At 60.7% G+C, this 114,241-nt stretch carries 104 protein-coding genes, 1 tRNA gene and 5 pseudogenes (2 of these 110 cut by a window edge); 44 read left to right on the top strand and 66 right to left on the bottom strand.

Annotated features, from left to right (window positions below):
* Positions 1-129, bottom strand: partial view of an indolepyruvate oxidoreductase subunit beta gene (locus FO488_RS09995; RefSeq protein WP_149210434.1) — the beginning only. The gene continues 465 nt to the left of window position 1, outside the view; the window shows 129 of its 594 coding nt (coding positions 1-129); the start codon lies at positions 127-129; the stop codon falls past the left edge of the window.
* A complete protein-coding gene (gene iorA, locus FO488_RS10000; RefSeq protein WP_149210435.1) occupies positions 126-1,889 on the bottom strand; it encodes an indolepyruvate ferredoxin oxidoreductase subunit alpha in 1,764 nt (587 codons plus the stop codon). Before iorA ends, FO488_RS09995 begins: the two co-directional genes overlap by 4 nt.
* Positions 1,890-2,099: 210 nt before the next feature.
* On the opposite strand from iorA, the gene FO488_RS10005 reads away from it, so the two are divergent.
* Genes FO488_RS10005 through FO488_RS10015 form a run of 3 tightly spaced genes read left to right on the top strand, consistent with a single transcriptional unit; the run spans position 2,100 to position 4,684 of the window.
* Positions 2,100-2,741, top strand: coding sequence for an ATP-binding cassette domain-containing protein (locus tag FO488_RS10005; protein WP_149210436.1), 642 nt, complete (start codon positions 2,100-2,102; stop codon positions 2,739-2,741).
* A 16-nt stretch (positions 2,742-2,757) separates the two neighbouring features.
* Positions 2,758-3,717, top strand: a complete 960-nt coding sequence (locus tag FO488_RS10010; RefSeq protein WP_149210437.1) for an MlaD family protein — start codon at positions 2,758-2,760, stop codon at positions 3,715-3,717.
* Positions 3,710-4,684: a lipopolysaccharide assembly protein LapB gene (locus FO488_RS10015; RefSeq protein ID WP_149210438.1), complete on the top strand. Its 975-nt coding sequence runs from the start codon at positions 3,710-3,712 to the stop codon at positions 4,682-4,684. Before FO488_RS10010 ends, FO488_RS10015 begins: the two co-directional genes overlap by 8 nt.
* On the opposite strand, the gene FO488_RS10020 is transcribed toward FO488_RS10015, so the two are convergent.
* From FO488_RS10020 to FO488_RS10085, 14 genes are all read right to left on the bottom strand, one after another.
* Positions 4,633-5,553: an exopolyphosphatase gene (locus tag FO488_RS10020; RefSeq protein WP_149210439.1), complete on the bottom strand. Its 921-nt coding sequence runs from the start codon at positions 5,551-5,553 to the stop codon at positions 4,633-4,635. The two genes, FO488_RS10015 and FO488_RS10020, sit on opposite strands and share 52 nt — an antisense overlap.
* Entirely contained in the window at positions 5,553-6,161 is a 609-nt protein-coding gene (locus FO488_RS10025; RefSeq protein ID WP_205743252.1) for a Na/Pi cotransporter family protein, read from the bottom strand. The genes FO488_RS10020 and FO488_RS10025 overlap by 1 nt, the downstream gene beginning before the upstream one ends.
* Positions 6,128-7,252, bottom strand: coding sequence for a Na/Pi symporter (locus FO488_RS10030; protein WP_149210441.1), 1,125 nt, complete (start codon positions 7,250-7,252; stop codon positions 6,128-6,130). Before FO488_RS10030 ends, FO488_RS10025 begins: the two co-directional genes overlap by 34 nt.
* Positions 7,253-7,579: 327 nt before the next feature.
* Positions 7,580-7,855, bottom strand: a complete 276-nt coding sequence (locus tag FO488_RS10035; protein WP_149210442.1) for an HU family DNA-binding protein — start codon at positions 7,853-7,855, stop codon at positions 7,580-7,582.
* 61 nt (positions 7,856-7,916) lie between these two features.
* Entirely contained in the window at positions 7,917-8,948 is a 1,032-nt protein-coding gene (locus FO488_RS10040; protein WP_149210443.1) for a lipopolysaccharide assembly protein LapB, read from the bottom strand.
* Positions 8,945-10,276, bottom strand: a complete 1,332-nt coding sequence (locus tag FO488_RS10045; RefSeq protein WP_149210444.1) for a class I SAM-dependent RNA methyltransferase — start codon at positions 10,274-10,276, stop codon at positions 8,945-8,947. The genes FO488_RS10040 and FO488_RS10045 overlap by 4 nt, the downstream gene beginning before the upstream one ends.
* A gap of 6 nt (positions 10,277-10,282) precedes the next feature.
* Positions 10,283-10,663, bottom strand: coding sequence for a hypothetical protein (locus tag FO488_RS10050; protein ID WP_149210445.1), 381 nt, complete (start codon positions 10,661-10,663; stop codon positions 10,283-10,285).
* Complete coding sequence (locus FO488_RS10055) at positions 10,653-11,375, bottom strand: creatininase family protein (protein ID WP_149210446.1); 723 nt, start codon at positions 11,373-11,375, stop codon at positions 10,653-10,655. Before FO488_RS10055 ends, FO488_RS10050 begins: the two co-directional genes overlap by 11 nt.
* Positions 11,372-12,121 (bottom strand): 7-carboxy-7-deazaguanine synthase QueE, encoded by a 750-nt coding sequence (locus FO488_RS10060; protein ID WP_149210447.1) that lies wholly within the window; start codon positions 12,119-12,121, stop codon positions 11,372-11,374. The genes FO488_RS10055 and FO488_RS10060 overlap by 4 nt, the downstream gene beginning before the upstream one ends.
* Positions 12,114-12,482: a 6-carboxytetrahydropterin synthase QueD gene (gene queD / locus FO488_RS10065; RefSeq protein WP_149210448.1), complete on the bottom strand. Its 369-nt coding sequence runs from the start codon at positions 12,480-12,482 to the stop codon at positions 12,114-12,116. Before queD ends, FO488_RS10060 begins: the two co-directional genes overlap by 8 nt.
* A gap of 194 nt (positions 12,483-12,676) precedes the next feature.
* Entirely contained in the window at positions 12,677-13,963 is a 1,287-nt protein-coding gene (locus FO488_RS10070; RefSeq protein WP_149210449.1) for a homocysteine synthase, read from the bottom strand.
* Positions 13,964-14,065: 102 nt separating this feature from the next.
* Complete coding sequence (locus FO488_RS10075; RefSeq protein ID WP_149210450.1) at positions 14,066-15,136, bottom strand: diguanylate cyclase; 1,071 nt, start codon at positions 15,134-15,136, stop codon at positions 14,066-14,068.
* Positions 15,137-15,150: 14 nt separating this feature from the next.
* Entirely contained in the window at positions 15,151-15,510 is a 360-nt protein-coding gene (locus FO488_RS10080) for a hypothetical protein (protein WP_149210451.1), read from the bottom strand.
* Between the two features lie 23 nt (positions 15,511-15,533).
* Positions 15,534-16,142 carry an L-threonylcarbamoyladenylate synthase gene (locus FO488_RS10085; RefSeq protein WP_149210452.1) on the bottom strand — a complete coding sequence of 203 codons (609 nt, stop codon included), beginning with the start codon at positions 16,140-16,142 and terminating at the stop codon, positions 15,534-15,536.
* A gap of 171 nt (positions 16,143-16,313) precedes the next feature.
* Between FO488_RS10085 and FO488_RS19985 the strand changes: the two genes are divergently transcribed.
* Genes FO488_RS19985 through FO488_RS10110 form a run of 7 tightly spaced genes read left to right on the top strand, consistent with a single transcriptional unit; the run spans position 16,314 to position 21,823 of the window.
* Positions 16,314-16,556 carry a MarR family winged helix-turn-helix transcriptional regulator gene (locus FO488_RS19985; RefSeq protein WP_240731849.1) on the top strand — a complete coding sequence of 81 codons (243 nt, stop codon included), beginning with the start codon at positions 16,314-16,316 and terminating at the stop codon, positions 16,554-16,556.
* A gap of 8 nt (positions 16,557-16,564) precedes the next feature.
* A complete protein-coding gene (locus tag FO488_RS20430; protein WP_304598735.1) occupies positions 16,565-16,795 on the top strand; it encodes a MarR family winged helix-turn-helix transcriptional regulator in 231 nt (76 codons plus the stop codon).
* Positions 16,776-18,050: a TolC family protein gene (locus tag FO488_RS10095; protein ID WP_149210453.1), complete on the top strand. Its 1,275-nt coding sequence runs from the start codon at positions 16,776-16,778 to the stop codon at positions 18,048-18,050. Before FO488_RS20430 ends, FO488_RS10095 begins: the two co-directional genes overlap by 20 nt.
* 24 nt (positions 18,051-18,074) lie before the next feature.
* Complete coding sequence (locus FO488_RS10100) at positions 18,075-19,091, top strand: HlyD family secretion protein (protein ID WP_304598736.1); 1,017 nt, start codon at positions 18,075-18,077, stop codon at positions 19,089-19,091.
* Positions 19,088-19,216: a hypothetical protein gene (locus FO488_RS20435; protein WP_304598737.1), complete on the top strand. Its 129-nt coding sequence runs from the start codon at positions 19,088-19,090 to the stop codon at positions 19,214-19,216. The genes FO488_RS10100 and FO488_RS20435 overlap by 4 nt, the downstream gene beginning before the upstream one ends.
* 41 nt (positions 19,217-19,257) lie before the next feature.
* Entirely contained in the window at positions 19,258-20,820 is a 1,563-nt protein-coding gene (locus tag FO488_RS10105; RefSeq protein WP_149210454.1) for a DHA2 family efflux MFS transporter permease subunit, read from the top strand.
* 19 nt (positions 20,821-20,839) lie between these two features.
* Positions 20,840-21,823, top strand: a complete 984-nt coding sequence (locus tag FO488_RS10110) for a methyltransferase (protein WP_149210455.1) — start codon at positions 20,840-20,842, stop codon at positions 21,821-21,823.
* A gap of 127 nt (positions 21,824-21,950) precedes the next feature.
* Here FO488_RS10110 and FO488_RS10115 read toward each other — a convergent pair whose 3' ends face one another.
* Entirely contained in the window at positions 21,951-23,138 is a 1,188-nt protein-coding gene (locus FO488_RS10115; RefSeq protein WP_149210456.1) for an iron-containing alcohol dehydrogenase, read from the bottom strand.
* 230 nt (positions 23,139-23,368) lie between these two features.
* On the opposite strand from FO488_RS10115, the gene FO488_RS10120 reads away from it, so the two are divergent.
* A complete protein-coding gene (locus FO488_RS10120) occupies positions 23,369-24,298 on the top strand; it encodes an AraC family transcriptional regulator (protein ID WP_149210457.1) in 930 nt (309 codons plus the stop codon).
* A 140-nt stretch (positions 24,299-24,438) separates the two neighbouring features.
* Here the strand turns inward: FO488_RS10120 and FO488_RS10125 are convergent, their stop codons facing one another.
* From FO488_RS10125 to lepA, 10 genes are all read right to left on the bottom strand, one after another.
* Positions 24,439-24,981 (bottom strand): 2-oxoacid:acceptor oxidoreductase family protein, encoded by a 543-nt coding sequence (locus tag FO488_RS10125; protein WP_149210458.1) that lies wholly within the window; start codon positions 24,979-24,981, stop codon positions 24,439-24,441.
* 31 nt (positions 24,982-25,012) lie between these two features.
* The gene (locus FO488_RS10130) at positions 25,013-25,828 is read right to left on the bottom strand and encodes a 2-oxoacid:ferredoxin oxidoreductase subunit beta (protein ID WP_149210459.1); all 816 of its coding nucleotides are present in this window, start codon (positions 25,826-25,828) and stop codon (positions 25,013-25,015) included.
* A 2-nt stretch (positions 25,829-25,830) separates the two neighbouring features.
* Positions 25,831-26,964, bottom strand: a complete 1,134-nt coding sequence (locus FO488_RS10135; RefSeq protein WP_149210460.1) for a 2-oxoacid:acceptor oxidoreductase subunit alpha — start codon at positions 26,962-26,964, stop codon at positions 25,831-25,833.
* A gap of 20 nt (positions 26,965-26,984) precedes the next feature.
* Positions 26,985-27,182, bottom strand: a complete 198-nt coding sequence (locus tag FO488_RS10140; protein ID WP_149210461.1) for a 4Fe-4S binding protein — start codon at positions 27,180-27,182, stop codon at positions 26,985-26,987.
* A 119-nt stretch (positions 27,183-27,301) separates the two neighbouring features.
* Positions 27,302-28,255 (bottom strand): malate dehydrogenase, encoded by a 954-nt coding sequence (gene mdh, locus FO488_RS10145; RefSeq protein WP_149210462.1) that lies wholly within the window; start codon positions 28,253-28,255, stop codon positions 27,302-27,304.
* Positions 28,256-28,300: 45 nt separating this feature from the next.
* The gene (locus tag FO488_RS10150; protein WP_149210463.1) at positions 28,301-30,526 is read right to left on the bottom strand and encodes an NADP-dependent isocitrate dehydrogenase; all 2,226 of its coding nucleotides are present in this window, start codon (positions 30,524-30,526) and stop codon (positions 28,301-28,303) included.
* A gap of 270 nt (positions 30,527-30,796) precedes the next feature.
* On the bottom strand, positions 30,797-31,498 hold the full coding sequence (locus tag FO488_RS10155) for a LysM peptidoglycan-binding domain-containing protein (protein ID WP_149210464.1): 702 nt from the start codon (positions 31,496-31,498) through the stop codon (positions 30,797-30,799).
* A gap of 9 nt (positions 31,499-31,507) precedes the next feature.
* Entirely contained in the window at positions 31,508-33,292 is a 1,785-nt protein-coding gene (gene aspS, locus FO488_RS10160) for an aspartate--tRNA ligase (protein ID WP_149210465.1), read from the bottom strand.
* 176 nt (positions 33,293-33,468) lie between these two features.
* Entirely contained in the window at positions 33,469-34,155 is a 687-nt protein-coding gene (lepB, locus tag FO488_RS10165; RefSeq protein WP_149210466.1) for a signal peptidase I, read from the bottom strand.
* Between the two features lie 26 nt (positions 34,156-34,181).
* On the bottom strand, positions 34,182-35,984 hold the full coding sequence (lepA, locus tag FO488_RS10170) for a translation elongation factor 4 (protein ID WP_149210467.1): 1,803 nt from the start codon (positions 35,982-35,984) through the stop codon (positions 34,182-34,184).
* A gap of 139 nt (positions 35,985-36,123) precedes the next feature.
* Between lepA and xseA the strand changes: the two genes are divergently transcribed.
* The 7 genes and pseudogenes from xseA (at position 36,124) to FO488_RS10205 (ending at position 42,969) form a co-directional block, all read left to right on the top strand.
* Positions 36,124-37,464, top strand: coding sequence for an exodeoxyribonuclease VII large subunit (gene xseA / locus FO488_RS10175; RefSeq protein ID WP_149210468.1), 1,341 nt, complete (start codon positions 36,124-36,126; stop codon positions 37,462-37,464).
* A 69-nt stretch (positions 37,465-37,533) separates the two neighbouring features.
* Entirely contained in the window at positions 37,534-37,761 is a 228-nt protein-coding gene (locus FO488_RS10180; protein ID WP_149210469.1) for an exodeoxyribonuclease VII small subunit, read from the top strand.
* Positions 37,762-37,917: 156 nt separating this feature from the next.
* Positions 37,918-38,811, top strand: coding sequence for a polyprenyl synthetase family protein (locus FO488_RS10185; protein WP_149210470.1), 894 nt, complete (start codon positions 37,918-37,920; stop codon positions 38,809-38,811).
* Positions 38,812-39,011: 200 nt separating this feature from the next.
* Positions 39,012-40,888, top strand: a pseudogene (gene dxs / locus FO488_RS10190) (1-deoxy-D-xylulose-5-phosphate synthase).
* A 26-nt stretch (positions 40,889-40,914) separates the two neighbouring features.
* A complete protein-coding gene (locus FO488_RS10195) occupies positions 40,915-42,210 on the top strand; it encodes a peptidase MA family metallohydrolase (protein ID WP_168205967.1) in 1,296 nt (431 codons plus the stop codon).
* A 49-nt stretch (positions 42,211-42,259) separates the two neighbouring features.
* Positions 42,260-42,336 (top strand) — tRNA-Pro (locus FO488_RS10200).
* Between the two features lie 285 nt (positions 42,337-42,621).
* Entirely contained in the window at positions 42,622-42,969 is a 348-nt protein-coding gene (locus tag FO488_RS10205; protein WP_149210472.1) for a hypothetical protein, read from the top strand.
* Between the two features lie 66 nt (positions 42,970-43,035).
* On the opposite strand, the gene FO488_RS10210 is transcribed toward FO488_RS10205, so the two are convergent.
* Positions 43,036-43,269, bottom strand: coding sequence for a hypothetical protein (locus FO488_RS10210; RefSeq protein WP_149210473.1), 234 nt, complete (start codon positions 43,267-43,269; stop codon positions 43,036-43,038).
* Positions 43,270-43,465: 196 nt separating this feature from the next.
* Between FO488_RS10210 and FO488_RS10215 the strand changes: the two genes are divergently transcribed.
* Entirely contained in the window at positions 43,466-44,341 is an 876-nt protein-coding gene (locus FO488_RS10215) for a cytochrome c3 family protein (protein WP_168205969.1), read from the top strand.
* Here FO488_RS10215 and FO488_RS10220 read toward each other — a convergent pair.
* Positions 44,313-44,495, bottom strand: a complete 183-nt coding sequence (locus tag FO488_RS10220; protein WP_149210475.1) for a hypothetical protein — start codon at positions 44,493-44,495, stop codon at positions 44,313-44,315. The genes FO488_RS10215 and FO488_RS10220 overlap by 29 nt on opposite strands.
* Positions 44,496-44,748: 253 nt before the next feature.
* Here FO488_RS10220 and FO488_RS10225 point away from each other — a divergent pair, with 253 nt between their 5' ends.
* Positions 44,749-45,741, top strand: coding sequence for a porin family protein (locus FO488_RS10225; RefSeq protein WP_240732265.1), 993 nt, complete (start codon positions 44,749-44,751; stop codon positions 45,739-45,741).
* A 209-nt stretch (positions 45,742-45,950) separates the two neighbouring features.
* The gene (locus tag FO488_RS10230; protein ID WP_149210477.1) at positions 45,951-46,169 is read left to right on the top strand and encodes a hypothetical protein; all 219 of its coding nucleotides are present in this window, start codon (positions 45,951-45,953) and stop codon (positions 46,167-46,169) included.
* Between the two features lie 51 nt (positions 46,170-46,220).
* Here FO488_RS10230 and FO488_RS10235 read toward each other — a convergent pair whose 3' ends face one another.
* The 5 genes from FO488_RS10235 to FO488_RS10255 all read right to left on the bottom strand — a co-directional run bounded on the left by FO488_RS10235 (position 46,221) and on the right by FO488_RS10255 (position 56,295).
* Positions 46,221-47,660, bottom strand: a complete 1,440-nt coding sequence (locus FO488_RS10235; protein ID WP_240731851.1) for an efflux transporter outer membrane subunit — start codon at positions 47,658-47,660, stop codon at positions 46,221-46,223.
* Between the two features lie 81 nt (positions 47,661-47,741).
* Complete coding sequence (locus FO488_RS10240; protein ID WP_149210478.1) at positions 47,742-50,846, bottom strand: multidrug efflux RND transporter permease subunit; 3,105 nt, start codon at positions 50,844-50,846, stop codon at positions 47,742-47,744.
* Complete coding sequence (locus FO488_RS10245; RefSeq protein WP_149210479.1) at positions 50,843-53,959, bottom strand: MdtB/MuxB family multidrug efflux RND transporter permease subunit; 3,117 nt, start codon at positions 53,957-53,959, stop codon at positions 50,843-50,845. The genes FO488_RS10240 and FO488_RS10245 overlap by 4 nt, the downstream gene beginning before the upstream one ends.
* 239 nt (positions 53,960-54,198) lie before the next feature.
* The gene (locus FO488_RS10250) at positions 54,199-55,527 is read right to left on the bottom strand and encodes an MdtA/MuxA family multidrug efflux RND transporter periplasmic adaptor subunit (RefSeq protein WP_149210480.1); all 1,329 of its coding nucleotides are present in this window, start codon (positions 55,525-55,527) and stop codon (positions 54,199-54,201) included.
* A 303-nt stretch (positions 55,528-55,830) separates the two neighbouring features.
* Positions 55,831-56,295, bottom strand: coding sequence for a DUF4405 domain-containing protein (locus FO488_RS10255; RefSeq protein WP_149210481.1), 465 nt, complete (start codon positions 56,293-56,295; stop codon positions 55,831-55,833).
* 316 nt (positions 56,296-56,611) lie between these two features.
* Between FO488_RS10255 and FO488_RS10260 the strand changes: the two genes are divergently transcribed.
* From FO488_RS10260 to FO488_RS10270, 3 genes are read left to right on the top strand one after another with little or no spacing between them, the layout of a single operon-like run.
* Complete coding sequence (locus FO488_RS10260) at positions 56,612-57,922, top strand: hemolysin family protein (protein ID WP_149210482.1); 1,311 nt, start codon at positions 56,612-56,614, stop codon at positions 57,920-57,922.
* Positions 57,919-59,700 (top strand): AsmA family protein, encoded by a 1,782-nt coding sequence (locus tag FO488_RS10265; RefSeq protein ID WP_168205971.1) that lies wholly within the window; start codon positions 57,919-57,921, stop codon positions 59,698-59,700. The genes FO488_RS10260 and FO488_RS10265 overlap by 4 nt, the downstream gene beginning before the upstream one ends.
* 17 nt (positions 59,701-59,717) lie before the next feature.
* On the top strand, positions 59,718-61,160 hold the full coding sequence (locus FO488_RS10270; protein ID WP_168205972.1) for an AsmA-like C-terminal region-containing protein: 1,443 nt from the start codon (positions 59,718-59,720) through the stop codon (positions 61,158-61,160).
* Positions 61,161-61,231: 71 nt separating this feature from the next.
* Here the strand turns inward: FO488_RS10270 and lpxC are convergent, their stop codons facing one another.
* Both lpxC and cysE read right to left on the bottom strand, forming a co-directional pair.
* The gene (lpxC, locus tag FO488_RS10275; RefSeq protein WP_149210485.1) at positions 61,232-62,059 is read right to left on the bottom strand and encodes a UDP-3-O-acyl-N-acetylglucosamine deacetylase; all 828 of its coding nucleotides are present in this window, start codon (positions 62,057-62,059) and stop codon (positions 61,232-61,234) included.
* Between the two features lie 75 nt (positions 62,060-62,134).
* On the bottom strand, positions 62,135-62,809 hold the full coding sequence (gene cysE, locus FO488_RS10280) for a serine O-acetyltransferase (protein ID WP_149210486.1): 675 nt from the start codon (positions 62,807-62,809) through the stop codon (positions 62,135-62,137).
* 225 nt (positions 62,810-63,034) lie between these two features.
* Here cysE and FO488_RS10285 point away from each other — a divergent pair, with 225 nt between their 5' ends.
* Entirely contained in the window at positions 63,035-64,660 is a 1,626-nt protein-coding gene (locus FO488_RS10285; protein ID WP_149210487.1) for a fumarate hydratase, read from the top strand.
* 234 nt (positions 64,661-64,894) lie between these two features.
* On the opposite strand, the gene FO488_RS10290 is transcribed toward FO488_RS10285, so the two are convergent.
* From FO488_RS10290 to FO488_RS10305, 4 genes are all read right to left on the bottom strand, one after another.
* Positions 64,895-65,380 carry a VOC family protein gene (locus tag FO488_RS10290; RefSeq protein WP_149210488.1) on the bottom strand — a complete coding sequence of 162 codons (486 nt, stop codon included), beginning with the start codon at positions 65,378-65,380 and terminating at the stop codon, positions 64,895-64,897.
* Positions 65,381-65,443: 63 nt separating this feature from the next.
* On the bottom strand, positions 65,444-66,001 hold the full coding sequence (locus FO488_RS10295; RefSeq protein WP_370514272.1) for a YbhB/YbcL family Raf kinase inhibitor-like protein: 558 nt from the start codon (positions 65,999-66,001) through the stop codon (positions 65,444-65,446).
* Positions 65,998-66,486 (bottom strand): adenosine-specific kinase, encoded by a 489-nt coding sequence (locus tag FO488_RS10300; RefSeq protein WP_149210489.1) that lies wholly within the window; start codon positions 66,484-66,486, stop codon positions 65,998-66,000. The genes FO488_RS10295 and FO488_RS10300 overlap by 4 nt, the downstream gene beginning before the upstream one ends.
* Positions 66,487-66,576: 90 nt before the next feature.
* Entirely contained in the window at positions 66,577-68,961 is a 2,385-nt protein-coding gene (locus tag FO488_RS10305; RefSeq protein WP_205743253.1) for an ATP-binding protein, read from the bottom strand.
* 268 nt (positions 68,962-69,229) lie between these two features.
* Here FO488_RS10305 and FO488_RS10310 point away from each other — a divergent pair, with 268 nt between their 5' ends.
* The 6 genes and pseudogenes from FO488_RS10310 (at position 69,230) to FO488_RS10335 (ending at position 75,108) form a co-directional block, all read left to right on the top strand.
* The gene (locus FO488_RS10310; protein WP_149210490.1) at positions 69,230-69,694 is read left to right on the top strand and encodes a YaiI/YqxD family protein; all 465 of its coding nucleotides are present in this window, start codon (positions 69,230-69,232) and stop codon (positions 69,692-69,694) included.
* Positions 69,695-69,813: 119 nt separating this feature from the next.
* A pseudogene (locus FO488_RS10315) lies at positions 69,814-71,450 on the top strand (ABC-F family ATP-binding cassette domain-containing protein).
* 202 nt (positions 71,451-71,652) lie between these two features.
* On the top strand, positions 71,653-72,873 hold the full coding sequence (gene rpsA / locus FO488_RS10320; protein WP_149210491.1) for a 30S ribosomal protein S1: 1,221 nt from the start codon (positions 71,653-71,655) through the stop codon (positions 72,871-72,873).
* Between the two features lie 220 nt (positions 72,874-73,093).
* The gene (locus FO488_RS10325; RefSeq protein WP_240731852.1) at positions 73,094-73,540 is read left to right on the top strand and encodes a MarR family winged helix-turn-helix transcriptional regulator; all 447 of its coding nucleotides are present in this window, start codon (positions 73,094-73,096) and stop codon (positions 73,538-73,540) included.
* 85 nt (positions 73,541-73,625) lie between these two features.
* A complete protein-coding gene (locus FO488_RS10330; protein ID WP_149210492.1) occupies positions 73,626-74,219 on the top strand; it encodes a YceI family protein in 594 nt (197 codons plus the stop codon).
* Between the two features lie 112 nt (positions 74,220-74,331).
* Entirely contained in the window at positions 74,332-75,108 is a 777-nt protein-coding gene (locus tag FO488_RS10335; protein WP_149210493.1) for a class III extradiol ring-cleavage dioxygenase, read from the top strand.
* A 39-nt stretch (positions 75,109-75,147) separates the two neighbouring features.
* Here the strand turns inward: FO488_RS10335 and FO488_RS10340 are convergent, their stop codons facing one another.
* Both FO488_RS10340 and FO488_RS10345 read right to left on the bottom strand, forming a co-directional pair.
* On the bottom strand, positions 75,148-76,761 hold the full coding sequence (locus FO488_RS10340; RefSeq protein ID WP_168205973.1) for a methyl-accepting chemotaxis protein: 1,614 nt from the start codon (positions 76,759-76,761) through the stop codon (positions 75,148-75,150).
* Positions 76,762-77,072: 311 nt separating this feature from the next.
* On the bottom strand, positions 77,073-77,393 hold the full coding sequence (locus tag FO488_RS10345) for a DUF1924 domain-containing protein (RefSeq protein ID WP_240731853.1): 321 nt from the start codon (positions 77,391-77,393) through the stop codon (positions 77,073-77,075).
* 206 nt (positions 77,394-77,599) lie between these two features.
* On the opposite strand from FO488_RS10345, the gene FO488_RS10350 reads away from it, so the two are divergent.
* Positions 77,600-77,968 (top strand): cytochrome c family protein, encoded by a 369-nt coding sequence (locus tag FO488_RS10350; protein ID WP_149210495.1) that lies wholly within the window; start codon positions 77,600-77,602, stop codon positions 77,966-77,968.
* Positions 77,969-78,061: 93 nt separating this feature from the next.
* On the opposite strand, the gene FO488_RS10355 is transcribed toward FO488_RS10350, so the two are convergent.
* From FO488_RS10355 to FO488_RS10365, 3 genes are read right to left on the bottom strand one after another with little or no spacing between them, the layout of a single operon-like run.
* Positions 78,062-78,445 carry a DUF4124 domain-containing protein gene (locus tag FO488_RS10355; protein WP_149210496.1) on the bottom strand — a complete coding sequence of 128 codons (384 nt, stop codon included), beginning with the start codon at positions 78,443-78,445 and terminating at the stop codon, positions 78,062-78,064.
* Between the two features lie 48 nt (positions 78,446-78,493).
* Positions 78,494-79,327, bottom strand: a complete 834-nt coding sequence (locus FO488_RS10360; protein WP_149210497.1) for a rhomboid family intramembrane serine protease — start codon at positions 79,325-79,327, stop codon at positions 78,494-78,496.
* Positions 79,328-79,361: 34 nt separating this feature from the next.
* Positions 79,362-81,011: a putative manganese-dependent inorganic diphosphatase gene (locus tag FO488_RS10365; protein ID WP_149210498.1), complete on the bottom strand. Its 1,650-nt coding sequence runs from the start codon at positions 81,009-81,011 to the stop codon at positions 79,362-79,364.
* Between the two features lie 169 nt (positions 81,012-81,180).
* Between FO488_RS10365 and FO488_RS19415 the strand changes: the two genes are divergently transcribed.
* The 4 genes from FO488_RS19415 to FO488_RS10385 all read left to right on the top strand — a co-directional run bounded on the left by FO488_RS19415 (position 81,181) and on the right by FO488_RS10385 (position 84,868).
* Positions 81,181-81,600 carry a MauE/DoxX family redox-associated membrane protein gene (locus FO488_RS19415; RefSeq protein ID WP_168205974.1) on the top strand — a complete coding sequence of 140 codons (420 nt, stop codon included), beginning with the start codon at positions 81,181-81,183 and terminating at the stop codon, positions 81,598-81,600.
* 139 nt (positions 81,601-81,739) lie between these two features.
* Entirely contained in the window at positions 81,740-82,243 is a 504-nt protein-coding gene (locus FO488_RS10375; protein WP_149210500.1) for a ferritin-like domain-containing protein, read from the top strand.
* Positions 82,244-82,283: 40 nt separating this feature from the next.
* Positions 82,284-82,727 carry a lipopolysaccharide assembly protein LapB gene (locus FO488_RS10380; RefSeq protein WP_149210501.1) on the top strand — a complete coding sequence of 148 codons (444 nt, stop codon included), beginning with the start codon at positions 82,284-82,286 and terminating at the stop codon, positions 82,725-82,727.
* 71 nt (positions 82,728-82,798) lie between these two features.
* A complete protein-coding gene (locus FO488_RS10385; RefSeq protein ID WP_149210502.1) occupies positions 82,799-84,868 on the top strand; it encodes a fused MFS/spermidine synthase in 2,070 nt (689 codons plus the stop codon).
* Positions 84,869-84,920: 52 nt separating this feature from the next.
* Here FO488_RS10385 and FO488_RS10390 read toward each other — a convergent pair whose 3' ends face one another.
* From FO488_RS10390 to FO488_RS10400, 3 genes are all read right to left on the bottom strand, one after another.
* Positions 84,921-85,169, bottom strand: coding sequence for a 4Fe-4S binding protein (locus FO488_RS10390; RefSeq protein WP_149210503.1), 249 nt, complete (start codon positions 85,167-85,169; stop codon positions 84,921-84,923).
* Positions 85,139-85,300, bottom strand: a complete 162-nt coding sequence (locus FO488_RS10395; protein WP_168205975.1) for a hypothetical protein — start codon at positions 85,298-85,300, stop codon at positions 85,139-85,141. The genes FO488_RS10390 and FO488_RS10395 overlap by 31 nt, the downstream gene beginning before the upstream one ends.
* A gap of 79 nt (positions 85,301-85,379) precedes the next feature.
* Entirely contained in the window at positions 85,380-86,450 is a 1,071-nt protein-coding gene (locus tag FO488_RS10400) for a branched-chain amino acid aminotransferase (RefSeq protein ID WP_149210505.1), read from the bottom strand.
* A 203-nt stretch (positions 86,451-86,653) separates the two neighbouring features.
* Here FO488_RS10400 and FO488_RS10405 point away from each other — a divergent pair, with 203 nt between their 5' ends.
* The gene (locus tag FO488_RS10405; RefSeq protein WP_149210506.1) at positions 86,654-87,421 is read left to right on the top strand and encodes an SUMF1/EgtB/PvdO family nonheme iron enzyme; all 768 of its coding nucleotides are present in this window, start codon (positions 86,654-86,656) and stop codon (positions 87,419-87,421) included.
* 25 nt (positions 87,422-87,446) lie between these two features.
* On the opposite strand, the gene FO488_RS10410 is transcribed toward FO488_RS10405, so the two are convergent.
* From FO488_RS10410 to FO488_RS10450, 9 genes and pseudogenes are all read right to left on the bottom strand, one after another.
* On the bottom strand, positions 87,447-87,992 hold the full coding sequence (locus FO488_RS10410; RefSeq protein WP_149210507.1) for a DUF2269 family protein: 546 nt from the start codon (positions 87,990-87,992) through the stop codon (positions 87,447-87,449).
* A gap of 254 nt (positions 87,993-88,246) precedes the next feature.
* Entirely contained in the window at positions 88,247-88,843 is a 597-nt protein-coding gene (locus FO488_RS10415; RefSeq protein WP_149210508.1) for a hypothetical protein, read from the bottom strand.
* On the bottom strand, positions 88,831-89,268 hold the full coding sequence (locus tag FO488_RS10420) for a cytochrome C (RefSeq protein WP_149210509.1): 438 nt from the start codon (positions 89,266-89,268) through the stop codon (positions 88,831-88,833). Before FO488_RS10420 ends, FO488_RS10415 begins: the two co-directional genes overlap by 13 nt.
* On the bottom strand, positions 89,258-90,448 hold the full coding sequence (locus FO488_RS10425) for a hypothetical protein (protein ID WP_240731854.1): 1,191 nt from the start codon (positions 90,446-90,448) through the stop codon (positions 89,258-89,260). The genes FO488_RS10420 and FO488_RS10425 overlap by 11 nt, the downstream gene beginning before the upstream one ends.
* Before the next feature lie 169 nt (positions 90,449-90,617).
* The gene (locus tag FO488_RS10430) at positions 90,618-91,484 is read right to left on the bottom strand and encodes a peptidyl-prolyl cis-trans isomerase (RefSeq protein WP_149210510.1); all 867 of its coding nucleotides are present in this window, start codon (positions 91,482-91,484) and stop codon (positions 90,618-90,620) included.
* A 96-nt stretch (positions 91,485-91,580) separates the two neighbouring features.
* Complete coding sequence (locus tag FO488_RS10435) at positions 91,581-94,274, bottom strand: carboxypeptidase regulatory-like domain-containing protein (protein ID WP_168205976.1); 2,694 nt, start codon at positions 94,272-94,274, stop codon at positions 91,581-91,583.
* A 376-nt stretch (positions 94,275-94,650) separates the two neighbouring features.
* Entirely contained in the window at positions 94,651-95,535 is an 885-nt protein-coding gene (locus FO488_RS10440; protein WP_149210512.1) for a helix-turn-helix domain-containing protein, read from the bottom strand.
* A gap of 830 nt (positions 95,536-96,365) precedes the next feature.
* Positions 96,366-97,352: a sensor histidine kinase gene (locus FO488_RS20355; protein WP_370514341.1), complete on the bottom strand. Its 987-nt coding sequence runs from the start codon at positions 97,350-97,352 to the stop codon at positions 96,366-96,368.
* Between the two features lie 135 nt (positions 97,353-97,487).
* Positions 97,488-98,206: pseudogene (locus FO488_RS10450) on the bottom strand (transporter substrate-binding domain-containing protein); the annotation flags it as partial.
* Between the two features lie 369 nt (positions 98,207-98,575).
* On the opposite strand from FO488_RS10450, the pseudogene FO488_RS20650 reads away from it, so the two are divergent.
* Positions 98,576-99,207, top strand: a pseudogene (locus FO488_RS20650) (substrate-binding periplasmic protein).
* A gap of 66 nt (positions 99,208-99,273) precedes the next feature.
* Here FO488_RS20650 and FO488_RS10465 read toward each other — a convergent pair.
* From FO488_RS10465 to topA, 6 genes and pseudogenes are all read right to left on the bottom strand, one after another.
* Positions 99,274-99,969, bottom strand: a complete 696-nt coding sequence (locus FO488_RS10465) for a VIT1/CCC1 transporter family protein (RefSeq protein ID WP_149210517.1) — start codon at positions 99,967-99,969, stop codon at positions 99,274-99,276.
* 87 nt (positions 99,970-100,056) lie between these two features.
* On the bottom strand, positions 100,057-100,530 hold the full coding sequence (locus FO488_RS10470; protein WP_149210518.1) for a DUF2127 domain-containing protein: 474 nt from the start codon (positions 100,528-100,530) through the stop codon (positions 100,057-100,059).
* Between the two features lie 122 nt (positions 100,531-100,652).
* Positions 100,653-100,871: a hypothetical protein gene (locus FO488_RS10475; protein ID WP_149210519.1), complete on the bottom strand. Its 219-nt coding sequence runs from the start codon at positions 100,869-100,871 to the stop codon at positions 100,653-100,655.
* Positions 100,872-101,090: 219 nt separating this feature from the next.
* Entirely contained in the window at positions 101,091-101,306 is a 216-nt protein-coding gene (locus FO488_RS10480; RefSeq protein WP_149210520.1) for a hypothetical protein, read from the bottom strand.
* A gap of 357 nt (positions 101,307-101,663) precedes the next feature.
* Positions 101,664-104,123 carry an ATP-dependent DNA helicase gene (locus FO488_RS10485; protein ID WP_149210521.1) on the bottom strand — a complete coding sequence of 820 codons (2,460 nt, stop codon included), beginning with the start codon at positions 104,121-104,123 and terminating at the stop codon, positions 101,664-101,666.
* Positions 104,120-105,996 (bottom strand): annotated as a pseudogene (gene topA / locus FO488_RS20655) (type I DNA topoisomerase). The gene FO488_RS10485 and the pseudogene topA overlap by 4 nt, the downstream one beginning before the upstream one ends.
* 393 nt (positions 105,997-106,389) lie before the next feature.
* On the opposite strand from topA, the gene FO488_RS10500 reads away from it, so the two are divergent.
* Both FO488_RS10500 and FO488_RS10505 read left to right on the top strand, forming a co-directional pair.
* Positions 106,390-106,650: a hypothetical protein gene (locus FO488_RS10500; protein WP_149210524.1), complete on the top strand. Its 261-nt coding sequence runs from the start codon at positions 106,390-106,392 to the stop codon at positions 106,648-106,650.
* Positions 106,651-107,000: 350 nt separating this feature from the next.
* On the top strand, positions 107,001-108,458 hold the full coding sequence (locus FO488_RS10505) for an SH3 domain-containing protein (RefSeq protein ID WP_149210525.1): 1,458 nt from the start codon (positions 107,001-107,003) through the stop codon (positions 108,456-108,458).
* 99 nt (positions 108,459-108,557) lie between these two features.
* Here FO488_RS10505 and FO488_RS10510 read toward each other — a convergent pair whose 3' ends face one another.
* Both FO488_RS10510 and FO488_RS10515 read right to left on the bottom strand, forming a co-directional pair.
* Positions 108,558-108,791: a hypothetical protein gene (locus FO488_RS10510; RefSeq protein WP_149210526.1), complete on the bottom strand. Its 234-nt coding sequence runs from the start codon at positions 108,789-108,791 to the stop codon at positions 108,558-108,560.
* Between the two features lie 261 nt (positions 108,792-109,052).
* Positions 109,053-109,577 (bottom strand): hypothetical protein, encoded by a 525-nt coding sequence (locus FO488_RS10515; protein ID WP_149210527.1) that lies wholly within the window; start codon positions 109,575-109,577, stop codon positions 109,053-109,055.
* A 338-nt stretch (positions 109,578-109,915) separates the two neighbouring features.
* Between FO488_RS10515 and FO488_RS10520 the strand changes: the two genes are divergently transcribed.
* On the top strand, positions 109,916-110,527 hold the full coding sequence (locus tag FO488_RS10520; protein WP_149210528.1) for a PEP-CTERM sorting domain-containing protein: 612 nt from the start codon (positions 109,916-109,918) through the stop codon (positions 110,525-110,527).
* Positions 110,528-110,798: 271 nt separating this feature from the next.
* Here the strand turns inward: FO488_RS10520 and FO488_RS10525 are convergent, their stop codons facing one another.
* Entirely contained in the window at positions 110,799-112,607 is a 1,809-nt protein-coding gene (locus tag FO488_RS10525) for a hypothetical protein (RefSeq protein WP_149210529.1), read from the bottom strand.
* Between the two features lie 598 nt (positions 112,608-113,205).
* Here FO488_RS10525 and FO488_RS20660 point away from each other — a divergent pair.
* The 3 genes from FO488_RS20660 to FO488_RS10535 form a co-directional block, all read left to right on the top strand.
* Positions 113,206-113,532 (top strand): DUF4124 domain-containing protein, encoded by a 327-nt coding sequence (locus FO488_RS20660; protein ID WP_205743254.1) that lies wholly within the window; start codon positions 113,206-113,208, stop codon positions 113,530-113,532.
* Between the two features lie 140 nt (positions 113,533-113,672).
* A complete protein-coding gene (locus FO488_RS19420) occupies positions 113,673-113,828 on the top strand; it encodes a hypothetical protein (protein ID WP_168205982.1) in 156 nt (51 codons plus the stop codon).
* A gap of 118 nt (positions 113,829-113,946) precedes the next feature.
* A protein-coding gene (locus tag FO488_RS10535; RefSeq protein ID WP_149210531.1) for a DUF2726 domain-containing protein crosses the window boundary here: on the top strand, positions 113,947-114,241 show its 5' portion. 113 nt of this gene lie beyond the right edge of the window; 295 of the gene's 408 nt are visible here — the first part of the coding sequence; it begins with the start codon at positions 113,947-113,949; the stop codon falls past the right edge of the window.

The following is a 114,241-nucleotide window of genomic DNA, read 5'->3' on the forward strand; positions in this document are numbered from 1 at the left end:
GCCGTGAATCTCGCTCTTCTTGACGTCGAAACCGGCAAGCAGCACGGCCTCGGAAAGGATCTCCGCAGCCAGCAGGATGCCCTGCCCGCCGACCCCGACCAGCAGAATGTTGGTTATGCGGTTATTCATTTGCCCCTCCCGATCGCGTCGAACTTGCACAGCTGCCGGCAGACGTCGCAACCGGTGCAGAGCAGCGGGTCGATGAAAGCCTTGCCCTTCTTGCTGCCGTCTCCGGCCGGTCGCCACTCGATGGCCGGACAGCCGATCTTGAGGCAGGCGCGGCAACCGGTGCACTTCTCGACCGCAACCTCATAGGCCGGCCCCTTTTGAAAGACCCCTTCCCGCTTGACCAGGACGCAGGGCTTGTCGGTGATGATCACGGAGGTTTCGGGGCGCGCCATCTCCTCCCGAAGCACGCTTTGGGTCTGCTCCAGGTCAAAGGGGTTGATCACCCGGATATGCTTGACCCCCAGCGATTTGCAGAGCAGGGGGAAATCTATGCGGTGGGACGGGTCGTCCATCAGGGTGAAGCCGGAGGCAGGATTGTCCTGGCGGCCGGTCATGGCGGTAATGCGGTTGTCCAGGATCACCACCGTGGAGGACGAGTTATTGTAGACCATGTCCATCAGGCCGTTGATGCCGGTATGCAGGAAGGTGGAGTCGCCGATCACGGCCACGACCTTCTTTTTCTCCTCCTCCGATACGACCTTGCTGACGCCGGTGGCCATGCCGATGGAGGCGCCCATGCAGACGCAGGTATCCATGGCCGAGAGCGGCGGCATGAACCCCAGGGTGTAACAGCCGATATCGCCGGTAACGTAGGCCTTGAGCTGGTTGAGGGCGAAGAACACCCCGCGGTGGGGGCAACCGGGACACATGTTGGGTGGCCGCCCGGGGAGCGTGTCGCCGGCGGCGACGGGGGGCTGCTGAAGGCCGAAAGCGGTGCGAATCCGCCCCGGGGACAGCTCGCCGCACAAGGAGATCAGTTCCTTGCCGGTCACGGCGATGCCCAGGGCCTTGACCTGCTCCTCGATAAAGGGGTCCAACTCCTCCACCACGTAGAGCTTGTCCACCTGGGCGGCGAATTCACGAATCAACGCCTGAGGCAGGGGGTGCACCATGCCCAGCTTGAGGGTCGATGCGTCGGGCAGGGCCTCGCGCACATACTGGTAACAGACGCCTGAGGTGATGATGCCGATGGAGGTGTCGCGCAGTTCCCGGCGGTTGATGGCCATGGTGGCGCCCGCCTCGGAGAGGTTTGTGATGCGCTCCTCCACCAGAGGATGTCGGACACGGGCATTGCCCGGCAGCATCACCAGTTTGGCGGCATTTTTGATCAGCTTCGGCTCGGGCAGGTCGTTCGCCCGCTCGCCCAAGGTGACGATGGACTTGCTATGGGAGATGCGGGTGGTGGTGCGCAGCATGACCGGGGTGTCGTACTGCTCGGAGAGTTCAAAGGCCAGCCGGGTAAATTCCTTGCATTCCAGGGAATCGGCAGGCTCCAGCATCGGCACCTTGGCAAACTTGGCGTAGTTGCGGTTATCCTGTTCGTTCTGGGAGGAGTGCATCTCGGGATCATCGGCCGTGACCAGGACCAGACCGCCGTTCACGCCGGTATAGGAAAGGGTGAAGAGCGGATCGGCCGCCACGTTGACTCCCACATGCTTCATGGTGCACAGGGCGCGGCCGCCGCCGAAGGAGGCCCCGATGGCCACCTCCAGGGCAACCTTTTCGTTGGGAGCCCAGGAGGAGTTGATTTCCTTGTAGTTGACGGTATTTTCGAGGATCTCGGTGGAGGGGGTGCCGGGATAGGCGCAGGCCACACGACAGCCGGCCTCGTAGGCGCCCCGGGCAATGGCCTCATTGCCGGACAGGATTTCTTTCTTCATCTGGTTTCCTTGGGGTAATCAGTTTTATAAAGCCGCATAGGATTGTGAACTATACTAAAAGAGCGCCGGGAATGCAATTCGTTTGCAATCGGCGGAACTTGCAAAAATTGTTTTCCTATCATGAAAACAGACGTAAAGAGGGGCGGCAATCGGGGCCATCCGGGGCGCTTAGGAATTGACATCGTCCTATTTGTCGCTAGTATGTAGAACATGTCGTGGAGTGTGGAATTCAGAAACGTTGCCTGCGCTGGCCTCCCGGAAAAGGTTTCGCTCCAGATCCAGGGAGGGCGTTCGGCCCTGGTGGTCACCCCGCGGGGGGATGAAGGGCACATGCTGGTGCGGCTCATTACCGGCCTGTCCCATCCTGTCCACGGTTCGGTGCATGTGGATGGCCAGGACCTGGCCGGGCTGTCGTCGGCACAGATCTACCGGATGCGGCAGCGCATCGGCATTGTCCCGCAAAAAGGCGGTCTGGTTTCAAACCTGAAGCTCTGGGAGAATATGACGCTGCCCCTGCTCTACACCCGGGGGAACGTCCCGCCGGAAGCGGAAGAAACGGCCCTGCGCTATTTGGAGATGTTCGGCTACCGCGGCAACATCATGGCCCTGCCCGCCCACTTGACGCCCCACGAAAAGCGCATGGCGGCCTTTATCCGGGCCGCCCTGTGCTCGCCGCAGGTCATGGTCTACGCCAACTGCTTCGACGACCTGACGGGGGCGGTACGCGCCCAATGGGGTGCCATCACAACGGAATTTCACCGCAGTTCACCCGGCATGACGTCGATCTGTCTGGCCGCCTCGCCGGACGTGGCCCGGGACGTGCCGGTCGACGACATCATTTCGCTCCAGTGAGGAACAGCGCCGAGCCATGATACGCGAACAAGATCCCAGGTTCAAACATCTCGAACGAAAGATCGGCATCTTCATAGCGCTTGCCCTGGCCGGCATTGCCGTGGCCATTGTCTTGTTCGGCCTGCAGAAGGATTTCTTCTCCAAAAAATACAGCCTGCATTTTACCGTGGACCGGGGCACCGGCTTCACCAAGGGGATGCCGGTCAAACTCTCCGGGTTCAGGATCGGCCGGGTCACCTCCATCGCCCTCAACGACCAGGCCATGGTGGATATCGCCATCGAGATCGACAGCAAGTACCGGACCTGGATCCGCAGCGACTCCATCGTCAAGCAGGTCAAGGAAGGGTTGGTGGGCGACACCATCGTCGAGGTTTCGGTCGGCTCCCTCGACAAGCCGGAACTGAAGAACAACGAGGCCATCAGCTACGTGAAAACCAAGGCGCTGGACGAGTTGGCCGACGAGATTGCCGACAAGGTCAAGCCGGTCCTGATCGAGGTGCGGGACATCATCGGCTATGTCAACGACCCCAACGGCGATCTCAAGAAAACCATTCGCAACCTGGAGCTACTGACCCGCAACCTGGAGGGGACCCGCCGGAATGCCGACCGGCTGCTCGTATCGGCCAACGGCAACATGGACCGCATTGCCGGACAGGCCAGCAGCGTGCTCGACACCACCAACCGGAAAATCGAGAGCATCGACCTGGCACCGACCCTGGACAAGGTGAATAACGCCATCGATACGCTGGACAGAAAATTGCCGCCGCTCCTGGACAAGGCCGACGCCACCCTGGGCAACGTGGCGCAGATCTCCCGGGACACCCGCACCAAGCTGCCCGGCCTGCTCTCCCAGGCCGAAGACGTCATGTTCAGCACCGACAAGCTGCTCAATTCCCTCCAGAATACCTGGCTCTTGCGGGATTCGTCCCCGCCGGCGGGCAATCAGCTGTTCATCAGGGGGGACAGCTATGAATAGCTGGCACACACCCCGGCAGCGACTGGCCGTTCTGCTGGCCCTCCTCTTCCTGGCGGGCTGCTTTGGCGGCGGCACCAAGGTGGTGCGCTCCGAGGCCCAATCCCGGGCCGACACGCTCCTCAAGCGGGCCATCCGTGCCGAACAGAAGGGAGAGGCTGCCGAGGCCGACAGGCTGTTCAGGGAGGCGCTCACCATCAGTTCGTCCATCGAGGACACCCCGGCGAAAGCGGTGGAACTCATCAACCTGGCCCGGCTGAGCCGCTTGCACAACGACCTTGCCGCCGCCGCAGCCGCCATCGATGCAGCGCTGGCGCTACTCACCTCCCAGGGCAACCTCTACAGCGAGGCGGCCCACGAGAAGGCGCTTATCTGCCTGGCCGGCGGCGATCCGGCAACCGCACTGACCTGGGCACAGCGGGCCGCAGCGGCGGAAACGGGGACATCCCTGGGGAGGCGGCTCAACCTGGTGGGGCGCATCTTCCTGGCGCAGGGGGAGTGGCTCAAGGCCGGTCAGACGGTGAAAAGGGCTTTGGAGGAGAATCGTGGGGACAACAACCGGGAGGAACGGGCCAATTCCCTGCGGATGTTGGGAATCCTCGCCCGGCACGGCAACGATCCGGACGGGGCGGAGCAGTTATTGAAGGAAGCGCTGGGGATCGACAAGCAGATCGGCGCCAGCGCCAAAATCGCCGCGGATCTGGAGGAGTTGGCAGCCACGGCCCGCGCAGCCGGGGACCACAACAAAACGGCCCGCTACCTGGAGCGGGCCTCTGATGTTCACTACAACGCCGGCAGGTTCGGGGCGGCCGGGGTGGCCCAGTCTGCGCTGGCGGACCTGTTCAGCCAATTGGGGGACGGCTCCCGGGCCGAGGCTTCCCGGGCAAAGGCCCGCGAACTGGCCGAGCGGGCATCGGCTCAAAAGCCGACGACGCCACCCGCAACCACCAGTCCCTCCAGCAGCCCGTAGTCGCTCACCTTCATGGTGTCGAACCCGAACCGCTCCATGGTGTGCAGGGTGATGAGAATCCCGGCGATGATCAGGTCTTCCCTCCCCTTCTCCAGGCCGGGTATGGTCAACCGTTCCTCCGGGGCCATGGGGAGCAGGCGGGCGTAAATGGCCTCGATCTGCTGCCGGGAGATGGTGGCGTTGTTGACCTTGCGGTAGTCGTAGTCCCGCATTCCCATGGCGATGGCCGCCAGGGTGGTCGCGGTGCCGGCGGTGCCCACCAGGGTCGCGCCGGGCGCCGGCCTGTCGTGGGCCGTTGCCATCTCCTGCTGGAGCAGGTCCAGTTCCCGACCGATCTTTTCCGAGACCGCCTGTGGCGTCACCTTTCCCTCGGTGAGCCTGACCACTCCCATGGGCAGGCTGCGGACGAACCGGGCGCGGCCGCCCCGGGCAAGGGTATATTCGGTGCTGCCGCCGCCCACATCGAAGACCAGGAGTTCCTCCTCACGCCGGTCAAGTCCGGCCAGAACGCCGGCCAGGGTCAACTCCCCCTCATGGATGCCGTCGATAACCCGAAGCTCGATGCCGGTCCTGCAGCGGACCTGTTCCACGAATGCCGGACCGTTGGCCGCATCCCGCACGGCGCTGGTTGCGACGGCGCGGACCTGGGAGACGTTCAGCTCGCCGATGATGCCGGCAAAACGTTGCAGGCAGTCCAGACCCCGGCGTTGGGCGTCCCCGGAGAGCCCTTCCTCGCGAGTGAAGCCGCCGCCCATGCGGACGACCTGCCGTTCGAGACGCACATGTTCAAAACCGTCGTCCCGAGGCTCCGCCACGAGCAGCCGGGCGGTGTTGGTGCCGAAATCTATGGCCGCAATCCTGGTGTCCATCAGCGTCTCCTCTCCTGGCAGGCGATGATGTTCCAGCATAACCGGGCAATCCCCTCGAAGTCCGACGTCATCTCATTGAACAGCTTGGCGGCCCGCGGCGGGCAGGTGCCGTTGCTCATCCGCTCGAAATGGTTCTGCCGTGCGGTGTCGAAGGCGACGCGGGCCGCTCCCTTTGCCGCCGCCAGATCGAAACCGTCCCGGATGAAACCGTGCCGGATCATCTGTTCGGTATCGCCGATGGCGCCGGCCACGACCTGGGCAAGCCGCTTCAGGTCGTCCATCGCATCTTCCGAGAAAACGACGCCTGCCTCTTTTTTGCCGACAATGCCCTTCAGGATGTTTTCGCAACGGTCCCCCACATGCTCCAGGTCGCTGACCGTCTGAAAAAGCCCGGGGATGTCGTAGCTGATCTCGGGGCTGTCCGCGATTCGGGCCAGGGCGGCAAGGAACGTGGTGATCTCGTGATTGAGCGAATCGAGCACCTGCTCATGCTGCCGAATGGTATCCGCCCTGCGGGCGTCGAAATCGGAGAGGACTTCGTGCATATCGGCGTACATGAACGCCGTCACCGACATCATGCGGACGATTTCCTTGCGGACCTGTTCCATGGCCAGGGGGGGGTATTGAGGATGCGCTCGTCCAGGTATCCGGCACACGGCTGGGACGCGACCGCCCCACTGCCGGTGATTGCGGATGAGCCGCCGAGCATGCGGGCCAGGGGAGCGCTGATGGCTATCAGGATACACGCCACCAGAAAGCTGGAAACCGTATGCACCCATGACAGTTGGCAGAAAAGCGGTTGCCCCGCGCTACAGGCGCCCGACCATTCGGCGAACGGCAGGCGCTGGGCGGCCTCCAGCATGAGCGAAGCCAGGGGCACGAGCAGCAGGGCCACCGAGAAGGCAAAAAACAGGTAGGTCGTGGCGACCCTGCGGGTCACGGAATTCCCCCCGACCGATGCCAGGGCCCCCATGGCCGCTACACCGATCAGGCCTCCCAACACCATGCGCGAGGCGGTTACGGGATCGATCTGATACCCCGACGACAGTGAGGCCACGACCGTTACCGAAGAGCGGGCCGACTGCACGAGGAACGATACCAGCGCCCCGAAGAGGGTTGCCAGGATCGGCTGGTGGAAAAACAACTCGTTGAAGGTGGTGTAGAAGGGGTGATGGTCAAAGGGGCGATAGCTCCCCTCCAGGAGGGTCAGCCCCAGAAAGAGCAGGCCGACTCCCAGGATGAGGTCACCGGCGTTGGCATAGCGGCGCTTGCGGGCAAAGAATTTGAGCACGACGCCGGAAAAGATGAGCGGAGTGGAAATCAGGCTGTAGGGGATGATGTGGATGTGCAGCGGCAGCGAGGCGCCGATGAGGACTCCCCCCAAAACACTCAGCGCCTGAAAGGTATTCAGGACGCCGCCGTTGACGAGGCCCATGGTGAAGATCACCGCAGCGCTGCCGGAATTAACCGCCAAGGCGGCGGCCATGCCGAACAGCATGGAATAGAAGCGGTTGGAGGTAAGCGTGGTAAAGACGTCCCTGATGCGGGCATCGGCCACGGTCCGGATGCCGTCCGACATCAGACGCATACCGAGCAAAAAAAGGCCGATCCCACCCAAGGCGCCCTCAATCAGACTGAGAGGCATATCGGTACTGCTCCATAATTCATTAGTTCCGGGAAACTCTGCCTGAAGCGGCATGCCCGGTTATTGATCGTTTCCATTCAGCGTGCGGTTTCCGCACAAATTGAGCGCGAAAAGACGCGGGCTCCTGGCTGAAAACTATACCAGAGCCCCTGCAAAAAGCACAGCTAATTGTTCCCGCGCCGTGTCACGTCCGACACCGTGCTCCGGGAACCACCAAGTACAACGCACTGAATTAACGATCAAATGATATTCAACCAGAGGTGAGAGCTCATGGCGGCAGCCGACAAACGCCCCTCTCGCCCGTGGGAGGCGAGGGGGGACATCACATCGCATTGAATCTGCAAAACACCATGAAGCTTGCTGTTGGGAGGTTTTTCAGGCCTAACCGAGCACCCGCTCCTTCAACTCCTTGCCGACCTTGAAGAAGGGGAGCTTTTTGGGGCTAACCGTTATCTGCTCGCCTGTTTTGGGGTTTCTCCCGGTGTAGGTGTCGTAACTCTTGATGACAAAGCTGCCCAGCCCGCGAATCTCGATGCGTTCGCCTTCCACCATGGCTTCGGTCATGGAGTTGAAAATAAGATTAACGATCTCTTCAGCCCGTTTGTTGGAGATGTCCTTCCTGATCGCCAACTGCTCAATAAGCTCGGATTTGTTCATGTCTGCTCATACCTCCGGATTTGTGCCACTTCAGGCCGTTGTAAGTAACGTAACGGCGACCTCAGTGACCACACCCCCCGAGATATCGCCTTACGATATATGCTGCGTCATTGCTGCGGCCGCACTGCATCAGAACATCGCGGAGCCTCTCGGCCGCCATACGGGCCGCCGGAGTAGCCAGAAGCCCGCTATACATATCGATTGCCCGGTCAGTGTCACCGGCAAGAACATGGACATCCGCGCGCAGCATCCGGGACTGTTCCGCCAATATCCCGGCCGCCATCATGGCCTCAAGCTGCTGTCCCGCCTCATGAAGCCGTTGTCCTTCGATCAACAGCAGGGCCAATCCCAAATGGGCCAGGGAATTAGCGCCATTTGTCACGATTGCCTCACGAAAACAGGTTTCAGCCGTCGTGACGTCGCCAAGCCGAAACTGGATCATGCCCTTTTCGTAGCAGTAAATATCGTGATCTGAACCAGTATACCACGCTTCAAGTTGCTTTAAAGCGTCGCCATGCCGGTTCCCGCTGGCAATCACGTACATCGATGCAAATTCCTCTCCCAAATCGGAATACCGTCCATACATTTCACGCGGAAGCTGCTGGATCAACAGATCATAATATTCCATTAACGGCATATTTACGTCGCTAAAATCGCTTGTTACGTATTCTTCCGGAGCACAGGAACTGCACGAAGAACACCCACTTACGGAAGCGCTTTCTCTCTGTTCAGCGTCGTTTCCGCAACAGAGGGCAGCCAACTCTTCCGCCTTTTCCCGTAGTACGGCATCGTCAGTCAGCGATTTTGCCAGCTCCAGGTGCTCGAGCGCCTTATCCGGCAGCCCCCGGCTCAAGGCGGATTCCGCCTCGCTGATATTCAACCCGGCCAACGCATGATTGGCGCTGCCGATCCGCTCTTCACAGACAGCCAGCAGCGCCTCCGCCCCCTGTGCGCCGTTCGAACCGGAAAGGAGCCGCCGGGCATCCTCATAGGCGCAACGGGCCTCGAAATAATGGTGTTCCTTCAGGAACCGGTCGCCACGCGCCACCATGTCGGCAGGATTCTTGGAAAACAGTTTTTTCAGGATATTCACGCCGCCACCTCCGATTGTTCCCTGTGAAGCAGGGTCACGCTTTCCAAATGGAATGTCTGGGGAAACATATCGAGCGGGACACTCTCCGCCACGTGATACCCCTGCCGCGCCAGAAGGCCGCAGTCCCGGGCCAGGGTGCTGGAATCGCAGGATATATAGATGATCGTGTCCGGCTTCAGGCCGCTGAGCCCCGTCATGGCTTCTGCCGCTCCGGTACGGGGCGGGTCCAGGATCACCGTGTCGAATCGCCGCCCCGCTGCGGCAAGCCGCGCGACCCCCTCGGCGGCATCGGTGCAGAGGTATTCCGCATTGGATACGCCATTCAAGCGGCAGTTGTCCCGGGCCGCCGAGATGGAATCCCCGTACCCCTCCAACCCGGTTATGCCCGCCACGCAACCGGCCAGGGGCAAGGAAAAATTGCCGTTGCCGCAGTAGAGGTCGAGCAGGTGCTCATGGCCGCGAAACGCCGCCATACGCCGGACAATCTCCAAAATGGCGCGGTTCTGGCTACCATTCACCTGGGAGAATCCACCCGGCCGGAAGGTGAGCGTGGCCGGCGGGGAGTCCGGAGCGGTGGCCGGCATGGAATAAGCGAGATAGCCGTCTCCGCAGATCTTCCTGAGGGTGGATTTGCGGCCACTCTGCAGGAAGATGCCGGTCAGGGGGGCCAGTTCATGAAAACACCCCTGGAAGAAGCGGGCAACGGCATCATGGTCGTTTCCGATGTAATTGATCGTTGCGACCGCTTCGTCATCGCCGCATTCGATGTTGATCTGGGGGATGGCGGCCGGCTCGGCAAACGACGCCAGGACGCTCCGCAGGTTGGACAGGGCCTCGTTGATGGCCGGCGCGGCGATGGGACACCCCTGGGCGGCATCCTCCACAAAATGGCTGGCATTGCGGAAAAAACCGATCTTCAGCCCGTCCGGGGCGGCGTGCAGCTTGAACTGGACCCGGTTGCGGTAGCCGTATTCCCGGGGCGAGGCTACGGCCTCCCCTACCCGTTCTCCGGGCACCCGGCCGCCCCGCCACAGGGTCTCGGCGTGGATGCTCCGCTTTGCCGCAAGCTGGTGGGAATAGGCGATATGCTGCCAACTGCAGCCACCGCACGTGCCGAATAACGGACAGGGAGGGGGAACCCGCAGGGGTGACGGGGTGACAAGCTCGACAATTCGGGCCGTCAGGTACGAGCGTTTCTCTGCTGTGACCGCCAGGCGGACCTCATCGCCGGGACAGCTCAGAGGGACAAAGCAGACCTTGCCGTCGATGCGGCATACCCCGTTGCCGCCAAAGGCGAGGCTGTCGATAATCGCAACCGGTGACGTCATGCGGGTCTACCGACGGGCCGGCGACTTCAGGCGCTTGACATATTCGCTGCGCATGAAGCGTCCGGGAAAATCGGGACGGGAAAGATAGGGAAGCACATTGGCGTCGAATGCCTCCAGCAGGCCCTGGCGTACGGCCGTCACGTCGCCCTCGGGCACCGCCATCTTTTCCAGGATGCGGCGGAAATGGATCTGCCCCCCCAGGAGCCGGAGCGCGGCCTGATACTCTTCGGGGCCGGAGAAGGGGGTGGCGGAAAGGGGGATCTCGGCGCTGACCTCGATGCGCACATGAAAATAACCGCCGAAATAGTGGCGGGTAACATCCCTGAGCCGGGCCGTTATGCCGCCGCCCAGTTCGTATTCCCTCATGGCCTGTTCGCTATTCATCATGATCCTTTTTCATCTCCCGCACCAGTTCGACCAGCTTTCGCACCAGCAACTCCTCCAACCGGGCCCCCTTTTCCGCCGAGGCCTTGCCCGGGTCGCCCCACACGCCGCCGGGCCAGTAGCGGCGCTTGTCGCGTACCAGGATACCGTTGGGGAAACGGGGAAACTCGCGGGGTGCACGCCCCTTGACCAGATGGGGGTGGGTGTGGAGGATGCGGGAAGTCTCGATTTCACCCGCATGGGAGTCGCCCGGCGTTTCGATGATGTCCCGTCCCTCATTCCCGGCCAGGTCGAACTCGCTCACCACCGCCACCGAGATGTCCTCGAAACGGGCGATCAGCGCCTCGCCCGCATCCTGGAGCGCCATGCGGTGCGCACCGCCGGCATGCCCCGTCAGGGCCACGAAGCGGCGCAGCCCCTGCCCCCGCAATGCCGTGACGATATCCTGAAACAGCGCCCCCAGGGTCTGGGTCGAAATGGAGATGGTGCCGGGATGCCGCGCCGTGGAGCGGCAATTGCCGTAGTGAACCGGAGGGGCCACGAACAGCGGCGTTATCCGGGAGGCCTTCTTGCAGACCTCATAGGCCTCAAGGGTATCGGTGGAGAGCGGGAGATGGCTGCCGTGCTCCTCCACCGAGCCGAAGGGTATCAGCACGGTCCGGGTCAGCGCCAGGCCGGCCTCGAACTCGGTCATGGTCATCTCTTCAATGATCACAGCGCCCCCAGCATCTTGTGCATCTGCGGGATCACCCGCACATCGGGGAGCAGCGCCGCCGCCGTTTCCTGCAAACGCAGGATCTGGGCGGCCGTGACGTCAACCCCGCCGGCGGGATTGGACAGGGGTTGGAGAAACAGGGGGGTCGTGGGTTCCACCGCAGTCATGATGGCGCAGACCCGACCGATTTCGTCCAACGGCGTATCCTGGCCGATGACCACCTTGACCGAGACCTGCCGCTGGACGGCAACCTCCAGGAACCGGCGATGCGCCTCCCAGAGTTCCCGGCCGCAGCCTGCGGTGGAAGGGAGCTTCATATCCATGCTGATGTAGTCGATACTGTCGATGACCCGCCCCAACTCGGCGTGCAGGGTGCCGTTGGTCTCCAGATGGATCGGCAGGATGCGGCGCAGTTCCGGCAGCCACTCCCCCAGGGTTTCGGCCTGGAGCAGCGGTTCCCCGCCGGTGACGCTGATCGAGTGATGGGCGCCCGGCAGACGGTGACACCACTCCCCGACCAGCCTGACGAGTGCGTCCGCGCCAGGCGGTTGGGGAAGCGCGTGCAAGACCCCCGAGCCGGGCGCGGTTTCCACCTGGCAGGAAGCGCCGCTTTCGTACACCGTATCGCAGTAGCGGCAATCCAGGTTGCACTCATCCAGGCGGATGAAGATCTGGCGCCGACCGGCCAGATACCCCTCCCCCTGGATCGAGGAGAATATCTCGCTGACGCGAGCCGGATTACTCATAATAGCAGGCAGAGGCGTTGTCCGACTCCCAGACGGTCACGGAGTCCACGGTGATGACATCGTTGTTGAGACGCTCGGAGAGGCGCTGGTACAGGTAGCGCGAGATATGCTCCGAGGAGGGGGATACGTCGTGAAAGGCCGGGTTTTCGTTGAGGTACTTATGGTCCAGTTCGTTAATGACAACGCCCGCCTCGCGCTTGAGCACCTTGAAGTCGATACCCAGCCCGGCCTTGTCGAGTTCCCTGGCGGTCACGGTCACTTCCACCTTCCAGTTGTGGCCGTGCAGATTCTCGCAGTCCCCCTGGTAGTTGATCAGGTTATGGGCTGCGGCGAAGCTCGTGCGGATCGTGAGTTTATACATGAATCAGACTCCTGAATGCGGGATGGACTGCTTTAAACTTTTATATATTACACAAAAATGATGACGATCACAAGGGAGACCGTCTACAGCCACGGGTTGCGTCCCGCTCCGACCGCCGCGGCCCGATATACCTGCAAAAAGGGCAACCCCGGAGAGTTGCCCTTTTACCGCATTTATCGCCGAACCGGCTCCCGTTACCGCTGGGACGCCTCCAGGGCCTGCTGGATGTCGGCGATGATGTCGTCGATGTTCTCCAGACCGATGGAAAGCCTGATGAAGTCCGCCGTGACGCCGGACGCCGCCTGCTCCTCCTCGGAGAGTTGCTGATGCGTGGTGGAGGCCGGGTGGATGACCAGCGATTTGGCGTCGCCGATATTGGCCAGGTGCGAGAGCAGCTTGACGTTGTCGATGAACTTCTTGCCAGCCTCCAGGCCCCCCTTGATGCCGAAACCGATGATGGCCCCTTCACCTTTGGGCAGGTACTTGCGGGCACGGGCGTGGTCCTTGTGGCTGGCCAGGCCGGGGTAGTTGACCCAGGCGACGAGCGGGCTCTGCTCCAGCCAGACGGCCACGGCGCGGGCGTTTTCCACGTGGCGCGGCATGCGGACGTGGAGCGTTTCGAGCCCCTGCAGGAACTGGAATGCGTTGAAGGGGGAGAGGCAGGCCCCCATGTCGCGCAGCAGCGTAACCCGCATCTTGAGGATATAGGAGAGATTGCCCAGGGCCTCCCAGTATTTCAGGCCATGATAGGAGGGGTCCGGCTCGGTGAATTCCGGGAACCGGCCGCTGTCCCAGGGGAACTTCCCGCCGTCCACCACGGCCCCGCCGATGCTGGTACCGTGACCGCCGATAAACTTGGTAAGGGAGTAGACCACGATGTCGGCCCCATGCTCCAGCGGCTTGAACAGAAGCGGCGTCGTCACCGTATTGTCGACGATGAACGGGATTCCGGCCGCATGGGCGATGGCGCCGATGGCCTCGAAGTCGTCAACGTTGTTCTTGGGGTTGCCCACCGATTCGCTGTAGACCAGGCGGGTGTTTTCGTCGATGGCGCGGCGCACGTTCTCGGGGTCCGAAGAATCCACGAACTTCACCGTGATGCCGAGCTTGGGCAGGGTGTAGTGAAAGAGGTTATAGGTGCCGCCGTACAGATAATTGGTGGAGACGATGTTCTGGCCGGCCTGGGTGATATTGAGCACGGCATAGGTGATGGCGGCCTGGCCCGAGGCGACCGCCAACGCCCCGACGCCGCCTTCCATGGCGGCCAGGCGCTGTTCCAGCACGTCGGTGGTGGGGTTCATCAAACGGGTGTAGATATTGCCGGGCTCCTTCAGGCCGAACAGGTTGGCCGCGTGCTCGGAATTCTTGAAAACATAGGACGAGGTCTGGTAGATGGGGACCGCGCGGGAAAGGGTAGCAGAGTCGGGCGACTGGCCGGCATGGAGCGCTAATGTTTCAATGGCGGGTGTTCTGTTTTCCATGGTTTCCTCCTGGGATGCCGTGATTATGAACAAACGTTACAATTACCTCGCAGGTAAGTCAACTTGATTTGCGCAAAGAAAACCGATCTGTTTTGTGTGCAATTACAAGGGAGCGGGCGTGTGGACAAAAGACCTGATGGTGCCCCTCCCTGCCCGTTTCGCGTCATACATGGCCATATCGGCGGCCCGGATCAGTTCCACCCTGGTCCGGGCGTCCTGTGGGAAGCTGGCCACGCCAAAGCTGGCCGTGAGCCGGACTGGCTGGCCGTCATCGGCATGGAAACCAGCAGCGCGCATGAGATCGAGCAGTTTGGCCGCCATGGCCAACGCCTGCTCCCGGCTGGTATGGGGCAGCACAACGGCGTATTCGTCGCCGCCGAAGCGGGCAGCCATGTCGCTGGAACGGATATTGTCGCCGATCAGCCTGCCGAACTCGCTCAGCATCCGGCTCCCGACCAAATGGCCGTGGGCGTCGTTGACGCTCTTCAGGTGGTCCAGATCGAGAAACACGAGGGACAGGCACGTGCCGTAACGGGAGGCCCGTTCGATCTCGGTGTCGAGAAGCTGTTCGAAATAACGGGAGTTGTACAGTCCGGTCAGGTCGTCGGTGATGACGAGCTCGTTGATCCGGTCGTAGTTGCGGGCGTTTTCCAGGGCTATGGCGGCAAAATCGGCAATGGCCGAGCAGATCGTCACATCGGCGTCGTTGAAGGGAGGTTCGTCATAGCTGTTGCTCAGTTCGACGACCCCGATGATCCGCTCCTTGATCATGAGCGGCACACAGGCAACCGAGCGGACGGCAAAGGGCATACGGGCGTCCATATGGGCGGCAAACCGCCCGTCTTTCTGCACATCCGGCACAAGCAGCGGCCTGCCGTGCAAGGCGACCCAACCGCCGATGCCCTCCCCCGGTTCCAGCCTGGCACCGTTATGATCTTCGGCCAGGGACGGAGCGGCCACCTCAACGACCAGCCCGCCGGAAGACTCGTCCATGAGCAACAGCGCCCAGGCCCTCGGCCCGATCAGGCGATCAGCCTGTTTCAGGATTGCCGCCAGGGCATCGCGAAGCGCAAGGCTTCCGGTCAGGGCCGTGCCGATTTCCACCAACGATGCCAACTCCCCTTCCCCTGTCCGGGAACGGTGCGCCGGGACGGTTGCCTTGCCAAGGACCATGAACCGCACCTCTGTCAGATCGTAATCGTGTCGCCCGGCTGCAGGCGCTCCGGCCGGGGCGGCCCGTTGAAAGATGACGCCAGCAGATAGAAAAAGAGCGCCACCGCAGCCAGGATCATGAAGAAGATCGGCAAAATGCGCACCTGGGCATCACGGGGTTCCGCCGACAGCACCAAGCCGAAGGCGGCCAGGACCACGCCGTAACCGCCGAAGGCCGCGGCCCAGAAGATACCCAAACGGTATAGGCGCATCTCTGCCGTGTCCGACAGGGAAAACAGATCGGCTATGCCCACGTGATAGAAACTGGCCAGAACGATCAGCAGAAGGGCGGCCAGAATAAGGCGCAGGCCGTTTCGAACGGTACGTTTACGCATGAACGGAGTCCCTTTTCAGTTAATCAGACACACCACGACACGTCGCCCACGCCGGCCCTCAGCACCTCGGGGACGGTTCCGGTCAATGCCACCACCGAACTGACATCGGTGGTGAGGAGACCGCCGTCGATGACGAAATCGAGCTGATGGCCGAAGGTGTCTTCAATGATGCGCGGGTCGCCGACCGGGTCCTCACCGGAAAGGTTGGCGCTGGTGGTGATGATCGGGTTTCCCAGCGCCAGCACCAGGTCCAGGCAGATGCGGTTGTCCGGAATCCTGATGCCAGCCGTTTTCTGGCGGGTCAAGAGCAGGTCGGGCACATCGCGGGTGGCTTCCAGCACAAAGGTATAGGGACCGGGGAGGTAACGTTTCAGGATCTTGAAGGCATTATTATCGACCTTGGCATAGTGGGCTACCTCGGACAGGCTTGAGCAGATGAACGAAAACGGTTTGCGCCGCTCGCGCCCCTTCATGAGGTAGATGCGCTCGATCCCCTTTTTGTTGAAGATGGAGCAGCCGATGCCGTAGGTCGTATCGGTGGGATAGGCAATAATACCGCCCTTTTTCAGGCAGTCCACAACACGGGCGACCTGGTGGGGCTGGGGATGTTCGGGGTCCAGGGGCAGCAACATGTCAGTGATGGTTCCCTTAAACCGGCAGCCGTTGCGCCGGGGAATATCATGTCGTTTTGCATGATCTTATATTTATTGCATGATTCCATATAAATTCAAACAATTTCTTACAACATGCCGGTACGCCGTTCATATAGCCGCCCCATTGACAGCATACTGATTATATGTATAATGATGATATATCATCGTTTAATGAAGGATTGCCACGCCATGCACGATGTGGAGAAAAGTATCGGTTTTCTGCTGGCAAAGGCCTACCAACGGGCCTTTGCCCTGTTCAGGGAAGAGTTGGACACGTTCGACCTGACGCCTCCCCAGTACGCTCTTCTGGCCTTTCTCTGGCAACAGGACGGATTGACCCAGGTGGAATTGTCCGAGAAAAGCCAGGTCGATCGTACCACGCTGGGGGGCTGATCGACCGGTTGGAAAAATTCGGCCTGGTGGAGCGGCACCCCCATCCCCACGACCGGCGGGCGTACCAGATCAGGCTCACCCCCCGGGGGAGAGCCCTGGAACCCCAATTGCGGGAATGTTCGAAAAAGGCCCTGGCAAAACTCACCAGCGGCCTGAATAATAAGGAAATTGCCGAACTCGGTCGCATACTGGAGATCCTTCGCGGAGAAACGAGGATATATGAGAAACCTTCTTTTTAGCATCGTCACAAGCGGCATCCTTCTGACCGGCACCGTGTCCTGGGCCGCTCAGCTCACGCTGCAGGAATGCCTGGAGCGGGCCAGACAACACAATCCCACCCTGAAAGCGGCGGCCTGGGCTCCCCGCATAGCCGAACAGGATATTCGTCAGTCAACGGCGGCCAACTATCCCCGCGTTGACGCCCAGGCCGGCTATACCATGCAGCAAGCCGCCCAAGGCGCGAAAATCGCCGGCACGAAAGCCGAGACCCAACAGGCGGACTACGCCACCGCCGGCCTCTCCGCCACCTACACCATCTACGATTTCGGCCGCCGGAACGCCCGGCAGCGGATGACCGCGGTCCTCGCCGACTCCTCCACCCAATCCTTTGAGGCCCGGCGCACGGACGTGGCCTTGCAGGTGATCGAGACCTATTTTTCCATCCTTGAAACCGGCAAGCTGATCTCAGCGGCAGAGGACGAGGTAACCCAGGTGGAAGAACACCGTCGCGTGTCCCAGGCGCTGTTCGAGGAAGGGGTCGTTACGCGCAACGATGTGCTGCAGGCCGAGGTGCGCCTGGCTGCAACCAAGCAAAAGCTTCTGACCATGAAGAACAATAGGGAGAACAACTGGCTGCAGCTCAATTTTCTGACCGGTTCCCAACCCGGGTTTCGCGCGGAACTAGATGAGGGCATCACTCTTCCAAACGGCGCGACGGCATCGGTGAACGAGAGCGACGCACTCTCCCGGCGCCACGATATCCAGGCCCTGCGCCTCGGCGTGGAAGCCGGCGATCTGGAGGTGCGCGAAAGCAAGACCGCCTTCTACCCGGAACTCTACACCCAGGCCGCCCTCAACTACGTGCAAAACGACAAGGCTCTGGAACAGGCCATCATGGCGGCCACCATCGGCATCAAGGTCAACCTGTTCGACGGCTTTGCCTCAACCGCAGCCATCGAAAGGGCCGTGCGCAACCGTTCCAGAAGCCAGGATGCCCTGCGCCAGGCGGAGACCCAGGTGCGCCTGGAGATCGACACCTCCCGCAACGATGTCAACGTGGCCAGGGAACGGATCGGCGTGGCCCAGACCGCCATCCGCCAGAGCGAGGAGAACCTGCGCATCAACCGGGAGCGGTACCGGGAACGGGTCGGCACGGCAACGGAGGTGCTGGACGCCCAGACCCTGGTCACCCAGGCCAAGACCGACTACTACAGTGCACTGTACGACTACCAGGTTTCCCAGGCCCGCTTGAAGCGCGCCGCCGGGGAACTGTAACCAATCACGCCAGCGGAGGAAGTAATGGCAGACGATACGAACGCAGCACCGACAGAAGAAACCGCGACCAGGGCCACCCCGTCCCCGTCCGGCACGGCGGCACCGGAGCCGGAGGGGGGCAGACAGGGCGCCACCAAGCGCCGCAAGGCGTTTATCATCCTCCTGATCATCTTCATCGCCGGAGGATGGTTCGGGTTCAAATGGCTGGTCAAGAGCAAGACCCACATCGAGACCGACAACGCATTCATCGAGGCCCGCATCGTGCCGGTTTCCGCCAAGGTGTCCGGCACCGTGGCCCGCGTGCTGGTGAACGACAACCAGTTGGTCAAGCAGGGGGACCTGCTGGTGGAACTCGACGACCGCGACTACCGGGTGAAGGTCGCCCAGACCGAGGCGGGGGTCGGCATGGCGAAAAACGAAACCGGCGGGGAATACCAGAAGGTGGAGGGGGCACGGGCGAACCTCCAGGCGGCACGGGCCACTTATGATCAGGCGGTCCTGGACGCAAACCGCGGCGAGGCGCTCTTCAGCCGCGAAGTGATCCCCCGGGAACAGCTCGACCGCCTCAGAACCGCCAAGCGGGTCGCCGACTCACGACTGAAGGAGGCTGCCGAGGCCCTCAAACGCGCCCAGGCCGAGGCGGGGCTGTCCAACCGGGACGGCAACAAGGCGCGGATAGCCCAACGCAAGGCGCAAATGGATGAGGCAAAACTTCAGCTCTCCTATACCAAGGTCTTTGCACCCCGGGATGGCTACATAACGCGCAAGTCCATCGAGCCGGGCACCAACATCCAGGCGGGGCAGTCGCTGATGGCGCTCGTGCCGTTGCAGGACGCCTGGATTACGGCCAACTACAAGGAAAGCCAGTTGACCTATATCAAACCCGGCCAGAAGGTGGAGTTCACGGTGGACACCTATCCGGGACGGACCTTCAGCGGCAGCGTGGACAGCATCATGGCCGGCACCGGTGCGGCGTTTTCCCTGCTCCCCCGGAGAACGCCACCGGCAACTACGTCAAGGTCGTCCAGCGGGTTCCGGTGAAGATTACCATCGACAACAGCTCGGACCCGGAACACCTGCTGCGGGTGGGCATGAGCGTCATCCCCACGGTACTGGTGGGACGGAGCACCGCCGACATCCTCAAGGATCTGAATCCGTTTAATTAGAATTGCAGGGACGATCCGCGATCGTTCTGCCCCAAGGCGCCATGTCCACATCCGAAGACAAAAACATCAATAAGTGGCTGATCACCATCACGGTGATGCTCCCCACCATCATGGAGATCATCGACACCTCGGTGGCCAACGTGGCCCTGCCCCACATGCAGGGGAGCCTCAACGCCGGCACCGACGAGGTCACCTGGGTGCTGACCTCCTATCTGGTCAGCAACGCCGTGGTGCTCCCCATGACCGGCTGGCTGGCGCGGGTCTTCGGGCGAAAGCGTTTTCTGATGACCTGCATCGCCCTGTTCACCCTGGCCTCCCTCCTGTGCGGCTCGGCCCCCAACCTGGCCTCGCTGATCTTCTTCCGGGTACTTCAGGGCGCCGCCGGAGGCGCACTGATTCCCATCAGCCAGGCCATCATGATGGAGACCTTCCCGCCGCACCAGCGGGGCATGGCCATGGCCATCTTCGGCATCGGGGCCATGACCGGACCGATCGTCGGCCCGGCGCTGGGAGGCTGGATCACCGACAACCTCAACTGGCGCTGGATCTTCTACATCAATCTGCCGGTGGGCATCATCGCCTTCATCATGTGCGCCTTCTTCATCTTCGACCCCGCCTATCTCAAGCGCGGCAGGGAACGGATTTCCATCGACTACTGGGGGCTGTTCCTGCTCACCGTCAGCATGGGGTCGCTCCAGGTGGTACTGGACAAGGGGCAGCAGGATGACTGGTTCAGCTCGCGGTTCATCATCACCTTCAGCGTGATCACCGTCATCTCGCTCATAGCGCTGGTCTGGGTGGAACTGACCCACGAGCACCCCATCATCAACCTGCGCCTGTTCAAGAACGTCTCTTTTTCGGCCGGCAACTTCATCATGTTCGTGGTCGGCTTCTGCCTGTACAGCTCCATCATGCTGATCCCGCTCTTCCTGCAGACCCTCATGGGGTATTCGGCCACCGACGCCGGCATGGTCATGGCCCCCGGCGGTGTGGCCACCCTCCTGACCATGCCCTTTGTGGGCGCAGCCATGGCCAAGCGCGACGGCCGCAAGATCGTCTTCTTCGGCCTGCTCATCGGCGCCGCCTCCATGTTCATCATGCAGGGGCTCAACCTGCAAGGGGCATTCTGGAACTATACCTGGCCGCGCATCGTTTTGGGTTTCGGCCTGGCCATGATCTTCGTGCCCCTGACCACCGTTACCCTGGCCACCATCCCCAAGCCTGAGATGGGCAACGCCACCGGCATGTTCAATCTGTTGCGCAACATCGGCGGCAGCGTCGGCATCGCCATGGCCACCACCCTCCTGGCGCGCCTGGAACAGTTCTACCAGAATAGCCTGGTCGCCCATATATCTCCCTACAACCCGGCCTGGCAGATGCGTTTCGAGGGGCTGAAGCACGCCCTGGCGGCCAAGGGCATCGTCGGGAGCCAGGCCGACAAGACCGCCCTGGGCATGATGTACGGGGCCTTGCGCCGGCAGGCCGGCGCCCTGGCCTTCAACCGCATTTTCTTCATTATCGGCCTGACCTTTCTGGCCATCATCCCCCTGCTGTTCCTCCTGAAACGGACCTCACACCAGGAGGGGGGCGGCATGGGGCATTAATCAGCGAAAGGAGCATCGCATGGACCTGCCGGAACTGCTGCAACTCTCGGGAAGCTACTGGAGCACCTGCACGCTGCACGCCGGTGTCAAGCTCGCTGTCTTCACCCCCCTGGCCGACCGGCCTCTGACCGTATCCCAACTGGCGGGGCTCATTACCGCCGACGAACGCGGCCTGGCAATGCTGCTGAATGCGCTGACCGCCATGGACCTGCTCGCCAAGGAAGCGGACACGTTTTGCGCCACTCCCTTCAGCGCCCGCTATCTCTCCGCAACATCCGACGCCTACATGGGGCACATCATCATGCATCATCACCACCTGATGGAAGGGTGGAGCCGCCTGGACGAGGCGGTAAAAAGCGGTGCCCCGGTCCGCAGGCGTTCGTCCCACGAGGCGGGAGCCGCAGAGCGGGAAAGCTTTTTGCTGGGCATGTTCAACCTCGCCTCCCTGCTGGCCCCCAAGGTAGCGGCGCAGATCGACCTGGGCGGCCGCCGCAGGCTGCTCGACCTGGCGGGCGGGCCGGGCACCTACGCCATCCATTTCTGCAAGCAGAATCCCGACCTGACCGCGGTCATCTACGACCTCCCCACCACCCGCCCCTTTGCCGAGCAGACCGTAGACCGTTTCGGTCTTTCCGGCCGCATCACCTTCAGCGCGGGGGATATCGTAAGCGACGCCATCGGCACCGGCTATGACGTGGTCTGGGTCTCCCACCTGCTGCACAGCGAAGGGCCGGCAGCCAGCGCGGCGATCGTGGCCAAGGCTGCGGCCGCCCTGAATGACGGTGGCCTGTTGCTGATCCAGGAGTTCATCCTTGACGACAGCCGGGCCGCCCCGCTCCACCCTGCCCTGTTCTCGCTCAACATGCTGGTGGGGACGCCTGAGGGACAGTCCTACGCCCAGGGGGAACTGCAGGAGATGATGAAGGCCGCAGGCCTCAGGGAGACGCGGCGCCTGGAGATCGACCTGCCCAACGGCGCGGGGATCATGGCGGGGATACGGTAGGCCAGCACCAGGACAGACCGGGGACCATGTCCCCTTCGTATGAACCACAAAAACAGCCTCCCGGTTTCCGGGGGGCTGTTTTTGTGGTTACACCGTGCCATCGCTGTCTGGCGGAATCTCGAAGTCGTTACAGCACCGAACGCAGAAGTCCGGTAATCTCCGCTTCTTCCATGGGGGGGCAACCGGGGAGCCGTCCCTGGTCGTCGTGTACGATGGCAAGGGTATCCCGGGCATACTGCGGGAGCAACGAATCGCCGATACCCACCTGCGACAGCCGCAACGGGCAACCGATGGAAGCGAGGAATGCCTCGAAGCGCTCAATGCCTTCGATGGCGCAGCCGAACTCGTCCCCCGGCCTGGCCGGCACCCCGAAGATGCGCTGGGCAAACTGGGCGAAGCGTGCCGGACGGGCCTTGGCGGCACAACGCATCCAGGCGGGGTTGACCACGGCCAGCCCCGCCCCGTGGGCGATATCGTGGAGAGCGGACAGCGTGTGTTCGATCATGTGCACCGGAAAGGCCGCATTGGTGCCGATTTGTACCCAGCCGTTGAGGGCCACGATCGACGCCCATTGCAACTGGGCGCGAGCCTCCAGGTCGCTCCCGTCGGCCACCGCCTTTTTACCCCACTCCATAGCCGTGAGAATGACCCCTTCGGCAAAGCGGTCCTGCAGGGGCGTTCCCTCCACGCCGTTGAAGTACCCTTCGGTCACATGGGTGATAATGTCGCAGACGCCGTAGGCGGTATGGTCCGCCGGAACCGTCAGGGTCAACTCCGGGTCCACCAGGGCGACCCGGGGGTAGAGGCAGACGGCCTGTATGAACGATTTCACCTTTGTCGTTTCGTTGCTGATGACCGCTCCGCAGTTCATCTCCGATCCGGTGGCAGCCAGCGTCGGCACGGTAATAACCGGGAGGGCCGAGGCCGGTACATGCACTTTTTCCTGTCCATGGAGGAACATGTCCCACGGGTCACCTTCATAGAGGGCAGCCGCCGCAATCACCTTGGAGGCGTCCATGGTGCTGCCGCCCCCAAGGGCGATGACCACATCGCACTTTTCGCTTCTGGCGAGCCCGGCGCCACGGACGACCGACGAGATCCTGGGGTTGGGCTCGATACCGGAGCACTCAACCACCGAGACACCGGCAAGCTCCAGGCTGGAAACGGCGCGGTCAAAGACGCCGCTGCGCTTGACGCTGCCGCCGCCGGTTACCAGCAGGGCGCGTTTACCGTGTGCGCTTGCCACCTCACCCAGACGAGAGAGTGCACCGGCGGCAAAGATCAGACGGGTTGGATTCTGGAATTCGAATTTCATAGTAATCTCCTTGGAGGTATGTTCTTGGCAACCATCTTTTCCGTATGGTTCGCCCTGGTCCGGATACTACTCCCGGACGGGCGAATGCTGTAGACCATTCCTCTCGATTTATTGCCTAATCCTGAAAAACGCCATAGAAACATTTGTAATGCCGGTGGGGAATTGCTAGAATTTCCTCAGGATTATTGTTGAATAACCATCAAAGAAACAAACGAGTGGAGGCGACATTCATGAACGGGAGCATAGAAGCGGCGCTCGAAGGCCTGGCAGAGGGCATTGCCCGATGGACCGACCAAAACACCCTGCTTGAAACGGCAATCCCGGGCCTGATGCTTTACCGGCACGATAAACCGACCCCGCCGCAGAACGCGCTGTACGAGCCGAGCATTTGCCTGGTTGCCCAAGGTGCCAAGCGCGTGTTGTTCGGCGATGACGCCTATGTATATGACGCCCACCACTATCTGGTTACGTCCATACATCTGCCCACCATGGTACACATTGTCGAAGCGAGTGAGGAGCGGCCTTGCCGGGGACTGGTATTGAAGCTTGATCTGCGCGAGATCTCGCAACTGATGGTTGATAGCCATCTCCCCCCGCCACGTGCGCAGCAATCGGGCCGTGGCATGCTGCTCGGCGAAATGACGTTGCCGTTGGTCAACGCCTTTCAGCGGTTGATCGATCTGCTTGCGGAAGAGAAGGATATACCGATCCTTGCGCGGGTTATCCAGCGGGAAATCACCTATCGATTGCTTGTGGGGGACCAGGGCGCGCATCTGCGCCAGATAGCATCGGTGGGGAGCCAGAGCCACCAGATCGCGCGGGCGGTCGATTGGCTGAAGAACCACTTCACCCAGCCGCTGCGTATCGATGACCTGGCCGAGCAGGCCAGCATGAGCAGCGCAACGTTTCATCATCACTTCCGCTCGATGACCGCCCTCAGTCCCTTGCAGTTCCAGAAGCAGTTGCGTCTCCAGGAAGCCCGGCGTTTAATGCTGGCAGAACGAATGGATGCCGCAACCGCTGCATTTCAGGTGGGGTACGAGAGCCCTTCCCAGTTCAGCCGAGAATACAACCGTCTGTTTGGGGCACCGCCACTGCGGGACATCGCGAACTTGCGCCAAGCAATTCTCGGTGAGAGTGCCCAGAACCGGCATGCATAGATAAACGCCGCTGTTTTTGATGGAAATTGGTGGCAGGTTTGTCGGGAATACGCCGTACCGTGCTGTTTTTCATATAAAAAAAGGGTGGCCTCCCGAAATATGAGAGGCCACCCTTTTTTGTCGTGAGGGCCGTACCGGATTTAGCTGGCGGCCAGGGCCTTTTCGTAGCCCATGCTGAAGGCCTTCTTGTTCAGTTCCAGGAACGCCTCGGGAACGCTGGAGAGTACGGCCTTCTCCGCGTTCTCCCGGCTGACCTGGCCGGTCAGGGCGACCATGGCGCCCAGGGCCACGATGTTGGCGACGATCTCGCGCCCCACCTCATTCTTGGCGGTGTTGATGATCGGAAAGGCCACGGTCTTGAAATTGCCCTGGGGCAGCGTCGTGACCAGGTCGGAGTCGACCAGCAGGACGCCACCTTCCTTGAGGTCATGGGAGTACTTGTTGCAAGCTTCCTGGGTCATGGCCAGGAGCGCGTCGCACTCGGTAACCTTGGGGTAGTCGATCGGACCGTCGGAGATGATGACCTCCGACTTGGATGCGCCGCCGCGGGCCTCGGGGCCGTAGCTCTGGGACTGGACGGCCTGCTTCCCTTCGTAGATGGAGGCGGCCTTTGCCATAATGATCCCGGCGGTGATCAGACCCTGTCCGCCTGCGCCGGAAAACCTGAGTTCATATCTGGACATTCTCTATCGCTCCTTTTCCTGTAATGAATGATTACTTGGCCTGGGCGCGCTCGATCACCTTGGCATACTCGGCGGTGTATTCCGGCTTTTCTTCCTTGTAGAGGACACCGGTAAGGACCTTGCCCTGCAACTGCTCGGCGGTCATCTTTTCGGCGGCCTTGACCGGAACCGAGATCTCCTTGAGGTGGTTCATCATCTCGATGACCGATTTGAACTTGTTGCGCCGACCGTAGGTGGTCGGGCAGTCGTCCAGGATCTCCACCACGGAGAAGCCCTTGTGCTGGATGGCCTCGGCGATCAGTTTGTCGATCTGCGTAGCGTGGTAGGCGGTGCCGCGGGCCACGAAGGTGGCGCCGGCGCCGATGGCCAGCTTGGCGATGTCGAAGGGAGGATCGGGGTTGCCGTAGGGGGTCGTGGAGGCCTTGGCGCCGGTCGGCGTGGCGGGAGAGAACTGGCCGCCGGTCATGCCGTAGATCTTGTTGTTGAGGATGATATAGGTCATGTCGATGTTACGACGGCAGGCATGGATGAAGTGGTTGCCGCCGATGGCGGTGCCGTCGCCGTCGCCGCCCACCAGGATCACGTTCATCTCGGGTTTGGCCAGCTTGACGCCGGTGGCGAAAGCCGCGGCGCGGCCGTGGGCGGTATGCAGGGTGCAGCAGTCCATATAGCCGGGCAGACGGGAAGCACAGCCGATGCCGGAAACGATGGCGGTGTTCTTGGTATCCATCTTCAGCGCATCAATCGCCCGGATGAGCCCCTTCATGACGATGCCGTGGCCGCAGCCGGGGCACCAGATATGGGGCAGTTTGCCGGGGCGAATATACTTTTCGTAATCAAAAGCCATGGTTATTTAACCTCCTTGATCTTCGCGACAATCTGATCGGGATTGATCGGCTCACCGTCAACGCGGAAGATGCCGAGGACCGGGATCTTCCCCTGGGTGCACCGCTCGACTTCGCCGGTGCACATGCCCAGGTTCATCTCCGGGGTTACGAAACCCTTGACCTTGCCGGCCAGGGCCTTGAGCTGCTTCTCCGGAAACGGCCAGAAGGTCTTGATGCGGAACATGCCGGCCTTGATGCCCTGTTCGCGGGCGCTATTCACGGCGTAGCGGGCGGAACGGGAGGTGGAGCCGTAGGCGATGACCGCAACCTCGGCGTCATCCAGCAGGTATTCCTCGAAGGTGACGATATCGTCCACGTTGGCGTTGACCTTACGGACCTGGCGCTCCTCTTCGGCCTGGACGATCTCGGCCTTGGTGGTGGGGAAGCCGTCCTGCATCTTGTTGAGGCCGGTGACATGGAACTTGTAGCCGGTGCCGTATGCGGCCAGGGGCGGCACGTCGCCGAAGCTTACGTCATAAGGTTTGTACTGCTCGGGCGGCACGGTCGGGGTCTTGCGGGGCACAACCTCGATCTCGCCCGGCTCGGGGAAGACGATGCGCTCGCGCATGTGGGCCACGATCTCGTCCGGCATGACCATGACCGGGGTGCGATACTTTTCGGAGAGATTGAAGGCGCGGATGATCTCTTCGTAGGTCTCCTGCACCGAAGCCGGCACCAGGCAGATGGCCGGATGATCGCCGTGGGTGCCCCACTTGGCGGCCATCACGTCCGACTGGCTCGGTCCGGTGGGCATACCGGTGGAAGGGCCGCCGCGCATGACGTTGTAGATGACGCAGGGGATCTCGGCTATACATCCGTAACCGATCAGTTCCTGCTTGAGGGAAAGGCCGGGGCCGGAGGTGGAGGTCAGAACCTTGGAGCCGGCCAGGGAGGCGCCAAGAATGGCAGCCATGGCGCCGATCTCGTCCTCCATCTGGATGAACTTGCCGCCCAGCTTGGGCAGTTCGACGGAACAGACTTCCGCGACCTCTGTCGAGGGTGTGATCGGGTATCCGGCGAAAAAGTTGCAGCCGGCGTAGATGGCGCCATGGGCTGCGGCCTCGTTACCCTGAAGAAACGCTACTTTTTTTGCCACTGTTCATTCCTCCCGTAAAATTAGTCGGTTATCACCTTTATTGCGAAATCGGGGCACCTCAGTTCGCACTGCATGCACTTGATGCAGGCCTCAAGGTTCTTGACGGAGGCGACAAAGCCCTTCATCTCAAGAACCTTGGTGGGGCAGAATTCCACACAGATGTGGCACCCCTTGCAGTACTTTTCGATAATCTCGATCTTTGGCAGTGTTTTTTCCATCTGGAAAGACTCCTTTATTCCGTAGTAAATAGTGTGAAATATCAGGCCAAATGTGGCAAAAGAAGGGCGAAAGCCCTTCTTTTGCGTTTCCAAACAAGAGCCTGACTCGTTTCCGGGGACTATTTAAGGCTATCGACCAGGCCTTTGACCGCAGCGACAGACTTGTCCATCATTGCCTGCTCCTCGGCATCAAGGGCGAACTCCAGGATATTCTCCACCCCGTTGGAACCGAGGACCGCCGGTACGCCGACGTAGTAGCCGTTGACGCCGTATTCGCCCTGCAGGAAGCAGCAGGTGGGCAGCACGCGCTTCTGGTCCTTGAGGATCGATTCGGCCATGGCGATGGCCGAGGAGGCGGGGGAGTAGAAAGCGGAACCGGTCTTGAGCAGGGCCACGACTTCGCCGCCGGCGCCGCGGGTGCGCTTCACCATGGCTTCCATGACTTCCTTGGCCTTGGCTTTGTCCTTGTATTTGCGCTCCAGGAGTTCCAGGACCGGGATGCCCTTGACGCTGGCGTACCGGACCAGCGGCACCATGTCGTCGCCGTGGCCACCCAGGGTCATGGCGGTGACGTCCTTCACGGATACGCCCAGCTCCCAGGCGATGAAGGCTTCGAAACGGGCGGAGTCGAGCACGCCGGCCTGGCCGATGACGCGGTTGTAGGGGAAGCCGGTGATGCGCTGCAGCAGGGTCACCATGGCGTCCAGCGGGTTGGAGATGACGATCACGAAAGAGTTGGGGGCGTACTGCTTGATCCCCTCGCCAACGCTGGCGATGATCTTGGAGTTGACCTCGATCAGGTCGTCACGGCTCATGCCCGGCTTGCGGGGGAGGCCCGCGGTGACGATGACCACATCTGATCCGGCGATATCCTTGTAGTCGTTGGTGCCTTTCAGCTCCACATCGAAACCGTCAACCGGAGAAGCCTCGGCGATATCGAGGCACTTGCCCTGGGGCAGCCCCTCCACGATATCGAACAGGACCACGTCGCCCAGCTCACGCAGAGCCGCCAGTTGAGCAAGAACGCCACCAATCTGTCCGCCACCAATAAGAGCAATCTTTTTCCGTGCCATACTGTTTTCCTCCTCGAATATTTTTGTTCTGCTTCTTAAGCTTTATCAGGCGATAGCATCCACTATTGCATTGAGGGTTGGGCTGGGACGCATGGCTTTTTCCGTCTTTACCGGATCCGGCAGGTAATAGCCGCCGATGTCCTGGGGTTTTCCCTGGGCGCCGATCAACTCCTCGTTGATTTTTGCCTCGTTATCCTTAAGCTGCTGCGCCACTTTTGCAAAACGGGCCGCGAGATCCTTATCTTTTGTCTGTGCTGCCAAAGCTTCGGCCCAGTACATTGCCAGGTAGAAATGGCTGCCTCTGTTGTCGATCTGGCCGACCTTGCGGGCCGGGTTTTTGTTGTTGTCAAGGAACTTGGTATTTGCCTCATCGAGCGTATCGGCCAGGAGTTGGGCTTTCTCGTTCTTGAAGGAACTGGCCAAGTGTTCCAGGGATACCGCCAGCGCCAGGAATTCACCAAGTGAATCCCAGCGCAAGTACCCTTCCTGCACAAACTGCTGGACATGCTTGGGCGCCGATCCGCCGGCCCCCGTCTCGAAGAGGCCGCCGCCAGCCAAAAGCGGGACGATCGAGAGCATTTTTGCGCTTGTACCCAGCTCAAGGATCGGGAACAGGTCGGTCAGGTAATCCCTCAGGGCATTTCCGGTAACGGTAATGGTATCCAGACCGGCTTTTGCCCTGGGCAGCGTGAAGCGCATCGCTTCCACAGGAGACATGATGTGAATTTCGAGACCGCTGGTATCGTGGTCTTTCAGGTATTTGGTAACTTTTTCGATCATCTGGGCATCATGCGCCCTGTTTTTGTCCAGCCAGAACACAGCCGGTGCCCCGGTTGCCCGCGCTCTTCTTACCGCCAGTTTGACCCAATCCTGGATCGGCAGATCCTTTGCCTGGCATCCGCGCCAGATATCACCTTCTTCCACAGTATGCTGCAACAACACTTCGCCGGATTCATCGACAACACGCACCGTGCCGTTTGCCGGAATCTTGAAGGTCTTGTCGTGAGAGCCGTACTCCTCGGCCTTTTGCGCCATGAGCCCCACATTGGAGACACCACCCATGGTTGTCGGATCGAATTGGCCGTTTTTCTTGCAGAAATCTATGCACTCCTGATACCACTCGGAATAGGAGGTATCCGGGATCACGCATTTAACATCGTGCAATTTTCCGTCCGGACCCCACATCCCACCGGAGTCGCGGATAACGACCGGCATGGAGGCATCGATGATGATGTCGTTGCTGGCATGCAGGTTGGTGATGCCCTTATCCGAATCCACCATCGCCAGGGGAGGCCGCTTCTTGTAAACATCCTGGATGTCCGCTTCTATCTCGGCCCGTTTGGCTTCCGGCAGCTTCTGAATCTTCAAATACAGATCACCCATGCCGAGATCCGGAATGACCCCGAGCTCTTTAAAGGTGGCTGCGTGCTTCTCGAAGACATCCTTAAAATAGACGGAAACGAAATGGCCGAACATGATGGGGTCGGAAACCTTCATCATGGTGGCCTTGAGGTGCACGGAGAACAGCACCCCCTTTGCCTTGGCGTCTTCTATCTGCTCCTCGATGAATTTGCGCAGGGCGCGGGCGCTCATGAACGCGCCATCGAGCACCTCGCCCGCCTGAAGCGGCAGTTTCTCTTTCAGGACCGTGACCTTGCCGCCCTGGTCCACGAACTCGATCTTCACATTGCCGGCTTTTTTCATGGTAACGGATTTTTCGCTGTGATAAAAATCGCCGGCCCCCATATGCGCAACATGCGTCTTTGAGTCCGCACTCCAGGCACCCATCTTATGCGGATGTTTCTTGGCATATTCCTTAACCGCGCGTGCCGATCTCCTGTCGGAGTTGCCTTCTCTCAATACGGGGTTTACGGCACTTCCCAGACATTTGGCATATCGAGCGTGCAGCGCTTTTTCAGCATCGGTTTTGGGTTCCTCGGGGTAATCAGGGATGTTGTACCCTTTTTCCTGAAGTTCTTTGATCGCGGCCTTCAATTGCGGGATTGAGGCACTGACATTGGGCAGTTTGATGATATTGGCTTCCGGCTTCTGGGTAAGTTCGCCCAACTCCGCCAAATAATCGGGCATCCGCTGGCTCTCCGTCAGGTTTTCCGGAAAATTGGCGATTATTCTTCCTGCAACAGAGATGTCCCTTGTTTCAACGACAACGCCGGCCGCCTTGGTGAAAGCATTGACGATGGGGAGCAAAGAATATGTTGCCAGTGCGGGTGCTTCATCAATTTTTGACCAAATAATTTTTTGTGTCGACATTGCGTGTTCCTCTCCTTAGTTTTTTATCGTTACCGGAAACATTCGCATACGGTGCGGGCCAGGTACCGTTTTTTCTCCTGGGCGACAACCAACAGCTTACTGCAATCGTATCCAAAAACAAGTCAACAACCCATAACCCATTGTTATCACAACATTTAACATGGATCAGTGATTTTGTATACAGTATACAAAAGGCATTTGACTGTCAAGAAAAAACTACCTGTTGTTTCGACTGCTTTGCGAATAAAAAAGCTACGGAATAATGTTGTTCTATTTTTTGCCGGAATATCGGCGGGCCTCGACGGCATCGTCATGGGAGAAGTGGCGCGGAATGGTGAGCACCTGCCCCGGCCAGAGCCGCTTGGGATCGCGGATCTGGTCACGATTGGCACGGTAAATGAGGGGCCAGAGTGAAACATCATTGTAGATTTCAGCTCTTCCGGCTATCTGGGGAAGGGTCTCGCCACGCCGAACCGTATAGGTAGCGGGGAGCGGGGCGGGCGATTCCTTTGATGAGGCTGCTTTTGCCTTGGCCGCCGCAGCCTCGGCGGCGGCCTTCAAGCGATTCTGTTCCTGCAGGCGGGCCTCCGCCTGGGCGGCTTCCCGCAGAAGCCGTTCTTCTTCGGCGCGGGCCGCCTGCTCTGCCGCCTGACGCCTCGCCTCTTCTTCTGCCAGCTTCTGCAGCCGCTGCAATTCGACTTTCAGCAGATCACCCTTTTGCAGGGCGAGAAGATAATAGGCATCCGCCTCCTTGTCGTTTTTCTGCACCTGGAGCACCGCCTCGCCATGTTCGAAGGTTTCGACGATGTTGCGATACTCCACCGGAAACTTGCGCGGGCCGTCCCGAAGGGACAATTCGTCCACCAGGGCCATGGCCTGCAGGCGCCAGGACGGCGGCGGCGCCTGTGTGGCACATGCGGCGACAAGAAAGCAACAGGTGAGAAGCGGTATGGCGGCGAGCCAGCGCACCATTACGGTTCGCTATGCCTGCTTTTCCGCCAACTTGATCCCAAGCTCGCGGAGTTGCTTGGTATCCACCGTCGAAGGGGCTTCCGACATCAGGCAGGTTCCCTTCTGGGTCTTGGGGAACGCGATGACGTCGCGGATGGAGTCGCTGCCGGTCAAAAGCATGATCAGGCGGTCCATGCCGAAGGCAATACCGCCGTGGGGCGGCGTGCCGTAGTCGAGGGCATCCAGCAGGAAGCCGAATTTGGCACGCTTGTCCTCCTCGGAATGGCCGAGCATCTTGAACATGAGCGACTGGACCTCTTCCTGATGAATCCTGATGGAACCGCCGCCGATCTCGTTGCCGTTCAGCACCAGGTCGTAGGCCTTGGCGCGGCAACGGCCCGGGTCCGATTCCACATACTCCAGGTCCTCGTCCATGGGCGCGGTGAAGGGGTGATGCACCGCGGCCCAGCGCTTCTCGTCCTCATCCCACTCCAGGAGCGGAAAGTCGGTTATCCAGACGAAACGGTAGTCGTCCCTGCTGGTGAGCTTGAGGATGCCGGCCAAATGATTGCGCAGCTTGCCGAGGGAGTCGTGAACCACCTTGGGCTTGTCGGCCACGAAGAACAACAAGTCCCCCTCCTCTGCGCCGAAAACGGTGTTCATGGCGGCGATCTCTTCCGGCGTGAAGAACTTGGCGATGGGAGAGTGCCATTCCCCTCCCTCGAACTTGACGTAGGCCAAGCCCTTGGCGCCGTAGATCTTGACGAACTCGGTCAGGTCGTCGATCTCCTTGCGGGAGAAACCGGCGCACCCCTTGGCGTTGATCCCCTTGATGATCCCCCCCTTGGCCGCCACATCGGCAAAGACCTTGAAACCGGAGCCTTTGACCAGATCGGTCAGGTCGCACAGCTCCATGCCGAAGCGCATGTCCGGGTTATCCACGCCGAAACGGCGGATGGACTCGGCATAGGTGATCCGCTCCACCGGCAGTTGGACATCGACCCCCCTGGCCTCCCTGAAGATGCGGGCGATCAGCCCTTCCATGACCGTGATGATGTCCTCGCGATCGATGAAGGACATCTCGCAGTCGATCTGGGTGAACTCGGGTTGGCGGTCGGCGCGCAGGTCCTCGTCGCGGAAGCAGCGCACCACCTGGAAATAGCGGTCGAAACCGGAGATCATCAGGATCTGCTTGAAGATCTGGGGCGATTGGGGCAAGGCGTAGAACGAGCCCTGATTGATGCGGGACGGCACCAGGAAATCGCGGGCACCCTCCGGGGTCGACTTGGTCAGGAACGGCGTCTCCAGCTCGATAAAACCATTTTCCGTCAAATATGAACGGGTTAGCTGCGCAACCTTCGAACGCAGGATCAGGTTATTCTGGAGCTGGGGCCGGCGCAGGTCCAGGTAGCGGTGCTTGAGACGGATATTCTCGTTCACGTCGCTGAACTCGTCCAGCATGAAGGGGAGCGGCTTGGAGCGGTTGAGCAGCTTGCATTCGCTGACCCGGATCTCCACCTCGCCGGTCTTCATGTTGGGGTTGACCGTGCCTTCCGGCCGCGGGATGACCGTGCCCTTTATCGCCAGAACAAACTCACTGCGCACCGATTCCGCCACGCCGTGGGCCGAAGCAGACACCTCGGGGTCAAAGACGACCTGGGCGATCCCCTCCCGGTCACGCAGGTCGATGAAGATCAACCCCCCATGGTCCCGGCGGCGCAGGGCCCACCCCATCAGAATCACCTCGGAGCCGATATCGGCGGCGCGCAAATCGCCGCAGTAGTGTGTCCGCTTCCAGCTTCCCAATATATCCATAGTGCTATCCTCCAATTGAAATCAATGTTCTAACAGAATCTGTCGAATAACTAAGGTTGTTCAAAAATAGTCAGATCGTCGCACCCGGAGAAAGCCCTGAGGAGGCGTAGCAGCGCTACGCCGCACGAAAGGGCTTTCGAGGATGGCGGCGAGATGGCTGTTTTTCAACAACCTCCTCAGTTTATCAGTTTCCCGATGCTGCCGAAACGGGGCCTGAATTTGTCCTTGTCCCACGACCAGTACTTGATGAAGGCCAGCCCCTTGATCTTGTCCCGGCTCACAAAGCCCCAGAAGCGGCTGTCATAGGAGCGGTCGCGGTTGTCCCCCATCATGAAGTACGAGTTGGGCGGCACCGTGACCGGGCCGAAGGTATCCCGGGGGTTCATCTCCTTGGGGATGATGTCCTTCTCCTTGTGCACTTCGTGGGGATTCTCGTAGGGTTTGCCGTTGACGAAAACCTTTTTGTCCTTGCCCTCAACCACATCACCCGGCGTGCCGACCACCCGCTTGATGAAATCCTTGCTGGGGTCCTCGGGGTATTCGAAGACGATCACGTCGCCCCGCTGCGGGTCGCGGAGCGTGAGCAACCGCTTGTCGCTGAAGGGAAGCTTGGTGCCGTAGATGAATTTGTTGACGAGCAGGTGGTCGCCGATGGCCAGGGTATCCTCCATGGACCCGGACGGGATCTTGAAGGCCTGCACCAGGTAGGTGCGGATGACCAGCGCCAGGATCAGGGCGATGGCGATCGATTCGGCATATTCGCGGATGATGCTTTTGTGCCTCACGGCCGGCTCCGAGGCGTTGAGGACTGGTTCTGTGGATGATGCGGGGGACTGCGGTGATGTTTCGCTGTGTTCTTCCATGGGTGTTCCTTTGCGGAAATGGGAATTTATTTGTCGTCCACCTTGAGAATCGCCAGAAACGCCTCCTGGGGCAGTTCCACGTTCCCGACGTTTTTCATGCGCTTTTTGCCTTCCTTCTGTTTCTCCAGGAGCTTGCGCTTACGGGTGATATCCCCGCCGTAACATTTGGCAAGGACGTCCTTACGCATGGCCTTGACCGTCTCGCGGGCAATGATCTTGTTGCCGATGGCCGCCTGGATGGCCACCTCGAACATCTGGCGCGGGATCAGCTCCTTCATCTTGGAGACCAGGTCGCGGCCGCGGAAATAGGCCTTGTCCCGGTGAATGATCAGGGACAGGGCGTCCACCACCTCGCCGTTGATCATGATGTTCATCCTGACCAGTTCGCTGCGGCGGTAATCCAAGTGCTCGTAGTCCAGGGAGGCGTACCCCTTGGTGATGGACTTCAGCTTGTCGTAGAAATCGAGCACGATCTCGTTCAGGGGCATTTCGTAGATGATCATCACCCTGGTGGGGGTCAGGTACTTGATCTCCCGCTGCACGCCGCGCTTTTCCTCGCACAGAGCCAGCACGCCGCCGACGAACTCGTTGGGCACGTGGATATGGGCCAGGATGAACGGCTCTTCCAGATAATCCACATACTGCGGCTCGGGGAGCTGATTGGCGCTCTCGATGGTGATCACCTCGCCGGTGACGCGATGCACCTTGTACACGACCGTGGGGGCGGTGGTGATCAGGTCCAGACCGAATTCGCGCTCCAGGCGTTCCTGGATGATCTCCATGTGCAAAAGCCCCAGAAAGCCGCAGCGATAACCGAAGCCCAGGGCCACCGAGGTTTCCGGCTCGTAGGAAAAGGATGAGTCGTTCAGCTTGAGCTTGGCCAGGGCGTCGCGCAGCTGCTCGTATTGAGCCGTATCAATGGGGTACAGGCCGGAGAACACCATCGGCTTGACCTCTTTGAAGCCGGCGAGCGGCCGTTCGCACTGCCGGTTCAGCAGGGTTACCGTATCGCCCACCTTGGCGTCGGCCACATCCTTGATGCCGGCGATCACGAAGCCGACCTCGCCGGCACTCAGAGCGGGCACCTCACGCATCACCGGGGCAAACACCCCGACCTTGAGCGCCTCATAGGAGCGGTTGGTGGACATGAGCTGGATCTTGTCGCCCTTTTTGAGGGTACCGTCAAAGAGCCGCACCAGAATGATGACCCCCTGGTACTGGTCGTACCAGGAATCGAACAGGAGCGCCTTGAGCGGCGCTACGGGGTCTCCCGTGGGCGCGGGGATCTTCTTGACGATCTCTTCCAGAATCTCGTGGGTGCCGATCCCCTCCTTGGCGCTGGCCAGCACGGCATCGTGGGCGTCGATGCCGATGATCTCCTCGATCTCCTGGATCACCCGCTCCGGGTCGGCCGCGGGCAGGTCGATCTTGTTGAGGACCGGAAAGACCTCCAGGTTGTTGTCCAGGGCCAGATAGACGTTGGCCAGGGTCTGGGCCTCGACCCCCTGGGAGGCGTCCACCACCAGGAGCCCGCCTTCGCAGGCGGCCAGGGAGCGGGACACTTCATAGGTGAAGTCCACGTGGCCGGGGGTGTCGATCAGGTTGAGGACGTAATCGTTGCCGTCGTCGGCCCGGTAGTTGAGCCGGACGGTCTGGGCCTTGATGGTGATGCCCCGTTCACGTTCCAGATCCATCTTGTCCAGGAACTGATCCTGTTTTTCCCGGTCGGAAAGCGCACCGGTATATTCCAGGAGACGGTCGGCCAGGGTGGACTTGCCGTGATCGATGTGGGCGATGATGGAAAAATTTCGTAGTCTGCTGATGGCCATAAATCCTTCGGTTATGCACACTAAAATGGAATTGTGAAGGATAGATAAATATGGCGTGAAAGTAAAGCGGAAAAGCCGGATCACCGCCATTCCAGCGATAGGGATTGACGCCGGGGTGCACGACGCTTAAGATACCTCCATGGACATCTTTTCCGAAAAGACCATCCTCACGGTCAGCCGGCTGACCGCCCTCATCCGCGGCGTGCTGGAGGACAACTTCGACCAGGTTTGGGTCGAAGGCGAGGTTTCCAACCTGTCCCTCCCCTCCTCCGGGCACATCTATTTCACCCTCAAGGATTCCGGGGCCCAGGTGCGGTGCGTCATGTTCAAAAGCGCCGCCAAGAACCTTAAGTTCCGCCTTTCCGACGGCATGGGCCTGATCGTCAGGGGGCGCATCTCCGTCTACGACCAGCGCGGCGAATACCAGATCGTCTGCGAATACCTGGAACCGGCCGGCGTCGGGGCCCTGCAGATGGCCTTCATACAGCTCAAGGAGCGCCTGGCCCGGGAAGGGCTCTTCGACGAGGCCCACAAGCGTCCCATGCCCCGATTCCCCAAACGGGTGGGCGTGGTGACATCCCCCACCGGCGCCGCCATCCACGACATCCTCAACGTCCTCAAGCGCCGTTTCGCCTCCCTGGAGGTGCTGCTCTATCCGGTGCGCGTCCAGGGCGACGGCGCCGCCCGGGAAATAGCCCTGGCCATCGCCGACATGAACCGCCTGGCCGAGGTGGACGTGCTCATCGTCGGCCGCGGCGGAGGGTCACTGGAAGACCTGTGGGCGTTCAACGAGGAAATCGTGGCGCGGGCCGTGCGCCGCTCCCGCATCCCGATCATCTCGGCCGTGGGACATGAGACCGACTGGACCATCTGCGACTTTGCCGCCGACCTGCGCGCCCCCACCCCGTCCGCCGCCGCCGAACTGGTGTCCGCCAGCGCCGGAGAGTTGCGCGGCCAGGTGGAATCCCTGGCCCATCGTCTGCGCCTGGGGATCGAATCGTACCTGGCGACCCGGGAAGCGCGGCTCGATACGTTGCGGCGGGCGATCCACGACCCCACAACCCTGGTGGGGCATCTGGCCCAGCGGGTGGACGACCTGACGGAACGGCTCGCCTTGAGCCAGGAACATGGGCTGGCCCGGCGCAGAGAGCAATTCCATCGCCTGGACCAATTGTTATCATTCAACAACCCAATGCGCCTAATTGCCGACCGCCGGCAACGCCTGCAACGACTTGAGTCGGACGGCGAACGGCTGATGCAATCGAAACGTGAGGCTCTTAAGCTGGCTTTCGGCGAACAGGCCGCACGGCTGGAAGTACTCTCGCCCCTCTCCACCCTGGCCCGGGGATACGCCATTGCCCTGCGCTGCAAGGACGGCACGGTGGCCACCGACGCCGCCCAGCTTGCACAAGGGGAACTGCTCAAGCTCAACTTCCGCCGCGGCGCGGCCCTGTGCCGCGTGGAAAGCCGGGAATCGTGAATGCTTGACCGTAGACGGCATATCTGTATAATGTCGGCACACTGAAAACGGGCAAAAAAGGTTTTTGATATGGCAACGGAAAAATTCGAGACTGCACTCAAAAAGCTGGAAGAGATCGTCAAGCGCCTGGAAGGCGGCTCGATTTCTCTGGAAGATTCCCTCAAGGCTTTCGAGGAGGGGGTCAAACACGCCGCCTTCTGCTCCCGGAAGCTGGACGAGGCCGAGCGGCGGGTCGAGGTGCTGCTGAAACGCAAGGACGGAACCTTTGGCCGGGAACCGTTCGAACCGGAAGAGTAAAATCTAATTCACAATTTCTGCCACACGACACAGGGACGAAAAGGCCACAACCGGCAGAGCCGCAACATATCCCCCACCCCAGATCATGGCCGGAACCTCTGTCGGCCGGCTAGCCCGGCACCCGAATGTCCCCGTGGCAAAAAAAGGACCCTCATCATGGATTTGAAGACATACCTGAAAGAACAGTGCACACGGGTTGACGAGGCCCTGGACCGCTTCCTCCCCAAGGAATCAGAACTTCCCCACAGCCTGCACAAGGCCATGCGCTACTCGGTCTTTGCCGGCGGCAAACGGGTACGGCCGATCCTGATGCTGGCCGCCTGCCAGGCCGTGGGTGGCGATACGGAGCGGGCCATACCTGCGGCCTGCGCCATGGAGATGATCCACACCTACTCCCTGATCCACGACGACCTGCCCGCCATGGACGACGATGATTTCCGGCGCGGCAACCCCACCAACCACAAGGTCTTCGGCGAGGCGATCGCCATCCTGGCCGGGGATGCCCTCTTGACCGAAGCCTTCAAGCTGGCCAGCGACCCGCGTCTCAACAGCGACGTGCCGGCCGCCGCACGCCTGGCGGTCATCAACGAGATCGCGACCTGCGCCGGTTCCTATGGCATGGTGGGCGGCCAGGTGGTGGACATGGAGAGTGAGGGCAAGCCGGATATCGACCTGCCTGTCGTGCAGTACATCCACACCCACAAGACCGGCGCCCTGATCAAGGCCTCGGTGGTTGCCGGCGCGTTGCTGGGGGGGGCGGACGAGACCAGATTGGCCGCCGTCAAACGATACGGCGAGGCGGCCGGGTTGGCTTTCCAGATTGCCGACGACATCCTGGACATCGAGGGCACCACCGAGGAGATCGGCAAGGATGCCGGCAGCGACGAGGCCCGCGGCAAGGCGACCTATCCGGCGGTCATGGGCCTGGCTGCGGCCAAGGCAGAGGCCAAGGCCATGATGGACGAGGCCATGGCCGCCCTGGAGATCTTCGGTCCCGAGGCCGATGCGCTGCGGAACATCGCGCAGTATATCGTCAGCCGGAAAAACTGAAACGGGAAGTGCTCACCACGGAGGAGACCGAGGTACACGGAGGAAAGACAAAAACCATTTGCAGGGATAAACAGGATACACAAATACAATTTTAAACATCCTGTAAAACTCATTTTTTTCAATCTCTGTCCGTTCCGCTTTCCTCTGTGTCCCTCCGCGTCCTCCGTGGCAATGCTCTTTTACCAGATAAGGATCTATTTATGGCTATCCTTGACACGATAAACTCCCCCGACGACCTGAAAAAGCTCCCTTTATCCCAGCTCCCGGCCGTGGCTGTGGAACTGCGCGCCATGATCATCGAAACATGCGCCAAAAACGGCGGCCACCTGGCGCCCAGCCTGGGGGTGGTGGAACTGACCATTGCCCTGCACCGGATATTCGATTCGCCAGCCGACAAGATCATCTGGGATGTGGGTCATCAGGCCTATGCCCACAAGATCCTCACCGGCCGGCGGGAGCGCTTCCCCACCCTGCGCACCCTGAATGGCATCACCGGTTTCCCCAAGCGGGCCGAATCGCCCCACGACGCCTTCGGCGTCGGCCACTCCTCCACCTCCATCTCGGCCGCCACCGGCTATGCCGCGGCCCGGGATCTGGATGGGCGCAGGAACAAGGTGGTCGCGGTGATCGGCGACGGCTCCATGACCGGAGGCATGGCCTACGAGGGGATGAACAACGCCGGCGCCCTGGCCAAGGACCTGATCGTCGTCCTCAACGACAATGAGATGTCCATCGCCGAGAATGTGGGTGCCCTCTCCACCTTTCTGAGCCGCACCGCCTCCAGTGAGTTCGTGTATCGTTTCAAAAAGAATACGGAGGCGTTTCTCAAGCGGATCGACGTGGGCAAAGGGGTTCTGCATGTCGCCCGCAAGATGGAGGAGTCCTTCAAGGGACTTTTCACCCCCGGCATGATGTTCGAGGCCTTCGGCTTCAACTATATCGGCCCCATCGATGGCCACGATCTGCCAAAACTGCTGGAAACCCTGGAAGGGATCAAGAAGTTCCATGACCCGGTCCTGATTCACGTGCTGACCAAGAAAGGCAAAGGCTACAAGCCCGCCGAGGACAATCCGTCGCTCTTCCACGGCGTCGGGCCGTTCGAGATCGGGACCGGCAAGGTGCTCAAGGGAAAAGGCGGCGCCGCATCCTACACCGCCATCTTCGGCGCCACCCTGTGCAAGCTGGCCGCCGAAGACGAGCGGATCGTGGCCATCACCGCCGCCATGCCCGACGGCACGGGACTGAGCGGCTTCGCCAAGGAACACCCCGAACGCTTTTTCGACATGGGTATCGCCGAACAGCACGGCGTGACCTTTGCCGCCGGCCTGGCGGCCTGTGGCCTGCGGCCGGTGTTCGCGGTCTACTCCACCTTCCTACAGCGCGCCTACGACCAAGTGTTCCACGACGTCTGCCTACAGAACCTGCCGGTGACCCTTGCCCTGGACCGGGGGGGGTGGTGGGGAGCGACGGCCCCACCCATCACGGCGCCTTCGACCTCTCCTACCTGCGGCACCTGCCCAATATGACCCTGATGGCGCCCAAGGACGAGAATGAACTCCAGCACATGCTGCATACCGCCCTTACCCTGGGCACCCCTGCCGCAGTGCGCTATCCCCGGGGCAACGGCTTTGGCGTCCCCCTGGACCAGACCCTGGCCACGCTCCCCGTGGGCCGGGCCGAAGTGCTCCGCGAGGGGGGCGACGGTGTGCTGCTGGCTGTGGGCACCATGGTCTATCCCGCCCTGGAGGCGGCCGGGCAGCTTGAAAAAGAGCACGGCACGGCGCTGACCGTCGTCAATGCCCGTTTCGTAAAACCGCTGGACGAAGCGCTGATCCTGGATCTCGCCCGCACGCACGGCCGGATCGTGACCCTAGAGGAAAACGCCCTGCAAGGGGGGTTCGGCACGGCCGTACTGGAGCTGTTGGAGCAGCACGGCCTGACCGGCGTTCCGGTTCTGCGCCTCGGCTACCCCGACCACTACATCCCCCAGGGGGAGCAGCACGAACTGAGGGCCATGGTGGGGCTCGACAGCCCCGGCATCGTGGCATCGGTGCACGTCTTCATCTCCCGCCCATGACGCAGTGGAGCCCACACAGCCGCCGAATGCCGGCATCGCGAACGTGCCGGCATTCCCTGGTGCACCGGGCCGCCCTTCTCCTGACGGCATCGTGCCTGTGGCTTTCTCCCCTCCACGCCGCCGAGCCGGTTGCCAACGGGCAACCCCAGCCGGATGACAAACCTTCTCCCTCAACGGCTCCCCGGTACAGTGAAAAAGAGCTGGAACAGTTGGAAAACAGCCATCGCCTGTTCCCGCTCAACGAGAAGGTCACCGCCGCTCTGGCGAACGCCTATGCGGCGTACGGGCATCAGCTCTTCACCCAGAAGCGTTATGAACAGGCGGACGCCATCTTCCTCAAGGCCCAGGAGCTCTATCCCGACGATGCCACCTACGCCCTGCTGCGGGGCATCTGCAACTACCACCTCAAACGATACGAGACGGCACGTGCCGAACTGGAGCAGGCCCGCTCGCAAGCGGGCGATTCCATCGAGGTCCTCTTTTTCCTGGGGTTGGTGCTGTACGATACCGACAACCGCCAGCAGGCGGTGGAGCTATGGGAACTGGCCCTGAAACGTGCGCCGGGCCGCAAGGAAATCCTCGACGTCCTCAACAAGGCGCGCAAGGAGACGGCCGTTGAAGCGGCCATGGACCAGGGGCACAGCTCCCGCTTCGATCTTTCCTACGATCCCGATGTGGACACGGCGTTTGCCCTGGCGGTCCTGGACGTGTTGGAAGCGGCGGCCAACACGGTCAACTCCGAACTGGACCACTACCCCCAGGCGCGCGTCCCGATCGGCATTTACAAACGCGGCGACTTCAAGACCGTCACCGATTCGCCCGACTGGTCCGGCGGCGTCTACGACGGCAAGATCAGGCTTCCCTTTGGCGGGGCAAAGGAGATGAACCCCGCCTTGCGTGCCGTTTTATACCATGAATACGCCCATGTGGTGGTCTTTGAACTGACGCGGGGCAACTGCCCCCTCTGGCTCAACGAAGGGGTTGCCGAGGTTTTCGGCAGGACACAGTATGACCGTCCCTTGACGGAACTGGAACATGCCGTTCGCAGGGGCGCCGTCACCGACTTCCGGAAGCTCGAAAAGAGTTTCAGCGGCCTCTCCGCTGCCGATGCCGCCCTGGCCTACCAGCAGAGCTACAGCATGGTGAACCATCTGGTGACCACCTATGGCTGGTACCGGGTAAAGCAGATACTTGTCGGCCTGGGCAATGGCCTGAACGCCGAAGCGGCTATTGCAGCGGCACTGGCCGACTTCAACCTGACCTATGACGGCATCATCAGGGAGTGGCGTGAACGTCTCGCCGGGAATGGTGGGGAAAGGTAATTTCTGTTGCCATATCGCCACACGTATGGTAATAAGTATCTTTTCGCGTCGGGGAGTAGCGCAGCCTGGTAGCGCACCTGTCTTGGGCACAGGGGGTCGCAGGTTCGAATCCTGTCTCCCCGACCAACCCTTACTTTTCAATAGGTTAAGCCTTAATTCTTCAATGCGCACTGCAACTTGCTGCACATCGGAAGGGATCGAGGCTTTTCTTTTTTCGCCGCTTGCCTCCCTGCATCCCTGCGGGAAGCGTTCCTTGCCCAGAGCGGCACCCCGCCGCCATGGGAGGTTGCCAGGAAAGCACGATGAAACGTCCCTCATCCCGTATACTCGACTTGACAGCCTGCCCCGAAGTTCGTTAGAGTCGGCTAACAGCATTCACAACTATCCGGAGGCGACCCCACGCCTATGCCCATGTTCAAGAAATGCCCCTGCTGCGGCGCAAAGTGGCCGACCAGAAACAAGTTCCTCACCGATCAAAGCTTGAAGCTCCATGGCTATCAGGTCAACTTCAAGAGCCTTGAGATGGGCCTGCTGCTCTTCACCCACCATGCCCCGTCATGCAACACAACCATGGCTGTCGATGTGGCGGAATTTTTCGATCTGTTCACCGGCACACGCTATACCGTGAATAAGGCGAAATCCCCCGAATGCCCACGGTATTGCTTCGACGAAAGCAATCTGGCACGGTGCACCGTCTTCTGCGAATGTGCCTTTGTACGTGACGTAATGTGGTCGGTCCAGATCCTGAAAGCCATCTAGAAATGCCTTTCCAGCCAGCCTGTCCACGGGGGCTGCACATCTCGTCACTCTTCTGCGGCCGTTCCTCTATTTATCCTCCGAGCGTTTGCTTTCCGTTCCTTCCGGCCATCCCCTCACCATCACCGCAAGATAGCGCAGAGCATCCGTCACCAGCCGGGAACCGACAGTGACGACGTGTTTGGCAAATTCACCGGCAACCCACAACAGGCCTACCAGAAAGAGCATGAAGCACATTTTCAGCACAACTGTCCCCGACCCCATGCCGCCCAGGCCGTTCCACATGATTTCAATCAGGTGCATAGCGTCTCCTTGATTGCCGGACCGGCCGCGACGAACCGTCGCGTGAAAGACAAAACCATCCGAACGTGCGGCGTTTGCATCTTTTAGACAGGCAGTAGTTGCCGATAATGGAACCGGCGCTATAATCTTTCAACGACTGGCCGATATACTGATGTCCCGTGCGGCTAGCCATGCGCGCAAGGAAGGAACAGCCGTCATGAGAGCGCTGCTTGACACCCCGGTCTGCCTGATAATTCTACCACTCGTTTTCGCGTCGTGCAGCCTGTCGGGAGCCAATCTTCAGCGGGAAAGCAATCCGGCCGTTCATTCTGACTGCCGCGACTGCCACACGGTTGCCAGGCCTGAGGGGAAAACAGCGCTGTTCCCTTCCTACACCGATCCGTCATACTTTTGTCTCGACTGCCATAACTACAAGACCAATCATCATCCGGTAAATTTCATTCCGGCCAGGCAAATCCGCCCCCAGTTTCCGCTTTCTACCGGCGAAATCACATGCCTGACGTGTCACGAGATGCATGGCGGCCCACAACACAAAGGTACGCCAAAGCTTTTGCGTGGCGGCCCCTATGCCGACCTGAGAACGATGTGCCTCAATTGCCACACCGTTGAACAGTATGCAAACATAGATCCCCATATCATGAAGAAGGATGGTGAAGAGCGGACCGTCGTTGGCGGAAAGACGGTATGCCTTTTCTGCCACGAATTGGAGCCGGACCCTGCGCAGGACCGGGCGAACATGGTGTTATTCAAGGCGGATGTGACGTTTTTGTGTCTGAGGTGCCACACGCTGATGCATACAGGTTACTTTGAAAAGCATTTCCTGGTAACGCCTTCAAAAGAAATTATCAGCAACAGCAACAGGCCGGAAATCCTGGCGCGGTTTTCGCTGCCGCTTGTGCCCCGGGGCCGCATTACGTGCACGACATGTCACAACCCCCATCAGGGGGGATCATTACCTATGGGCCTTCAGCCGCAGGAGCAGATTCCCCCCACAGGCTCAGGGACGGGAACGTTTGCATCGGATGCCATTAGACGGACGTCATTCACAGGATCGAATCCGCCCCCGCCCTGATCTCCTCCCTGACGGTCGTCAGCAATTCCGCGCATATCGCAACCAACTCCTGCCGCAGTCCATCCGCTTCGGATGAGAGCTCCAGTTCGACCGACTCGGCAAAATACTTGAATTTGGCAACAACGTCTTCAAACTGCTCGATGGTACAATTCATGTGATACCCCTTTTGTCCTTATCTGTGCCGCCGTAACCAACAAGGGCGCTGCGTGATCGAAAATATACCGGTACCCGTCCGGCATGGTCAATTAAAATTGAAGTCGCCCCGCCGCTTCCCGGCATTCCGTCTTCCGGTACCTCCCCCTCCGTGTTGCCTTGCCCCGATCGGCTGAAAACCTTCTTTGACCGTCCCCGCCAACCGTGCTATTGTGACCAGGCTACGCCAACACGGGAGGTGGGTTTTGAAAAGTGTGTGTGCATGTGCGGCCGTATCCCTGGTGCTGGCATTCTCCGGCGCGGCGTTCGGGGCCGTATCAGAGGGGCAGTTTTCGGTTTCACCCATGATCGGCGGCTATACCTACGATGGGGGCCAGCATCTCGACACCGCCCCCATGTATTCCCTCAGGGGCGGCTACAATCTCACGGACCGCATCGGCGTGGAAGCCGGGCTGGATTACTCCATCACCTCATCCAGGCTGAAGACGGACAAGAATGTCGCCATTTTCAAATATGGCGTCGAAGGTTTGTACCATTTCATGCCGGACAAGAAGCTCGTGCCGTTCGTGGCCGCCGGGCTCGGGGGGTACAATCTGTCCGGCCCCTCGGCCCTTGTCTCCAGAAAGCTGATGGGCTTCATGGACTATGGCGGCGGGGTGAAATACTTCCTGTACGACCGGTTGGCGCTGCGTGCGGATGTGCGGCACGTCGTGGCCAATGCCAGTGCCTTCGAGTACACCCTGGGCGTCACCATCCCCTTCGGCGGTGCCAAGGGACAGACCGGGCCGGCGCCGACCTATGCTTCCGTAAAGGCCGCCCTGGCGAAAAAGCGCCAGGAGCAGCAGGTCGCTCCCCCCCAGGCAGCCCCGCAGGAAAGAGCTGTGGAGCCTGCCGCCGCCGGACCGGCGGAAAACAAGGCACTCGAGCCCTCGCCAGCGGAGAGGCTCGCACAGATGAAGGAACTGTTTGCCAAAGAAGAGCTGGAGCGGATTACCACATTCAAAGCCGACTGGGAGAAGGGCAAAGAGGCCCGGTTGGCTGCCGAGAGGAGTGCGCTGAAGCAGGCAGCCCCCGATCAGCCCGCAGCGCGGAACATGCAGGGCCCGGAAAAGGCATGGAACGCAACGGCCCCAGCCGCACAACAGGCCACCGGGAGGTCAACGGCAAGCTCTCCCAAAAAATCCGTGCTGAAAAAACGGCATAAGGTAGCCGCCAAAAAGAAACGGCGCCTGCCGGCACCCCTGTGAGCAACCGGCAGCGGGCGGGCAGCTGCGAAACGAGGTTTTGCCGCGCCGGATACAGGGCCAATGGCCATTATCGCTTGATTTCATCTTTCAAATGACCGATATTTCGCAGGAACGAGTTGCTGCCGTCTTTCGTTGACGCACCGCGAGACAAACGGTAGCCGCATTTTCCGCTTCACGGAGTCCCCCATCCCATGGCTGTTCCTTCCCACATGCGAAGCCCGCGAGACAAATTCCTCAACCAGCTTACCGGTATCGATTGCGAGTTCAACAACTGGCAGGCGTGGCAGAGGCTTATGGACTGGCTGAAAAAGCAACCCTGGCATCAGGAGTTGTTCGGCGGCGACAAGATTCCCAGCCGCCTGCTTCACCACTCGACCCTTGCCAATGAGGTCAGCAAGTACCTTGGCGGCCCGGAAGACAATACCTGACCGCTCCCCCCGGAAAAGAACTCCCGGCGACGGTTCCAATCCCACGGCGGCTCACCGCTGCTCACCGTGCAGGTTCGCGGCATCCCACCCGCCCCCCAGGGCCTTGATCAGGAGCACGCTGGCAGTCATGCGGCGTCCGGCAATGTCGATGGCGCTCCGCTTGTTGGTCACCTCGGCGGTCTGGGCCGTCAGGACGCTCAGGTAGCTGGTAATGCCCGCCTTGTACTGGTTCTCGGCAGCAGCCACCGATTGGCGGGCAGCCTGCACCGCCTCGTCCTGCACCCTGGCCTCTTCCTCCAGAATACGCAACTCGGCCAGATTATCCTCCACCTCCTGAAAACCGGTCAGCACGGTCTGGCGATAGGTAGCCACATCGGCGTCATAGGTGGCCCGCGCCTGATCGTTTTGCGCGCTGCGCAACCCGCCGTCGAAGAGGGTCTCCGAAACCGCGGGCCCCACCGACCAGAAACGGCTCGGCCAGCTCAGCCAGCGGGAAAAACTCGTCGTTTCCAGGCCGCCCGATGCGCTCAGCGTGATGGAGGGATACCAGGCGGCCTCGGCCACGCCGATCTGGGCGTTGGCCGCCGCCATGCGCCGTTCCGCGGCGGCAATATCGGGCCGGCGTTCGAGCAGCAGGGATGGCACCCCCAGAGGAATGGCCGGCGGTACCGCCGCTAGGGGAGCTGCGGGCAGGCTGAAGTCGGAAGCCGGTTTGCCGATCAACAGGGCAATGGCATGTTCGTACTGGGCGCGTTGTACGCCCAGGTCGATGGCCTGCGCCAGGGTGCTCTTAAGCTGGGTTTCGGCCTGGAGCACATCCGCCTTGGCCACCACGCCGCCGACGTAGCGGTTCCTGGTCAGCTCCAGGGTTTTCCGGTAGTAGGCGACGGTGGTATCCAGGAACGCCTTCTGGGCATCCTGGGTGCGCAGCTGAAAATAGGCCTGGGCAAGCTGGGCCTGGGCGCTCAGGCGGAGCGCCGCCAGATCGGCTTCGCTGGCCTGGGCGCTGGCGCTGCTCGCCTCCACGCTGCGGCGCACGCGGCCCCAGATGTCCGCCTCCCAGGAGATGTCCACGGGAAGCGTATAGGTGGTATTTGTCTTTGCCGAGCTGCCGATGGTGGACGACGTATGGGCCCGCGTGGCCGAGGCGCCGACCGAAACCGTCGGATAGTAGCCGGCCCTGGCGGACTGGATCAGGGCGCGGGCCTGGCGGAAGCTGGCCTCGGCCGCGAGCACGTTTTGATTCGATACGGCGACCTGTTCTTCCAGCGCATTCAGCTGCGGGTCGTTGAAAACCTGCCACCAGGCTCCCGTGATGGTCACATCCCCGGGCTGCGCCGTTTTCCAGCCGTTCACCTCCTTGTAGGCCGCCGGCATGACCGGCACGGCCTCCGGCCGGACATAGTTCGGGCCAACCGTACAGCCGGCCAGGAGCATGAGCGCTCCGGCAAAGAAGAGGCAACGGCGCGAGGGCGATGGTATCATGAACATGGGTGTATCCTTTCCCGATTCAGTGCGTCATGGCCGGGGCGCGGGCAAAAGGGTTCCCGCCAGGCCATGACCGGTCCCCGTTTAAGCCCGGGGCTTCTTCTTCCCCTGTCCCCGGACCTTCGCCACCCACAGCCGGAAACGGTCCATGTAGAGGTAGACCACGGGGGTGGTGTACAGGGTCAGCATCTGGCTGAAGATCAGGCCGCCGACGATGGAGATGCCCAGGGGGCGCCGCAATTCCGAGCCGACGCCGGTTCCCAGCGCCAACGGCAGCGCCCCCAGGAGCGCGGCCATGGTGGTCATCATGATCGGCCGGAAACGGAGCAGGCAGGCGTCGTAGATCGCCTCTTCCGGGCTTTTCCCCTCGTTGCGCTCGGCGGCGATGGCAAAGTCCACCATCATGATGCCGTTCTTCTTGACGATGCCGATCAGGAGGATGACGCCGATGATGGCGATCAGGCTCAAGTCGGTGCGGAACAGCATCAGGGCGGCCACCGCCCCCACCCCGGCCGACGGCAGGGTGGAGAGGATGGTAATGGGGTGGATATAGCTCTCGTACAGCACCCCCAGCACGATGTACACCGCCACCAGTGCCGCCAGGATCAGAAGCGGCTGATTGCTGAGGGACGCCTGGAAAGCCTGGGCCGTTCCCTGGAAGCTGCCGCGGATGGTGAGCGGCATCCCCAGTTCCCGGGTGGCGGCCTCGATCGCCTTGACCGCATCGCCCAGGGCTACACCGGGAGCCAGATTGAACGACAGAGTGACCGCCGGGAACTGCCCCTGGTGATTCACCGCCAGGGAGGTGGCGGACGGCTCGTAATGGGTGAACGCGGAGAGCGGCACCTGGCTGCCGTTGGTGGAGGGGACATGGATGTCCCGCAGGGTGTCGGGCCGCTGCCAGAAAACCGGGTCCACTTCCATGACCACATGGTACTGGTTCAGCAGGGTGTAGGAGATGGAAACCTGGCGCTGGCCGAAGGCGTCGTAAAGGGTATTGTCGATCACCTGGGGGGTGATTCCCAAGCGGGCGGCCGTGGGACGGTCGATCAGCAGGGTCGCCTCTCTCCCCTTGTTCTGCTGGTCACTGCTCAAGTCCACCAGTTGGGGGACCGTGCGCAGCTTCCGGAGCACGTTCTGGGACCAAGTATTGAGCTCGTTCACGTTGCTTCCCTGGAGGGTGTACTGGTAGAGGGCATTGCCGATCCTGCCGCCGACGCGCAGATCCTGCACCGGGGCCAGGAAAGCGGGCGCTCCCGGCACGCTCATCAGCTTCCTGCGCAAACGTTTGATGACGTCGTTGGCCGTGCCGGTCCGTTGCTCGAAGGGTTTCAGGGAGATGAACATCCGCCCCGTATTGGTTGTCGCCCCTCCCCCGCCGCCACCACCGGTGAATCCGGTCACCTCCTCCACATCCGGGTCCGACTTGACGATATCCACGATCTGGGCCAGCTTCTGCTCCATGGCCTGGAACGAGATATCCTGGGCGGCCTGGATCCGCCCCATGATGCGGCCCGTATCCTGTTCGGGGAAAAAGCCCTTGGGCACGACCCAGAACAGGTACACGTTGCACCCCAGCGTGGCCAGGAGCAGGAGCAGCATCAGGAACGAGTGGCCGAGGGCCCAGCGCAGCGTCCGCTCGTAGGTGGCGTGGAGCCAGGTGAACATCCCTTCGCTGGCCCGGTAGACGATGCCGTAGCGCCGTTTTCGCCCCGGTTTGAGCAGGGTGGCGCACATCATGGGGGTTGCGGTCAGGGACACCAGCAGCGAAACCATGATCGCCGCCGAGAGGGTCACGGCGAATTCGCGGAACAAACGGCCGACGATCCCCCCCATCAGCAGGATGGGAATGAATACCGCCACCAGCGAAACGCTCATGGAAAGGACGGTGAAGGCGATCTCCCGGGAGCCGGAGAGGGCCGCCTGGAACGGCGACTGCCCCTGTTCCCGGTGGCGGGTGATGTTCTCCAGCACCACGATGGCGTCGTCCACCACGAATCCGGTGGCGATGGTCAAGGCCATGAGCGACAGGTTGTCCAGGGAATAGTCGAACAGGTACATCACCGCAAAGGTGCCGATGATCGATACCGCCACGGCCACGGCCGGGATGAGCGTGGCGCGGCCGTCCCGCAGGAACCAGAACACCACCAGGACCACCAGCAGGGCGGAAAGGATCAGGGACCGTTCCACATCCCGCAGGGAGCCGCGGATGGACGGGGTCCGGTCCAACTCCACCGACAGGTCGATGGCGCCCGGCAGGGCCGCCTGGAGCTGCGGCAGCAGGGCGCGCACATTGTCCACCGTCTCGATGATATTGGCGCCCGGCTGCCGGAAGATGACGACCGTGACCGCCGGTTTGCCGTTGACCAGGCCGGTGGAGCGCAAATCCTCAACCGAATCCCGCACGTCGGCCACATCCGAGAGCCGGACCGCCGCGCCGTTCTTGTAGCTGATCACGAGCGGCAGGTACTCCCGGGCCGTGCGCAGTTGGTCGTTGGCGTGGATTTCCCAAGTCTTGTCGCCGGAGGAAACCTGCCCCTTGGGCCGGTTGGCGTTGGTCGCCGCCAGCGCGCTCCGCACGCTTTCCAGGCTGATGCCGTACTTGCTGAGGGTGAGCGGATTCAGTTCCACCCGTACCGCCGGGAGCGAACTTCCCCCCACGAAGACCTGGCCGACCCCCTTCACCTGGGATAGTTTCTGTTGCAGGATGGACGAAGCGGCATCGTACATCTGCGGCTTGCTCATGGTGTCGGAGGTCAGGGCCAGGATCAGGATCGGCGCATCCGCCGGGTTGACCTTGCGGTAACTGGGATTGCTGGGGAGGTTGGTGGGCAGGTCGCCCCGCGCCGCGTTGATGGCCGCCTGCACGTCCCGCGCTGCGCCGTCGATGTCCCGGTTCAGGTCGAACTGCATGGTAATGCTGGTGGAACCGCGATAGCTGGTGGAGGTCATCTCCGTCACGCCGGCGATGCGGCCGAACTGGCGCTCCAGGGGCGCCGCCACCGAGGTGGACATGGTTTCCGGGTCGGCGCCAGGCAGGGATGCCGACACCGAGATGGTCGGGAAATCCACCTGGGGGAGCGGCGATACCGGCAGGAGGCGGAACGCGATCACCCCGGCCAGGACGACTCCGAAAGTCAAAAGCGTGGTGGCGACCGGGCGTTTTATGAAAGGGGCGGAGATGTTCATGGTGTCGTGACGCCGGGGGTCCCGCCCCCCTGTTCCGCCCCCCGCCGCAGCGCCCGCCTCCGCGCCAGCCGGTCAAAGGCCAGATAGATTACCGGCGTGGTATAGAGCGTCAGGATCTGGCTGAAGATCAGCCCCCCCACGATGGAGATGCCCAGCGGCCGCCGCAGTTCCGAGCCGACGCCGTGCCCCATGGCCAGGGGCAGCGCCCCCAGAAGCGCCGCCATGGTGGTCATCATGATCGGCCGAAAGCGGAGCAGGCACGCCTGGAAAATGGCTTCTTCCGGAGCCTTTCCCTCCTTGCGCTCCGCATCCAGGGCAAAGTCCACCATCATGATGCCGTTCTTCTTGACGATGCCGATGAGGAGGATGATGCCGATGATGGCGATGACGCTCAGGTCGGTGCGGCAGATCATCAGCGACAGCACCGCGCCGACGCCGGCGGAAGGCAGGGTGGAGAGGATGGTGACCGGATGGATGTAGCTTTCGTACAATACCCCCAGCACGATGTACACCGTAATCAGGGCTGCCAGGATCAACAGCGGTTCGTTGGACAGGGATGACTTGAAGGCCTGGGCCGTTCCCTGGAAGGTGCCCTTGATACTGGCCGGCAGCCCGAGCTTCCGGGTGGCCGCCTCCACCGCCGTTACCGCCGTTCCCAGCGACATGCCCGGCGCCAGGTTGAACGACGTGGTAACCGCCGGAAACTGCCCCTGGCGATTGACGACCAGCGGCCCCACCGACTCCGTCGCCCGGGCGATGGTGCTCAGGGGGATCATGCCGCCACCGGTGCTGCGCAGATAGACCGATTGCAACGCGTTGGGGTTGTTGCGAAAATCCTGTTTAACCCCAAGGACCACCCGGTACTGGTTCAGTTCGGTAAAAATGGTGGAAACGAGCCGCTGACCAAAGGCGTCATAGAGGGCGTCGTCGATGTTCTGGGGGGTGATGCCGAAACGGGCCGCCGTATTCCGGTCGATATCCAGCACGACGCGCGCACCCTGATCCTGCTGGTCGCTGCTGACATCGAGGAGTTCGGGACGCGCTTTCAGCGCCTCCACCACCTTGGGGGCCAATGTTTTCAGCTCTTCGGTATTGGGATCTTCCAGGGTGTACTGGAACTGGGTGCGGCTGACCCGGGCATCGACGGTCAAATCCTGAACCGGCTGCATGAAAAGTTTTATGCCGGAAACCCCGGCGGTTTCCGCCTGTAGACGGCGCACAATCTCGCTGGCGCTGGCGTCGCGCTCGGCGAGCGGTTTCAGGTTGATCATGATGCGGCCGCTGTTGAGCGTGGTGTTGATGCCGTCCACACCGATGAAGGAGGAAAGGCTCTCCACGGCGGGGTCCTTGAGGATCGCCCGGGCAAGTTCCTGTTGGCGCTCGGCCATGGCCGGAAACGAGATGGATTGTGCCGCCTCGGTCACCCCCTGGATGCCTCCGGTGTCCTGTACCGGGAAAAATCCCTTGGGCACCATCACGTAGAGCACGACCGTCAGCACCAGCGTGCCCACCGCTATCACCAGCGTGGCGGTCTGGTGCCGCAGCACGATCTTGAGCGAACGGCCGTAGGCGGCAATGACTCTGTCGAAGAAGAGTTGCGAGGCGTGGTAGAACCTCCCCTGCCGCTCTTCGGGCACATGCTTGAGCAGGCGGGCGCACATCATGGGAGTCAGGGTCAGGGAAACGACCGCGGAGATGAGGATGGTGACCCCGAGGGTGACGGCGAACTCGCGGAACAGGCGCCCGACCACATCGCCCATGAAGAGCAGCGGGATCAACACGGCGATCAGGGATACCGTCAGGGAGAGGATGGTGAAGCCGATCTGCTGGGAGCCCTTGAGCGCGGCCTGGAGCGGGCTCTCCCCCTCCTCGATGTAGCGGGAGATGTTCTCGATCATGACGATGGCGTCATCCACCACGAAACCGGTGGAGATGGTCAGGGCCATCAGTGTCAGGTTGTTCAGACTGAATCCCAGGAGGTACATGACCCCGAAGGTACCCACCAGCGAGAGCGGCACGGCCACGCTGGGGATGATGGTGGCGGAGAAATTGCGCAGGAAGAGAAAGATGACCAGCACCACCAGCGCCACCGCTAGAAACATCTCGTGCTGCACGTCGCGCACCGAGGCCCGGATGGTGTTTGTGCGGTCGGTCAGCACCGACACCTTGACCGAGGCGGGCAGCGAAGCCTGCAGTTGGGGCATGAGTTTCTTGATGCGATCCACGACTTCGATGACGTTGGCGCCCGGCTGACGCTGTATGTTGACGATCACCGACGGTTTTTCGTTCATCCAGGCGGCCTGGTTGACATTTTCCGCATCGTCCACCACATCGGCCACATCGGAGAGGAACACCGGCGCGCCGTTTTTGTAGGCGACCACCAGGGGGCGGAAGTCCTTGCTGCTGTAGAGCTGATCGTTGGCGCCGATGATATAGGACTGGCGGGGACCGTCGAAGCCCCCCTTGGCCTGATTGACGTTTGCCGCAGCTATGGAGGAACGCAGGTCCTCCATGGTCAGGCTGTAGGAGGCCAGGGCCGTGGGATTCGCATGGACGCGCACCGCCGGGCGCTGCCCGCCGCTGATGCTGACCAGGCCGACCCCGGGAAGCTGGGAGATCTTCTGGGCAAAGCGGGTATCGGCCAAATCCTCTATCTTGGGAAGCGGCAGGGTATCGGAACTGAGCGCCAGGGTCAGGATCGGGGTGTCGGCCGGATTGACCTTGCTGTAGACCGGTGGGCTGGGAAGGCCGCTGGGAAGATAGGTGGTAGCGGCGTTGATGGCGGCCTGTACCTGTTGTTCGGCAATATCCAGGCTCAACTCCAGGCTGAACTGCATGGTGATGACCGAGCAGCCGTTGGAACTGGTGGAGGTCATCTGGGTCAGGCCCGGCATCTGTCCGAACTGGCGCTCCAGCGGCGCCGTGATGGAGGTCGCAACCACGTCCGGACTGGCGCCGGGGTAAAAGGTGCGCACCTGAATGGTGGGGTAATCCACCTGGGGCAGGGCGGAAACCGGCAACTGTTTGTACGCCACGGCACCGGCCAGCAGAATGGCGATCATCAGCAGGGTTGTGGCCACGGGACGGAGTATGAAAATGCGCGAAAGATTCATGGGGTGTCCTAAAAATCGCCTTTGGCAGAACGAATAACATCAAAACAAAAGCAGCTTACCACGGAGGACACAGAGGACACGGAGGAATAACAAAATCACGGCAAGGCTTTCATCTATGCTCAGGAGTTCTATACAGTTAAACCGTTATTAAATACCCTCAATGCAAAAAAACGGTTGTGAAGAAACCTCTGCCTTTCCTCCGTGTACCTCAGTGTCCTCCGTGGTGAAAGCTTTCGAGGTCAGGGTTTGGTTCCTTGTTGAACCCCGCCGGGTTTCTGTCCTGCACCCTTCACCGCTCCCTGCTGTTCGCCCTGCCCTTTCGGGCTCCCGGAAGCGGCGGTGCCCTTCGGGCCGCTCTGGCCCCGCTGGTGGCCCGCCTCCCGCAACTCCACCTTGCTGCCGTCCCGCAGGCGTTCGGCACCGTCCACCACCACCATTTCGCCCGCATCGAGGCCGGAGGTGATGGCGATGTCGTCCCCCTGGGTAACGCCGATGACGACCGGGCGCATGGCAACGGTTTTGTCGGCCTTCACCAGATAGACGAAGGTCCCCTGGGAGCCACGCTGGATGGCGGAGGCGGGAACCACGACGCTATCGTGCCTGGTTTCCACAAGCAGACGGGCATTGACGAACTGGTTGGGAAACAGGCCATTGTCCTTGTTGGGGAATACCGCCTTGAACTTGACCGTGCCGGTGGCCGAGTCGATCTGGTTGTCGATGGTCTGAAGCTGACCCGTGGCGAGTTTCTGTTTCTGTTCCCGGTCAAAGGCGTCAACGCCGAGCCGGGCTCCCGACTTCATTTTTCCGAGCACGCGGGGAAGGTTGTCCTCGGGGACCGGGAACACCACCGTAATGGGCTGGAGTTGGGTAATGACCACCAGGCCGGTGGTATCGCTGGCATGGATGATGTTGCCGGCATCCACCTGACGCAGGCCGACCCGGCCGCTGATGGGCGCCGTAATCCGGCTGTAGGTCAGTTGCAGCTTGGCGCTGTCGATCGCCCCTTTGTCAACCTTGACGGTTCCTTCATACTGGCGCACCAGGGCTTCCTGGGTATCCAACTGCTGTTTGGGGATGGAATCCTGTTGCCACAAGAGCTTATAACGTTGCAGGTCGAGACGGGCATTCCTCAGCAGTTCCTGGTCCCGGGCCATCTGCCCCTCGGCCTGGGTCAACTGCACCTGGTACGGCCGCGGGTCGATAACGGCCAGGAGGTCGCCCCGGTTGACGGTCTGTCCCTCCCGGAAGCGGATCTCCATGATCTGCCCGTCAATGCGGGATTTGACGGTAACCGTGTTGAGCGGGGTCACATTGCCGAGCCCCGTGATGTACACCCCCACATCCGCCTTTCCCGCAGCCTGCGCCACCACGGGGACCGGCAGGGAAGCGCTCTTCGCCCCCTCCTGTTTGGCGGCCGGGACCGTTTTGGCGCCCCAATACAGGTATCCACCGCCGGCCAGCACCGCCAACAGCGGCACGATCAGCCACCAAAGCCGGGACCGCGAGGCTTTCGGGGTGTTTTCCGCTGGTTCGTTGTTTGTCTCTTCCTGAGAGGATTGCAGGATCATGGCCGTACCACCTCTGCTGTCGTTTCCTTCAGGCGTTCACGAGTGACCGTTGCATGTAACGTCACGTTGTCCTCCTGCCTTTATGTACTTTTGTTGCCCGGGGAGACGGACAACGTTGGTGATGGGACCAATGCCCTCTTCACAACCGGTTGCCCACTATAGACTCTCGCGGGAAGAAGATAAAGAAGCCAGATGCCTCGTTTCCCGAAATCCCTCCGTACTTCTATCCCAGAATACAATGAAAACGAAAGAAATCACCCCGGTATCTTCAGGTTCCCGTTTGGTCCACCCGCAGCACGCACGTTACGGGCGGGCATCTTTGTTCACGGGTTTCGGCCGGAGCTCGTCGCTGGTTATCTTGCCGTCGTTGTTGGCATCAAGGGCCTTCAGCGTCATTGCTGCCTTTGCCATCTCGTTTTCGTCTATGACCCCGTCCGCGTTGGCATCAAAGAGTTGCACGACTTGATTGGGCCGCTGTTTCGGCTGAGTGCACAACACGGCCACGGAGATCGCGATGCTGGCAAGTGCGGCCACTGCGGCCATTGTGGCAGACCGTCCGCGGAAATACTCGACAAAGGCTTTCCAATTGACGAAGAGGTGCACCAGGCCTGCAACCGCAAAGGCATACCCGAGCCACTCGTGAAGTCCCTTCATGTTGCCGCCGACCTTGATATGCAGCGCCAGGATTACCCCGCTCACGGCCACGACCAGAAAGGTGATGGAGGTCACCGGGCTGATCCAGGCCCTCGAAAATAGCTTGTTCGTCATTATGTTGCGTTTCCTTTCAGGATAGTTGCCAAACGGCTCCGAATTTCAAACATCTTCCGTCTTGCATGACAAAACGCGCGGCCTTACGTTTCACGAAGCATAAGACGAACAGAGCGCCCAAAGGTTACAGGCACAGCGGGAAAAAAGAACGGAAGAGGTCGTATACGCCTCTCGAGCCCATGCAGTTTATTCGGGCACCGCCGAAGCTTTTATCGATCTTTTCGGTTAGTTACATGACGCAGCACCGGCATCGGCACATGTGACGGTTGACATTAGCCCCTTCACGAGTGAAAATGTCGATTTAAATGGAGGATCTGTGAATACCGTTCTCGTTGAAATATTCGTTATTGCCGTGATGGTCGTTCTGAACGGTTTTTTTGCCTGTTCCGAATTTGCCATCATATCCATCCGCAAGAGCCGCGTCTCCCAACTGGTGGACGAAGGGGACAAGCGGGCGCGCCTCATCGAGGTGCTCCAGCAGGACCCCCACCGCCTGCTGGCGCTGGTGCAGGTCGGCGTCACCGTGACCGGCGCCACGGCCTCGACCATGGGCGGCATCATCGCCGTCGATTACCTCCGCCCCTGGTTCCAGAACCTGGGGATCGGCTTCCTGGCCCATGCCGCCGAACCGGTTGCGGTCACCGGCATGGTGGTCATCATCTCGTACCTGCTGCTCATCCTGGGTGAGCTGGTGCCCAAGGCGATCGGGCTGCAATACGCCGATGCCATTGCCCTCAGGGTGGCCCGGCCCATCAGCGTGCTCGCCCGGGTCGGATCGGTCCTGGTCAGCCTCCTGACCGTCTCCAGCAAGGCGGTGATGCGGCTTCTGCGCATTCAGGGCAACCGTGAGCCCTTCATCTCCCGCGAAGAGGTGCAACACATCGTGGCGGAAGGGCACGAGAGCGGCGTTTTCAGCGAAACCGAGCACGAATACATCCGCAACGTTTTCGAGTTCACCCACACCTGCGTCCGCGAGGTCATGGTCCCGCGCACGCGCATGGTGGCCCTCGACCTGGCAGCCCCCCGCGACCAGGTGGTCGCCACGCTGCTGGAGAACATGTACTCCCGTTATCCGGTCTATCGCGGCAGCATCGAGGAGATTGCCGGGGTGGTGCACGGCAAGGACATCCTGGGACGGCTGGTGGCGGGCGAACAGCTCGACCTGGCGGCCATCATGCTGCCGCCGGTCTTCGTGCCGGAGGGGAAGAAGGTCAATGAACTGCTCAAGGAGATGCAGCGCAACCGCAACCAGATGGTGCTGGTGGTGGACGAGTACGGCGGCCTGAGCGGCCTGGTCACCAGCGAGGACCTGATAGAGGAGTTGGTGGGAGAGATCGAGGACGAGCACGATATCGGGGAACAGCCGACCATCATGACCCTGGAGGACGGCAGCCTGATGGTGGATGGCCTGCTTTCCGTCTTCGATCTGGCCGATGCCCTGGAAATCAAAGTGGATGAAGAACTTCCCTTCGAAACCGTGGCCGGCATGATCCTCCAGGAGCTGGGCCGTTTCCCCCTGAAGGGCGAGACCGTCGAATGGCACGGCTACCGGTTCCTCTGCGAAGAAGTGACCCAGACCGCGGTGCTGAAGGTCCGCGTCAGCCCCCTTCCCCCCGAACAGCCATGATGAAGCGTTCCTACATAAAGCTTTCCGGCATCCTGCTGCTGGTGGTCGGCACCCTCGTCGTCAGCCTGGCCTTCTTTCTGCCCTATCTGCTGGACATCAACGCCTACCGCGACGAAATCCTCACCTCCCTGCAGAAATCCCTCAACCGCAAGGTCAGCTTCACCCGAGGCGAGTTCAAATGGCACTTCGGCCCCTCCTTCGACTTCGACGGCATCACGGTGAAGGAACCGGACGGCAGCGCCGACTTTCTCAAGGCCGACCGCATCACGGTGCGCCTGGCCCTGTGGCCCCTGCTGGACAAGCGTATCGTGTTGCGCGACGTGGCCCTGGAAGGGGCGGACATACGCCTGGTGCGGAACAAAGACGGAAAGCTGAACATCGACGACCTTCTGGCGCCGGGCAAGGAAGGCATGCAGATCCAGTTCCGCAAAATGCAGCTCAAGCGCAGTACGGTCCAGTGGTACGACATGGCCGTGGGCAAGGAGGGGCTCCCGCCGGTTGCCGCCACCAATATCGCCTTGACCCTGGATCACGTGGCCCGTGGCCGCAAGGGGAGCGTCAAGCTCGCCTGCGACATCCCGGCCCTATCGGGTCCCCCGGCCAGGGTCGTCCTGAACGGCACGGTCCGGCTCCCCGTAAAGGGGCAATCCCTGCTGGAAATGGAAGTCAACGGCGACGCGGATATCAAACAGGCCGAGATCGGCCGTTTCTGGCCCTACTTCGGGAGTCATATCCCCTTCGCCAACCCGGGTGGGCGCCTGGACGTCGCCACCAGCCTCAAGGGCAAGCCCCGGGAGTTCGCCGCCAAGGGAAAAATCCGCGTCAACAACGCCGCCGTGACCTGGCCGACCATTTTCCACGCCACCGTGGCGCCCCGTTTCCTCCAGGCCGAGTATGACCTGAAACTCACCGGCAAGCTGCTGGATATCAAGACCATCGACCTGAGTACCGACGGCTTCAGGATCAAGGGAAGCGTCCAACTGTACGATTATGCGGGCAAAGATCCGCGCATCGTCGCCAAGGCGGCCACTCCCGGCACCTTCCGCTATGAGGATGTGAGGACCTACGTTCCCTATGGCATCATTCCGGCCGACACCAGCGACTACATCGAGAACAAGATCAAGTCCGGGGTCTTCAAGCTGGATACCGGCGTGCTGGACGGACGGATCAGCCAGATCGCCCACATGGAACGGGGGGATAATTACAACACCCTGCTGATCCGCGGGCCGGTGGAAAAGGCCGTTCTCAGCTACGGACCCAAGGCGCCAACGTTCAACAACATCAAGGGGACCATCGAGCTGAAAGGGAAGAATTTCAACCTGATCGGCATGACCGGTTCCTTCGGCACGTCACCGTTCAAGCTGCAGGGGTCCATCACGGAGTACAATACCGACAAGCAGAGCGACTACCCGGTCCGCATGGAGATCACCCCCCGCTCCCCCGAGGTCGCCTGGCTGGCCAGGATCGTCGGGGCGAACAAGCTTGAATTCAGCGGCAACTCCAACCTGGTCCTGACCGGCAGCGGCCGTTTTTCGACCTACCGGCTGGACGGCGAATGGGAGTTGAAGCAGGCCGCCTACAGCTTTCCCGGCGCCATCCGCAAACCCGCGGGCACGGCGAACCACCTGGCCTTCAGTTCGATCCTGCCGCCGGGCGAGATCAAGCTGAACAGCGTGACCTACACCCTGCCCCCCTCACCCTCTCCGCAAACGCCCTGCTGCGGTACGGCGACAAGCCCCATCTCGGTTTCGAAATTCAAACCAACCCGTTCTGGCTGAGCGAAGCGCTGCCCATCATGCCCATGTGGCAGCAGTATCGCCCGCGGGGGAGGGTCCAGGCCCATATCCGCGGCAGCGGCAATCCCGAAGACTTCTCGGCCATGGATTACTCCGGCAGCATCGCCCTGAACACCTTTTCCTTCCTGCCGGACCCGAAACTGAAACCGGTCACCGGCATCAGCAGCACCATCACCTTCCAGGGGAACAGCCTGGAAACCGGCAGCATGAGCGCGCGCTACGGCGATTCGCTCCTCAATCTGCGCGGCCGGGTCAAGAGCCTGAAGAACGCCGAAGCCGAGTTAACCCTGGCGTCGCCCCAGTTCTTCCTGCGGGACATCAACCTCGCCCCCCCGCCCCCGGCCAAGGCCAATGCCAGCATCCGCCGTCTGCATGCCGTGCTGGCCGTCCGGGACGGCAGGTACACCATCAACCGTCTGTCCGGACTTTTCAACGCGTCCAATTTCAGCGTCAGCGGCGACTATACCGCGGGCGCCGCGCCGACGGCCAACCTGGCGCTCAGTTCCTCCAACCTGGACCTGAACGACCTGCTCCTGCTCGCCAGGCTCTCGGACCAGGGCAGCGCGGATAACCATACGCCGTCGCGGCTGAACCTGAACCTCAAGCTGGCCGCCGAGTCCGGGAAATACGACAAAGTGCTCTTTTCCCGGTTGAACGCCACGCTGCACCAGGAAAACGGCATCCTCTACCTCCAGGGCATGGAGGCGGGGGTGTACAACGGCAGGGTGACCGCAAAGGGCCGCATAGCGCCGGGCAACGGCCAGGAGCGGCGCTACGACCTGAATGTCGGCGTCGAACGGGTCAATGCGGAGCACCTTCTCCAGGCGCTGGACGTGACCCGGGAGGTCACCGGCACCCTGAACCTCTCCGGCGACCTGACCGCCCGGGGAGCGACCCTGGCGGACCTCAAGAAAACCGCCCTGGGCAACGTGAAGCTGCGGCTGGAAAAAGGCACCCTGCGCAGATTCAACGTGCTTTCCAAGATGTTCTCGATTCTCAACGTGTCCCAACTGCTTAAATTCCAGCTCCCGGACATGGTGGCGGACGGCATGCCGTACAACAACATCCACGGCAGCTTTGCCTTCAGCGATGGCACCATCGCGACCCAGAACCTCTTCATCAACAGCGACGCCATGAACATCTCGGTCATCGGCAAGGCGGACATGGTCAGGGAGGAGCTCAATTTCACCATCGGCGTCCAGCCGCTCCAGACCGTGGACAAGATCGTCAACCGCATCCCGGTGGTGGGCTGGCTGTTGACCGGCAAGGGCAAATCGGTGGTAACGGCCTATTTCGAGGCCAAGGGCAAATGGTCCGACCCCCAGGTGAGCGCCATTCCGGTCAAATCCATGACCAAGGGAGCCCTGAATATCTTCAAGCGGGTCTTCGAGTTGCCGGTGAAGCTGTTCACGGATACGGGAGAGGTGATTCTGGGACAATGACGGACTGCCGGAAACAGGCTGCGGGGCCTACCGCCTGGCACGCCCCTGCACGCACAACGGGGGAGAAGGTCTCAGTAGATGGTGTAATTGGCGGGGTCTGAAAAGAGTTCCTTCAGCAGCATGTTGTTGAGGTAATGCCCGGTCTTGTTGGCCTCGACCTTGCCGAGGATGCGGTAGCCGCTGGTATACAGATCGCCGATCAGGTCGAGGATCTTGTGATTGACCAGCTCCTTCTTGTAGCGCAGGCCGTGGGGGTTGACCACGTCGTCCTCTCCGATGATCACCGCATTGTCCAGCGACCCGCCTTTAGCCAGGCCGGCCTTCTGGATGGCCTCGATCTCCTCCAGCATGGTGAAGGTGCGCGAGTTGATGATGGCAAAGGCGTTTTCCACGTCCGTGACCCGTTTCTTCTGCTTTCCCACTGGCGCCCGGAATTCGATGGACATGGTGATATCTAGGGTGTTGAGGGGCTTTATCTTGACATAGGCGTCCTTGTGCCGGACTTCCACCGGGCGTTGTACCTTCAGATAGACGCCGTTTTCGGGGAACTCGTAGACGCCCCCCTTCCACATGCCCTGGTAGAACTCCCAGGCCGAGCCGTCCATGATGGGCACCTCGGGACCGTCGATGTACACCAGGCAGTTGGTGATGCCGGAAAAGTAAAAGGCCGCCATCAGGTGCTCGATGGTTGAAACCGAGGCCCCTTCCCGGGCGATCAGGGTCGAGAGGCGCGTGTCGGCCACCATGTCGTAGCGGGCCGGAATCATCTGGCCGTTGAAGACAAAGGCAATGCCGAACTCGCGGCGGGGAAGGAATTCCAGGTTGACCGGCTTGCCGGTATGCAGCCCGATGCCGGAGATTTTGAAAATACGGTTGATGGTGGTCTGACGTTTGATCATTTAATGTAGCTTTCCCAAATGTGATTACCCGGCTGCCGCGGCTTTGCGCCCCCCCCGTCGGCGGGGCACGGCGGATCAGCCGTTGATTTTCTTTTTCAGCGCCTCGTGCTCCTCGGCCAGGGTGGCGTACTTCTTCTCCAGCTCGCGGATCTGATCGAACAGGCAGGAGATGGCCTTGGCCTCCGGGTCGGGCAGTTGTCCGTGCTGCAGGTCGGGACGCGGGTCTTCCTTCTTTTCCTGGGCCATGACCACCCGGCCCGGGATGCCGACCACAGTGGCGTTTTCCGGCACTTCCTTGACCACCACCGAGTTGGAGCCGATCTTGGCCCCCTTGCCCACGGTGAACGGCCCCAGCACCTTGGCCCCCGAACCGATCACCACGTTGTCCCCCAGGGTCGGATGACGCTTCACCTTGTCCCAAGTGACGCCGCCCAGGGTCACGCCGTGGTAGAGGGTCACGTTGTCGCCGATCTCGGCCGTTTCCCCGATCACCACCCCCATGCCGTGGTCGATGAAGAACTTGCGGCCGATCTTGGCCCCCGGATGGATCTCGATGCCGGTCAGGAACCGGCCGATGTGGGAGATGAAGCGCCCCAGGAAGAACAGCTCGTTGACCCAGAACCAGTGGGCAATGCGATATATCCAGAGGGCATGCAGGCCGGGATAGCAGAAGACGATCTCCAGGGCATTGCGGGCGGCCGGATCGCGCTCAAAGACGGAATTGATGTCCTCGCGCAGGTTCTTGAACATGGTGAAACTCCCGTGCAAACGGTTGAAAATGGTGGTACAGGATTAACATAGCCCCACCAAATCTGTCAATTTTTATCGCCGGTTTCAGCGTAAACTTAGCTCTCGACAAAGGTCGCGCTTTTCACTAAGATGCGCCCATTGCGTCTTGTATACAAAACAATTCCGACCCGGCACCTACTCACATAACCAAAGCCGAATTTCCGGCACCGAAAGGAGAAGCAGCCCATGTCAACCAAACCGTTCGTCTATCAGGAGCCCTTCCCGCTTGCCACGGATCAGACCCCCTACCGCAAGATCGAGGGGAGCGAAAAGTACGTCGAATTGGCCGAGTTTGCCGGCAAGCAGGTCATCCGGGTCTGTCCCGAGGCGCTCACCATCCTGGCCAACGAGTCCATGCGGGACGTTTCGTTCCTGCTGCGCCCCGCGCACAACGAGCAGGTGGCCAAGATCCTCTCCGATCCCGAGGCCTCCCAGAACGACAAAGGGGTCGCCATGGCGTTCCTGCGCAACGCCGAGATCTCCGCCCAGTTCGAGCTCCCGGTCTGTCAGGACACCGGTACCGCCACGGTCGTCGCCAAGAAGGGACAGCAGGTCTGGACCGGCGTCAAGGACGAGGAATGGATCGCCAAGGGGGTCTACAAGACCTACACCGAAGAAAACCTGCGCTATTCCCAGACCGTGCCCCTGGACATGTACAAGGAGACCAACACCGGCACCAATCTGCCGGCCCAGATCGACATTGCGGCCACGGACGGCGATTATTACAAGTTCCTCTTCATGGCCAAGGGTGGCGGCTCGGCCAACAAGACCATGCTGTTCCAGGAGACCAAGGCCCTCCTGACCCCGGGCAAACTGGAAAAGTTCCTGGTGGAGAAGATGAAATACCTGGGCACCGCCGCCTGCCCCCCCTACCACATCGCCTTCGTCATCGGCGGCACCAGCGCCGACGCCTGCATGAAGACCGTCAAACTGGCCACGGCCAAGGAACTGGACGGCCTCCCCACCCAGGGGAACGAGCACGGCCAGGCCTTCCGCGATCTGGAACTGGAGGCGAAACTCCTTGAGGCGGCTCAGAAGCTGGGCATCGGCGCCCAGTTCGGCGGCAAATACTTCGCCCACGACGTGCGGGTCATCCGCCTCCCGCGCCACGGCGCCTCCTGTCCGGTGGGCATGGCGGTTTCCTGCTCGGCCGACCGCAACATCAAGGCCAAGATCACCAAGGACGGCCTGTTCGTGGAGGAGATGGACCGCAACCCCGGCCGCCTGATCCCCGAACAGTACCGGGGCAAGCACAGCCACGGCGTGAAGATCGACCTGAACAAGCCCATGCCGGAGATTCTGGCCGAGTTGACCAAACACCCGGTCTCCACCCCGCTGCTTTTGACCGGCACCATCGTGGTGGGCCGCGACATCGCCCACGCCAAGTTCAAGGAGATCATGGACAGCGGAAAGCCGCTGCCCGAGTATCTGCTGAAGCACCCCATCTACTACGCCGGCCCGGCCAAGACCCCGGCGGGCAAGCCCTCCGGCTCCTTCGGACCCACCACCGCCGGCCGCATGGACTCCTACGTGGACGAACTGCAGAGCAAGGGAGGCTCCCTGATCATGATCGCCAAGGGGAACCGCAGCCAGCAGGTTACCGACGCCTGCAAGAAATACGGCGGCTTCTATCTCGGCTCCATCGGCGGCCCGGCCGCGATCCTGGCCGAGGAGAACATCAAGAAGGTGGAGTGCATCGACTTCCCGGAACTGGGGATGGAAGCGGTGTGGAAGATCGAGGTAGAGGACTTCCCGGCGTTCATCCTGGTGGACGACAAAGGGAACGACTTCTTCAAACAACTCGGCCTGTAAGTTTCATCCGATACGATGACAAACCGAATGGCCACGGGACACCGTGGCCATTCGGCGTTTTGGTGTTCAGGTTTTTACGGCTCAAGCGCAATGGCTAGACTGAAATCGCGATAGTCCGGGCTTGGTCTTGTGTTTCGTCAATGTGTGGACCTGATACCGTTGTTACACACAATTTCTTCAAATTTGTCCCGCGTCAAGGGCCGCCCCCCTGCCTTCTCCCCGGAGATTGTAGCTTCAACCACGGCGCGCCGCTTCTATGGCAGCAATGTCGATCCTTTTCATCTGCATCATCGCATCGAATGCGCGCTTGGCGGCAGCGGGATCGGGATCGGTTATCGCTCTCGTCAGGGCCATCGGCGTAATCTGCCAGGAGAGGCCCCATTTATCCCTGCACCAGCCGCAGGCACTCTCCTCACCGCCGTTGCCGACGATGGCGTTCCAGTAACGATCCGTTTCGGCCTGGTCAACGGTTGCGACCTGAAACGAGAATGCCCAGTTGTGCTTGACCTCGGGTCCGCCATTGAGCCCGAGGCAGGGAATTCCCATCACGGTAAACTCGACCGTCAACACATCCCCCTTCTTTCCGGACGGATAGTCCCCCGGTGCGAGGTGCACCGCGCCAACGGATGAATCGGGAAAGGTCCTGGCGTAAAATCGCGCCGCATCCTCGGCGTCGCGGTCGTACCAAAGGCAAATCGTGTTCTTTGCTTGCTGCGCCATGTCACACTTCTCCTTCGCGATGTCTTGATTGAGGTGACCTGAATTTCTCCGTTGGTACCAGCTTCACCGGCGCTTATACGTCCCCATCAGCTCCCCCTTGGCCAGGACATGCCCCTGCATGGCCCGTTCAAGCTCACCCTTGGTGGTGGAGTTGCCGAGATGCAGCACGGTATCCAGCGCATAAACCCGGAAGAAGTAGCGATGGGTCCCGGTCGGCGGACAGGGACCGCCGTAGCCGGTGCGGTGCCAGTCGTTCTTCCCCTCGCTGGCCTGGGACGGCAGAGCGTGCGCGGGGATCTCCCGCGTCTGGGGCGGGATGTTCCACACCACCCAGTGCACCCAGGTCCCCATGGGGGCATCCGGGTCGTCCATGACCAGCGCCAGGCTCCGGGTGGCCGGCGGCACCTTGCCAATGACGAGAGCGGGGCTGGTATCCTCCCCGTCGCAGGTGTGGCGGGCCGGTATGGCCTCCCCCTGGTTGAAACCCGGGCTCGAAACGGTCAACGTTTCCATCCTGTGTCCCCCCTTTCCCTGGGCGTCGGCGCACAGCACGATCCCCAGCGCCGCCGGCAGCAGTGCCGCCATCAGGCGCGCCGTCCCGTAGCCACGCCCTTCCCTCACAGTTTGTAGCCGATCGTGCGCAACAGGCTGTGGCGCTGCTGGCGCTCGTCGTCCGACTCCACCCCCTTGGGGGCAAACCCGTCGATCACACCCAGGATGCCCCACCCCTGCATGGTGGAGGCGACGATCACCTGGAGCGGGTTGGCCGTGGCGCAGTAGACGCAGCAGACCTCCGGGCAGTTTTTCACCTGGTTGAGGATGTTGATGGGATAGGCGTCCCGCAGCAGGATGCAGAAGACATGGCCGGCGCCGATGGCCTTCAGGACGGTCGTACACGCCTTGATCAGCCCGCTGTCGTTCCCCTCGGTACGGATCAGGCAGGGGCCGGACGCCTCGCTGAAGGCAACGCCGAAGCGGGCCTGGGGTACCGTGCCGGCAATGATCTCGTACAAATCCTCGGCGGTCTTGATGAAGTGGGTCTGGCCGAGGATGATGTTGCACCCTTCGGGATAGTCGATCTTGACGTTGTGGATCTCCAATTGCATGCCCCCTCCTCCGCACCCGGCTGTTTCGGGCGCTTCGCTTGGCCGCGGCGCCGCAATCGGGACAGCCGTGGTGAATGTTCTCTGCTTCCCCTACCGGTCCAGGATCTCGCGCACCTTCCGCAGCAGTTCCAGCGGTTGGACCGGCTTCATGATGAGTTCGATCCCCTCGTCGATCACCCCGCGATTCCGGATGAAATCCGCCGTGTAACCGCTGGCGTAGCAAACCTTCATGTCCGGTTGCAGGCGCCTGATCTCCGCAACGGCCTCCTGGCCGCTTTTTCTGGGCATGATGACATCCATCAGAACCAGATGAATCTTGCCACGGTTTGTCGTGAACTTCTCGACCGCCTCCTGGCCATCCTCCGCCAGGATCACCTGGTAACCGTACCTGGTCAGGATGTTTTCCATGAGGCCGCGCACGTCCACCTCGTCCTCGGCGATGAGGATCGTTTCCGTCCCGACTTCGGGAGCCGCCGGCTCCGCCGCTTCCTGCTGCGGTCCCGGCCCCTGCCCGCTCACGGGGATATAGATCCTGAAGGTGGTGCCCTGTCCCGGTTCGCTGTAAACATTGATGAAACCGTTATGCTGCTTGACGATCCCGTACACGATGGCCATGCCGAGGCCGGTTCCCCTGCCCTCTTCCTTGGTGGTAAAGAACGGCTCGAAGATCCTCTTGCGGGTCGGCTCGTCCATGCCGCAGCCGGAATCGGAGACCGCGATGCAGGCATAACGGCCCGGCTCGCCGTACCCATGAGCATGGAGAAAGGCGTCGCCAACATCCCGGATGCCCGTTTCGATGCTCAAGAGCCCCCCCTTTTGCATGGCGTCCCGGGCATTGGTTGCCAGGTTGATCAAAACCTGCTCGATCTGGGCGCTGTCCACGCAAACGGTGATCGCGGGGCCGTCGCAGAGAGTTCTGAGCTGGATGTCCTCGCCGATGACCCGGACGAGGAACTTCTGCACATGCTGTACGATGTCGTTGAGATTGGCCGGCCTGAAGTCCATGACCTCCTTGCGGCCGAAGGTGAGCAGCCCACGAGTCAACTGGGCCGCCTTCTCGGAAGAGGCGACGATCTGCTCGACCTCGTCCCGCTGGCGCTCATCCAGTTTCGGGTCCATCTGCAACAGGTTGCAGTACCCCATGATAACCGTGAGCACGTTGTTGAAGTCGTGGGCCACCCCGCCCGCAAGCTGCCCGATGGCCTCCATTTTCTGGGCCTGGCGGAGCTGTTCTTCCATGGTCCGCTGCTCGGTCATGTCGTGGGCCAGCGAGAGCAGGCAATGGCGGCCATCAACGGTGATGAGCTCGCCATAGTAGATGCAGGTGAGGTATTTCTCGCCCTTGGAACGCAGATGCAGCTCCACGCCCGAGGTGCGCCCCTTGTCCCGCAACTCGGTCAACAGCATCTGCCGTTGTTCCGGCGTGATCCAGCCGAGTTCAAGCGACGTGCTGCCCACGGCTTCCTGGCGGCTGAAACCGGAGATCTCGACGAATTTCTTGTTCACATCCAGGAAACGGCCATCCTCCACCGTGCTGATCGTCATGATGATGGGGGCATTGTCGAAGGACTTGGCAAACTTTTCCTCGCTGAGGCGCACCGCTTCCTCGATCTGCCTCCGTTCGGCAATCTCCTCCTCCAGAACCATCGCCTGTTCCTGAAGGGTTTCCTGGGCCATCTCCCGCTCTTCGATCTCGTGCTCCAACGTTACGGTCTGTTCGTAAAGCTCCGTGGTCGTGCGCCCCAGCCTGCGGGTCCCGAAGCCGATCCCCACCAGCCCCAGCAACCAGATGACGGCATGGTTGATATACACCCCCCGCATCTCCACGCGCATCAGCGCGTAGATCGGCTCCAGCGGGACGGATACGCTCAGTCCGCCCCGCACCTCCCCTTCGCGATACCCTTGGGGCGCATGGCACTTGAGACAGGGCTTTTCGGCAAAGAGCGACTTCATGTAACGATAGTACGGCTTGCCGTCGATGTACTCAACCTGGCCCACCTCGGTGACGCCCCGCTCAAATGCCGTCAGCGCCCCCTTCTCCCAAGGGTCGGGGGCGTTCCCGCCCCTGATCGGCTTGAGACTGGTGATATGGCCGCGGCCGGTTCCTTGGTATTCCTGGGCCATTTCAAATACTTGGCGCGTCATGTAGGCCGGATTCATCAGGGTCAGCCGTTTGCCGGAGGGGGTGGTTATATCCCGCTCGGGGATGTGGGCCAGATAGGGATTAGGCTGGGTGGATTCCGTTGCCGGAACGTACACGCCGCCATGGCGGGACGCCCAGCGGCGATAGAGGAGATCCTTCTCGAAGAAGGCCCGGCTCTGCATCTTGCCGAGCAGCAACGCCTCCTCCCGGTGCTGCCGGTGATCCCAGAACAGCGAGTATGCCAAAAGCACTGTCCAGACCAGCGCAATGATGGCGCCGAAACGTCGTATGCGGTTTCCGGGGGTAGATCCGCTGGATGCTCCCTGTTGCATATGCCTCCCCTGTGCCTCGGCACAGCCAATATGCTGAAAAACTTCTTATAATCCTACCACCGATTCCCGGACATTCAATCGCTCGCGCTCGGCAAATAATCGACACGCGCGACGGTCAGGCCGCGCGCGACACCGCCGCTGATGGCGGCAAAGATGCCTAACGGCGCGAAACAACTGAAAACAACGCCATGCCCCTCTTTGTCTGGAATACCGTATCGCATCCGTGGTACTATCTCGCAGCAGTCCGATTTTTCGCCACGGAGCAACCATGCGCATATGGATCGACGCCGACGCCTGCCCTCGGGTCATCAAGGAAATCGTCTTCAGGGCCTCGGAACGCCTGGAAATTCCGGTCAGCCTGGTGGCCAATACCAGCCTTGCGAAACATCATTCCCGCCTGATCGACTCGGTGGTGGTGAGCGAGGGCTTTGACGTTGCCGACGACTACATTGCCGAGCATGCCGCCCCGCAAGACGTGATCATAACCGCCGACATCCCCTTGGCGGCCCGGATCGTCGCCAAAGGCGCAGTGGGGCTCGACCCGCGGGGAGAACTCTATACCGAGGAGAATGTGGGAGAGCGTCTTTCCCTGCGCGACCTGATGATGGAGCTGCGCGATGCGGGCATGGTGCAGGGAGGGCCGGCCCAGTTCGGGGCGACGGACCGCCAGCGCTTCGCCTCTTCCCTGGACACGCTGCTGACCCGGATGGTCAAGGGAAGGAAGCATGTCTAAGTGGCGCAGGAGCAATTAACGATTGCCGTCAGGGCGGTAAAGATGCTATAAATACCAATCACCTGAGCCACAGGGATCACCCCTGTGGTTTTTTATTTGTTCGAAAGGAACCGATACACATGATTACCGCTTCAAATGTCGCCCTCTCCTACGGCAAACGCGTCCTGTTCAAGGATGTGAACATCAAATTCACGCCGGGCAACTGTTACGGCCTGATCGGGGCCAACGGCGCCGGCAAGTCCACCTTCCTCAAGATCCTCTCGGGGGAGATCACCCCGGACAGCGGGGAGATCTCCCTCGGACCACGGGAACGGTTGGCGGTGCTGCGCCAGGACCATTTCGCCTTTGACGAGGAGACGGTATTCAATACCGTCATCAGGGGACATGAGCAGCTTTACCGGGTCATGGTCGAGCGTGAGGCGATTTACGCCAAGGCCGACTTCAGCGAGGAGGACGGCGTCCGCTCTGCCGAACTGGAGGCAGATTTTGCCGAGATGAACGGCTACGAGGCCGAGTCGGAGGCCGCGGTGCTGCTGAACGGCCTGGGCATTCCCGAGGAGTTGCGCAGCAAGAAGATGAAGGAGCTGGAAGGGGGCGACAAGGTGCGCGTGCTGCTGGCCCAGGCCCTGTTCGGCAATCCTGACGTGCTGCTGCTGGACGAACCGACCAACAACCTGGACCTGAAGTCCATCTCCTGGCTGGAGGACTTCCTCTTCCGCTTCCCCAACACGGTTATCGTGGTATCCCACGACCGCCACTTCCTCAATCAGGTGTGCACCCATACCGCAGACATCGACTTCAGCCGCATCCAGGTCTACGTGGGCAACTACGACTTCTGGTACCACGCCAGCCAGTTGAACCTGAAGCAGCGCCAGAACGAGAACCGCAAGGTGTCGGAGAAGGCCGAGGAGTTGAAGGCCTTTATCCAGCGTTTCTCGTCCAACGCCTCCAAGGCCAAGCAGGCCACCTCGCGCAAGAAGCTCCTGGACAAGCTGACCCTGGAGGAGATGCCGGTGTCGTCGCGCAAGTACCCCCACGTCATGTTCAAGCCGGAGCGCCCCTGCGGCGACATCATCCTGGAAATAACCGGTCTCACCAAGGAGATCGACGGGGTCAAGGTTCTGGACAACCTGGACCTGATCGTGCGCAAGAACGACAAGATCGCTTTTGTGGGGGGCAACGGCCTGGCCCGCACCACCCTGTTCCAGATCCTGGCCGGAGAACTGGAGCCGGACAGCGGCTCGTTCCGCTGGGGGGTGACCATCACCAACGCCTATTTCCCCAAGGAGAACGCCGGCTATTTCGACAAGGACCTGAGCCTGATCGACTGGCTGGGGCAGTATTCCCCCCCACCGAGGGTGAGACCTTTGCCCGCGGCTTCCTGGGGAGAATGCTCTTCTCCGGCGACGAGGCGATGAAGAAGACCTCGGTGCTCTCCGGCGGCGAGCGGGTGCGCTGCATGCTCTCCCGCATGATGCTCTCCGGCGCCAACGTGCTGATCCTGGACGAGCCGACCAACCACCTGGACCTGGAGTCGATCACCGCCCTGAACGACGGGCTGATCGCCTACCCGGAGGTGGTGCTGTTCGCCTCCCACGACCACGAGTTCGTCTCCACCATCGCCAACCGGATCGTCGAGATCACCCCCGGCGGCGTGATCGACCGGGTCATGGCGTTCGACGAGTACCTGGAGAGCGACGACGTGAACCGGGAACGGGACGAGCTGTACCACGGCCATGCGGAGCTGACCCTGTAAGGATCACGTTATCCGTCCCCCTCCCAACCCGTGAAACGCCCCGCCGGCATCCGCCGACGGGGCGTTTCCATGCCTGCACAAAAATACATTTGCATCCCAAACGGATCATGGCAATATACACTGGACGATCACGTCATAAGCGCCATGCGGACGGCGCGATGATCGGTAGGGCGAGAAGACTATCCACACGAACGGGGACACCATGCGAGACAACGACGACCTGGAACAACCAGAGGAAGAAGAGACCGAAGGCGAGAGCTTTGCCGAACTGTTCGAGCGGAGCGCACGGCAGCAGAGCGCCTGGCTGGAGCCGGGGCAGAAAATAACGGCGCGGGTCTTGAAGGTCGGCACGGAATGGATTTTCATCGATACCGGCCAAAAGGGCGAAGGCGTCGTGGATGCGAAGGAGCTGCAGGACCTGGACGGCCATGTCACCGTTGCGCCAGGCGACAGTATCGCCGCCTACTTCCTCTCGTCGAGCCACGGCGAGATGCGCTTCACCACCAGGATCGGCGGCGGGGCATCGGGCAACGCCCACCTGGAAGAGGCTTTCCAGAGCGGCGTTCCGGTGGAAGGGGTGGTGGAGAAGGAGATCAAGGGGGGGTACGAGATCAAGCTGGCCGGCTCGGCCCGCGCCTTCTGTCCCTTCTCCCAGATCGCCCTGCGCCGCATCGACGACCCGGCCGCCCTTATCGGCACCCGCCTGCCGTTCCGTATCACCGCCTACGGTGAAAAGGGACGCAACATCGTGGTCTCCCGCCGCGTCCTGCTGGAAGAGGAGCAGCGCCGGCTCAGGGAAGAGGTCCAGGCCGGCATCAGCGAGGGTATGACGGTCGGCGGCACGGTCACCTCCCTGAAGGAGTATGGCGCCTTTGTGGATATCGGCGGCCTGGAGGGGCTGCTCCCCATCTCCGAGATCGGCTGGAGCAGGATCAAGGAAGTGGGCGAGGTGCTGAGCGTCGGCCAGCAGATCAAGGTGGTGGTCAAGAGTATCGACCGGGAGAAGGAGCGCATCTCCCTGAGCCTCAAGGACACCCTGGCCGACCCGTGGGACCTGGCGGTGCAGACCTATCCCGAGGGTTCCTTCCATACCGGCGTCGTTTCCCGCCTGGCCCCGTTCGGCGCCTTCATCACCCTGGCCGACGGCATCGACGGACTGATTCACATCTCGAAGCTGGGAGGCGGCAAGCGCATCAACCACCCGCGCGAAGCGCTCAAGGAGGGCGAAACCGTCGAGGTCAAGGTGGAGAGTGTGGACCGCACCGAACGGCGCATCTCCCTGAGCCTGGCCGGTGCGGCCCGGGCCGCCGAAGAGGAGGAGGCCACCCTGGCCGACTTCCGCCGCCAGGCGGACGCGGCGCCCAAGGGGATGGGGACCCTGGGAGACCTGCTGCGGGCCAAGACCCAAAAGAAGGGGAAATAGCCCCCTCTCCCTTCCCACCGATACTCCGTAGCACGCAGGGCAAGGAACGACGGCAGGCACGTTTCCTTGCCCTGTCTGTTTTTCACCGCCCGCCGCAAATCCCCACATTGATCCGCAAGGCGCCGACCGGCCGGGGCAAAAAAAGCGTTGACAGGATGACCGGAATCATATAGTTTAATATTAAACAATATGACATTAACCAATTAACCGGAAAGATCCCATGAAACCGACCGACACCACAACCTACCGCGCCCTGAACACCTACACCAAGCTGATGCGCGCCGCAGAATCGGTGACCGGCCGCGTGGGGCGCACCATGGCGGCCGCCGATCTGACCATCAGCCAGTTCGGGGTGCTGGAGGCGCTGCTGCATAAAGGCCCCCTCTGCCAGCGGGACATCGCGGCCAAGATCCTCAAGAGCACCGGCAATATCACCCTGGTCATCGACAACCTGGAAAAAAGGGCATTGGTACGGCGCGAGCGCACCAGCGAAGATCGGCGCTACCTGACCATCCAGCTCACCGACCAAGGGCTGGGGTTGATCCGCGAGGTCTTTGCCAGGGTCGAGGCGGCCATTGTGGCGGAAATGAAGGCCCTTACCAACGATGAGCAGGAGGCCCTGGGCATCCTGTGCAAGAAACTCGGCTTACGGGAAAGGAGGGGCTAAAGGCGGTACCGCAAAAAAAATTACCCTGATAGTTCGATATTCAATCACATCATTTCAAATCAATTGCAGCGAAAGGAGCATCACCATGAAACGCATCATCACCACACTCAGCACGATCGTCGCCCTGGCCCTGCCCGGCCTTGCATCCGCCTCCAGCTGGACCATCGACCAGGACCACTCCAATGTCGGTTTCAAGGTCAAGCACCTGATGGTAAGCAACGTCAAAGGCGAGTTTCGCACCTTCAACGGGACCCTGGAGATCGACGACAAGGACGTGACCAAGTCAAAGGTTTCCGTCAACATCGAAACCCCCTCCATCACCACCGGGGTCACCAAACGTGACGACCACCTGAAAAGCCCCGACTTCTTCGACGTGACCAAATACCCGACCATGACCTTCGCTTCCAAAAAGGTCAAAAAGGCCGGCAACAACAAGCTGAAAGTCTACGGCGACCTTACCCTGCACGGCATAACCCGGGAAGTGGTTCTTGACGTGGAAGGCCCCACCAAGGCCTACAAAGATCCCTGGGGCAACACCAAACGCGGCGCAACCGCAACCACCAGGATCAACCGCAAGGACTTCGGCCTGACCTGGAACAAAACCATAGAAGCGGGCGGCGTGATGGTCGGCGATGAGGTAACCATCTCCCTGGAAGTGGAATTGCTGCAGAAAAAATAGCGTCGGGCCTGCTGTACGGCTCGACACGGCATCGCCATCCCCTGGGGGCCGGAGGACCGGTTCGGCTTCCCGGCGCTCCGGTCCCCCGGGGGGATGCATGAGGAAAACGACCATGAAACCTGCACTACCGACACTGTTCATCTCCCACGGGGCGCCGACCCTGCTCATAGACCCGGTACCGACCCGCGACTTCCTGGCCACGCTGGGCGCCGACATGCCACGGCCGCAGGGGATCGTCTGCATCTCGGCCCACTGGACCACCCGTGCCCCCCTGACGACCCATACGGCGCAGCCGGACCTGATCTACGACTTCGGCGGTTTTCCCGATGAACTCTACCGCATGACCTACCCGGCGCCGGGCAACCCGTCACTTGCCGAACGCGTCACCCAACTCCTGGAGAATCGCGGCATCGAGACGGGCCGGGACATGGCCCGGGGACTCGACCATGGGGCCTGGGTGCCGCTCAAGCTGATGTATCCCCACGCGGATATCCCGGTGGTCCAACTGTCGGTGCAACCGCACCTGGGCCCGGCCCACCATGCGGCCATCGGCGCGGCCCTCCGCCCCTTGCGGGAGGAGGGGGTGCTGATCCTGGCCAGCGGCTCGGCGACCCACAATCTCAGGGATTTTTTCGGACGGGCACTCGACGCGCCGCCGCCACAGTACGTCAAGGAGTTCGATGACTGGCTCTGCCGGGCCGTGGAGGCCGACGACCGGGACTCGCTGCTGGAGTACCGGGACAGGGGGCCGAACGCCCTGGCCAACCACCCGACGCCGGAACACTTCCTGCCGCTGTTCGTCGCCATGGGGGCCGGAGGCCAGGGACGGGTCCTGCACAGGGCCTTCACCTACGGGGTCATCTCCATGGGCGCCTTTGCCTGGGAATGAGGGCTGAGAGGGGGCCCGGGGCGGGGTAACACCGCTTCTTCATCCCAAGGTGCTGATCCTTACCACGTTGATGTCGGCGCCCAGGACCCCCAGCAGCCGCCCCCCGTTGTCCCGGAGCGGCACCGCGATGGTGCAGCAGAACGCCCCGGTCGCCGCCGACCGGTACAACTCCGAAATAAAGGTATTCCCGCTCTCTTTCACCCCCCTGAACCAGGGACGGTTCTCCCATGTCTTGCCACAAGCCTCCGCGCCGTAAGCGGGATCGCCGGCCGCCAGGCTGTCGGCGGCAACGTTCGCGGTAACCTGACGTCCCGCCGCATCGGTGATATAGAAAAGCTCCACAAAGGGGTTGCGGCGGATGGCCTCGCGCAGTTCGCGCTCCTGCCGGCTGCGCTCCATGGAACGAAGCGCCTCGCCCGCCGCGATCCTCTCCACCGCCTCGGCGGCGCTGTAGTGGGCCGTGAGGCGGAAGGCCCCCAGCAGGAGCAGCAGGTTGTCGGTGATGGAGCCGATGGCGGCGACCTCGTCCATGACCTTGGTGGATACGGATGAGAGCGCCCCCGCCATGTGCGAGGTTGTCTCAATGGAGGCCGAGACCTGGGCCGTGGTGACGCTCTGCTGCTCCACGGCCGTCGCGATCCGGGTCACCTGGTCCTTGACCTGTTCAAAGGAGTCGGTAATGGTGTGCAGCGACTCCTCCACCTCCCCGATCCTGGCGCGGGCATTCATCACCTCCTGGGAGGCGTCCTTCATGGCTGCCCCGGTCTTGTGGGACTCGCGCTGCACGGCCGAGATTTTTTCCGCGATCCGGGCCGTGGCGTCAATGGTGCGCGCCGCCAGGTTGCGCACCTCGTCCGCCACCACGGCGAATCCCCTGCCATGCTCCCCGGACCGCGCCGCCTCAATGGACGCATTGAGCGCCAGCAGATTGGTTTGATCGGCAATGTCGTTGATCACCGAAACGATATTCCCGATCTCCACGACGCTCCTGTTCAGCGCCCCTACCCCTCCCGCCAACTCTTCCGTTGCCGTGCCAACCCTGGCCGCCGCTTCCACGGCGCGCCCGGCCGTTTCCTTGCCGCGGTTCACGATTTCCCTGGCACTCATGGAAGTGTCGGCCGCCAGGGAGGCGTTCCGGGCGATGCCCGCGATAGTCTGGGACATTTCCTCGGCCGCGGTGGCGATGGCGTGCGCCTCGCACTGCTGCTGGCCGGCGCTGGCGGTGCATTGTTCGGCAGCCCCCTGCAGGTTGACGGTCGATGAAAAAAGCCGTCCCGAGGCGGCAATGATCTTTATCAGCGTCTGGTCCAGGAACCCGGACATTTCATTCAGGGAATGCGCCAGGCTTCCGGCCTCACCTGCAACCGTTCCAGGAGCGGCGGCACGGATATGCCCCTGGGTGATGGCCGCCACCTGTGCACCATGCCCCTCGAGCGTTCGCTCCAGGCGGCCGGCAAGGAGCACCATCACCGCCGTGAGTCCGGCCAGCCAGGCGACGATCCAGGCAAGGGCCGTCATCAGCAGAGATCCCATCGCCTGGGAGGGGACGCTGCCGGACAACCGCAGGGCGCAGTGGGTGGTGAGACCGGCGATAAATAGGATATTCAGGGAAACAACCGGGAAGATGATGCGGAGTTTCAAACGGTGCGTCATTGCAGCTTCTCCTTCGTTGGGGAAGAATGGGTGCCCATGAATTTGCAACATCAGGACCAAACGGGAAACCTCCCGGAATCGCGTTGGATTGCCCGTTCAGGGCGCATCCATGCTGCCCCATTACCGGGCACGGCGACCAAATTGTGTGCAGGGTCATGGGCCGAAGACGCAAAACGGGCCGCTTTCCGGGAAAGCGGCCCGCCCTTGTCGGTGACTGGTGCGTGGTTATGGTTTCAGGATGCCCGGATTGCGGCTTTGTCGCCCTTGCCGGGGATTTCCCGGGGGCGGTGCTTCCAGGTGGCGGATCCGCTCTAGTTTGCCGTGGTGGGGACGATGGTTTTCAGATAGGAGACGAGAGAAGCCAGGTCGGGAGATTTGGACGGGAGGGCCTTCCCCTTGAGCGCTTTCACGATGCACCGGTTTACAACCTTTGCAAGCTTTTCGGGGTCGGAAGCAGCGGACTTTTCCAACCCTTTGCCTCCGGGATGGCAACTGGCGCAACTTTTGCCGTTGGTCCCCAGGGCAACGCTGTTGAACAGCTCCTTGCCCCGCTCGGGGGAAGGCGAAACGGCAGCCATCACGCAACTTGCCGATAGCGCCAACAGGGCGGGAATTGCCAAGGTCGTCTTCATGGTATTCCTCCTTGAACGAGATGGACTCATATCAAGAGATGCTACCCGTGAACTCGGAATTGTCAAATTGCCTTGCCAACGACCGTCAGAACGGCGGAAAACATCCCTGCGAAGGCGCCGGGGCAGCGGTATACACATTTGCCGCAGGCGCAGGTTTGGAATAGAGTGTGAAAAATCAGTATTATCTGCCGAAAAGGAGATGCACCATGCGACGCACCCATGCCCTGATTTTACTTGCTGCACTGTTTGCCCTGACCGCAACCACGGCCTGCACCAAGAACGACGCCAACAGGCCGGTGGAAAAATCCTCCGAGCAGACGGCAGCTCCTGCACAGAAACTGACCGGGGAACAACTCTTCAAAAGCAAATGCGCCCAATGCCACAAGATCAAGGATCAGGGCGGCGTGGTCGGCCCCGACCTGACGGCCATCGCCTCCCGGAAGGATGCCGCCAGCCTCCAGGATTTCATCAAGGACCCCAAAAAGCAGAACCCCTCTACCGCCATGCCGTCATTCGCCGATCTGCCGGCCGACGACATCAAGGCTATTGCCGACTACCTGGGCAGCCTCAAGTAGTCCCATCCTTTTGCATACCCGACACGACAAAGGGCTAGCCGTCAAGCTAGCCCTTTGTCGTGTCGGGACACGTATCCAGTAACGCCTCCCCGGCTATTCATCATCCGAGCGAATCTTGCGCTTTACCCGCGGCTGGATCTGAACGTTCTGCGCCGGCGCCGCTCCGGCCGGAGCGACGGTCGGTTGGGAAGCTGGGTTCGGCGGGGCGGCCTGGGGGGACGCCGGCTTGTCCTGGGGTTGGGCCGGCGGCTGCGCCGGCGCGGCCTGCTGAACCGGTGGCGGCGTGGTGGCCGGCGCCGCTGCTCCAGCCTGCACCGCCTCTATATGCAGGGGCTTGGCCCTGGCCTTGTAACGCGCGGGAATCTCATACTCCTTGTTGGTATAGTGGGCTATCCCCCGCCTGTCGGTCCAGGTATAGACATCGGCCTGGGCGCTGGATGCTGCCACCAGCAACATAACCGCCAGCAATTGCTTCATGGTTCCTGTTCCTTCTTTCTTACTCCGTTATATGCCCCGCGTCACGGCTCAATGGCCTATCCCGAGGGCGACCAGCAAAAAAATCCTCCAGCCGAGCATGGCCACCGTGGCGCCGGCGCACAGCAGGGCCAGAAGCCGATGCACGGCATTCTCCTCCGTACGCTCCTCATACCCCAGAAGCAGACCCAGGACGATCCCGCCGATTATGCCGCCGCCATGGGCCCAGTTATTGATGCCGGGCATGAGGAAACCGAAGAGCACCAACCCGAACACCCAGCCGCTTACCTCCCGAAAGACCATGGCCCCATAGGTGCCGCCACGGCTGCGGCCATAGTAGAGCAGCGACCCAATGAGACTGCAGATGGCCCCCGAGGCGCCGATGGTGAAAGGGACCCCGGCCACGTAGGAAACCAGGTAGCCGCAGACCCCACCCAGGGTATAGATGACGAACATGCGGCTCGGCCCGTACTCCTGGGTGACCCAGGGGGCGATCTGGCGCAACGCCATCAGGTTGAAGACCAGGTGCAGGATGCCGCCGTGCAGGTAGTTGGCGGTGAGCACCGTCCAGTACCAGTGATACCTGTCGATGGGCACCGTGCCGCTCGCTCCCAGCAGCAGCAGGCTCGTCTGGTCCGGGCTGAGGAAGCCCAGCAGCCCGGCGGCGTTCCCGCTCCCCATGCCGAGGATGAGGGAGAAGGCATAGATAACGATGGTGACGGTGATGACGGCCTTCACCAGCCAGGCCCCGTCAAAACCGCCCCGAACCCAGGCCGTGGGCCGCCACCAGGCGCTGGAACGTTGCGCCCCGCACCAGGAACAGACGGATTCTTCGCTGCCGATCAGTTGGCGGCAGCGGGGGCAGAGCATTGCCTTTTGCGTCATTACGGTAACTCCATTGATGATGTTATTGCCCGTTTCAGCCAAGCGCCCCCAGCACCTTCAACAGGTGGGGCACCATCTGCTTCTTGCGGGACATGACCCCCTTCAATTCATACAGGCGGGGCTCCAGCTGGGGATAGCCCATGATATGGGCCAGTTCGTTTTTCCCCTCCACCAGGAACAGCGTGCTTTCGGTGTAGATGTCGGTCACCATGAGGCCCGCCATGTGCAGCCCCTCCTCTTCCTTGACCTGCTTGAGCACCTGGCGCAGATTGTCCTTGATCTCGTAGAACTCATCGAAGCCGACCACCTCCACTTGGCCGACGCCGAAGAGGGTATCATGGGCCGTGAAGTGCTTGAAGTCGGAGCGGACGGCCTTTTCCAGAGATCCATAGGCACTGAAGCCGCTGCACGAGGAGAAGATGTCCCTGCCGAAGGCCACGTGGTCCAGGCCGGCCCGCTCTTCCAGCCAGGCCACCATTTCCCGGTCCCGGTCGGTGGTAGTGGGAGATTTGAGGATGACCGTATCGGACATGATGCCGGCCAGGAGCAGGGCGGCGATGGGCGCTTCCGGTTCCACCCCCCGTTCCCGGTAGAGGGTCGCGACCACCGTGCAGGTGCTCCCCACCGGGGCCGTCATGAACGTAATCGGCTGGTTGCTGGGGGGATTGCCCAGCTTGTGGTGGTCGATCACCTCCAGGATCTCCACCGTTTCGGCCCCCGGTACCGCCTGTCCCAGCTCGTTGTGATCCACCAGGATCAGGGCATAGGGGAAGGAGGCCAGGAGCGACGACTTGGTGGCAACCCCGGCGATGGAGCCGTCCTCTTCCACGGCCACCACCGCAGGCTCGCCCGAGTGGAGCAGCTTGAGGCGCAGATGCTCCAGCGGCTCGCCGACGCCGATCCGCTCGAATCCCGGTTCGACAAAGCGGGCCAGGGGAGTGGAGAGGCGGGCCAGCCACGCCGCCGTGGCGGTGTCGTGGGGCGTCGAAAGGATCGCGACGCCGGCCTCCCGTCCCCGGGCGACCAGATCGTCCCCCACCGCCAGTCCGCCGGTCACCACCAGAATCCGCACCCCCCTGTCGATGGCCGACTGCTGGATCGAGGGGCGGTCGCCGGTCATGACCAGCATGGTCGCCGGGTCATAGCCGGCAATCCTGGAGAGGAAGGATTCCTCTTCCATGGCGCCGATGAAGAGATGGAGATGTTCCAGCTCGCCCGACGGGGCCCCGCACAGGAAGGTCGCATCCAGACTGCCGGCCAGGGCGGCAAGCGAGCTGTCCACGCCCCGTTTGCGGTCGGAACCGGCCACCAGATACTTTTCCGAAAGCTTGAGCAGCGAGACGATGCCGATGGGGGCATTCGCCCCATCCACCACCGGCAGTACCCGGATGCTGTGGCGATGGAACAGCGCCAGGGCATCCTTGAGCGGCATCTCCGCACCGGCGGTGACCGGCTGGCGTTTGATGACGTCGCGCACCTTGGGGTGGATATCGGCCAGATAGAGCGGCAACTCGATGCCGAGCCGGCCAAGGATATAGACGGTCTGGGGATTGGGCGAGCCGGCCATGGCGGCCTTGACATTGTCGTGGCCGAGGCGCTTCTTCAACTCGGTGTAGCCGATGGCCGCAGCTATGGAATCGGTATCGGGGTTCTTGTGCCCGATGACGTATATCTGTTTGTTCATGATTGCTCCTGCGTGTTTTTGTGGGGCCAGTATAGGGGTGGCCGGCGACATTGTCAAACAGCCCCGCAGCTCCCATGCCGGCAGAGCGCCGCATGGCGGATTTACATTGGCGCAAATTCGTGCTACATGTCCATTTTACGATATGTTACGAGCCCCAAAAGGAGCCGCCATGAAAACTGCGTTGCGCATACTGCTCGGACTGATTCTTCTGACGGCCTCACTGGCAAAACTGAGCAACATGTCGGGCTTCGTGGCGGTGCTGCACTCGTATCGCATCTTCCCCCCGGGACTGCACTGGCCGGCGGCAATCGTGGTCAGCGGCTCCGAACTGGCGGTCGGTTCGTGGCTCTGGTGGGGCCGCCGCCTGCGGCAGGCGGCCTGGACGTCGTCGGCGTTGCACGGCGTCTATGCCTGTTTCGCCGCATTCATGCTCCTGCGCAACGTGCCGATTCTCAACTGCGGCTGTTTCGGCTCCTACCTTGCCCGCCCCCTTTCCTGGATGACGGTGGGGCAGAACCTGGTACTGGTGGCCCTGTCCCTGCTGCTGGTCCGGCTCGCCCGCCCGACCGCATCGTTATATATCCGCTGAGCAGCACCGGCACGCCAGGAAGCACCGCATGCCCGGCCAGACACCGGCAGCGAGAGGTTTCCGGTTGTAACTCCCCGTCATTACGGTACAATGAAACCGAACCGAGCTGTCCGATCACGCATCAACCAAGGAGGATATCATGGGGTCAAGAGCACGTGAAATCATCGGCATGGATGTGGATGAACTCATCGATCTGTTACGGCGGGCCTTTTGCGATGAGTGGTTTGCCTATCATCAGTACTGGCTGGGCGCCAAGCTGGTGAAAGGCCCCATGAAGGACGCGGTCGGGGCCGAACTGCTCCAGCACGCCACCGAGGAGCTGCTGCACGCCGACATGGTGGCCCTGCGAATCATCCAGCTCGGCGGAACCCCGGTCACCAAGCCGGAAGACTGGTACAAACTGTCCAACTGCGGCTACGACGCCCCGGACGATCCCTTCGTCAAGACCATCCTCGACCAGAACATCAAGGGCGAACAGTGCGCCATCGGCGTCTATAGCCGGCTGCTGGAGATGACCAAGGACAAGGACCCCATCACCCACAACATGGTGTTGCAGATCCTCCAGCAGGAGATCGAACACGAGGAAGACCTGCAGGCGCTCATGGAGGATTTCGAATTGATGATGAGGGCCTTCAAGGGGTAAGAGGACCACATCCCCATCAATAATCCACCGGGAGTTCCGCATGGCCGATAGTGATGCGCGCAAGGAATTCGACAACGGCCTAGCCCTGTTCAAGGCCGGCAATATCCTGAGGGCGCTGGGGCATTTCGAAAAATCCATGGCGGCGCAGCCGACTCCCCTCTGCGCCTCATATTACGCCTATTGCATGGCCAAGGAACGGGGCCATGTCACCAGAGGGGTGGCCCTGTGCCGCGAGTCATTGGCACAGGAACCGGACAACCCGGCCCATTATCTGAACCTGGCCCGCATTCACCTCCTGGGGCCGGACAAGGAGGCCGCCCTCACGGTTCTCAGGGAGGGGATGCAGCACGCCCATGATCCGGAGCTGGCGGCGCTGCTGGAAGCGGTCGGCATGCGCAAACCGCCGGTCATGTCGTTCTTGCGGCGCGACAACCCCATCAACAAATTCCTCGGCATCCTGCTGACGAAACTCGGCATGCGCTAGCTTCCCGTGCGGCCAGTCATGGGACGCCCGGCAGAATGCCGTTGAACGGGGTGGCGCCACGGGAGGAACCGATGCTTCTCCATACCATCACGATCTTCCTCGGTTCGTTCCTCCTGTTCCAGCTCCAGCCGCTGGTCGGCCGTTCCATCCTTCCCTGGTTCGGCGGCGGGCCGGCCGTCTGGGCGACCTGCATGGTCTTCTTCCAGGCCGGGCTTCTGGCCGGTTACTCCTATGCCCACGGCGTCTCGACCCTGAACCGGACGCGGCAGGCCTGCGTCCATGGCGGACTCCTGATCGCCTCACTCATCCTGCTGCCGCTCTCCCCTGCCGCAGAGGTCTGGAAACCTGTCCCGGGAAGCCCCCCGGCGCCGACGATCCTTTCGCTCCTGGCGACCACGGTCGGCGTGCCGTATCTCGCCCTCTGCGCCTCCGCGCCCCTCGTCCAGCACTGGTTCCTGCAGGATTTCCCGCAGCGTTCGCCCTACCGTCTCTACTCGTTCTCCAACATCGCGTCCCTGCTGGCCCTGGCCAGTTACCCGTTCGTCGTCGAGCCCCTGCTCTCCCTCCGGCATCAGGCCCTTGTCTGGAGCTGGGGATTCGGCCTCTACTGCCTGGCCTGCGCCGCCTGCGTCCTGCGGCCGGTACTGTTCGGCACGCCTCGCACCGCCACGGCTCAGGAAGACCCGCCGCAGGAGCGGAGGGGGGATGCGGCCGGGCCGGCGATCTCCGGCGGCGACCTGCTCTTCTGGCTGCTGCTCTCGGCCTGCGGCTCGGCCCTGCTCCTGGCCACAACGAACCAGCTCTGCCAGGAGGTAGCGGTGATCCCCTTTCTCTGGATTGCCCCCCTCGCCCTCTACCTGCTCAGTTTCGTCATCTGCTTCCGCAACGACCAGAGCTACGACCGGGTCCTGTGGGGTATCCTCCTGCCCGGCTTTCTGGTTCCCGCCTGTTCGGTCTTCGTTTTGGGGGCCAGGGTATCGTTGCCGCTGCAGATCATCGTCTATCTGGCCGCGCTGTTCGCCGGCTGCATGGTCTGCCACGGCGAGTTGGTGCGCTCCCGCCCCCACCCTACCCGCCTGACGGCCTTTTACCTGGCACTGTCGGCAGGCGGGGCCCTGGGCGGCATGTTCGTCGCACTGGCCGCTCCGGCCCTGTTCACCAACTTCTGGGAGTATCCGGTCGCGTGGTGGGCCACCTGCCTCACCGTCGTTGCCGTCTGGCATCGCAGCGGCCTCTTCCGCCGCGCCCCGAACTGGCTGCTGCCGCTCGCCGGCTGCGGCATCGCCCTGCTTGTCATTACCACGGCACGGCCGCTGCTGAGCTATATGCCCTATACCGACATGGTTGCCCGCAATTTTTACGGGGTCCTGCGGGTGATACGACACCAGGAGAGCTCCGGCGAAATGCGTACCTTGATGCATGGCGCCATCACCCACGGCATCCAGTTCGTGGAACCGGGAAGACGCCGTCGCGCCACCTCCTACTACGGCCCCGAGAGCGGCATCGGGCTTGCCCTGCTCCACCATCCGCGCCGCATCAGCCACCTGCCGCTACGGGTCGGCGTGATCGGTCTCGGGACCGGTTCCATTGCGGTATATGGACTTCAGGGCGACCTGTTCCGCTTTTATGAGATCAACCCGGCGGTCATCGCCATTGCCCGTGAACGGTTTTCCTACCTTGCCGATTCCGCCGCCCGCATCGAGACGGCGACCGGCGACGCGCGGCTGACGCTGGAAACTGAGCTGGCATCGGGCCGGCAACAGCGGTTCGACATCATGGTGGTGGACGCCTTCAGCAGCGACGCCATCCCGATCCATCTTCTGACCCGGGAATGCTTCGCCGTGTATGGCCGCCACCTGCGCCCCGACGGCATCATCGCCATCAATGCCACCAACCGGTTCCTCGACCTCGCCCCCCTCATCAGGACCGAGGGAGAGCTGGAAGGCTTCCGGGTGGCACCCGTCAGCTCGCCGGCCGACAGCCCGAACGGCATCTTCAAAGCCGACTGGATCCTGCTCACCCGGAACACGATCTTCATCAACGACACTACACTGCGGAACAGGCTCGCGCCCTTGCCGCCGGCGGCGGCCCGGCTCTGGACCGACGATTACGCCAGCCTGTGGCCCCTGGTGAAGTTTTAACAGCGGCTGGAGGAAAACCGGGCACCAGGCGCCCGAACCCGGCACCAATCGTTCAGCAGCCTGTTGGCACACTGCCCGCCACGAGTGCGCCGATGGGGCAACTCGCGACACAGGCGCCACAACCGGTGCAGCGTTCCGCCGACACGATGCGGGCCGCCTTGCGGTAGCCCTGCGGCTCGAGGGTTACCAGGCGCAGCAGGCAGGCCGACACGCACCGGCCGCAGCCGGAGCAGCGATCGGCTGCCACGCGGGGTACTGGCGGGGCGGGGTTTAGAACAGCCCCAGATCGAGCTGTTTCCATGTAAATTCGGGTTTTCGGGTGGTGCGGCTGAAGGGGTAGTAGCGGGGACACTTGGCGACAACGGCATTTGCCGCCTGCTTGCACGTGCGGCGGCACGAGCCGCACAGGCGATTGGGAGATGCCGGTTTCATTTCCTTGTTCCGGGGGGACATGGTTACCCTCATGGGCCGGGGGGCGGCGTGACGCGCCGCTCCCCCGGTTCAGTCATTTTCAGGCTACGAAACGTACCCAGTCGAACTCGTCGGCAATCTTGCCGGTCTGGATGCCGGTCAGGGTGTCATACAGCTTCTGGGTCAGACGCCCCACGCCCTGCCCAACCGAGACGCACTCATCCTTGTAGCAGAGTTTGCCCACCGGCGTGATAACCGCTGCCGTGCCACTGCCGAAAGCCTCGGTGATCTTGCCGTTCCTGAAATCGGCCATCAGTTCGTTCACGTCGATGGGGCGTTCCTCCACCGTGCATCCCAGGGTCGTGGCCAGTTTGAGCACCGAGTCGCGGGTGACGCCGGCAAGGATCGAACCGGAGAGGGGGGCGGTGACGATGTGGTTGCCGTAGGCGAAGAACATATTCATGGCCCCCACCTCCTCGATATAGCGCCGTTCGCGGCCGTCCAGCCAGAGCACCTGGTCGAAGCCCTTCTTCTTGGCATCGAGCCCGGCCTTCAACGAACTGGCATAATTGCCGCCGGTCTTGGCCTCGCCGGTGCCGCCGGGTGTGGCGCGCACATACTTGTCTTCCACCAGGATGCTGACCGGGTTGAATCCGGCCGCATAATAGGCACCCACCGGCGACAGGATGACATAGAAATAGTAATGGTCGGAGGTTTTCACCCCCAGCACCGGTTCGACCGCGATCATGGCGGGACGAATATAGAGGGAGGTCCCGGATGCGGTGGGAATCCAGTCGCGCTCCAGGGACACCAGCTTCTCGATGCCGTTCAAAAAGAGTTCCTCGGGAACCTCGGGCATGCAGAGGCGCTCCGCGGAGGTTTGAAAACGCCGGGCGTTCATCTCGGGACGGAACAGGGCGATCCTGCCGTCCTCCCACTTATAGGCCTTGAGCCCTTCGAAAATCTCCTGAGCATAGTGGAGCACCAGACAGGCCGGATCGAGCATGAACGGCTCGTACGGCTTGATACGGGCGTCATGCCACCCCTTGCCTGCGCTCCATTCGGCCAGAAACATCCGGTCGGTAAATATCTTGCCAAAGCCGAGATGGGACTCGTCATTGAACTTTGCCTTCATTTTATCAGCGGACAGCGGTAGTACTGAAATATCCATGAAGCGCCTCCCGAAAAGATGCCATGACAATGTCATAGTAATAATTTGTCTAGAAACTATATCAATTTTCCATAGCGCTTTCAACCCTAGTTTTGATGATGTAAAAAGGATAAAAATAAGGCATATTGTACACCGTGCGCGCCGGCTGCGGCATTCGCACCCGCGGGGACCTTCAATCGTACGGAAAAGAGGGAGGCTTTGTCATGAAGAGATTGCTGTCAGTAGCGGCCTGCATCGGGCTCATGCCCCTGTTTGCAGCGACGCAGTCCTTTGGAGAGGCCGTCAAGGATTATACCGATCCCACCACCGGCATCAGGTTTGTCCGCGTCGCCGGCGGCTGCTTCAAGATGGGCGACACCTTTGGCGACGGCGCCGGCAACGAGAAGCCGCCCCACGATGTCTGCGTCGCCGATTTCAGCATCGCAAAGCAGGAAACGACCCAGGACCAGTGGAAAAAGGTGATGGGGACCGCTCCGTCGTTTTTCAAGACCTGCGGCGATGATTGCCCGGTGGAGAACGTGAGTTGGAACGATGTGCAGGAGTTCATCGCCAAGCTCAACAAACAAAGCGGCAAGGAGTACCGCCTCCCCACCGAGGCCGAATGGGAGTATGCCTGCCGCAGCGGCGGCAAGAGCGAAAAATTCTGCGGCGGCAACGATGTGGAGGCCGTGGCGTGGTACTTCGGCACCGCGGCCGACCGTCCCCAACGCGTGGCCAGGAAGCGCCCCAACGGGCTGGGAATCTACGACATGAGCGGCAATGTGTGGGAATGGGTCAGCGATTGGTATGACGACAAGTTTTCCAGCATCAAGGACAATCCCCAGGGGCCGTCGAGCGGCGCAAACCGCGTTATCCGGGGTGGCGGGTGGTTCATGCTCCCCAAGAATGTCCGGGCCTCGGTGCGCAGCTCCCTGCCGCCGGAGCTGCATACCTACGACGTGGGGTTCCGTTTGGTCGTGACGGCCCCCTGATCGGGGGGAGGCAGGGGGCGGCTTCTCACTCCTTTTTGTAGCCGAAACGCTCCCGGCAGTGGATGCAGTTCTTATAATCGGAGCAGGGTTTGAGCAGGGAGATGAGAATCAGGTAGAGCAACATGATTTCCTGGACCACGAGGCTGATATGGTTCAGGTAGTAGGTGCGGTAGTAGCCGGGTATGGTAAAGACCATGAACTGGTTGATCTTGCAGATGATCTCCAACTGCCGCAGCCACGGGGCAAGCCATATCAGGCCGAATGCCACGGCGATCAGGCTCCCCAGCCATTTCTTGATCACCCACCGGCAGGCAAATAACTGCAGTTTTTTGCTGAAGCAGAGGAATACCCCGCTCAAAACGCTGACGATCACCGATGGCCCGATCAGGTAATTGTCCAGGTAGTGGATGCCCAGGTTGAAGGCGTTCAACTCCGCGGTGCTGCCGGATTCATGGTTGAGATAGAGCAGGACCCCGATGCAGACGACCGCCCCGAACCAGATGCAGGATGAAATGATGTGCGCGAACTTGAGTACGACACTGACGGTATTGTATTCCTGAAGTTCGCGCATGACTTAGTACCTCCCCGCCCGATACGCTTCATCTCGCTCCGTATACTATAATCCGATGTAAACAAATTGCACATACTGTATACAATGCATTTCCGAAACGGCCGCACCAGAGCGCTCCGCCGGGCACCGCGGCATCCATAAAAAAGCCCGGCAGCGCTTGGAGCGGCTGCCGGGACATTGCCGGGGCTTTGCGGCCGCCCCCGCAAGCCACTCCGAATGGTTCCGGGGCTGCTGCGGGGACGGCATCAAGAGGATTACTTGAAATCGGGATGGCAGGTCGTGCAGCCGGGACCGCTCAGGAAGGCCCCTTTCAGGTCGGTCCCGTGGCATACGGCTGTTGCGCAGGAGCTTGCGGGATACGTCCCGATGTAACCCGCATGAAGTGAAATGATGTCCTTGTTCCACTCCTGGGGGTGCGCCGAGGTCGGTCCCCCCAGATGGCAACTCGAACACGAGGGACCGCTTCCGGCAACCCCGTTCAGGTCGGTGCCGTGGCAGGATGCTACGGCACAGCTTGTGGAGCCGTTCTCTTTCACGAACTGGCTGTGCAGGGCATAGGCGTATTGGCCCCATTTGAGGGGGTGAACCTGCTGCTGGTTCCCCAGATGGCACGTGGTGCAGGCCACCCGGGAGATGCCGCCGCTCAAATCGTCTCCATGGCACTCGGTGCAGGCATAGCCGTGATCCTGCACCGCGATGGTGTGGCCCGTGGGGAGCCATGCGGGGTCGGAATGCTTGCCGGTGCTCGGATTGAGATCGGCCTGTGAGTTTCTGTCGCCGCAGCCGGAGAGCGGGAAGACAAGCAGCGACAGCAGTACAAGCGCCAAAGACGTTGTTCTTATCTGTGACATGTTTTGCACCCCTCGTTGTTTTGTCTGCCGTGGCATTTGACGCAGGAAGCCGGGTCAACCTTGCCGTCGATCTTGTGCTGGCTCAGGTAGTCGCCACGGTGCGGCAGTGAACGCTCGGGCGAATCCTTGAACTTGTCGCTCGGCTTGATCTCTTCCTTGTGGGCATGACAGTCGGCGCAGAAGGACTCCTGGTGGCAGGAAGCGCAAGCGAATTTGGAGCCTGCGTAGATTTTGTGCTTGGCCATGAAGTCCGGGGCCTTGTGATTGAGGGCTCCCCAACTGTCCGCATGGCATTCGGTGCAGTCGGGCATGCCGGTCACCGCTTCGGGGTGCACCCGGGCGACGCTGGCGGTATTGGCGCAGGCATAGAGGATGCTCATCGTGAGACCAAGCGCCGGGATCAGTATCAGGTTGCTATTTTTCACTCTTGGCCCTCCCTTCGGCGACACGCTTGGAGTCGAAGACATAGGTTAGCTTGACAAGCCCTTTCACTTCGTTGTCGAAGTCGGGATTGCGCGAGTAGTCGATATCGGCGCCCACTTTCAGACTTTCGTTGATCTCATGCGATGCCGCGACGGCCACCGTCAGGGCGTTTCGCACGTTGTTCATGCTCAGGGTGCTGTCGTAGTTCAGGTCGATGACATCCAGCGCCAGGTCCGTCTTGCCCAGCGTTTTCGAGGCGAATACCCGGTATTCCCAGTATTTCAGTTTATCCACCTTGCCATCCATGCGGTAGACGGAGAAACCGGCCGCCAGGGAGCGGGGCCGGGAGTAGGACAACTTTCCGCCATAATAGTCGGCGCCCTGGGCGATTTCGTAGTTGTGGTGCTTGTAGTCGGCCGCAATGGTGAAATTCTTGACCGGGGTGTAGGCCAGGCCGCCCCCCAGGGTCATGACCTGCTCGTTGGGGTCGATGAGCCGGTTGGTAAAACTCAGGGCGCTGGTGGTGACCCGGTAGAAGTAGTCTTTGTAGTTGATGTTGCCGAGGTTGCCGTACAGGCGCAGGTTGTCCAGGGGGACGCAGGAGATGGCATAGGCATGCTCCATCCACCCGTTGGTCAACGAATTGTAGGAGGAACGTCCCGTGATGTCGAGCTGTTTGACCGGGTGCAACCAGAGGTCGATCCCCTCTTCCTCGCGATAGCGGCTGCTGTCGGCAAACGATTTGAGAGCGCTGACGCCCACGCTGTAGTACGCAGGCATGCTGTGGACGATCCGCCCCCCGAAGAGCAGATCGTCGGCCTTGAAGCTCGGCTCGGTGACAACCGGCGAACCGATAAAAGCCGCAGCGCTGAACCCGGCCGCAAAGTCATTGCGCAGGTACAGACCGTCGAGCCGCTCCGTGGCCACGCCTTCGGCCACGAACTGGCGGCCGGCGTTGATCTGGAAGTTGTTTCTGGCGCCTTGGTAACTCAGGTAGCCGTATTGCACGTCTGCGTCGGCATAGCGGTCCCGCGCCGATTTGTCGCCCAGGTCCCCCCGCAGCCAGCCGCCGACATGGAGCGAGGTCCTGCCGCCATCCTTATCCGTATCGGCAACCGAAAGGCGCAGGTATTCGTAGGCCGGGTAGACATTCCTGCTGTCCCGGAAATCCGTTTTTCCCATGCGGAGAAAGGTAGTGGATTCGGCTGAAACAACCGTCGAGTCCGCACAAACAGGTGCCGAGACGAACAGGGTGCATGCAGCGGCAATGCCTCCAGCCATTCTCAGGGTTTGGCGGGAGATCGCCCATGGCGGCCTCCTCGAGTCATGGCTTTTCAAGATGCCCTCCTTTCTAAAATCTCTCGATTTTTGCATCCCGCTTCAATTGCTCTTCAAATTTCGTATATTCATCCATGACCCTCTGGTCCCTGAGTCGGTTCATAATGGTGCCGGCCATGCTGGTGTAATCGGCCTTGGGGTTCCTGCGCGCCTCAAACAGCTTGAAGAGGTAGAAACCGGTGCCCCTCATGGAGACGATGTCGCTCACCTCTCCCGGTTTCAGCTTGTAGACGCCTTCGACAAAATCGATGGGTATCTGATCCCAGGTGGCATAGCCCATGTCCCACGGTTTTTCATGCCCCGGCACACGCGGGTTCCCCGGGCCGGCCATTGCGGCCGCCACCGACTCGAACGTTGCGCCGGCGCGGATCTTCTTCAGCGCTTCATCCGCCGCTTCCCTGGTGCCGAAGGTCAGCATGCCGAGATGGAGGTCGGTGGTAATCCTGCTTTCGTTCTTGGTGTAATAGGTTTTCACATCCTCGCTGGTGATGTTTACCTTGGACGCGATCTGGGTATTGAAGACCCGGCGGGTCATCTCGATCCGCTTCATGTTGGCCACCTGGCGTTCCAGCTTGTCTATCTGCGCCCGATAGCCCGGGTCCTTGTCGAGTCCCAGCTTGATCCCCTGCTGGTAGAGCAGTTCCTCCTTGATGACATCGTCCAGAGTCCGGTCCGGCTGCTGGCCGTTGGTCATGCCATGGGTCTTGCTCATTTTGAAGGCGAGATCCATCTCGGTGATGGGAACGCCGTTGACCTTGGCGAGCACCTTCGGTTGCTGTTCCTGACCCGCCTGAGGAGACTGTTTCGCTTGTTCCTTGCAACCGGCCGTGCACAAAAGCACACAAGCGGCTGCAACCACGCCACAACGGTAAATACGCATGAACTGATCCTTCCTGAAGTGATAACGGGCGGTACATCCGTTGAGATCTTGAAAACCGGCGGGCCGGTCAGGGCCCGCCGGGTGGGACAATCCCGGTTACGGCGTCCAGGTGCCTACGTGGGCGTAGGTCTGGTCGAGCAACTGGAAGGCAAAGCTTGGGTTGTGGACGCCACGGCTGGCATCGTCCTGTACCAGCACGGTGTTCCAGAGCGCCTTGGCGATGATGCCGTTGACGCCTGCCGCCGTGACGGTGGCGTTGGCGTTGACGCCGGAACCGTCGGCGCCGGCCAGGTAGCCGGTACAGTTGAAGTTGACGCCGTCACCGGAATCGACGCACCCCTGCACCAGGGCATTGTTGTTATTCGGATCGGCCAGGAAGGCATCCCGGCTGCCGGTGCCGATAAACCACCTGCGGGTTACGCCGCCGCTGGTGACATCGACCTGGCCGGACCTGTTGGCGACCAGCACGGCGCTGCCCGTCGGAGCGGCGGTGTTCTGCTTGATCTGCAGAATGGCGTAGCCAATGGCGGTCTTGATGGCCAGCAACTTGGCGTCAAAGGTCGTCTGGACGGACTCGGCGCTATAGGCGGTGTGGCACTTGTTGCAGACGTCGGTGGTGGCTTTGAAATCATGGCGCGTCTGGCCTGCTTCGGACAGGGTCAGATCCAGGGTGGTCAGCTCCATGTGGCAGGTGACGCAGGTATCCGCGATGTAGGAGTGCTTGGAGCGGGTGGACGGGCTGTTGTAGGTGGTGCTGCCCAGCCAGTAGCCGTTACGGCCCATCAGCACGTCGCCCTGGCAGGCCTCGTGGGGCGCGCCGTAGCTGGCAAGGGTACCGAATTTCGCATCGCCATCCTCATGCAGATACGGAGCGCCGCTGGAGATGCCCTGGCGGCTGTTGTGGCAGGCGATGCAGAGCGCACCCTTGCCGACGCCGTTGGCGGCAAAGCCGCTGGGAAGCATATAGGTGCTGCTGGAGTCGGGCCCGACCGTGGCCAGGTTGGCCGAGTTGACGTCCTGGTAGGTGTTGCCGAGTTCGGCTGCCAGGGATTTGCCTTCGCTGTGCGTGTTGTGGCAGGCGGCACAACTGATCGGCTCCGCATTGTAGATGTTCAGGCTGGCCGGGAGCACGGTCAGGTTCCTGTTGCCGTTGGCGGTGGGCAGGATCGCCCGGTACGCCTTGAATCCCTGGGCGGTGTGGCAGCAGGCGCAGCCGGCGGACAGGGTCCCGTCGGCATTCGAGTTGAAGGTGACCGTGGCCAGGCTGGCGTGGCCGCTGGTCTTCCACTGGGAGAAGCGGCCGTGCTTGGGCGCCCGGGCATGGCAGGTGGCGCAGACATTGGCCGAGAAACTGACGCGCGAGTTGACGGAAATATTGGCGGTATCGGTCGTCACCTGGTGCTGGCCGCTGTTGGCCTGCGGCCCGTGACAGTTCTCGCACTGGATGCCGGCCAGGGCCGCGGATTTCGGGTTGCTCTTCCAGAAGTCGGCTTCGGCGTTCAGATCGCCCTGGAGGCTGGCGAAACTGGTGAGTTTCTCCGCGGCGGCGGCATCCACGAAACCGTTGGAGCCGGCGGCACCGTTGCCCACGGTGTGACAGGGGGTGCAGGTCATGGCGTAGTGGCCGTCGGGCAGCGGCTCCATGATGCCGGAATAGAGGACCTCTTTGTGGCCGGTTTGCAGCCAGGGGGTAATCTTGGTGTTGTGACAACCGTTACAGCCCGCATCGGGTGTGGCGACGCCGGACATCATGCCCACATAGGTGCCGGCATAGACCGTCAGCACGGGGGTGCTCCCGCCGTTGGCGGTTTCATAGACCGTGTACGTACCGGCGGTCGTAGGGGTGAAGTCGGGATAGGCGGTGGTGGCGTCATTGACGGTCACCGCGCCGCTGGGTCCGGTAACGGACCAGTTCCATGCGGATTTCTGCGGGAAGACATAGGCCCCGTTGTTTTTGAACGGGAACTGCCCCTGAAGAACGACCGGCTGATTGATCGGCACGTTCCGCAGACCCGTGGAGGGGGCGGCCGGAATCTTGGCGGCTACGGAGACGGTGGCGGTATAGGACTTGCCGCCGACGGTTGCGGTCACTTTGAGTTTCGTGGTGTTGCCCTGGGACATGGCCTGTTCATAGGAGAAGGGGACCACCTGGTACCGGTCGATGTTCACGGCAGGCTCGTCCGGATTGACCTTGTACAGCGGGGTGGCGCTCTCCACCAGGTTTTTCTTGAAAGCGGCCGCAGATGCCAGGGTCACGGTCGGGGTGGCGGAGTTGGCGTCGGAAAAGGTGACGGCCGGGCCGGAGACCACGCTCCAGGTGTAGGTCGGGGCGGCCGTGGCAAGGGCCGGATCGAACTTGAAGACCTTGGCGGCCAGGGCGATCTGGCTGCCGGGCAGAACCGGGCTCGTCGTATCGGTCCTGGCGGCGGTTACCGTGGCCGGGCCGGTCGGATTGAGGGTTACGTTCACGGTGGTGGTCTTGGCCGGAACCGCTTCGATGCTCTGGGAATAGCTGTTGTAACCGGTGGCCGCGAATGAAAAGGTGCGGGTGCCGGAAGCGAGCGTCATGGTATAGGCGCCGGCGGCGTCGGTGGTGGCGGTAACGGAATCGGTGCCCACCGTGGTCGCTACGGTGGCCCCGGCAACGTTGTTGCCGTAGGTATCGACGACCTTGCCGCTGACGGTGCCGAATGCGTTCGCGTTCGATCCGTTGTCGCCCGAGCAGCCGGACAGTACGGCTACGAGCAATAACGTGGAACAAAGAGCCAGATACTTCATCAACTTCTGCATGCGATTACTCCTCATCTCTTTCTCCTTTCGATGATGGTACGTGCTCCGCGACTCATGAATAACTTGAATGCGGACGTGCGACAGCCCCTCCCTCCTTTCCCGATGTTTGACCCACCAGAATGCAGCATGACGGAAGTACCGCGTGTTCATGACCAGCTTCCCCGGCTGACCGCTCGGGATACGAGAGGGGGAAACGCATGTACCGAAGCCTCACCGCCGATGGCAGAGATGGATGCGTCGAATGCTTTCCCGTTGACGAACCGGCGTACCGACCGAAGGGAATGACAGAAACGGAAAATCCGAATTGTGGGAGTTTAATCGAAGCGGATGGGGATTTCTTTTGAGTTGTTGCTGTATTTTGTCGAGAATTTGCGGTTTAACGCTTGAATTTTTTCGGAGTTACCCCGACCATTTTGTGAAATACCGTTGTAAAGTGGCTTTGGCTTTGAAAGCCGAGTTCAAGGGCAATATCGGCAATGGGCAGGTCCGTGGTAGTCAGAAGTTTCTCGGCATGCTCGATCTTCAGCTTCAAAACGAACTGATGGGGGGACAAATGCGTTGCATTTTTGAATTGGCGGGAGAAGTGGAATGGCGTAAGGCAGGCCACATCGGCAATTTCGTTCAATGACAGGTTTTTATTCAAATGCGCCTTGATGTATTCCGTGACGCGATTCAAACGACTGGTACTGAGGCTGCCTTGCTCGGCTTTCATGCCGTCAGAGGCGGTGGCTATATCAAATATGCGGCCCATAAAAGCCAATGCCAGTGACTGGCCGTATAACCGGCCGTATGGCGATCCCGCTTCAAAATCCGCTCGAAGGGCCATGGCAAGATAAAGTATCGAATTATCGACAAGTCCGTAATGGGCATTGTGTTGCAACCGGTTGCTGTTGACGTTGTATTGCGTCGTCTTCTCGATGAATCTCTGGTCGAACGTGACCAGGATGATTTTTTGTTCGACACGTGCTCGTACTTTTTCCGTCACCCCTTGCGGGCACAGGTTAAACATCCCCTGCCTCATTACCTGACAGTGAAACGAATCCCTTTTCCAATACTGGATTTCCGATGCCGGGTCCAGGTGAATCGGGACGTACCAATCGGGGTACATCTCTTCGGTTTCATGCGGCTTTATATTAAGAGCCGCAACATTGAACCCATCCGATTCCCGGCAAAAACTTGCAATGCCCGGGGCAACGTCTATAAACTGCATGTCGTCACGAGTCCCGGTAATATTGTATATGGCACCGCCACCAGTCAACATACGCCCCCCTCGAATATACGTTACCTTTTGCCGTAACTAATTTTACGCATTGCATAATCGGGCTCGTCCCGATTTCAACTCAGGATCATGACGGGAAGAGCACCCTCGAAAACAGTGTCCCGGGCGTTTCGTTCAGATCAGGAATCAGCGAAATGCGCTGGTGAGTCAGGAGAGACAAAAAGCAAAAGAGAGTCGTCAGGGAAGGCAGGACCAAGAGCGGCCAATAGATAAACAAGTTCATCTGCAAATAGTCATACACAGGGGAGGTTCCTCGATAAGAAGATGTAATCTCTCTGCCCAACGTGTAATCAACAGTCATTCTAAGGACATACGATGCCAACACGAGGGCATCACTACATAAGTATATGAATTTATTTGTCTTATCTTCCAGTTGTTGACAGCAGCACCTTATGTTGCCATAAATCGCAACAAATCAGTCAAACCACTTAAAATAATAAAAATTTCAGCTATTTGTTTAGCAACAACATGAGATATTTTACACGCACGTTTGCAAACGTCAAACTCTTTTTTCCATTATTTTTACACAATTCATGAAAATAGACCTGAATATTCCGCATAAACTAATGAGAACAACATATTAGGCAACTATCTGAAAAAGCGTTAAAAACCGTAAACAGCACACCCCCGGCAGGTAAAGTCGCAGAAGCGGCAATGGGAAAACAGTGGCGGCACTTTTCTGGAAAACATGATCGTCAAGGTGGGAAAATTGTTCAGGCATCGTTCACGGCCAGATGCGGGCTATTACGTTCCTTGCCCGCATTGCGACAGGAGACCATCGACACCGAAGACGCAGCCAGGAGAAGAGGCCCTCAGGAGGCGGGTTGTGCCGTCACAGCAGGTGCGGATGCCCGCGAGGTGCGGCACGCGGGCATCTCGATCCTGAATTCGGCGCCATCGGCAAGATTTCGGGCCAGCAACCGGCCCCCCATGTTCTTTTCCGCAATGACCTTGGACATGTAAAGGCCGATTCCCGTACCCTTGCCCGGTTCCTTGGTCGTAAAGTACGGGTCGAACACCTTGGGGAGCACATCGGCAGCTATGCCGCCGGCGTTATCCGCAATGGTTGCAACCGCAAGGCCGTTATCGCAGAAAACACGTATGGTAATGCGCGGCTTGGGGATCTTTCGCTCCAGCAGCACGTCTTTTGCGTTGTTGATGACATTGATCAGCATCTGGGAGTATTCATTGGGGTATCCCACGATGCAGACATTCGGCTCCGCATTGAATGCGACCGTGATGCCGTAGTTCCGAAGGGCCGGCGACATGAATTTGACCGTCCTTTCGATGACCTTGTTGACGATAAATTCGCTCTTCTCCTTATCCGGCCGGAAAAAGTGGCGAAAATCGTCGATCGTGCTGGACATGAACAGGATCACATCCATGGCCACCTTGACCTCATGGTTCAGGATCTCCGGGTTAAGTTCGCCATTTTCCGACATTTCCTGAAGATTCTGAATGATCAGGCCCACATTGTTCAGCGGCTGCCGCCACTGGTGCGAGATATTGCTGATCATTTCCCCCATTGCGGCAAAGCGCCCCTGCTGGATGAGCATCTGGTCCTTCTCGCGGATCTCCTTCAGTGTCGTGGCGATGTGATCCTCGAGAGAACGATTGATCTCCTCAAGCTGCTGCTGCTTGACCGCCAGGTTCACCTCCGCCAGATGCCGCTCGGCAATCTCCTCTTCCAGCAGGGCGGCCTGTTCCCGAAGGGTCTTCTGAGCCCGCTCCAGCTTGGCCATGCTTTCCGTAAGCCGCACATTGAGACGCTTGATCGAATAGTACCGCCACCCGCCCATCAGCAGGACCACCACGGCAAGTGCCGCACCGATGACTCCGGCAGTCCGCCTGGCATTCCAGTATGGCTCCGGCGTCCCCCACCACTTTCGATACAGCTCCCGGTATTCGGGCGAGCCGACAAATCCCGTTATAGCCTTGTTGAGGCGGGCCGCCAGGACCACATCCCCCCTGCGCAGCGCCATGGCCCGCTTCCCGTCGATCACCGGCTCGCCGACGCTTTTGATCTTGTCCCCCACGCCCGCCTCATTGGCAAGCTTCATAATGTTCGGCGTCGCCGTCAGGACTGCGTCGATCTGGCCCGAAAGAAGCTCGAAGATCAGCGAATGCAGGTTGGGATAGGTCATGATGGTTATGGCGGGAACCCCCTGAGGTAGTGCTCCCCGACGCTCTCCTTGATCACGCCGATCTTGAGGCCGGGAATAATGCCGTAAAAGCGCGATTCGTGGCTGCGGACCGTCAGATACACCGGCACCGATTCCACCGGCTCCGTGAAGGTGAACAATTTGCTCCGCGCATCGTCAATGAGAAGGTTCGGAATCAGGTCCGCCTTGCCGCTCAGAACGAGATGCTGGACCTCGTCCCACTGTTGCCCGAAGACATAGACCACCTTCAGGCCGGCCCGGCGGGCGACCTCGTTCATGACGTCAACGGCAAAACCGACCGGTTTTCCGGTCTGGCGGTCCTGGGAATAGGTCGGCGGGAAATCGGGGGGGATTGCGGCAACGATCGTATCCGCCCCCCCAGGGGAAGACGGCGGATCCGCGGCGCGAGCGATAATGGCCATGCCGAACGCCAGGGCCACGAGCACGAGCATGAGTGCACGGTTATTCATCCGGTTCACTGTCGCCTGCATGAAGGCGTCCTCAGGGAGTAGACTCAACAGCTACGGTGTTTACGCTTTATACCTTGCGGTGGCCGGATTGCAAGGGAGGATGCGGCGATTTTTCCCATAAAGAATACAATACCGTAGAGATTGTGTGATATTATGAGCGAAAGATTTTTAGAACCTGAGGGGAAACAAAACGGAGAGCGGGCGGTGGGGCGTGAAAAGAGGTGAATGGCTGATCGCATATCTGCTTATGGCGGGCACGATTCCACCCCTGACGGCGGTCGATGCGGGGGCGGCCGAACAGCCTCGTTGCGAAACAATCGTCTACTCGACCAACCCCCAGTACCCCCCTACCACTGGGCCGTGGGGGATGACCGCTTTGACGGTGCCAGCATGGAATTGCTACCGATGGTCGTTCCTCCGGGCATCCCCCTGAAGCCTGCCGTTTACCCGTGGAAGCGCGCCCTGTTCCTTGCGGAACAGGGCAAAATCGATCTTATGGTCAGCCTGCGGATCACGCCGGAACGCTCCGCCTATCTCAAGTTTACGACCCATCGCGCCTTTCCCAACCCGATTGTGGTCTTCGTCCGCAAAGACCGTCCCTTTCACTATGCCTCCCGGGCAGACCTCAAGGCGTACCGGGGCGGCATCAGTTTCGGAGACACGTTCGGCGGGGGTTCGACGAGTACTGGCGCAAAGAGTTGCAGATCGAGGAAGCCCCCACCATGGTGGAAAACTTTCGAAAGCTGGCTGCCGGCCGTATCGACTATTTCATAACCAGCTACTACCTTGGGCAGGCCTACCTGGCGAGCCAGGAAAACGGGCATGAGATCATCGCCCTGGCGCCCGCCATTTCCAAGCAGAATATCCATTTCGGCTTCAGCCGGAACTCGGCCTGCGCCTCCCTGGTCGATTACGTCAGTCACCGCCTCGAGGAACTCGACCGCAAAGGGGTGCCCGAGCGGTTGTTGAAGAAACACCTCCGCCGGTTCAACGAGCAGTCTCACGGCCTCTTCAAACGCTGATTCCCCTCGATGCTCCACGAGCATGGCGCCGGGATCGGCACGGCTTGTGCGCCGGCCCCGGCCGTTTCATCCAATGAGTTTGGCGATGCCAAACGCCGCCGCTGCGGCGATTCCTCCCACAAGGACCGTCTGCCAGGCGCTCCGCAGCGGGCGGCTCGTGGTGAAGTGTCCCTTGACGAAACCAAACACGAACAGGGCCAGCAGCGTGAAGACAACGGACCCGGCCAGGGCCGCCTGCACGGAGTTCAAGAAGAAATAGGGGGCCAGCGGCACCAGCCCCCCGGCGACATACGAGAGGGCAATGGTCAGGGCGCTGCTTCGGGCCCTGCGGGGGTCCGGCTCTTCAAGCCCCAATTCGAATTTCATCATAAAGTCGACCCAGCGGGCGCGGTCGGAACGGATCGCCCCCACAACGGTCGCCACCGTATCCTCCGGGAGTCCGTACGCGCGGAAAACCTGGGCGACCTCCTCCGCCTCGCTCTCGGGGACCTCGTGCGTCTCGCGCTCTTCCCGGGCCAATTCGGCCGCAAAATGCTCCGCATCGGTCCGGGCCGCCAGGTATCCTCCCAGCCCCATGGCAATCGCGCCCGCCGCGATCTCGGCGAGTCCCGCGATTATGATGAGACCCGTGGAATCGACGGCCCCCGACAACCCCGCCGCAAGGGCGAACGGAACCGTCAAGCCGTCCGACATGCCGATGACAATGTCGCGCACCGTGTCGGACGCGGTAAAATGTTTTTCGCTGTGGACCGTCAGTGGCATCCTGTACCCGCAATCATCCTGTAGACTGCAATCACATTTCCAGCCAAACCCGGGAGCGGCCGAAACGCCGTGGCCAGCGACGAGCGGTCATTTCCGCCGTGACCGCAACAGGACGTAGGCCAGGTATCCCACGACCCCCAGGTTCACCGTCAACACGGTAACCTTGGGCCACGTCGCCCCGCGCATGACCTCAAACAGTTCGACGGGTATGTACATCCCGCCGGTCAGCAGCCCGAACCACTCCGCCCACGGCATGCGCTTCCACAGGCCGAACGCCTCCACAAAACGCACAATGGCGTAACACAAGGCAGAAACGGCCAGCCCCCAGAGCTGCAGGTCCGTCACATGGGTAGCCGCATCGATGAAGATCTTCGGGTAGTGGCGGGCGGGGTTGATATGCAGGTGCCGGACGAGCTGTTCAGCGGCATGATGGACGTCTTCGTGGATAAACGCCAGTATCCCCAGGCCGGTCAGGAGGACGATGACCCCCTTGGCCCCCTCGAAGAGCGCCACGACCCGCAGTCCGCCAAGCCGTGCCGGTATTTCGGTTGCATTGTGCATGTAGTTTTTACGGGTTCGGCGGGCATGCCGGCAGGGCCGCCGCAGTGCCGCCGGTCGAATGAAAACAAGAAAAAACCGGGTGGGTCCCGGTTCGCGGTCACGCCCTCCGCAGGGCATCCCCCTCACGAGCGGCGTTTCTGTCCCGGCTTGCCCTGTTTCTGCTCTTTCAGCAACTGCCGCCAGAGCTTGGTCATCACCGCCTCGCAGCGTTCCCTGTCGGAAATCCGCAACCTCTGGGTGCACACGACCGTGCCGTCCACGTTGACGATGCGCTCCAGAGTGTTGTCGTTAGCCCAGATGATGATGTTCTGCATTTGTCCCTCCCACGCGAGGGTATTCACGGCAAGCCTCCTGATCATTGTAAAAAAATAATAGAAAAGCGTCATTAGTCAAGCAACGTATACACGGAGCCGCCCCGGAGACAATCCGGCCGCCTTGATGGCCGCGAACGCATCCGCCCGGGCAGTCCCCTCCGCCGGAAAAACAAAAACCCACTGCCGGAGAAACCAGCAGGGGTCGATTACGATTACACAAGGCGGTTGCCGCCGCACAGCGGGGCGCTAGATGGCCGAGTTCGACTCGTTCATCTCATAGGGGTCGTAAGCCGCGGCCTCAAGGGCAGAGGGGCCCATTTCATCCTTGAGGCTCTTGATCGCGTCGTAGGCTTTCAGGATCAGGGAGCCCACATCCGGGGATTGTCGGGCCTCATAGGCACGCTTCAGCGTGTCCAGTGCGGAATCGGCCAGTACGGCAGACGTGGTATAGGAACCGGGCATACGTTTTCCTCCATGTGCGCTAAATTGGGTATCTTCAAACGGCTATCGCACCGTTTCGCATCAAATGGCCTGGAAACAACAAAAAAGCCCGCTCGTTTGCCGCGGGCTTTGTACTGCGCTGTACCGTCCCGGCCGCCAGGCGCCTTCCCTCTTCCAGGTCGGACGGCGCGTGGCGTAAACAGTATATTCGGGTTTTAAAACAGTGGTTCCCCGACAAACGGCGTTGCCGGGGCGTCCGCCTGATTGTTTGCTATCGGAAATATACGAGCATAAATCATTTGTGTAAATAGAAAAGACACCGTTTCCACACGTGCCCTGATGGCGCGGCACCATTTTCCCACGTCACAAGCCGTGCAATCACCCCTCCCCCACCGGCTCATCCGAGTCCGGGCCGTGGGGCGAAGCGGGCGGTACCGCCGTCGGTTCCCCGGCCCCGCTCCCCCAGAAATCGGCGACCTCACGCAAAATGCTGCCCGACACGGCCTCTCCGGTATCCGCAGTAAACCAGTCGGCCGGCATCGCCTGACTGAAAGCCGGCTCCAGGAATCGCCCGTCCATCAGGACGACAAGCCCCCGGTCCGTTTCGGAGCGGATGACCCTGCCGGCGGCCTGGACCGCCTTGGCCATGGCCGGTATGGTGTAGGCATAGTCGAAGCCGGCCGCGTACTTTTGCTGGTAATAGGCCCGCATCTGCTCCCGCTCCAGATCGTAGGTGGGCAGCGGCGGTCCAACCACAAAGGCCCCGATGACCATCTCCCCCGCATAGTCCATCCCCTCGGAAAAGGAGCCCCCCTGCACGGCAAAGACGATCGTCGGCGTACTTTGGCTGCGGAGATTCTCCACGACCGCCGCTATGCCGCTCGCCCTCATCCCCCGCTCCTGGCGCACGACAGCGAAGCCCGCCGGAGGCTCGAAGAGGGAGGCGACCCGCTCCAGAAACTCGAAGCTCGGCAGAAAGACGAAATAGTTGCCCCGGCGTAGCGCCGTTATCCGCCGGACCGCCTCGGCGATCCTGGCGTAATTGCGCTCGCGGCGGCTGTAACGGGTGGATATCTGGGGGATGATCAGGAGTTTGCGCCGTTCCTTCGGAAACGGGCTGGCAAATTCCGCCGTCCGCACCCGCTCCCGGTTCAGGCCGGAAAGGCGCACATAATAGTCAAAGGGTTTCAGGGTCGCAGAAAACCCCACCACCTGCTCGTAGTCGCCGTAGCAATCCTCCAGCATCGCCGAGGCGTCGCAACAGGTTATCTTCACCAGGCCGCCGCTTGCCTGGGGATGGAAGGTGGTGAAGAACTCCTGCCGCTCGGGCCGGCTGACGAACTCCAGGGCCTCCGTGAACTCGCCCCAGTAGTGGCAGAGCCGCAGGATCACGTCCTGGTTGGGGATCTCCACGCCCGAATCCAGGTAGCGGGAGAGGAAGGCGCCGAGCCGGGCGTGCCGGGGGTAGAACAGCTCCGTGGGGGGCTCGATCCGCTGCGGACGGGTGCCCTGGGGCGGACGGCAGGCCGCAACGGCCTGGAGGCAACCGTCCAGGAGCGCCTCCGCCTCGTGGCGAAAGGGCGGGGGCAGCGCCCGTATCTCGCCGCGCATCTGTTCCAGCACGGCGGACGAAAGTGCCGGCGAATAGTACTCCATGGCCCGCGCCGGCAGGTTGTGGGCTTCGTCGATCACCAGGTTGGGCCTGCCGGTCTGGTCCACGCCCATGTCCGCCACGCGGCCCAACGCCGAGCGCGGGGCAAACACGTAGTTGTAATCGCAGATGATGATGTCCGCCTCGCGGGCGCTGTCCAGCTGCAGCTCAAAGGGGCAGACCCGGTAGCGCTCCCCCAGGTTGCGGAACGTGCGCGCCGTAAGCCTCCTCTTCCGCGCCAGGAGCTGGAGCAGCCCCTGCCCATGGACCTTGCCGTAATAGTCCCGGGCATACTCGCAGGAGGCGGGATTGCACACCGGCTCGTTCATGAAGCAGATCTTTCCCTTGGCGGTGATGGAGAGGGATTTCAGTTTGGCCCCGGCCTCCTGAAAACGGGTGACGGCGTCCTCGGCCACGGAGTGCTGGCTGTTCTTCGGCGTGACGTACACGACCCGCTGCCCCCGCCCCAGGGCTTCCTTCATCACGGGATAGAGAACGCCGACGGTCTTCCCCAGGCCCGTGGGGGCCTGGATGAGCATGGGGCGTTTCTCCGCCATGAACCGCTCGATGGTCGCCATGAGTTCGACCTGGCCGGGCCGGGGGCTGGCAAAGGGGAAAGTGAACGCGGAGGCGACCTTGCGCCGCCGGAGGGCGCGCTTCTCGGCCTGTTGCGCCTCTGCCGCCAGTTCGTCCAGGCGGCGCTCCAGCCACTGTTCGTACCGGATGGTATCGAGGACAAGATCCTGGTCAATCGAATCGCCGCTGCGGGTGGAGACCAGATGGAAGGAGAGCGCCGGCATGACGCGGTGTTCGCGCCAGTAGCAGTAGCCGTAGGTCAGCAGTTGCAGGCAGTAGGGATGATCCATGGGGCCGGCCGCCAGGTGCTGCGCCAGTTCCCGGATGTTGAAGGTGCTCTTGATCTCTTCGATCCTGGGCGCATCGTGGCGGAAGATCCCGTCCATCCGGCCATCGACCCGGAATGCGTACCCTCCCCTCTCGAAGAGGCCGCTGATTGCGACCTCGGCCTGATAGGCCGGGTCGGCCTGTGCCCGCTGCCTCTGCACCCTGGTGTGGATCTCCTGCCCCTCGGCCGCCTGGCGGCCGTAGCCCGAGTGGGTTTCGATGCTGCCGGAGCGCGGGGCGGGCAGGGCAAAATCCCGCAGCGGTATGGCGATCAGCTTCGTCACTTTCCGCTACTCCCCCGGGCCTTTTTCCCGGCTGGGGCCTTGTCCTTGCCGGCATGGTCCTTGTCCGGCTTCCCCAGCAGCCCGTCGATGAACGCCGACATGGCCCGCGACGATTCCAGCGCCTCCCTGGGGACCTCCCGGTCCTGTTTTTTGGCCAGGTCCGTGCCGAATTTCAATTGCGCCGGGGACGGAGGATAGACGCCGCCGGGACCGGCAGCCGCCCGCTGGGCCGGCCGGGCAAACTTCATCTTGGCGTGCACCCCCCTGGCAAAGGTGATCCAGGAGGCGTCGCCCCCCTCCACCCTGTCCAGGTACGACTCCATCTTTTTGGTGAGTTCCAGGTCGATTATCCAGGCATGGTCCTTTGCCAGGAAATCGAAGAGCCGTTCGGCCACGTCCGTGGCGTGGATCTTCCCCTTCTTGATCACGATGTAGTTCCTGGCCTTGATCGTCCCCATGATCGAGGCATAGGTGGACGGCCTGCCGATGCCGTGCTTCTCCAGCGCCTTGACCAGGGTCGCCTCGGAATACCGCCCCGGCGGTTTGGTCTGTTTCTCGTCCAGCTTCTGGCCGGTCTTCTCCACCGTCTCGCCGTTCACCAGGGGGGGCAGTTTCTGGTTGTCGTCCTCGTCGTCCTTGTCCCCTTCCCTGACCTCGCTGTAGACCCTCAGAAAACCGTCGAACTTCATCACCCGGCCGGTGGCCCTGAACGGCTCCCCGGCACAACCGATCTCCACGGTCGTGGAGTCATAGACCGCCGCCGCCATCTGGGAGGCCACGGTGCGCCGGTAGATAAGGGTATAGAGCTTCTCGTGGTCCGCCCCCAGCCCCTCCTTGGAGACGATACCGTGGATGTCGCCGGTGGGGTGCATGTGGGTCGGCCGGATGGCCTCGTGGGCCTCGGCCTGGCTGTTCTTTGATTTATAGGTGTTGGGGGTCTTGGGCAGGTACGCCGGCCCCAGGGAGCGCCCCACATGGGCGCGGATATCGGCGATGAATTCGTCGGCGATGCGGACGGAATCGGTACGGTGGTAGCTGATCAGGCCCGCCTCGAAGAGCTGCTGGGCCAAGCGCATGGCCACCTCGGGGGAGATCTTGAGCTGCGAGGATGCCGCCGCCTGCATGTCCACGGTGGTAAAGGGGCCTTGGGGTTCTGCCGGGTCTCCTTGGTTTCCACCTTGAGGATCTCGGCGCTCCGGGCGGCGCTGACCGCCTGCAGTATGGCACAGGCCTTGGCCTTGTCCGCCAGGTTGCCCCCCCGGTGCCTGGCGGCGAAGGCGACCTCGTCCTTGCGCAGCAGGATGGAGACCACGTAGAAGGGCTCAGGGTTGAAGTTACGGATCTCCCGTTCCCGCTCCACGCAGAGGCGGACCGCCGGGGCCTGCACCCGGCCCACCGAAAACCGCCCCTTGAGGGCGTTGCTGGCAATGGGGGAAAGGATATACCCCACGATCCGGTCCCCTACCCGACGCCCCAGAAAGGCATCGTACAGGCCGGAGTTGGTGTTCTCCCACGGGATCGACTTTTTCATGGCCTCGTCGATCCCCTTCTTGGTGATCTCGTGGATCTCCAGGCGGTGGATCGACTGGGCGACCGTGCGCACCTCGTCGAAGACATGGGTGCCGATGGCATACCCCTCGCGGTCCGGGTCGGTGGCGATATACACGTCCTGTCCCTTGGCGGCCGCCCTGATTTGCCTGATCCGCTCCGCCTTGCCCTTGTCCGGGATGAACGTCGGCGCGTAGGTGTCCAGGTCCACACCCATGGCATCGGCCGGCAGGTCCTTGAAATGGCCGACGGTGGCCAGGATCTGGGCGTTGAGGTAGGATTTGATCTTCTTTATTTTGTTGGGGGACTCGATGACGAGCAGCATGGCGAAAACCTGCACTATTTGGATTCCATGCCCCCTGCCGATGGGGGAGATGTTATCTATACCATATTTTGCCGCCCAGGTGCGAATGCCATGAGGAGGCAGGACCGGGGAGCGCCCCAGCGCCCCCGGCCCGGAAACGAAATTTACCCAGGTCGCCGCCGGCCAAGGGCGACCTGGTATACAACATAACTATGGACGGCGACTGCGATCCATGATAGAAACGTCACCTTCATTATTGGCGTATAATAATTATATATCGTCAATCAACGCCCAGATTTTGGGCTTTCGGCTTCCCCTGACGGGGACGGATGACCAATCGGGTGTATAATTACCCATGATGAATCCGGCCCACGGCGTCCCTGTCCATCAGATCGGAACAACAGGTACAATGAAATGACAATCAATGAACTGGTGGAACTGATCAGGCACATAGAGGAAGAGCACAACTTCTTCAACCGGAAACCGGGACGGCGGGTGGTGAAACGCATAACCCCGCGCATCGACACCCGCCGGGCCGGCATGGTGGTGGCGGTGGAGTTGCAGGGGTATGGCTGGGAGACGGTCTTCGATTCCCGGAAGAGCCGGCAGGACGCGCCCTCTTCCCTGTTTGACACGATCATGACCTTTCTGGATACGTCGGAGGAGGAGAACTGAGGGAGCGAGGGTGCAGGGTGGTCGCAGCGTTGCTGCGGGATGGGTGAGGAACAGAAGGACTGGATAAACTTTTTTTGTATCGAAATGATACATACGACGGCACTTGAACATGGTTCAAGTGCCGTTTTTTAATGTGAAAACGGGGGGATATGGCCGTTGGCGTTTTTATGTTAATTTTTTTAACATATTGAATTTACGTTGAATTATGGTTTTGCTTGGAGTAGAAGGGGGAAGGTCGGGGGTTTGGTTGTGGCAGCATTAGGCCAGAAGAATGGGTATGGTGTCCCTGTAATTCCTTCCGACACTAAAGCTTACGCACCCAATTAAAAATACATTATATTGGAGTAATAATGTCAAGCGAAGACGATTATGAAACTGAATCAAAACAACAACGTCTTGAATCAGTAAATGACTCAGACATTAACTCATCAAATAACAATGATGACGCTCATAAAATGATAAATAAAACTGCAACTAGCAGAATTGCTAAAATCAACTCACTCGGAGAAGCAAGGTTTGGAACGGATTATCGGGACAAGCTAGGACTAGCTGGGATGTCATCAAAGATCGAAGCAATGGGTCTGACAGAGAACCATGCCCTCAAAGCTGCAAGGCTTGGGATGGATTATCAGGACAGGCTAGGACTAACTGGAATGTCATCAAAGATCGCAGCAATGGGTCTGACAGAGAACCATACCCTCAAAGCTGCAAGGCTTGGGATGGATATGCAGGACAAACTAGGGCTGACTGGAATGTCATCAAAGAACGCAGCAATGGGTCTGACAGAGAACCATGCCCTCAAAGCTGCAAGGCTTGGGATGGATTATCAGGACAGGCTTGGACTGACCGGAATGGCATCAAAGGTTGCTGCTATGGGGCTTACGAGTGGTCATACACTCAAGGCATCAATGCTTGGAATGGATATTCAAAAGAATCAGGGAATGTTAGGGTTAGCATCAAAAGTAGCTGCTATGGGACTAACTGAAAACTTTGCCCTTAAAGCATCAATGCTTGGAATGGATATTCAGAAGAATTTGGGCCTTGTCGGGCTTGCATCAAAAATTGCAGCAATGGGGCTGACAGAAAACCATGCGCTCAAAACTGCAAGGCTTGGAATGGATTATAAGGACAAGTTTGGACTGGCCGGAATGGCATCAGAGGTTGCTGCAACGGGTCTACTTCACAAAACATTGGTAGGCATTAAAACTCCAATTTTCCAAACAATCGTAAGGGACATGCTGACGTCACCAGAGATTGAAAAAGCATTCTCACATTTGATAAATGAAAATGACTTTGACGTAACAGCGAAGAAGCTTTGCTTGGATAATTCCAATATGGATTCAAAAATTTACGATACAAATCGGGTTAATTCCGCAGATATTACGCCTTTCGATCAGAACAAATCATTCCTTGAATGGTATGAAAGCTTAAACCCTCTTAGTAAGCATGCAATAACGGCAGTATTTGCTATTCTTCTCAGCATTATCGCAAACCTCTTGACGCCCTTCGTTGAAAACCTCATTCATACTCAAAAGCACGAGACAAAAGAAATAATTAAAACAATTAAAAACAGCAATAATGAAAGTATAATTATTGACAAACAGTATCGCTTTGTTTCAGCAACAAGACTTTACGTAAGAGAAAAACCGAAAATTGACTCTGCAATTATAGCTACGGCAACTTTAGGTAAAATTGTGAGTGTTGAACACAAGAAACAAGGTTGGGCGAAGATTTCATATTTGGATGAGAACGAGGATATTGTTATTGGATGGGTTCTTCTTAGGTATGTATCTAAATTCAAGAGATAATAACGTTCAACCAAGCGCGCCAGCAGTCTGTATACTATATACAACCTAAGGGAACGTAGTTAAGTTTATCGACTTAACCGCTAAACCCGCCCTCCCCCATCAAATACGCGCCCCCGAATCATGCAGCCCGACCACCCTGCCCGAGGCATAGGATTCCGAAGGGCAAACGTCCTGCCGGTGTTCCGCCACCCAGCGGGACACACCATCCGCGGTGAAGCTGCCGATGGCGCAGAGCATCACGCATATCGAGCACGCCACCGCCCAGCGCTTATTGAGCATTCCGAACGTTGCCGCCAGACAGGCAACCGCCAGCAGGAAAATCTTATAACTCATCGCAGGACCTCTCCCGGTGTTAGTGAAAGCTTCAGTGGTCAATATATGAAAGCCGGCCGCCGGGGCGTATCGCATACACCCCGGCCATGCACCTATTCAACCAGCCGGGCGAAACGTGCAGCATCATTCAAAGCGGCATGAACAGCCCATCTGCGTTCGCAAGCGTAATGGCGGCGATGAACGTAATCGCCATCACGATGACTATCGTTCTCACGGTTGCTCCTTTCCCCGGCGTGACACGCAATCACGCCCTAGCGGGCCTTAACGCCTCTCCCCCTCGCGCCTGTCTTCGCGCCGCTCTTCCTTCCGTACCTCTTTCCGCACCTCCGGCCGGTGCACCTGCCCACGGTAATGGTCCCGGTCGCGGTCATAGCGCCTGAACTCCACCTCGCGGAACCGCCGGAACTCTTTCAGGCTGTGCCGGGCCAGGAGCGGCGGCATCACTCTCCGCTCCACCCGCACCAATGGCCCGCCGTAGTACGAGGTCCGGTACCAGAAGCCATTGCTGAAGACATAATAGTCGCGGCCGATGTACGCCATATCGTAGGGCGTCCCGACGGCGACGTAATAGCCCAGATCCGGCACGAAAACGAACTGGGGCGGCGTGTCCGGGAGCATCACCGGGGGCGGCGATGGCGGCGCCGGCCGGTAAACGGGCGCTGGCGGCGCCGGGGCGGGTACCCCGATGTCCACATTGACGTTGAGCCCGGCCTGGGCGATGGAAGCGGTAGCGGCGACAAGCGCCCCCGCTACGAGGAGCGGCATGCGGTTCATGTATGTATTCATGGGTTCTCCTTGACGTGCAGGGATTGTTATATGGGGGTAGACGCAGGGAGGGGGCGTTGGGTTACACGTTTTCTGCCGTGGGGAGAATTTCGCGCGGAAGCCGGCCGGTAGCCGCCTGATCGAGGGGCTTGCCGTCCGCCCGAGCGGTGGCCCCCTCCTCGGGCCGCCGATGCCGTCGAAAAATTTGACACTCAACTGTTCAGAAAACCGACAAATCGGGCCCAACAGCGGCGGGAACCGGCACAACAGCTTGATTATTACAACAATTCACATATGGCACATATTGTGCTAAAACCTTGCAAGCATTTTCATTTTTATAACAGAATCGGGAGCAATCGATGAAAAAAGTACTGACGACACTGTTTGCTGCGCTGCTGATGAGCGCCGTGTCAGCCCAGGCGACCACCTATTCTTTCAGCACCTCCAATTCGGCGGTAACCAGCATGGCCGACACCACGAACGTCATCTGGAATCTGAAGAGCACCCCCCTGGCCGCCGACCAAGTGATCACCAGCGCGACCCTCACCCTCTACGGTTTGCAGGATTGGGAGAAAAACGCTCTCGACAAACTCTATATCAGCCTCTACAACACGTCGTCGGGGAGCAACACCTTTACGACCAGTTCTGACCCCAGCGACACGACCAATTACTTTGCCGGCAACTCGAAAGCCTATCTCCTTGCCACGGCCAGCGGCGGCACCTACTACCCCGGCCACAGCGGCACCCTGACCGTCACCTTTGACGCCAGTGCGCTGGCGGCACTGACGGCGGACCTCAAGGACGGCTACTTCGGCTTCGCCTTTGATCCCGACTGCCACTGGTACGATTCCAGTATGGCGTTTACCTATACCACCGCCACCGCGCCGGTGCCCGAGCCGTCCACCGTCATCCTTCTGGGCGCGGGCATGGCCGGCGTGGCCCTGCTGCGGAGAAGGAACCGCAAAGCCTAGGCAGCGCCGCTCCGGCGGCATGGTGGAACGTTGTATGGATGTGAATAGCCCTGTTACCACCGTCGCTGGCAGGGTTTTCAATTGTGTCGAAACGGCACATCCAATGGCGCCCGGCAATGGTCCGGGCGTCTTTTTTGTTAGTGGACTTGCAACATTGATCCGGACGGGCACCGCAACAAGACCATCACCATGTTGTTATTTCAATACGTTTGGCACTAACATGGGTCAGATAAGACGCCCACCCTGAGTCAGTCTGTTATCCCCGTCACCCCTACATCGAACTCGTTCCCCAGATTATGATGCTTTTCCCCGAAGAATTCACGGCTACCCGCGGCACCGGAAAGACCATGTATCCGTCATAGGCCGCCCCCATGGTTGCAATCAGTTGTGATGCCCCCCAACCGGACGACAGGAGGTACTGGGCCGACCTCACGGTAACGGCTGCGGACTCTATCTGATACCAGACCAGGGTTGCGTTCCCCGATGGGTCCACGGCAATGTGCTGGTCATAGGTGTTGCCGATGTTCTCGCTGATCTCCGCAGGGGCGTCCCACATTCCGCTCGCCGCGCTGTAATGGCTTGCGGCCACATACTGCCTTCCCTCGGTGTCCAACTGTTGCTCCCACGTTGCCAAGGCGTTCCCATGGGCGTCGAACGCGACTTCCGGGGAATAGCACTCCCCTGTCACGCTGTTTGCAACGGTCTTCGGGGCTTCCCAGCTTCCCCCGGCCGGTTGCCGGCTGGCCCAGACATCGAAATACCCGGAGTTGTTGTTCTGGATCCATGCCGCGAGGAGATCTCCTACGGGGTCAATCGCCAGCGAGCCCTGGCCATAGATCGGGTTCGGGCTGCTGCTCACTTTCGTGCGGGTCGTAAAACCACCCGTCGTCGTTCCCGTCGCCACCCAGATGTCGCTTGCGTCGCCATTGCCGCCGATGCCGTCGGTTCTCTGAAACTGGTTGTATATCACCGCAACCGCGCCGGCGTTGTTGGCAACCACCTTGTAGCCGTAGGCGCAGTTCGTGCCGGAGGAGAGCATCGCCGGTGCCGACCAACTGTCGCCGGTCACGGAATACCGGCTGGCATAGACATCAAAGTGGCTGCTGACGGCGGCATCCGACTGGTTCCACATGATCACGGCATTCCCGGCCGCGTCAATGGCAACCGACGGCACCCCGGACGGGCCGGTGGCGCTCGATACGGCACTTGTCAGCTTTTTGGGGCTGCCCCATCCGGAACCGGCAACATAGCGGTTCACCCAGACGCTGTTGAGCTGATTGTCGGACTGCATCCACACCACAACGGCATTCCCGCTCCCGTCTATCGCCACTTTCGGCATCATGGCGAAACCGGTGGCCGTGCTGATCTGCGTTGCGGATTGTTCGGAATTCAGCCACCGGGCCTGGATCACGCTTGCGCCGTAGCCGGTCCCCGTATAGCTCCACCATACGGCAAGCCCGTCTCCGGCCTCGGAGACCTTGAGGTCCGGGTCCTGGGCCACGGCCGCTGCGTCATTTGCCCAATTCATGGCGGAAACGCTGTTGGCCAGTGCCGGCGATGCCGTGGCGCTGAACAGGGTCGCTCCCGAACTCCTGTCGGTTATCGACACGGTGCCCGAGACAGAGGCAACCGCCACATGGTCGAGCAGGCCGTCCATGCCGGAGCCGTTCGCCGAGAATTTCCCGGAAATGGGGTCCATGTCGGCGCCGTAGCTCGCAAGAAGGGGCTTCAGGCTATTCCGGAGGTTCGCCGTTGCGGCCGGGAGGTTCGCTGCGATGGTGCTGAAGGTGGTCGGGCTCGGCGCCTGGTACGCGGCATCCAGATCCGTGCTGCTCGCTGCCGCCGCCACGATCATCTGGGTCAAGGGGGTGATGTTCGCCGTGCCGGCGGCAGCGGCGAACGAATACATCGCCTTCCCTCCCCAGCTTGCCTTGAGCATGAACGGGGGTTTGAGTGCCGATACGTCGAATGAAAACGTCCCGTCCGTGGTTGCCATCGACAGCTCATGTCCTGTCGAATCCTTGAGAAAGATGGTTCCGGACACGGCGGCGCCCGTTGCGGTAACACCGGAAACCGTCATGGTGGAGCTTGACGACTGCCCCCGCTGCACCCCAACAACAGTAGACCGATGACCGCCAGTATCATGTTTCGCATAATACCCCCATAATTTCCACATTTGGACGGGGTTCAGCACAAAGTGTACCGGCGACGGCACAAGACTTGATTTGTCGTTTGAATTAGCACAGTTGCATGATAATACGCTAATGATATTACGGCCGCATGGACCGCTGGAGGGGACCTCATCCATGCACATTTTGCATATTAAGGGAGATGCCGCCTATTCGTGCTGACAAAAATTGTCAGTGGGTGGTGCATCAAAATGACACAACGAGAGGCGCCCGATGATGGTTGAGGTGGCTTTTTTGGTGTGATAATCGTGAGATATGGCAAGGCCGGTTTTATGTTAATTTTTTTAACACATTCCACAGAGCGGTAAAAAAATTAACATATTGAAATTGCAATTGAAATTGCTCTGATCGTGGAGTAGATATAGTGCAGGCTTGCGCTTGTCGGGGCGACACAAGCAGATTCCCCTCATGACAGCCGGATTTGACGGAAAGTAAGGTGCCATGCGATCAATTCCATTTGCAATATCATGGGTTGTAATATTGTTCGCCATGGCGCATGCCGAATATTACGCCTATACCGATGACCAAGGGAATGTGCATTACACGGATAATCCATCGTCTTTATCTGCCAAGGCGCTCAAACGCGCCAAGCGGGTCGATGTTGACATGAGCCCGGAGCCTCCCCCAGAGGTCCCGGCAGCAAGCGTGACGACATATCCCGATGCGAACAAACCGGCAAAGAAAGCCAAGAAGATGACAAAGGCCAAAAGATCTTCCGGCAACCGTCCCCCTAGTTCCCCCAGGAGCCCACACAGCAGCAACCATCACAACCAAGCTCCATCTCGCCAATCAGCGAACCGGCCGACCCGGCACTGAGTACGCCGCTCAAAACAATCCGGCGTTTCAGAAGATCACTTGCAAGCGGGGATTACCCAACTGCCGCCAAATGTCTGCGGTATGCCGATGCCGGAGAAGTCCAGACGATCCTATCCCAGGTGCCCAAGGAGTTTGTCAGGTTGCTGGTTGAGGAGTTTTCTCCGGCAGTGGAGATCGCCCGTGACGATAACCATGCCCTCTACATGATCGGCGATCCCACAAAAGACAGCAAGGTTAGTGGACGCCACGAGATCGGTCTTGAACTGGTGGGGCAAAACTGGAAGATTTCGTTTTAAAATCTGATGCCGCCTATTGAGGTAAAGCCCGAGGGGCACCAACAACTTTTAAAGGGGGCGCGTTTATATTTTTCTTTTTGTGTAGAATGTAGACGCGACCCTTTTTGGGTACTTTGCCATGGAGATGGTTATTGAGCTTGACGACAGCACCCACCAGCAAGCGAAACGGATAGCCAGGGATGAATTTCTTGAAGCTGCCCTGGAAGCGGCACATGTTCCGATAGCAAGATTTCCGGTTAAGCGGGCATACACTTTACGAGAGCTTCAAGCCAAGCTTGGAGATTTTGTTGTTTCGGCACAGGAGCCGGATAAAAACAAGGCTGTCGATGTGGAGAGGGCAGAGCCTGAGCCGATGATAATAAAGCCGGTGCTTCCGACAAGTAATGAGAAATGCTCCAAATGTGGAAGCGAAA

The sequence above is a fragment of the Geobacter sp. FeAm09 genome (assembly GCF_008330225.1).
Taxonomy (GTDB): domain Bacteria; phylum Desulfobacterota; class Desulfuromonadia; order Geobacterales; family Pseudopelobacteraceae; genus Oryzomonas.

What these genes read in the sequence shown, in the direction of transcription:
- iorA (WP_149210435.1), bottom strand. Translation starts at nt 1,889, where the DNA reads ATGAAGAAAGAAATCCTGTCCGGCAATGAGGCCATTGCCCGGGGCGCC.
- FO488_RS10005 (WP_149210436.1), top strand. Translation starts at nt 2,100, where the DNA reads ATGTCGTGGAGTGTGGAATTCAGAAACGTTGCCTGCGCTGGCCTCCCG.
- FO488_RS10010 (WP_149210437.1), top strand. Translation starts at nt 2,758, where the DNA reads ATGATACGCGAACAAGATCCCAGGTTCAAACATCTCGAACGAAAGATC.
- FO488_RS10015 (WP_149210438.1), top strand. Translation starts at nt 3,710, where the DNA reads ATGAATAGCTGGCACACACCCCGGCAGCGACTGGCCGTTCTGCTGGCC.
- FO488_RS10020 (WP_149210439.1), bottom strand. Translation starts at nt 5,553, where the DNA reads ATGGACACCAGGATTGCGGCCATAGATTTCGGCACCAACACCGCCCGG.
- FO488_RS10025 (WP_205743252.1), bottom strand. Translation starts at nt 6,161, where the DNA reads ATGGAACAGGTCCGCAAGGAAATCGTCCGCATGATGTCGGTGACGGCG.
- FO488_RS10030 (WP_149210441.1), bottom strand. Translation starts at nt 7,252, where the DNA reads ATGCCGCTTCAGGCAGAGTTTCCCGGAACTAATGAATTATGGAGCAGT.
- FO488_RS10035 (WP_149210442.1), bottom strand. Translation starts at nt 7,855, where the DNA reads ATGAACAAATCCGAGCTTATTGAGCAGTTGGCGATCAGGAAGGACATC.
- FO488_RS10045 (WP_149210444.1), bottom strand. Translation starts at nt 10,276, where the DNA reads ATGACGTCACCGGTTGCGATTATCGACAGCCTCGCCTTTGGCGGCAAC.
- FO488_RS10050 (WP_149210445.1), bottom strand. Translation starts at nt 10,663, where the DNA reads ATGATGAATAGCGAACAGGCCATGAGGGAATACGAACTGGGCGGCGGC.
- FO488_RS10060 (WP_149210447.1), bottom strand. Translation starts at nt 12,121, where the DNA reads ATGAGTAATCCGGCTCGCGTCAGCGAGATATTCTCCTCGATCCAGGGG.
- queD (WP_149210448.1), bottom strand. Translation starts at nt 12,482, where the DNA reads ATGTATAAACTCACGATCCGCACGAGCTTCGCCGCAGCCCATAACCTG.
- FO488_RS10070 (WP_149210449.1), bottom strand. Translation starts at nt 13,963, where the DNA reads ATGGAAAACAGAACACCCGCCATTGAAACATTAGCGCTCCATGCCGGC.
- FO488_RS10075 (WP_149210450.1), bottom strand. Translation starts at nt 15,136, where the DNA reads ATGGTCCTTGGCAAGGCAACCGTCCCGGCGCACCGTTCCCGGACAGGG.
- FO488_RS10080 (WP_149210451.1), bottom strand. Translation starts at nt 15,510, where the DNA reads ATGCGTAAACGTACCGTTCGAAACGGCCTGCGCCTTATTCTGGCCGCC.
- FO488_RS10085 (WP_149210452.1), bottom strand. Translation starts at nt 16,142, where the DNA reads ATGTTGCTGCCCCTGGACCCCGAACATCCCCAGCCCCACCAGGTCGCC.
- FO488_RS19985 (WP_240731849.1), top strand. Translation starts at nt 16,314, where the DNA reads ATGATGATATATCATCGTTTAATGAAGGATTGCCACGCCATGCACGAT.
- FO488_RS10095 (WP_149210453.1), top strand. Translation starts at nt 16,776, where the DNA reads ATGAGAAACCTTCTTTTTAGCATCGTCACAAGCGGCATCCTTCTGACC.
- FO488_RS10100 (WP_304598736.1), top strand. Translation starts at nt 18,075, where the DNA reads ATGGCAGACGATACGAACGCAGCACCGACAGAAGAAACCGCGACCAGG.
- FO488_RS10105 (WP_149210454.1), top strand. Translation starts at nt 19,258, where the DNA reads ATGTCCACATCCGAAGACAAAAACATCAATAAGTGGCTGATCACCATC.
- FO488_RS10110 (WP_149210455.1), top strand. Translation starts at nt 20,840, where the DNA reads ATGGACCTGCCGGAACTGCTGCAACTCTCGGGAAGCTACTGGAGCACC.
- FO488_RS10115 (WP_149210456.1), bottom strand. Translation starts at nt 23,138, where the DNA reads ATGAAATTCGAATTCCAGAATCCAACCCGTCTGATCTTTGCCGCCGGT.
- FO488_RS10120 (WP_149210457.1), top strand. Translation starts at nt 23,369, where the DNA reads ATGAACGGGAGCATAGAAGCGGCGCTCGAAGGCCTGGCAGAGGGCATT.
- FO488_RS10125 (WP_149210458.1), bottom strand. Translation starts at nt 24,981, where the DNA reads ATGTCCAGATATGAACTCAGGTTTTCCGGCGCAGGCGGACAGGGTCTG.
- FO488_RS10130 (WP_149210459.1), bottom strand. Translation starts at nt 25,828, where the DNA reads ATGGCTTTTGATTACGAAAAGTATATTCGCCCCGGCAAACTGCCCCAT.
- FO488_RS10140 (WP_149210461.1), bottom strand. Translation starts at nt 27,182, where the DNA reads ATGGAAAAAACACTGCCAAAGATCGAGATTATCGAAAAGTACTGCAAG.
- mdh (WP_149210462.1), bottom strand. Translation starts at nt 28,255, where the DNA reads ATGGCACGGAAAAAGATTGCTCTTATTGGTGGCGGACAGATTGGTGGC.
- FO488_RS10150 (WP_149210463.1), bottom strand. Translation starts at nt 30,526, where the DNA reads ATGTCGACACAAAAAATTATTTGGTCAAAAATTGATGAAGCACCCGCA.
- FO488_RS10155 (WP_149210464.1), bottom strand. Translation starts at nt 31,498, where the DNA reads ATGGTGCGCTGGCTCGCCGCCATACCGCTTCTCACCTGTTGCTTTCTT.
- aspS (WP_149210465.1), bottom strand. Translation starts at nt 33,292, where the DNA reads ATGGATATATTGGGAAGCTGGAAGCGGACACACTACTGCGGCGATTTG.
- lepB (WP_149210466.1), bottom strand. Translation starts at nt 34,155, where the DNA reads ATGGAAGAACACAGCGAAACATCACCGCAGTCCCCCGCATCATCCACA.
- lepA (WP_149210467.1), bottom strand. Translation starts at nt 35,984, where the DNA reads ATGGCCATCAGCAGACTACGAAATTTTTCCATCATCGCCCACATCGAT.
- xseA (WP_149210468.1), top strand. Translation starts at nt 36,124, where the DNA reads ATGGACATCTTTTCCGAAAAGACCATCCTCACGGTCAGCCGGCTGACC.
- FO488_RS10180 (WP_149210469.1), top strand. Translation starts at nt 37,534, where the DNA reads ATGGCAACGGAAAAATTCGAGACTGCACTCAAAAAGCTGGAAGAGATC.
- FO488_RS10185 (WP_149210470.1), top strand. Translation starts at nt 37,918, where the DNA reads ATGGATTTGAAGACATACCTGAAAGAACAGTGCACACGGGTTGACGAG.
- FO488_RS10195 (WP_168205967.1), top strand. Translation starts at nt 40,915, where the DNA reads ATGCCGGCATCGCGAACGTGCCGGCATTCCCTGGTGCACCGGGCCGCC.
- FO488_RS10205 (WP_149210472.1), top strand. Translation starts at nt 42,622, where the DNA reads ATGTTCAAGAAATGCCCCTGCTGCGGCGCAAAGTGGCCGACCAGAAAC.
- FO488_RS10210 (WP_149210473.1), bottom strand. Translation starts at nt 43,269, where the DNA reads ATGCACCTGATTGAAATCATGTGGAACGGCCTGGGCGGCATGGGGTCG.
- FO488_RS10215 (WP_168205969.1), top strand. Translation starts at nt 43,466, where the DNA reads ATGAGAGCGCTGCTTGACACCCCGGTCTGCCTGATAATTCTACCACTC.
- FO488_RS10220 (WP_149210475.1), bottom strand. Translation starts at nt 44,495, where the DNA reads ATGAATTGTACCATCGAGCAGTTTGAAGACGTTGTTGCCAAATTCAAG.
- FO488_RS10230 (WP_149210477.1), top strand. Translation starts at nt 45,951, where the DNA reads ATGCGAAGCCCGCGAGACAAATTCCTCAACCAGCTTACCGGTATCGAT.
- FO488_RS10235 (WP_240731851.1), bottom strand. Translation starts at nt 47,660, where the DNA reads ATGTTCATGATACCATCGCCCTCGCGCCGTTGCCTCTTCTTTGCCGGA.
- FO488_RS10240 (WP_149210478.1), bottom strand. Translation starts at nt 50,846, where the DNA reads ATGAACATCTCCGCCCCTTTCATAAAACGCCCGGTCGCCACCACGCTT.
- FO488_RS10245 (WP_149210479.1), bottom strand. Translation starts at nt 53,959, where the DNA reads ATGAATCTTTCGCGCATTTTCATACTCCGTCCCGTGGCCACAACCCTG.
- FO488_RS10250 (WP_149210480.1), bottom strand. Translation starts at nt 55,527, where the DNA reads ATGATCCTGCAATCCTCTCAGGAAGAGACAAACAACGAACCAGCGGAA.
- FO488_RS10255 (WP_149210481.1), bottom strand. Translation starts at nt 56,295, where the DNA reads ATGACGAACAAGCTATTTTCGAGGGCCTGGATCAGCCCGGTGACCTCC.
- FO488_RS10265 (WP_168205971.1), top strand. Translation starts at nt 57,919, where the DNA reads ATGATGAAGCGTTCCTACATAAAGCTTTCCGGCATCCTGCTGCTGGTG.
- FO488_RS10270 (WP_168205972.1), top strand. Translation starts at nt 59,718, where the DNA reads ATGCCCATGTGGCAGCAGTATCGCCCGCGGGGGAGGGTCCAGGCCCAT.
- lpxC (WP_149210485.1), bottom strand. Translation starts at nt 62,059, where the DNA reads ATGATCAAACGTCAGACCACCATCAACCGTATTTTCAAAATCTCCGGC.
- cysE (WP_149210486.1), bottom strand. Translation starts at nt 62,809, where the DNA reads ATGTTCAAGAACCTGCGCGAGGACATCAATTCCGTCTTTGAGCGCGAT.
- FO488_RS10285 (WP_149210487.1), top strand. Translation starts at nt 63,035, where the DNA reads ATGTCAACCAAACCGTTCGTCTATCAGGAGCCCTTCCCGCTTGCCACG.
- FO488_RS10290 (WP_149210488.1), bottom strand. Translation starts at nt 65,380, where the DNA reads ATGGCGCAGCAAGCAAAGAACACGATTTGCCTTTGGTACGACCGCGAC.
- FO488_RS10300 (WP_149210489.1), bottom strand. Translation starts at nt 66,486, where the DNA reads ATGCAATTGGAGATCCACAACGTCAAGATCGACTATCCCGAAGGGTGC.
- FO488_RS10305 (WP_205743253.1), bottom strand. Translation starts at nt 68,961, where the DNA reads ATGCAACAGGGAGCATCCAGCGGATCTACCCCCGGAAACCGCATACGA.
- FO488_RS10310 (WP_149210490.1), top strand. Translation starts at nt 69,230, where the DNA reads ATGCGCATATGGATCGACGCCGACGCCTGCCCTCGGGTCATCAAGGAA.
- rpsA (WP_149210491.1), top strand. Translation starts at nt 71,653, where the DNA reads ATGCGAGACAACGACGACCTGGAACAACCAGAGGAAGAAGAGACCGAA.
- FO488_RS10325 (WP_240731852.1), top strand. Translation starts at nt 73,094, where the DNA reads ATGAAACCGACCGACACCACAACCTACCGCGCCCTGAACACCTACACC.
- FO488_RS10330 (WP_149210492.1), top strand. Translation starts at nt 73,626, where the DNA reads ATGAAACGCATCATCACCACACTCAGCACGATCGTCGCCCTGGCCCTG.
- FO488_RS10335 (WP_149210493.1), top strand. Translation starts at nt 74,332, where the DNA reads ATGAAACCTGCACTACCGACACTGTTCATCTCCCACGGGGCGCCGACC.
- FO488_RS10340 (WP_168205973.1), bottom strand. Translation starts at nt 76,761, where the DNA reads ATGACGCACCGTTTGAAACTCCGCATCATCTTCCCGGTTGTTTCCCTG.
- FO488_RS10345 (WP_240731853.1), bottom strand. Translation starts at nt 77,393, where the DNA reads ATGAAGACGACCTTGGCAATTCCCGCCCTGTTGGCGCTATCGGCAAGT.
- FO488_RS10350 (WP_149210495.1), top strand. Translation starts at nt 77,600, where the DNA reads ATGCGACGCACCCATGCCCTGATTTTACTTGCTGCACTGTTTGCCCTG.
- FO488_RS10355 (WP_149210496.1), bottom strand. Translation starts at nt 78,445, where the DNA reads ATGAAGCAATTGCTGGCGGTTATGTTGCTGGTGGCAGCATCCAGCGCC.
- FO488_RS10360 (WP_149210497.1), bottom strand. Translation starts at nt 79,327, where the DNA reads ATGACGCAAAAGGCAATGCTCTGCCCCCGCTGCCGCCAACTGATCGGC.
- FO488_RS10365 (WP_149210498.1), bottom strand. Translation starts at nt 81,011, where the DNA reads ATGAACAAACAGATATACGTCATCGGGCACAAGAACCCCGATACCGAT.
- FO488_RS19415 (WP_168205974.1), top strand. Translation starts at nt 81,181, where the DNA reads ATGAAAACTGCGTTGCGCATACTGCTCGGACTGATTCTTCTGACGGCC.
- FO488_RS10375 (WP_149210500.1), top strand. Translation starts at nt 81,740, where the DNA reads ATGGGGTCAAGAGCACGTGAAATCATCGGCATGGATGTGGATGAACTC.
- FO488_RS10380 (WP_149210501.1), top strand. Translation starts at nt 82,284, where the DNA reads ATGGCCGATAGTGATGCGCGCAAGGAATTCGACAACGGCCTAGCCCTG.
- FO488_RS10385 (WP_149210502.1), top strand. Translation starts at nt 82,799, where the DNA reads ATGCTTCTCCATACCATCACGATCTTCCTCGGTTCGTTCCTCCTGTTC.
- FO488_RS10390 (WP_149210503.1), bottom strand. Translation starts at nt 85,169, where the DNA reads ATGGAAACAGCTCGATCTGGGGCTGTTCTAAACCCCGCCCCGCCAGTA.
- FO488_RS10395 (WP_168205975.1), bottom strand. Translation starts at nt 85,300, where the DNA reads ATGAAACCGGCATCTCCCAATCGCCTGTGCGGCTCGTGCCGCCGCACG.
- FO488_RS10400 (WP_149210505.1), bottom strand. Translation starts at nt 86,450, where the DNA reads ATGGATATTTCAGTACTACCGCTGTCCGCTGATAAAATGAAGGCAAAG.
- FO488_RS10405 (WP_149210506.1), top strand. Translation starts at nt 86,654, where the DNA reads ATGAAGAGATTGCTGTCAGTAGCGGCCTGCATCGGGCTCATGCCCCTG.
- FO488_RS10410 (WP_149210507.1), bottom strand. Translation starts at nt 87,992, where the DNA reads ATGCGCGAACTTCAGGAATACAATACCGTCAGTGTCGTACTCAAGTTC.
- FO488_RS10415 (WP_149210508.1), bottom strand. Translation starts at nt 88,843, where the DNA reads ATGTCACAGATAAGAACAACGTCTTTGGCGCTTGTACTGCTGTCGCTG.
- FO488_RS10425 (WP_240731854.1), bottom strand. Translation starts at nt 90,448, where the DNA reads ATGGGAAAAACGGATTTCCGGGACAGCAGGAATGTCTACCCGGCCTAC.
- FO488_RS10430 (WP_149210510.1), bottom strand. Translation starts at nt 91,484, where the DNA reads ATGCGTATTTACCGTTGTGGCGTGGTTGCAGCCGCTTGTGTGCTTTTG.
- FO488_RS10435 (WP_168205976.1), bottom strand. Translation starts at nt 94,274, where the DNA reads ATGCAGAAGTTGATGAAGTATCTGGCTCTTTGTTCCACGTTATTGCTC.
- FO488_RS10440 (WP_149210512.1), bottom strand. Translation starts at nt 95,535, where the DNA reads ATGTTGACTGGTGGCGGTGCCATATACAATATTACCGGGACTCGTGAC.
- FO488_RS20355 (WP_370514341.1), bottom strand. Translation starts at nt 97,352, where the DNA reads ATGGGCGGGTGGCGGTACTATTCGATCAAGCGTCTCAATGTGCGGCTT.
- FO488_RS10465 (WP_149210517.1), bottom strand. Translation starts at nt 99,969, where the DNA reads ATGCCACTGACGGTCCACAGCGAAAAACATTTTACCGCGTCCGACACG.
- FO488_RS10470 (WP_149210518.1), bottom strand. Translation starts at nt 100,530, where the DNA reads ATGCACAATGCAACCGAAATACCGGCACGGCTTGGCGGACTGCGGGTC.
- FO488_RS10480 (WP_149210520.1), bottom strand. Translation starts at nt 101,306, where the DNA reads ATGCCCGGTTCCTATACCACGTCTGCCGTACTGGCCGATTCCGCACTG.
- FO488_RS10500 (WP_149210524.1), top strand. Translation starts at nt 106,390, where the DNA reads ATGACAATCAATGAACTGGTGGAACTGATCAGGCACATAGAGGAAGAG.
- FO488_RS10505 (WP_149210525.1), top strand. Translation starts at nt 107,001, where the DNA reads ATGTCAAGCGAAGACGATTATGAAACTGAATCAAAACAACAACGTCTT.
- FO488_RS10510 (WP_149210526.1), bottom strand. Translation starts at nt 108,791, where the DNA reads ATGAGTTATAAGATTTTCCTGCTGGCGGTTGCCTGTCTGGCGGCAACG.
- FO488_RS10515 (WP_149210527.1), bottom strand. Translation starts at nt 109,577, where the DNA reads ATGAATACATACATGAACCGCATGCCGCTCCTCGTAGCGGGGGCGCTT.
- FO488_RS10520 (WP_149210528.1), top strand. Translation starts at nt 109,916, where the DNA reads ATGAAAAAAGTACTGACGACACTGTTTGCTGCGCTGCTGATGAGCGCC.
- FO488_RS10525 (WP_149210529.1), bottom strand. Translation starts at nt 112,607, where the DNA reads ATGACGGTTTCCGGTGTTACCGCAACGGGCGCCGCCGTGTCCGGAACC.
- FO488_RS20660 (WP_205743254.1), top strand. Translation starts at nt 113,206, where the DNA reads ATGGCGCATGCCGAATATTACGCCTATACCGATGACCAAGGGAATGTG.